Here is a 114,906-nt window from a genome sequence, read left to right as displayed (position 1 = left end):
CGACGTGGTGAACCGGGTGCGGGATCGCCATATCCGGCTGGCGGTGACCGGCCTCTCTCGCAGCGGCAAAACCGCCTTTATCACGGCGCTGGTCAACCAGCTGGAACACGCGGCCATCGACGGCCGTTTGCCGTTGTGGGATGCCCTGCGTCAAGGGCGCATCCTCGGCGCCCGCCGGGTGCCGCAGCTCAATGCCCACATCCCCACCTTTGCCTACGAGCGTGGCCTCGACTCCCTGTTTGGCGATCCACCTGCCTGGCCCGAGCCGACCCGCGGGGTGGCCGAAGTGCGCCTCGAAATCCGTTATCGCACCCGTCATCCCCTGCGCAAACATCTGGGGGAGATCTCCACCCTCTACGTGGATCTGGTGGACTACCCCGGAGAGTGGCTGCTCGACTTGCCGCTCCTTGAGATGAGCTACGAGCAGTGGAGCGAACAGGTGCGCGAGCAGCTTCGTCGCTCAGAGCTGCAGGCACTTGCCGCCAGCTGGCTGACACCCGGGTGGCAGGTCGATCAGCGCTTCGAAGAGCGGCCGGTGGCTGAGCTAGCCGAGCGTTACACCGCCTACTTGCATGCTTGCAAACAGGAGCTGGGATTGCACCTTATTCAGCCCGGCCGCTTCGTCTTGCCGGGCGAGTATGCCGGTGCCCCCATGCTGCAATTTGTCCCCTGGGTGTGGGAGATGCCTGTCGGCGAGCCCGCCGATGGCACTCTTTACGCCACTCTCAAGCAGCGCTTCGAGCAGTACAAGCAGCATCTGGTGCAGGGTTTTTATGAGCAGCACTTTGCCGGCTTTGATCGCCAGATCGTGCTGGTGGATTGCCTGCAGCCGCTTAACGCCGGGGCGGCCAGCTTTGGCGACATGCAGCAGGCCATCGCCCGCATCATGGAGAGCTTTGCCTACGGCAAAAGCAACTGGTGGCGGCGGCTCTTCTCGCCCCGTATCGACAAGCTGCTGTTTGTGGCGAGCAAGGCCGATCACGTCACCCCCGAACAGCATGCGCCCATGGTCTCCCTGCTGCAGCATCTGGTACGCAGCGGTCGCGGTCAGGCTCGTTTTGAGGGGATCACCACTGAGTGCTTGGCGCTCGCCGCCATCAAGGCGACCGAAGTGGGCAAGGGGGTGGCCAATGGCCGCGAGTTCCCGGCCATCCGTGGCACCAGCCTGAACGGTGAGCCGCTGCTGCTATTCCCCGGGGAGGTGCCGCCCCATATTCCGCCAGCGCAGTGGTGGAACAGTCAGGGCTTTGATTTTCAGGCGTTTCGCCCCATGCCCATGAGCGCCCATCAGGCGTTGCCCCATATCCGGCTCGATGCGGCGCTGGAGTTTCTGCTCGGGGATCACCTCGAATAACGGTGTGCGGCTCGGGTTTGTTTCCTGCGCCGCCCGCAGGAGACTGTTTTCAGGAGAATAAGGCGATGAACGATCAGATAAAAGAGCGGCCACCGCTGCAGGGCAAGGTGATCCTTGAGCCAGCCTTGACGGTGGCCAGTGACGAGCGACCGCCCGCTCCGGCCCAACGGCTGGAGGAGGCGAGCTTCGAGCGCCTCGACGAGCTGGACGAGTTCACCGAGGTGGAGAGCGCCCTCGTCATCAAACCGCGTCGCCGTCATCGGCTGCTGGCGTGGGGGCTGGGGGCAGTCGGTCTGCTCTCGTTGGGCCAGTATGGCGCCTTTCTTTACGATCAATTCCTCACCACCCCGCTCTGGGGCAGCGCCTGGCTGGCGGCCTCGGTGCTGGTGGCGGCGGGGACCGCCAGCGTGGTGGGGCGCGAGTGGCTGCGACTGCGGACCCTCAAGCGGCGTCAGGATGTACGCTCGCGAGCAGAAGATCTGCTTGCTCATCAGGGAGTCGGACAGGGGCAGGCCTTTTGCGAAGGGTTGGCGGTCAAAAGTGGCGACAAGGGGCGCGAAGGGTATCAAACCTGGCTGGCCCAGCTCGACGAGAGCCACAGTGATCGGGAGGTGCTGACCCTCTATAGCCAGCTGGTGCTCGCCGAGCGCGACAAGCTGGCACAGGCGCGGGTGGCCAAATGGTCGGGGGAGGCCGCGGTGCTGGTGGCGCTCAGTCCGCTCGCCACCGTCGACATGATGCTGATGTTGTGGCGCAACCTGCGGATGATCGAGGATATCGCCGATGTCTATGCCATCGAGCTCGGCTACTGGAGCCGCATACGCCTCATCCGTCAGGTGTTTCGCAACATGCTCTACGCCGGTGCCACCGAGCTGGTGACCGAGGTGGGGATGGACTTGCTGGGCGCCGAGCTTACCGCCAAGCTCTCTGCCCGTGCCGCGCAGGGGGTGGGGGCCGGGCTGCTCACCGCTCGCCTTGGTCTGCGCACCATAGAGGCGTGCCGCCCGCTGCCCTGGTGTGCGGACGAGAAGCCGAAACTGGGCGAGCTGCGCAAGCGGCTGATCGGCCAGTTGGCGGGGTATCTCAACAAATCCTGATAGCCATGTCTGCACCTTGCTGCGATGACCCATGCCCCTGTCGTGCTCGCCAAGCCGCAGGGGCATGGTTTTAATCGGCAGATCATTGAGTTGGCAGCAGTGCCCGGTTTTGGCGAGGCGCCCGTTTACGGTTAAGCTGGCAGTCAATCTTACCAATCACACTCATCGTACCAATCGGCAAGGATGCCCGATGAACTTTACCTTTCGCCAGATCCGTTATTTTGTGGCCGTGGCCGACAGCTTCTCAGTGAGTCGTGCCGCCGCCGAGCTGCACATCTCCCAGTCGGCGGTCACCAGCGCCATTCGCGAGCTGGAGACCGAGCTCGGTGCCCCGCTATTCGAGCGCAATCCGCGCGGCGTCACCCTCACCACTCAGGGCCACCAGTTTTTGCTCCACGCCCGCCGTATTCTCGGCGCCATGACCGAGGCGAGCCACTCACTCAAAGCGGTGGCCCAGCAGGATCAGGGGCGACTCACCGTCGGCGTGACCACCTTGGTGGCGGGTTACTACCTCTCAGAGGCGCTCGGCCGTTTTCGCCGCGCCTTTCCGGCGGTACAGATCGAGGTGAAGGAGGATGAACAGCCTTTTCTGGAGCACCAGATCGTCAACGGCGAGGTGGATGTGGGGATCCTGATGACCAACCGCACCATCCGGCAAGAGGCGTTTGATACCGAATTGCTGACCCGTTCGCCGCTGCGGCTCTGGCTGGCCGCCAACCACCCGCTCTGCGCCGAGTCGACCCTCTCGCTCACCGCGCTGGGGGAGGAGCCGATGATCTCGCTGACCGCCGATCAGCTCGATCAGATCATCGGTGGCGGCCTGCGCCGCTATGGCATCTCCCCCCGCATCGTGCTGCGCACCGCGTCGGTGGAGGCAGTGCGCAGTCTGGTCGCCAGCCAGCTCGGGGTCGCCCTGCTGCCCGATTTTGCCTATCGCCCCTGGTCGCTGGAGCAGGAGCGGGTCGAGGCGCGCCCCATCAAGGAGCCCATTCCCGCCATCGATATCGGGCTGGTGTGGCGCCGTGGTTCTCGGCTGGATTGGACGGCGCGGGAATTTATCGATATTGCGCGGGATCAGAGCCGGTTGCGGGCCCGTCAGGCGCTCCCTCGCTAGCCATCTTTTGCGGGGTAGCCACCAAAAATCAGATTCATCTGCACTCGATATCGATTTAGCTGATACCTGAGCCACCAAAAATTGAAATATTCATCGTATTGCCACTCCCCTAAGCTCATTTCTGGTTAACAGGATGTTAACGCCCATGGCGGCGTTCCCTCACCTGATGCAAGTCAACACAATGCAAGGAGTGCATGATGAAATTGACCCCTCTGATGCTGGCTCTTGTTCCGGCGCTGCTGGCAGGCCAGACCCAGGCTGCCCCGACCGAGCTCGGCAAGGGTGAAGGCCAGCTCAATATTGTGGCCTGGGCTGGCTACGTCGAACGTGGTGAGACCGACAAGAACTACGACTGGGTGACCGGATTTGAGAAAGAGACCGGCTGCAAGGTGAACGTCAAAACGGCGGCCACCTCGGACGAGATGGTAGCTTTGATGAACGAGGGGGGCTTCGATCTGGTGACCGCCTCCGGCGATGCCAGCTTGCGTCTGATTGCCGGTGGCAAGGTGCAGGCGCTCAATCTGGCGCTCATCCCGAGCTACAGCAAGATTGATCCCCGGCTGCAAAATGCCCCCTGGCACACTGTGGATGGCAAGCACTACGGCGTGCCCTACCAGTGGGGCGGCAATATCCTGATGTACAACACCAAGGTGTTCCCCAAGGCACCGGACTCCTGGAACGTGGTATTCGAGGAACAGACCATGGCGGATGGCAAGTCCAACAAGGGGCGGGTGCAGGCCTTTGACGGCCCGATCCACATCGCCGATGCCGCCCTCTATCTGATGACCCATCAGCCTGCCCTGGGCATCAAGGATCCTTACGAGCTGAACGAGGATCAGTACAAGGCCTCCCTCGATCTGCTGCGCAAGCAGCGCCAGCTGGTGGGACGCTACTGGCATGATGCTTTCGTCCAGATCGATGACTTCAAGAACGAAGGGGTGGTCGCGTCAGGTTCCTGGCCGTTCCAGGCCAATGCCCTGATTGCCGACAAGCAACCCATCGCCACCACTGTGCCGAAAGAGGGAGTGACCGGTTGGGCCGATACCAGCATGGTGCACAGCGATGCCAAGAACCTCACCTGCGCTTACAAGTGGCTGGAGCACTCCCTGAGCAACAAGCTGCAGGGGGATCTCGCCGCCTGGTTTGGCTCGGTGCCTGTGGTACCTGCCGCCTGTGAGGGCAATGCCCTGCTGGGCCCGACCGGGTGCAAAACCAACGGTATCGACAACTTCGATCGGGTTCGCTTCTGGCGCACTCCGGTCTCCCAGTGCAAGAGCCAGGGAACTTGCGTGCCCTATTACCGCTGGGTTTCCGACTATATCGCCATTCTGGGCGGCCGCTAAGGCGGGGTGAGCAAGGTGGTCGGAACCGTTGCCACCTTGCCAACGGCAGGGGCGCTGCGCCTCCTCTGCACGACTGCCGAGAGCGGATAATCAAGCGGGCCGGACAGGAGTCCGGCCCATCCCAGCACAGACAAGGACGCCCCATGAACGCCGTACAATTTGACCGGGTCAGTCGCCACTATGGCGAGGTGAAGGCGGTCGACGACATCTCTTTCCAGATCCCCTCCGGGGAATTCTTTACCCTGCTGGGGCCGAGCGGTTCCGGCAAGACCACTTGCCTGCGGATGATCGCGGGCTTCGAGTACCCGAGCGACGGGGAGATCCGCCTGTTCGGCGAGCCCTGCTCCACCGTGCCCCCCTACGATCGCAACCTCAATACCGTGTTTCAGGACTATGCCCTGTTTCCCAACATGGATGTGCGCGACAACATCGGCTATGGCCTGATGCTTAAGGGGGTCGCCAAGGCACAGCGTTACCGCAAGGTGGACGAGATGCTGGAGCTGGTGCGACTGCCCGGGGTCGGCAAGCGCCGCCCGAGCCAGCTCTCCGGCGGCCAGCGCCAGCGCATCGCCATCGCCAGAGCCCTCATCAACCAGCCACGCATCCTGCTGCTGGATGAGCCGCTGGGGGCCCTCGATCTTAAACTGCGCGAGCAGATGCAGCTTGAGCTCAAGGCGTTGCAACGCCAGCTGGGCATCACCTTTATCTTCGTCACCCACGATCAGCAGGAGGCGCTCTCCATGAGCGACCGGATCTGCATCTTCAGCCAGGGCAAGATCGAGCAGATCGCTGCGCCAGATACCATCTACGATGCTCCGGCGACGCCGTTTGTGGCCCGCTTCGTTGGCACCGTCAATCTGTTCGAAGGGGAGCAGGCCAGACGGCTGTGCGGCGACGGCAGCCAGATGATGGTGCGCCCGGAGCGGATCCGGCTCGCTGAGGCGGGCACGCCGGGCTGGTCGGGGGAGATCCGCGAGGTGGAGTATCTGGGTCCCTTCGTCCGTTATCGGGTTGATCTCGGGGAGCAGCTCGAGATCATCGTCAACCACCCCAATGAGGGGCAGGCCCGTCTGGCCCGTGGCAGCAGGGTCAGCCTCAGCTGGCCGGAGCAGGCCATCCATCGCCTGAGCGGCGCCCATCAGGGGGCGCAGCCATGAGTGCCCCTCACAGTGCGAGTCTTGCCATGAACCATCAGCCCGAACCTGCCCGTTTCAGGCCGCTGCGGCGCCTCTCGACCCTGCTCTATGGTCGGCCCGGCCTGCTGCTGGCGATCCTGCTGGGGCCGCCGCTGCTGTGGCTCGGCATCATCTATGTCGGCTCCTTGCTGATGCTGCTCTCCAACTCTCTGTTCGGGCTGGACGAGTTCAGCGGTCAGGTGCGCCACGAGCTGGGGCTGCAAAACTTCGTCGCCCTGCTGCGGCCGGAGAATCTGGATGTGATCGGCCGCACCGTCGGCATGTCGTTGCTGGTGACCCTGGCCTGCGCCCTGCTCGGTTTTCCGGTTGCCTACTACATGGCACGCTACACCAGTGGCAAGACCCGGGCGCTGTTTTATGTGGGGATCATGCTGCCGCTCTGGTCCAGCTATCTGGTGCGGGTCTATGCCTGGAAGCTGATTTTGGCCAAGGAGGGGGTAGTGAGCTGGCTGGCCGACAGCATGGGGCTGGAGTGGCTGCTCGATGCCATCCTCTTCCTGCCGGTGATAGGTGGCCCGTCGCTCTCTTTTTCGCGGCTCGGCACCTTTATCGTGTTCGTCTATGTCTGGCTGCCCTTCATGATCCTGCCCATTCAGGCAGCGGTGGAGCGTATACCGCGATCCCTGCTGGAGGCGAGCAGCGATCTGGGGGCGACACCCGCCCAGACCTTTCGCAACCTGATCCTGCCGCTGGCGTTGCCTGGTGTGGTGGCGGGCTCCATTTTCACCTTCTCGCTGACCCTCGGTGATTACATCATCCCCGGCATCATCGGCAACTCGACCATGTATATCGGTCAGGTGGTCTACATGCAGCAGGGAACGGCGGGCAATCTGCCCTTTGCCGCCGCCTTCTCGCTGGTGCCGATCCTTATCATCGCCATCTATCTGGCGATTGCGAAACGGTTAGGAGCCTTTGATGCGCTTTGACTCTATCGCTTTGAACCGGCAGCAAGGAGGCCGTCATGTCAGCTAGCTCTGTGAGCCGTCAGGGAGAGCGCCCTTCGGGCCTGCTCAAGTACGCCGCCATCGGTGGACTCTTGTTCCTGCACTTTCCCATTCTGTTTATCTTCCTCTACGCCTTCACCAGCGAGAGCAAGAGTTACCAGTTTCCGCCCCCCGGGCTCACCCTCAAGTGGTTCGAGGTGACCCTCAATCGCCCCGATGTGTGGCGTGCCATCCAGCTGTCGCTGGAGGTCGCGGGGCTGGCGACGCTGGCAGCCATGATCCTCGGCACCTTGGCGGCAGGGGCCATTGCCCGCAGCCGCTTCTTCGGTCAGGAGGTGGTGTCGCTCTTGCTGGTGCTGCCCATCGCGCTGCCCGGTATCGTCACCGGTATCGCGCTGCGCTCGGCCTACGGCTTGATGGAGATCCCGTTCAGCTTCTGGACCATCGTTATCGGCCACGCCACCTTCTGTGTGGTGGTGGTCTACAACAATGCGCTGGCCCGTTTTCGCCGCACCAACCAGAGCCTCATCGAGGCGTCGATTGATCTCGGGGCCGACGGCTTCCAGACCCTGCGCTACGTGATCCTGCCCAATCTGGCCACGGCGCTGCTGGCGGGGGGCATGCTGGCCTTTGCCCTGAGTTTTGACGAAGTGATCGTTACTACCTTCACTGCGGGCCAGCAGACCACGCTGCCCATCTGGATGTATCAGGAGCTGATCCGTCCCCGAGACAGGCCGGTCACCAACGTGGTGGCCCTCATCATAGTGGCCTTCACCACTATCCCCATTTTGCTTGCCTACTACCTTACTCGCGACACCCATGATGTCGCTGGCAGTGGCAAATGATGACTCAACGCGTGCGCAAGGATGCAACCATGAAACTCTCTACCCAACTCTTGATTGATGGCCAGTTTGTGACCGGCGAGAGGCAGGCCGAACCCATTCTCAACCCGGCCAACGGCGAACAGATCGCCGCCGTGCCCGAAGCCTCGTTCGAACAGGTGAACCGGGCGGTGAACGGTGCCCAGCGCGCCTTCGCCCAGTGGAGCCGCACCACCCCGGCAAGCCGCAGCAACCTGCTGCTGCGTCTGGCGGATCTCGTCGAGCGCCACGCCGAGGAGTTTGCGGCGCTGGAATCCCTCAACTGCGGCAAACCCTATCTGGCTGTGCTCAACGACGAGCTGCCCGCGGTGGTGGACTGCTTCCGCTTCTTTGCCGGGGCGGCCCGCTGCCTGCAAGGGCCGCTGGCGGGGGAGTATCTCGAGGGGCACACCAGCATGATCCGCCGCGACCCCATTGGTGTTGTGGGCAGTATCGCCCCCTGGAACTACCCGCTGATGATGGCGGCCTGGAAGATGGCGCCGGTGCTGGCGGCGGGCAATACGGTGGTGCTCAAACCCTCCGAGCAGACCCCGCTCACCGCTTTGCGGCTTGCCGAACTGGCCAGCGAGATCTTCCCCCGCGGCGTCATCAACGTCATCTGCGGGCGGGGCGAGAGTGTAGGGGCGCCGCTGGTGGAGCACCCGCTGGTGCGGATGGTGTCGCTCACCGGCGATATCGCCACCGGCCAGAAGATCCTGCAGAGCGCCGCCCGCACCATGAAGCGCACCCACCTTGAGCTGGGGGGCAAGGCACCGGTGATCATCTTCGACGATGCGGATCTGGAGGCCGTAGTGGCGGGCATTCGCACCTTCGGTTTTTACAATGCAGGGCAAGATTGCACCGCCGCCTGCCGTATCTATGCCCAGGGCAAGATCTACGACAAGTTCGTCGCCGCCATGACCGAGGCGGTGGCCTCCATCAAGGTGGGCAGCCAGTACGAGGAGGGGGTTGAGATGGGGCCGCTCATCTCGGACAGACAGCGCAACCGGGTCGCCAGCTTTGTCGAGCGGGCCCAGAGCAGCGGTCATGTGGAGGTGACGGCGGGGGGCAAGATCCGTCCCGGCAACGGCTTCTTCTTCGAGCCGACCCTGATTGTCGGGGCCCGGCAGGAGGATGAGATCGTGCGCCGCGAGGTGTTTGGCCCCGTGGTGTCGGTGACCCGTTTCAGCGATGCCGAGCAGGTGGTGCAGTGGGCCAACGACTCGGACTATGGCCTCGCCTCGTCGGTCTGGACCAAAGATCTGAGCCTCGCCAGCAAGGTGGCCAGCCACTTGCAATATGGCTGCACCTGGATCAACACCCACTTCATGCTCACCTCCGAGATGCCCCACGGCGGCATGAAGATGTCGGGCTACGGCAAGGATCTCTCCCTCTATGCGCTGGAGGATTACACGGTGCCGCGCCATATCATGGTCAAGCTGTAGTGGGGATTGGTTAGCGGATTTGTCACAATTTATTTACAACTGTTTCCGGCAGCCGACTCATGGGTCGGCTGCTTTTTTTGTTGCCATTTCGTTACAGTGAAACCGTGATGAAACGGCAAGGCGCCTGATGTGGCGCCAGAGGATGGAACCGCTATGGCAACCTTTTACACCGCCCACCAGCCGGATGCTGACGGGGTGATCCACTACAGCAACGAGGAGCATGGTACCTGGCAGAGCCTGATCGAACGCCAGTTCGCCGCCCTCGATGGCAAGGGGTGTAACGAATATCTGGCCGGTCTCGACAGGCTGGGGCTGCCCCGTGATCGCATCCCCCAGCTGGCCGAGATCAACGCCGTCTTGCAGCCTGCGACCGGCTGGTCGGTGGCGGCAGTACCTGCACTTATCTCGTTCGATCGCTTCTTCGCCCTGCTGGCCAATCGCCAGTTTCCGGTGGCGACCTTTATCCGGCGCCGCGACGAGCTCGACTACCTGCAAGAGCCCGATATCTTTCACGAGATCTTCGGCCATTGCGCCATGCTGACCAATCCGGCCTTTGCCCACTTCACCCACCTATACGGTCAGTTGGGGCAGCAGGCGAGCAAGGAGCAGCGGGTTTTTCTGGCGCGGCTCTACTGGTTCACCGTGGAGTTTGGCCTCTTGGCAACGCCGGCCGGGCTGCGTATCTACGGTGGCGGCATTCTCTCCTCCATCGGCGAGACCGCCTATGCCCTCTGTGGCAAACCGCTGCTGCAACCCTTCGATCTACTGACTGTGCTGCGCACCCCGTATCGCATCGACATCATGCAGCCCACCTATTTTGTGCTGCCGAGTCTCGAGCATCTCTACCAGCTGACCGGGGAGGAGATCATGGCTGCTCTGGCCGAGGCCAGTCGTCTTGGCCTCTATCCGCCACGTTTTGAGGTTCCCGCTGGCAAACAGGCGAGCTGACCAAAAGCAAACAACCCTATTTCATTAATTTTTCATTAATTCAAGCAGGAGTAACCCATGTCCGAACTGGCCAGCCAACAGTGTGAAGCGTGTCGCGCCGATGCCCCCAAGGTGAGCGATGAGGAGCTGCGTGAGCTGATGCAGCTTATTCCCGACTGGCAGCCGCTGGTGGAGGGGGGGGCGCTGCAACTGCGGCGGGAATTTACGTTTCGCAACTTCAAGGAGGCACTGGCGTTTACCAACCGCCTGGGCGAGCTGGCGGAGGCAGAGTTCCATCATCCGGCCATCCTGACCGAGTGGGGCAAGGTGACCGTCAGCTGGTGGACCCACAAGATCGGCGGCTTGCACCGCAACGACTTCATCATGGCTGCACGCACGGATGAGCTGCTGAAGTGAACGCCACCACTCATCCAGTGAGCGATATGGTGATCGTCAGCTGGTGGATGCATAAGATCGGCGGTTTGCATCGCAACGACTTCATCATGGCGGCGCGCACCGATCAGTTGCTTCGGTAATCGCACCCCACACCAGCGTCATCGGTTGACCCGGGCCTGCCTGCGAAAGCGGGGCAGGCCCGCATTTTTATGGGCTGGCGCTCGCACTGGGGGGATCGAGACTGTATTATCCGCTCATTCATAGAGTTAGCTAGGAAGTGTGTCCCGAATGCGTCTTGAAGTCAGCTGTGAAGACCGCCTGGGCCTGACCCGGGAACTGCTCGACCGCCTGGTGGAGCACAATATCGATCTGCGCGGCATCGAAATCGATACCTCAGGCATCATCTATCTCAACTTTCCCGAGCTGGAGTTCAGTGATTTTCAGCATTTGATGCCGGAGATCCGCCGCATTCCCGGCGTCTACGACGTCAAGACCATCCCTTACATGCCTTCCGAGCGAGAGCACCACGAAATCGAGGCGCTGCTCAAGGCGCTGCCGGATCTGGTCTTCTCTCTCGACAGCAAGGGCAAGGTGACCCAGGCCAATCAGTCTGCCCTCACCACCCTCGGCTTGCCGGTGGAGGAGGTGCGCGGGGTGGCGCTCGGTTCGCTGGTCAAGGGGTTCTCCTTCACCCGCTGGCTGGAGGCGAGCGAGATCAAGCCGCAGACCTGCAAGCTCAGTTTCAATGGCGAAGAGTATCTGGCAGATCTGATGCCGCTGTTCGTGGCAGAAGCCCGCGGCAAGCAGGCGCTGGCCGGGGCCGTGGTGGTGCTCAAATCTGCCCGTCGGGTCGGTCTGCACTTCAGCGCGCTTCATGCGGTGGAAGTGGGGGGCTTCGAGCATCTGCAGGCCGAGAGTCCCAAGATGAAAGAGGTGCTGTCGCAAGCGCGCAAACTGGCGATGCAGGACGCGCCGCTGCTGATCGTCGGCGAGACCGGCACCGGCAAGGAGCTGCTGGCCCGTGCCTGTCACGGGGCCAGCCTGCGCTCCAGCCACCCCTTTATGGCCCTCAACTGCGCCGCCATGCCCGATAACGTGGCCGAGAGCGAGCTGTTTGGTTATGCCCCCGGCGCATTTGGCAACAACACCGAGGGCAAGCGCGGCGTGCTGGAGCTGGCGAGCGGCGGCACCCTGATGCTGGACGAGATCGGCGACATGTCTCCCCATCTGCAGACCAAGTTTTTACGGGTGCTGCAGGATGGGGTGTTCCGCCGGGTCGGTGACGAGCAGGAGGTGAAGGTCAACGTGCGTTTCATCTGCACTACCCAGAAGCAGTTGCTGGATCTGGTGCACGAAGGAACCTTCCGCGAGGATCTCTACTATCGCCTCAACGTGCTCAGTCTGGCGCTGCCCCCCCTGCGCGAGCGCAAGGCAGACATCATGGTGCTGGCCCAGCAGTTTGTCTCCCGCTTTGCCAGCGAGTTGCAGCGACCCCGTCCGCGCTTTACCCGCAACATGGCCGACTACCTGACCGCCTACCGCTGGCCGGGCAACGTGCGTCAGCTGCGCAACTGTCTCTACCGCGCCATGACCCTGCTGGAAGGGGATGAGCTGGGGCCTGAGCAGATCGACCTGCCGGTGGCGGCCGATACCATGCCGCTTATCGACGAGTGGTTTGAGGGGAATCTCGACGATGCGGTGAAGCGCTTCGAGAGCCAGCTGCTGGCCCGGCTCTATCCCGCCTTCCCGTCGACCCGTCAGCTGGCCAAACGCCTGGGTGTGTCGCATACCGCCATCGCCAACAAGCTGCGGGAATATGGCATCAGCAAGAAGTAAGTTGTTCCGGATGCCAGCCAACAGAGAGCCCGTCACCAGACGGGCTCTCTGTTTTCTTTACACGGCTTCCGGGCGGGAGGGCTTCGGGAGACTTGTCAGGCCAGTGTCCACCAACTTACTATCTGGATACATGTACCCGAACCGCTATGCCACTGCAGCGGTGTTGTCAAGGCGGCCACTTCCCGATCATGCTGTTACTCTTTTCTCCCCGTTTCGCCGCTCGCCTGGCGCCCTTGCTGTTAGGGTTTGGTCTGCTGTTGCCTCACGCGCTGGCGGAAACGGCCGCAGAGAGCCGGGCGACGGCGGTCAGGGAGCTGGTGCTCGATATCCTGAGTTACACTCGCTGGCCCACCGAGCCTGCGGTGCTGCGCCTATGTGTGGCGGCGCCGACGGAGTATGCCGGAGCCCTCTTTACCATCGATCGTCAGGCCAATGGCCGTGCCGTGCAGGTCAATCGCTACGACGCGAGTGATCCGGCCATCAGTGATAATTGCGATGTGCTCTATCTCGGAGTCGTCGACGAGCCGACCCGGATTGCGTTGTTTGCGCGCTTGCAGGGTCATTCAGTGCTCAGCATCAGCGAATACAACCACGACTGTTCCACCAGCTCGGTGTTCTGCCTGCAGACCTCGCCGGACAGCGTGCGAGTGCGGTTTAAAGTGAACCTCGATGCCCTGGCCCTGAGCGGCGTACGAGTACATCCCGCTGTGCTCAAGCTGGCCCGTGCCGACAAGGGGGTCCCATGAGACGACAGGTCAGCGCGGATCCCCGTCGTCCGACCCTACGTCAGAGCCTGGGGCGAACCCATCTGGTGGCCGCCATCACGGCCGTCAGCGTGGCGGGACTCTTCTTTACCCTGGTTGCTTTGCTGGTAGTACGCTTCTACGCCGATCACAATCTGGAGCTGGTGGCCCGCGCCATCAGCTACAGCGCCGAGGCTGCGGTGGTGTTCCACGATGAAGAGGCAGCGAGCGAGGCGCTTGGCGGTATTGTCGCCCATGAGGAGGTGGCCGAAGCCAGTATCGTGCTGGCCAATGGTCAACAGCTCGCTAAATGGGTTCGTCCCGTCAGCAATCCGCTGGCCACAGTCGAAGATTATCTTGCCCGCCTGCTGTTACCGGGGCCGGTCACCTATCCCATGCTGCGGGGCGGTGAGCTGATTGCCACCATAGAGCTGCGCGGTCATGGCGAGTATCTGTTGCTGTTCTTGCTCTCGGTGCTGCTGGTGATGGTGATTTGCCTGGTGTTGAGTGTGATGGGCGCCTTCTATGTCGCCGGGCGGATGCAGGTCGCGATCACCTCGCCACTGCGACAACTGGCACAGGTCGCCCACTCGGTGCGTCGACAACGCACTCTGGGGATGCGGGCGCCACCGGCCGATATCGTCGAGCTCAATGAACTGGGAGAGGATTTCAACGCCCTGCTGGATGAGCTGCAAGCCTGGCAGGCTCATCAGGCGCGGGAGAACGCCAGTCTGCTCCACCAGGCGACCCATGATGCGTTGACCGGGTTGCCCAACCGGGCGTTATTCGAAGCTCGCCTCGAGCATGCCATTGGGGAGGTAAGCGAGGGGGGGGCCCCGTTCGCCCTGCTTTATCTCGATTGCGATCGTTTCAAACAGATTAACGACACCCTGGGGCACAACGCCGGTGACGATGTGCTGGTGACCCTCTCCCGGCGGGTACAGCATCAGCTGCGCCCCGGAGATCTGGTCTGCCGGCTGGGGGGGGATGAGTTCGCCATACTGCTGACACCTGTGCATCTGGGGCAGGATGTGGAAGAGGTGATCGACCGCATTCAGCAGGCGATGAGTGATCCTGTGGTATTGCGGGATGGACAGCAACTGGTGGCAGGGATCAGCATCGGTTTTGCCATCCATCAACCCGGGACCCGCGCCAGCGAGCTGTGCGAGCTGGCAGACAAAGCCATGTATTTGGCAAAACGTACACGCCGTGAGGAGGTTGAGGCCGCCAAATCGGCGTGAGTCAAGGTGTAAAGGAGTCATAACAATGAAACTATCCCTCTCCATCAAGGCTGTCGTGCTGGGCCTGTTGTTCTCTCTGCTGGTGGGTTGTCAGAGCACCCCCAGGGGGTTGACCCCGGAACAGCTGGCAGTATTGAAGGAGCAAGGTTTCTATCTGACCGATGAGGGCTGGACACTGGATCTGGCCAACCGGGTGCTGTTTGCCAACAATGTGGGTGAACTCAATCCGCAGACCCGGCTGATAGTGGAAAAACTGGGCAAGGCCCTGCTTGGGGTCGGGCTCGACAAGGCGAGGGTGGATGGCCATACCGACAATACCGGCGAGAGCAGCTACAACCAGCAGCTCTCTCTGAAACGAGCCCAATCGGTGGCAGATGTGCTGATCTCGGTGGGGATGATGCCCGCCAATCTTGAGATCCGTGGCCGCGGTGAGACGGCCCCGGTTGCGGACAACAAGAGCGCAGCCGGACGAGCAGAAAACCGCCGGGTTGCCATTGTGATTGCCAACCAGTGATCTCTATCCGGCAGCATGCCGTGTGCATAACAAAAGAGCGCCCCGAGAGGCGCTCTTTTTGATCCGGCGACACTACTTCCCTGTGTCGACCTCGCTGTGCTTGCGCAAGCGGATGTTGATCATCTCCACCACCAGCGAGAAGGCCATGGCGAAGTAGATGTAGCCTTTCGGTATGTGCAGATCCATCCCCTCGGCCATCAGGGCGAAACCGACCAGGGTGAGGAAGGAGAGGGCCAGCATCTTGATGGTGGGGTGGCTGTCGACGAAATCACCGATGGATTTGGCGGCAAACATCATGATGAAGACGGCGATCATGATGGCCAGCACCATCACCGGCACGTGATCGGCCATACCGACTGCGGTGATCACCGAGTCGAGGCTGAACACGATATCGAGGATGGCGATCTGGATCAGGGTGCTGATAAAGCCCGAGGCCGCTTTGCTGATGCTCTCCGGCTCGGCCGCCCCTTCCAGGGTGACGTGGATCTCGTGAGCACTCTTGCCGATGAGGAACAGGCCCCCCAGCAGCAGGATCAGATCGCGGCCGGAGATGGCTTCACCCAGCACGGTGAAGAGCGGATCGGTGAGGCGCATCACCCAGGCCAGCGAGAGCAGCAGCAGGATCCGGGTACCCATGGCGAGCCCCAGACCCAGAATACGCGCTTTTTGACGCTGCGCCTCCGGCAGGCGACCGACCAGGATGGAGATAAAGATGATGTTGTCGATGCCCAGCACGATCTCGAGCAGGGTAAGGGTGGCGAGTGCGACCCAGGCAGAGGGATCAAGAACCCATTCCAGCATGATTGAACCTTGGTTGAAAATTGGTTGGAAAATTGAAGCAGCGCATTCTAGCAGGGGCGCCAGCGCTTGTCCCTGAGGGGGGAAAAGATAAAAATGGTGGCCATCGCAAGGGAGGCAGGCATGTTTCGATTAGGGTTCATTATTAATCCGGTCGCCGGGATTGGCGGCGCAGTGGGGCTCAAGGGGAGTGACGGCGTGGTGGATGAGGCGATTGCTCGTGGCGCTGTGCCCAAAGCGCAGGAGCGGGCGCGGCAAGCGCTGTTGCCACTATGCGAGCTGAGCGTCCCGTTCGAACTGCTGACGGTGGCGGGAGAGATGGGGGAGACGGTAGCCCGATCTCTGGGACTACCCTGTCGGGTCATCTATCAACCGGTCGGGGAAAGCACCTCGGCTGACGATACCCGCCACGCTGCAGAGCTGATGTGCGAAGCCGGGGTCGATCTGCTGCTGTTTGCCGGTGGCGATGGCACGGCGCGGGATATCTGCGCCGCGGTGGGGGAGTCCTGCCATGTGCTTGGCATTCCGGCGGGGTGCAAGATCCACTCCGGCGTCTATGGGGTGACGCCTGCCGCCAGCGGGCGGGTGGTGGCGCGGATGATCGCAGGGGAACTGCTCAGCCTGATCGATGCCGAGGTGCGCGACATCGACGAGGAGGCGTTTCGCGCGGGCAAGGTGCGGGCCCGCCACTACGGCCAGCTGAAGGTGCCCGGCGATCTGCGTTACGTACAGGCGGTAAAACAGGGGGGCAAGGAGTCCGAAGAGCTGGTGTTGGCGGATCTCGCCGCCGGTGTGGTGGAGCAGATGGAGCCCGATACCCTCTATCTGATGGGCTCCGGCAGCACGGTGGCAGCCTGTATGGCTGAGCTCGGTCTGGAAAATACTTTGCTCGGTGTGGATCTGGTGGAAAATGGCCGACTTATCGGGCAGGATCTCAGCGCCGCCGAGATCCTGACCCGGATCCGCGGCCGTCGCTGCCGACTGATCATTACCCTGATCGGCGGACAGGGACATCTGTTCGGGCGCGGAAATCAGCAATTGAGTCCTGAGGTGATTCGGTGTGTCGGGCTGGAGAATATCCAGGTGCTGGCAACCAAAGCCAAGCTTGCCGCCCTTGAGGGCAGGCCGCTGCTGGTGGACACCGATGATCCCGAATTAAACCGGGCGTTGCGTGGTTATCTGCGAATAACCACGGGATACAAGGATCAGGTCATCTACCCGGTGGCCAACCCGGAATAGGACGCCAAGGACGCTGCTGGCCTGGCGCCAGAGAGCTGCAATCAACCGGATTGCGGTTCCATACCCCCGAATTTTTTGCCGCAAATGAGGCTGCGTTACATGACGATTCACGATTTTGAGCACAAGTTGTTGGGACTGATCGACAGCATGGTTGCTACCGCGACCGACGATGAGCTGTTTGCGGGGGGTTACCTGCGAGGTCATATCTCATTGGCCGTTGCCCGGGCCGAGCTGGAAGGCAAGACCCTGGTGCGGGACGTCAAGAGCTATGTGCTGCGCAGCCTCAACGAGGCGATCTTGCAAGGTGAGCTATCTGAAGAGGATGAAAAACTGGTGCAGGCGATGTGGAGTCGTTTGCAACAAGACGCAGAAGCTTGATCGGATACACAATTCAAACTGAAGTTTGAGTTTATCCTTCCCCTGAAGTTAGTGAAAGGTTAATAATAAGTTTCGCCTTTTGTTTCAGGGATTAAACTATGGCCTCCTCCTCACGTATTGCCAATAAACTGCCGCTCGAGATGCTCTATCACTGGGAGCGGCAGTGTCCTGATCGAACCTACCTGCGTCAAACCATCAACCGCGAATATGTCGATTTCACCTGGGGTGAAGTGGCCGATGAAGCGCGGCGGATGGTGACGGCCTTGCGTCACCTCGGTCTGGTGGCCGGTGACAAGGTTGCGCTGCTCTCCAAGAACTGCGCCCAGTGGTTTATCGCCGATCTGGCGATGCAGATGGGGCAGTATGTGAGCGTGCCCATCTACCCGACTGCCAACGTCGATACCATCGAATATGTGCTGCGCCATAGCGAGGCCAAAGCGATCTTCGTCGGCAAGCTGGATGACTGGAAGAGTCAGGAGGCGGGGGTGCCTGCCGATCTGCTGCGCATCGCCTTCCCCTATGACACCATGCCAGCCAGCCACCAGTGGGACGATCTGCTGGAAGCGCACGAGCCGATCCCTGACAGCCCGGTGCAGGCCCCTGACTCCCTGCTGAGTCTGGTCTACACCTCTGGCAGTACCGGCAAGCCGAAAGGGGCCATGCTGAGCGTCGAGCGTTACGCCTGGTCGTGCGAGAAGCTGGTTGAGACGGTGAGCCTGAGCCAGGCCGATCGGGGCTTCTCCTATCTGCCGCTGGCCCACATTACCGAGCGGGTCTACATCTACGGCGGCAGCCTCTATGGCGGCGCTACCATCGCGTTCCCTGAATCCCTCGACACCTTTATCGAAGATGTCAAACGCTGCCGCCCCACCGTCTTTATCTCGGTGCCACGGCTGTGGGCCATGTTCCGCATCAAGATCCACGAGAAGCTGCCCCAGAACAAACTGGCGTTGCTGCTCAAGATCCCGCTCATTTCCGGCCTTATCAAACGCAAGCTGCAAAAGGGGCTGGGGCTGGATCAGGCACGGGTACTCGGCTGCGGTTCCGCGCCTGTCTCCCCTGCGCTGCTTGAGTGGTATTTGAGCATCGGCCTCAAGGTGACTGAAGCCTGGGGCATGACCGAGAACCACGCCTACTCCACCATCAACTACCCGTTCCGCGCCGACAAGATCGGCACCGTCGGCAAGGCGGGGATCGGGGTGACCATCAAGATCTCCGACGAGGGGGAGATCCTTTGCCGCTGCGAAGGGATGATGCTGGGTTACTACAAGGATCCCGAGCACAGCGCCGAGGCCATCGATGCCGAGGGGTGGCTCCACACCGGCGACATGGGCAAGCTGGACAAGGAGGGTTATCTCACCATCACCGGCCGGATGAAGGATGTGTTCAAGACCGCCAAGGGCAAGTATGTGGCGCCGGTGCCCATCGAGGGGCTGCTGGGGCAGGAGCCCATCATCGAACAACTCTGCGTGATTGGTTACGGTATGCCCCAGCCCATTGCACTGGTGCAGCTGGCCGAGAGTGCCATGAAGGGCAATCGGGAGGAGGTCAACGCCAGACTGGAAGCGGCGCGGGTACGGGTCAACGATCAGCTGGAATCTCATGCCAAAATTCGCGGCATTCTGGTGGTGAAAACCCCCTGGAATATCGAGAACGGCGTGCTGACCCCCACCATGAAGATCAAGCGCCACCTGCTGGAGCAAAAGTACGCCCAGGTCGGGGATCGCTGGCCCTCATCCCAAGTGGTGGTGTGGGAGGAGTAAATCCCGTCTTTCCATAGCCCAACAAACAACAACGGCCCTTGATGGGCCGTTGTTGTGTTTGGGGCATATCACTCGCCGCTGTTTTGTCGGCGAGTAAAAGCGCGCCCGGTTAGATCTGCGCCAGCGCGGCGGCCAGATCGGCGATCAGATCGTCGGTATCTTCCACCCCGATGCTGAAGCGGATGAGGTCGTCATTGACTCCGGCGGCGAGGCGGCTCGCCTCGTCCATGGCGGCGTGGGTGGTGCTGGCCGGATGGCAAGCGAGACTCTCGAGATCCCCCAGACTCACCGCCTGCACGAACAGCTGCAGGTTATCGAGCAGGGTGGCGCAGCGCTCAAACCCGCCTTCAAGTTCAATACTCACCATGCCGCCAAAGCCGCTGGCGAAGGCGCCGAGGGCATCGTGGCCCGGATGATTGGCAAGCCCCGGGTAGATCACCTTCTTCACTGCTGGGTGATCAGCCAGGAACTCGGCCACTTTCTGGGCATTGTGCAGGTGGGCATCCATCCGCAGGGGCAGGGTCTTGACCCCACGCTGCAGCAGGTAAGCCTCCTGCGGGCCGATGGGGGAGCCGATATGCTTGAGGGCCACGGTGCGGATCGACTTCATCAGGGCGTGGGAGCCCGCCACCACCCCGGCGATGATGTCGCCGTGGCCGCCCAGATATTTGGTGCCGCTGTGCATCACTACATCGACCCCGAGTTCCAGCGGACGCAGCAGGTAGGGGGTGAGGAAGGTGTTGTCACATACCGTAATGGCGCCCACCTTGCGGGCCGCTTCCACCACCAGCCGCGGATCCACCACCTTGAGGGTGGGGTTGGTCAGGGTTTCGAACAGTACCACCTTGGTGGCGGGGCGGATATTGGCCAGCAGATCCCGGTCGCTCTCGTAGGCGGTGACCTTGATGCCGGCGCGGCTGAAGGTTTGCTTGAGGAAGGCATCGGTGCCGCCGTAGAGCGGGCCGATATAGGCCACCTCATCGCCGCTGTCGGCCAGCGCATACATGATGGCGCTCACCGCCGCCATGCCGCTCGCCACCACCAGCGCCTCGTCGGCCCCTTCGAGGGCTGCCAGCTTCTGCTCCAGCTCGGCGGTGGTGGGGTTGCCAAAGCGGCTGTAGATAAAGCCGGGGGCCTGACCTGCAAAGCGCTCCTTGCCCGCCTGGGCGTTGAAGTAGCTGAAGGTGCTGCTCTGGTAGAGCGGGGTGGTGAGGGCACCGGTCTGTGGGTCGATCCGCTGGCCGCTGTGTACGCTCATGGTCTTGAATTTCATCGTGTTGCTCCGTGATGGCCAGGCTCTGGCCATGACTTGTTTTGTTGTTCGTTGCTTGTTGTTCGTTGCTTGTTGTTTTTGTCAGCGCGGGTATGTGCATGCGGCTTGTGGCTTATGCATATACCCGCCTGCGGATCTTTACGCTGCTTAGGCCGGTATCGCTTCGCTTTCAGTGCGCGGGAGGCGAGTTGGTTCCACCGGCCCATAGTGCCGCGCCGTCACATCCGGGTGGGAGCGCAGCCGCCCCTTGAGCACGTTCTCCCCCACCTGATTAAAGAGCGGGTTGGTCGGGTCACTCTCCGGCCCTTGCGCCTGCGCTGCCAGCTCTGGGGAGAGGCTGAGCAGGGGCACGGTGGCATCGAGCCGCGCCGCCATAAAGAAGGCGCAGGAGAGGCGCGAGACGCCGGGCGGCGGGCTTACCACCCGATGCAGGGTCGCCTTGAGATAGCCGTTGGAGGCCAGCTCCAGCAGCTCGCCGATATTGACCACCAGCGCTCCCGGCAGGGGGGGCGCGGAGATCCAGCCGTCGGCCGTCTCGACCTCAAGCCCCGAGTGATTGTCCTGCATCACCAGCGTCAGGTAGCCGGGATCCTTGTGGGCGCCGACCCCTTGACTGCTGCTGCCCGCCTCTTGCCCAGGGTAGTGAATCAGCTTCATGTGGTGGTAGGGGGCGCCGCGAATACTGTCGTCAAACACTTGGGCCGGTTGCTCCAGCACCTCGGCAAAAGCGGCCAGCAGGGTGAGGGTGATATCGCTCAGCCGATCTTGCCACGCCAGCAGATGGGCTTTCATCTCTGGCAGGGCGGTTGGCCACTGGTTGGGGCCGACCAGCCGCTGCCAGGGTTCACGGATCAGGGCCGCAGGCAGGGCTTGCGCCTCGTTCATGATATCGAACTGCTCACGCAGATCCGGCCGCTGGCGTGTCAGCTCGGCACCGACCCGGTTGTAGCCGCGAAAGTGGGGGCTGTTGACCATCTGCACCGCCAGCTTCTCCTGCTCCGGCAGGGCAAAGAAGCGCTCTGCCAGCGCCAGGGTTTCCCGCTGCTCGGCATCACTCAGGCCATGCCCTGTCAGATAGAAAAAGCCGACGTCGCGGGCGGCTGCGGCCAGCCTGGCCAACATAGGGCGACGCAGGTCGGGTGCCCCGTTGAGGGCAGCCAGATCGATGATCGGCAGTGGTGAATGTTCCATGTGCACCTCCTCACTCTTTCGTTATACGGGATGGCGCGACAGTGTGGCTGTATGCGCAGCGGTGTGGCGCCATCTGGAATAAAGGGATGCTACTGTTCGGTGTTATAAGACGGAAACAACAAATTATTCTTAGTTATATACAAAATTCGAAATGGAATTCGGCGCCTGATGGGCTGACGGTTTTTTGCGCAGCCATTGAGAGCTAAAAGGGGAATGATTGGGAGGCAGGCAAGCTGCCAGCGGCAAAAATGGCTAAAACAGAAAATGACCAAAACAGAAGGGAGGCGGATGCCTCCCTTCTGATTGAGCGGTTTTTCACCTGACCGGGTGCACGGGCGAGTGGCCGCGTATTCTGGCCTTAACCGCCTGCTGGCTCTCAGTAACCCAGGGTAAAGCGCTGGCGCTGGTGAGCCGGTTTTTCCACCTCGTTCAGCACACCGTCAGCCAGATCACCGGCGGTGATCCCGGCAGGCTGTTCGCCGCTAAAGAGCACCTGATCGCCACCAATCCGATAGCCGCCGCGCTTCTCGCCCGGCTCCAGGAACACCGGGGGAGAGACAAAGCGCCAGTCGAGGGCGGTTTCACGACGCAGGGCGGTGAGACCGTCGCGGGCCGCCAGTGCCCCCTGTTTCCACTCGGCCGGGAACTCCGGGGTATCCACCAGTTGCACGCCGGGGGCAACCTCCAGACTGCCGGCACCACCCACGACCAGCAGCCAGCTGTTGGCCGCTTTGGCTGCTGCGACGATCGCGTTGGCGCCCTTGAGGTACTGGTCGTAGATATCCGCTGTGGTCCAGCCCGGGTTGTAGGCGCTGATCACCCGATCGTGCCCCTTGAGCACCTCGGCCAATGCCTGCGGGTTTTGGGCATCCACCGCCACGGCGGTGACCTGCGGATGGGCGGCCACCTTGCTGACATCGCGGACGATGGCGGTGACGTGATGGCCGCGGCTGATGGCCTCGTTCAGGATGGCTGAACCGACAAAACCGCTGGCACCGATCAGGGCAATCTTCATGGGGAACTCTCCTTCACTGTTGGAATGGGGCTATCCTACGCTGCCATTTATGATTTAATAATCACCTCAAAAATGCATTCACTTATAAGCTGGATTTAATAATGGAACAGCTCAGACGTTACGCCATCTTCGCCGCCGTGGTGGAAGCGGGCAGCATGACAGGGGCGGCCAAATCCCTTGGCATGACCCCCTCCGCCGTCAGTCAGCATATCAGTCAGCTGGAGAGCCTGCTCGGACTGCCCCTGCTCCATCGCTCCACCCGTCGTCTCAGTCTGACCGAGGCGGGAGAGGTGGTGTGGCAAGGGTGTCGGGCGTTGCAGCAGACTCTGAGCGAGACCGAGCTGCGCCTCTCGGAGGTGCGCGACGCCCTGCTCGGGGAAGTGCGGATCACCGCCCCGGTGGGGATGGCGGGCCAGCCGCTGGCTCTGGCCCTCTCGCCGCTGTTGCAGGCCCATCCCGGCCTCACCATCCAGATCATCGCCGACGACGAGAAGCGGGATCTGATTGCCGAGCGGATCGACGTGGCGCTGCGGGTCGGCACCTTGCCTGACTCGACCCTGGTGGCCCGCAAACTGGGGCAGACCCGGATGCTGCTCTGCGCCGCTCCCGCCTATCTGGCGCGCAAGGGGACGCCGCGCATGCCCGCCGATCTGGCCACCCACGACTGGCTCTGCGGCGACATGCTGGGCAACGGTTTGCTGCTGCTTGACGAGAAGGGGGGCGAGCACAGGGTGAGGTTCAAGGCCAAGGTGCTCTGCAATAACGTGTTGCCCCTGCGCCAGTTTGCGCTGGCGGGGCAGGGGATCTCGCTGCAACCGGAGGGAGAAATTGGCGAGGATCTGACGCAGGGGCGTCTGCTCGAACTGTTGCCCGGTTTTCGGGTGGCACCGATGGAGATCCACGCCATCACGCCGCAGCGGGAGATCCCGGAGAAGGTGCGGCGGGTGGTGGAGGCGCTGCGCAGCTATTTCGGCACGACGATGTCGTCATGAGCTGCGCCTTAATGGTTGAGAAAAGGCGCCCGATTATCCTGAAGGGGGATTATCCATAAGGCGGTTTGTCGAGAAGAGCGATAGCCCGGATGAGAAGATGGGCATGCTTGACTGTTAAGCATACTTAAAACGAACTGACGGCCCGCACCTGATCTTTGAGCCAATTAAGCCCGGTATCCTGACCGGAGCTCTTGTGCCAACTCATGTAGACGGGGCAATCCTCCGAGAGCCAGGGGAGGGGATAGCTGGCCAGATCCAGCGCTTGCCCCAGCTTCTCCATGTGCCACTGGCTGGCGACGCAGAGCCAGTCGGTACGACTCACCAGATGAAGGGCGGTGAGCAGGGAGTCGCTCTCGTAGGCAATCTGGCGCGGCGGCAGCGGCGCCTTGGTCAGGGTGTTAAGCAGCAAGCTGTCGAGCCGCCTGGTTTGCAATACCACGTGCTTTTCGTTGAAGAAGGTGGCCATGTCGGGGGCCTGGCGGATCCTGGGGTGATCCTTGCGGCAGGCGATGCGCAGGGCCTGGGACATGATCTGCTCGTTTTCGATCCCCTGCTCCGCCATCGGCTTGGTGGCCAGCACCAGATCCACGCTGTGCAGATAGAGGCTGTTCTGGCGCAGGGCTTCGTCCTGCACCTGGGTGTTCCACTCCAGCTGACAGTTGGGGGCTTGGGTCTGCAGCAGGTTGTTGAGCTCCGGCAGGAAGAAGATATCGATATCGGGCACCCCCGCTATGCGAAAGGTGCGCCGACTGGTCTGGGGATCAAAGAGATCGGTGCGCTGCAGGCTGCGCTCCATGTCGTGCAGCGGCACCATGATCTCGTGGTGCAGACTGAGCGCTCGCGCCGTGGGGGTGATGCCGCGTCCCTGGCGGACAAACAGCGGCTCGCCCACCAGGGTGGTCAGGCGGCTGATGGCCTGGCTGATGGCCGAGGGGGTCATCTCCATCATCTCGGCGGCCGTGGTGACACCACCATAGCGGATCACCGCATCGAGGACGCGAAAGAGATTGAGATCTACTTGAGACATGGTGGCTACCGTTAAGCAAGATTAAACAGTTAACATACTGAACAGCCTCTTGTCCGGCCAGTATTCCCTGCGATAACTGTGATGTTTCCCTCTCTATTCGTCACCTTTCATCTTGCCGCGAATGCGATCGAGCCTGTTTTGCCGCCATGCTTGAGCCCGGCAGGTGGCCCGCGGCATAGAGTAGCGCGACCAGCAGCAAGCCGCCCAGAAAGAGCCAGCGAGCGCTTCCCCAATGGCCGCTGTCCGTCATCAGGGCCGCCAGCAGCAAGGGCCCCAGCAGCTGACCGAGGTTGGCGAGCTGGACAAAAAAGCCCTGCACGATGGCCAGTTGCACCGGCCCCTGACTCACTCCCTGCGCTGACGAGAGGATCGCTGGCGGCGCCATGCCACCCGAAAGGGAGAGGACGAGGCACAATCCATAGGCCCACCACGGCGACAGGCCGGGCCAGAAGGCGAGCATGCCGCACAGCGCCATCAGACCCAGTGCCCAGCTGATGAGCCGGTCTCGCGCTACGCCCCGGCGCAGCAGCCATGCCCCCATCAGGTTGCCGGGAATATTGGCGACCACCGCCAGTGCCGAAAGCAGGGCGATCTGGCTTTGGCCAATCCCGGGGCTGCCTTGCAACATGGTTGGCAGCCAGACAAAGAGCGCCCAGAGCATCAGGCTGTAGAGCGTGAACGCCAACCCGTAGCGCCAGAGTGCCTTCTGCCGGAGCACCGTGAGCTGGCGCAGTGGGCGGCCTGCGTTAGCCGCGCTTTGGGGCCCCCCGACCCGCAGCCCATCTGCCGAGCGACTGGCGAGCAGAAGCAGCAGGGCAGAGAGTTGCGGGATCATCAGGAGCAGCCAGGCCAGTCGCCAGCCCCCTTGCGCCGTGAGCCAGGGGGTGATCAGCATACCCGCCGCCGCACCGAGGGGCAGGTTGACCGCCCACAGGCTCAAGGCCAGCCGTTTGTCCTCCTCCCGGGTTACCGCCACGATAAAGGCGGGCATGGCCACCGAGACCAGCAAAAAGCCAATCCCCTCGACAATGCGCGACAGCAGCATCATGGCCAGCCCGGTGGCGGGCAGTGCCAACGCCCCGCCTGTGACGATAACCAAAAGCCCGACAACCCCGGTTTGCCGCCCACTCCAGCGGGTCAGCAGCAGGCCGAGAAAGAGACTGCAGAGGATCGCCAGCGTATTGAAAGCTGAGGCGAGATAGCTGGCTTCGACCAGTGTCAGCCCCAGCTCGCTGCGCAGTATGCCGAGTACGGCGGGCACTTTGCCAAGGCAGAGGGCGCCGCTGGCACCGGCAAAAATGGCGAGGAAGACCAGAGGCCAGCGCGTGCTTTGTGGCTGGTGGCCAGCGAGCGTGCTCATGGCCGATATTGGCCGTTGCGCAGCCACTCATCGTTGAGCTGACCAAATTCGCCGCGCTGATAGGCATGCAGCCGATCTGCAATGGCGTCGTGGCTGTTCATGACGAAGGGGCCATGTTTGACCAGGGGTTCATTGAGCGCCTGGCCTGAGAGCAGCACGAAGTGGCAGGGCTCGGTGGCCTCAAGCTGCAGAGCCACAGCCTCGCCGCCATCGGCAGAGAGGCTGACACCCATCCCGTGACCTGCCGGGATGAGGTGCCGCTCTCCCTCCGCCTGCAGGGTCAGCGATCCGGTCAGGGAATAGACCATGGCATTCCAGCCTGCCGCCAGCAGATGGGTGAAGCGGCTGCCGGGCGCGCAATGGCCATCGAGCAGGGTAAAGGGTTGGGGGAGTTCTGCCGAGTGTGGTGCCGTTATCCCGTTGCTGTGGCCTGCGACCACTCGTACTCGCACCCCTTCGCCATGAAACTCGGGGATAGTGGCAGCGGCTGCGTGGATGGCAAAAGGCGACGCCATCTTCTGACGGGCAGGCAGGTTGACGAAGATTTGCAGGGCGTGGACATAGGGCGATGCCCCTTCCGGCTGCTCGGTATGTACGGCACCGCGCCCGGCCGCCAGCCAGTGGAGCGCGCCCGGTTCGATGGGGCCCTGATTGCCGAGGGAGTCGTAGTTGACGTGGGGGCTCGTCGAATCCTCGAACAGATAGGTGACGGCAGAGATCCCGGCATGGGGATGGGGCTCGAAGGTGGGAGCGGTCATCTGGAAGTGATCCACCATCACCACGGGGTCTATCAGACCGTTGAAAAAGTGTTCGCCAAAATGGCTGGCTTCAAAGCCGCTGCCAATGCGCAGCGGTTGGCCCTTGACGGGGGCGGAGAGAGTCAGGCGTCTGGTCATCGATATAACCTCTTGAAGATAAAAGATGCCTTCGGTCATCTGACCGAAGGCGGGCGAGTTACGACTTCTTGGCACCTTCTTGCATCTGCCACACCAGGGTAGCGAAAGGCATGTCGAGGGCGCTGTAGACATCGTGTGCCTTGGGATCGACGTTGCTGCGCAGCATCTCGACCGCGGCGGAGGCGTAGTCGGTGACCGGGATACCGGCCCCCAGCAAGCGTTGCAGCCCAGTGGTGCGCTTGGCTTCGTTGAAGGTGCCGGAAGCATCAAGCACCACTCGGGCATCATAGCCGGCAGCCTTGGCAGAGAGGGCCGGGAAGCTGGCGCAGATCTCGAGGGATACCCCGGCGATGATCAGCTGTTTGCGGCCGGTCTTCTCAATGGCTGCGCGCACGGCAGGATCGTCCCAGGCGTTGATGACGGTGCGGTTGATCACCTTCACATCCGGCAGGGCACTGGTCAGTTCAGGCATGGTGGGGCCCCACATGCCATCGGGCATGGTAGCGGTCACGATCACCGGCACGCCGAGGGCGCGGGCGGCGTTGGCCAGCGCCACCACGTTGTGCTTGAGCTCGCCCACCGTGGTGTCGCGCACGCCGCTCAGCAAGCCGACCTGATGGTCGACCAGCAGCAGTACCGCATTGTCTCGGGAGAGCATCTCCAGATAGCGGTTCGGTGATACGGTCGGATGTCTGGCAGCCTCGGCGGCCATGGCCGGTGTCGCTGTGGTGGCCAGGGTGGCGGTCAGGGTCGCCAGACCGAGCAGGGTGGCAGAGCAGATTTGTCGCAGTTTCATGGTGAACTCCTTGTGATATCGGAACAGTCAAACGGCCCTTGCTGGTGGGGCGGATTGCCCGCGCAGCAACCGTCTGATGGGGACAGGGCCATTATGATGGCTGCAAAAATGGCGACAATCTGGTGAAATAGGTTCTTATCGTTCCATTGGTGGAACGATGTGAATGATCCTCACCCTGACCAAGGCTGCCCGATGACACCACTGGAACTTGATTTGAATGATCTCTATCTCTTCACCCATGTGGTGCAACGGCAGGGATTCACTGCCGCCGCGCGGGCGCTTGGCGTGCCCAAGTCGCGGATCTCGCGCCGGATCCGGCTGCTGGAGGAGCGGCTGGATACCCGGCTGCTGCAACGTACCTCGCGCCAGCTCAGCCTGACCGATGCCGGTGAGGTGCTCTATCGCCACTGTCAGGCGATGCTGGCTGAGGCGCAGGCCGGAGAGGCGGCGGTGCGGCAACGGCAGCAGGAGCCGAGCGGTCTGGTGCGGATCAGCGTGCCCATTACCATCGCCGATGCGCTGCTCGCCCGCTTGCTGCCCGCTTTTATGGCGCAATACCCCAAGGTGAGACTCGCCGTGCAAGCCAGCAACCGGCAGGTGGATCTGCTGGAGGAGGGGCTGGATGTGGTGATCCGCGGGGTGGCCTTCGAGCAGCCCCCCTCCAGTCTGGTGCAGGTGCCGCTCTGCACGGTGCAGTGGGGCGTGCTGGCGACCCCGGCGTGGCTCTCGCGCCACAATGCGCTGGCGCATCCACGCCAGCTGGAAGGAGAGGATGCCCTGCTTTTCAGCTCGCTGGAGCGTCAGGCCGATCTGTTGCGGCTGCGGCACGATAGCGGGGAGAGTGAGGAGGTGGCGGTCAATGTGCTGCTGCGCAGCGACAATGTGCAAACCCTCAAACAGGCGGCGCTGGCGGGGCTCGGGATGGTGGGCTTGCCACTTTACGCCTGCGTGAGTGAGTTGGCGGATGGGCGGCTGCAACAACTGCTGCCCGAGTGGCGCCCCAAAGATGGCAAGCTGGTGATGCTCTATCCCGCGCGGCGCGGTCTGTCACCAGCGGTCAGGGCCCTCATCGACTTTATCAAGGTGCAGTTGCCTGCACTGCTGGCAGAGGTCGGTCGGCCACGCTGAGGAGGGCTATCCCTCCATCTTGCGGCGAATGCGCTCGAACAGGCTCTGCAGGCAGGCTTGATCCCGATCGGCGGCCCGCACCGCGCCGTACATATGGCGACGAATACCGCTGCCGAGGGGGCGGGCGCAGAGCATCCCCTGTCTGACAAACTCGTTGCTGGCCCAGCGCGGCAGGGCGGCGACCCCGAGGCCGGCGGCGGCCATCTGCAGCATCACCGAGGTGTTGTCCACCGGCTTGCAGCGGGCGGGCTCCACCCCGGCGGGTTGCAAAAAGCGGTTGAAGATATCCATGCGGCTGCGCTCCACCGGATAGACCAGCAGCACCTCCGCCCCCAGATCGCCCGGCTCGATGTGGCTCCGGTGGCAGAGGGGGTGATCCGGCGCCATCACCAGAGTCAGATCAAAGGCAAACAGCGGCTCGAAGTGGAGATCGCCCCGGGCCTGCACATCGGAGGTGAGCAGCAGGTCGAGTTGGCCGCCGAGCAGGGCATTGATGGCATCAAAGCCCGGCACTGACTCCACCTCCAGATCTACCCCGGGCCACTGGCGGCGAAAATCGGGCAACAGCGGCAGCAGCCACTGGATGCAACTGTGGCAATCGAGCGCCAAATGCAGCCTTCCCGCATCGCCGCTCTGCAAGGCCTGCAGCTGTTTCTCGGTTTGGGCCAGGGCGGGCAGTACCTGACGGGCAAAGGCGAGCAGCTGGCTGCCTGCCGCGGTCAGCACCAGCGGGCGGCTTTTGCGCAGGTAAAGCTCCAGATTGAGGCGGGTCTCCAGCTCTTTGAGCTGGTGGGAGAGGGCGGACTGGGTGAGGTTGAGGGTCAGCGCCGCACCGGCCAGCGAGCCCTGCTCGGCCAGCGCGGTCAATGTTTTCAAGTGTTTGATCTCTATCCCTGCATTGCTTGGCACTGCCATAAGATGGCTCCTTGTGAGATTGCGTATGGCGCTGAGGTTGCGGTCGGCGGTGACCTGCTGCGCTTCTTGACTCCGGCACCTCTTGCACCTGTAAAAAACGGCCTCTGTATCCTCGCGGTGAACCTGACTGGCGGTCAGTTGAGGATTATTTGAGAGCCACTTGAAGAGGATTCAATAGCCAGCGTCACCTTATCTTGTCATTTTGGATGTGTAAACATCTGGATGGCTAAATCATCCAGTTTCCCATCAGATGAATGAGCATAAGGAAATGAACCTATGACACGAGCACACACCCTGGGCTTCCCCCGTATCGGCGCAAAGCGCGAGCTGAAATTTGCCCTCGAATCCTACTGGCGTGGCGAGACCACTCAGGCCGAACTCGTTGCCGTGGGCAAGACGCTGCGTGAGCGCCACTGGCAGGCCCAGCTCGGCGCCGGGGTCAATCTGCTGCCGGTGGGCGACTTTGCCTGGTACGATCAGGTGCTCGGCACCAGCCTGCTGGTAGATGCGGTGCCTGCCCGCCACCGCCATGGCGAGACCGATCTCGACACCCTGTTCCGGGTCGCCCGCGGCCGTGCGCCGACCGGCCCGGCGGCGGCCGCCGCCGAGATGACGAAATGGTTCAACACCAACTATCACTATCTGGTGCCGGAGTTCAGCCGTGAACAGCGCTTCAAGCTGGGCTGGAGCCAGCTGTTTGACGAGGTGGAAGAGGCCAAAGCGCTGGGGCTGCCGGTCAAGGCGGTGCTGCTGGGACCGGTCTCCTACCTCTGGCTCGGCAAGGAGAAAGAGAGCGGCTTCTCTCGCCTTGAACTGCTCGATCGCCTGCTGATTGTCTATCAGGAGATCCTGGCCAAGTTGGCCGCCCAAGGGGTGGAGTGGGTACAGATCGACGAACCGGCGCTGACGCTGGACTTGCCGGACGAGTGGCGGCTGGCCTACCTCAACGCTTACGAGCGCCTTGCGGGCCCTTGCAAGCTGCTGCTCACCACCTATTTCGGTTCGGTGGCCCATCAGCGCGACATTATCACCAGCCTCAAGGTAGATGGCCTGCATCTGGATCTGGTGGCCGCCCCCGAGCAGCTGGAAACCCTGGTGCCGCATCTGCCCGCCCAGTGGGTCATCTCAGCCGGGGTGATCAACGGCCGCAACGTCTGGCGTGCCAATCTGGCCAAGCTGGCGCCGACTCTGAAGGCACTGAAAGCCAAACTCGGCGAGCGGCTCTGGGTGGCCTCATCCTGCTCATTGCTGCACAGCCCGGTGGATTTGACCCTGGAGCAGGAGCTGGATCCCCAGACCCGCAGCTGGTTCGCTTTCGCCTTGCAAAAATGTTTCGAGCTGGGGCTGCTCAGAGAGTATCTGGATGGGGGCGAGCTCGACAAAATCACCGCCTACAGCCAGCCCATCGTCGATCGGGAGTCCGACAGCCGGGTGCACAAAAAAGCGGTGCAGTCACGGCTCGCCAGCCTCACCAACAGCGATTTTGATCGCCACAGCCCCTATCCGGTCAGGGCCGAGCTGCAGCGCTCGGATCTCAAACTGCCGCTGCTGCCCACCACCACCATAGGCTCCTTCCCGCAGACCTCCCAGATCCGGGTATTGCGGCAGGATTGGCGCGCCGGTCGCATCGATGACAGTACCTACGAGGCTGGCATTAAGGCCGAGATCCGCGATGCCATCGCGCGTCAGGAGGCCATCGGGTTGGACGTGCTGGTTCATGGTGAGGCCGAGCGCAATGACATGGTGGAGTATTTCGGTGAACTGCTGGATGGCTTTGCCATCACCCGCTTCGGTTGGGTACAGAGCTATGGCTCACGCTGCGTCAAGCCGCCGGTGATCACCCGCGATATTGACCGCCCGACCCCCATGACGCTCGAATGGACCCGATTTGCCCAGAGCCTGACCGACAAGCCGGTCAAGGGGATGCTGACCGGTCCTGTGACCATCCTCTGCTGGTCCTTCCCGCGGGAAGATGTGAGCCGCGAGCAATCGGCCCTGCAAATCGGGCTGGCTATTCGCGACGAGGTGGCAGATCTGGAAGCCGCCGGCATCAAGATCATCCAGATCGACGAACCGGCGATCCGCGAAGGCTTGCCCCTGCGCAAGCAAGATCATCAGGCCTATCTCGACTGGGCGGTGCGCGCCTTCCGTCTGAGCGCAAGCCCGGTGGCGGACAGCACCCAGATCCACACCCACATGTGTTACAGCGACTTCAACCTCATCATCGAGGCGGTGGCAGCGCTGGATGCGGATGTGATCACCATCGAGACCAGCCGCAGCCAGATGCAGTTGCTCGAAGCGTTCGAACGCTTCAACTACCCCAACGAGATTGGCCCGGGCGTCTACGACATTCACTCGCCGAACGTGCCGAGCCAGAGCTGGATTGAGGGGTTGCTGCGCAAGGCGGCCAAGCAGATCCCGGCCGAACGGCTCTGGGTCAACCCGGATTGCGGCCTCAAGACCCGCGGCTGGGAAGAGACTGAGGCCGCCCTCAAGGTGATGGTCGATGCCACCAAGGCGCTGCGGGCCGAGCTGGCGTAACCGGCAAGCCGTGACAGCCATCGGTAAGGTGGCGTGCTGACAAACGAACAAGAGAGGGGAAGCCACTGCTTCCTCTCTCTTTTTCGTTGGCCACTTTTTCCACTGGATCCTGAGCCTTGCCACAGCCCGCTTTGCACTAGGCTCAGAGGTGGCAGGAGTGGATGGAGTCGCGGCCATGGGTGTAGGTATGAGGATCGCAATCCTGTGGGGATTGCTGATGTGGCAGAGTGCATGGCCGGCGCCAGCGGCCGAGTTGAAGCTGGTCTATTTTGACGACTTTGCCCCATATTCGTGGCGTGACGAACAGGGCAAGATGCGCGGGCTGATGATCGACGTGATGGATCGGGTGGCTGCGCAGATGGGGCTGCGGGTGCACCACGAAGGTTATCCATGGCAACGGGCGCAAAAACTGGTGCGGATGGCGCAGGCCGATGGCTTTGTCACCATCGCCACCCGCGAGCGGCGCAGCTATACCCTGGTTGTGGAAGAGCCGGTCACTACAACTGTGCTAACCATTTTTACCCAGCGTGCCCATCCCCGAATGGTGGAATTTCAGCGTGCCAGCCGCTTGAGCGACTTCAAATCGCTTACCTTTCTCGACTATTTCGGTAACGGTTGGGGCAAGGAGAACCTGGCGGGCTTCACCGTTCATCACACCATCAATGTCGATAATGTTTTCAAAATGCTGGCGGCGGGTCGGGGGGACCTGATGGTGACCGACCCACTGGTGGCACGTTTCAAACTCAACCAGCTGGGATTGTCCGGGCAGGTGGTCGAGGTGCCGCTGCAGCTTGCCTCTACCCCGTTCAATCTCTGCATCGGCAAGCACTCTCGCTTTAATACCCGGATAACCGAGTTCAACCGTGCCCTGCAACAGCTGCGACAAAGCGGCGAGTTGGCGCGTATCGTCGAACGCTATCGTTGATGCGCGGCCGCCATCTGCGGTTTGCCAACGGCGTGTCTATCTTGGCGTCATATCGGCGATGGTTGCCCAGAAGGCATCGATCAAGGGCCCCTTGTTGTGGGGCGGACGGATAAGGCCAATGGTCCAGCAGGCTTCCCCATCTCTAAGGGGCAGGGTGAGCACATCCGGGTGCTCTATGGTGGTGGAGGAGGGGACCAGGGTCCAGGTGATCTCGGCTGCCGCGGTGGCGACGCCAGCGGCGAAGTCGTTGACGTACTGGATATCGCGAAAACGCAGCCCGCTCTGGGCCAGATAGTTCATCAGGTGATCGTAAAACGACGGCGCCTTGTCACGACGCAGGATCGCCAGCGGTTTGTCCACCAGATCCGCCAACTCCCTCACATCGCGGTAGCTGGCGGGCAGTACGGCGACAAAGTGGGCTTCGACCACCGGCAGGGCGTGCCACCCCTTGGGGGCGGGCAGGCGGCAAAAACCGAGATCCAGCTTGCCTTCACTGAGGGCCAGCAGCTGGTGGTGGGTAGAGAGATCGTTGAGCTCGATGGTCACCTGCGGCCGCTCGGCGCGAAAGCGGGCGATGGCGGCGGGCACCAGGATCTTGGTGGCCACGCCAAAGCCGATGCGCAGGGTGCCGACATTGCCCGCCAGCACGTCGCGGGCGGTGCGCGAGAGCTGTTCGCTCTGGATGACCACAGCGCGGGCATCCTCATACAGCGCCCTGCCCAGTCCGGTGAGGCGAGTGGTACTGGCGTTGCGCTCGAACAGCTCGCCGCCCAGCTCCTCCTCCAGCCGCCTTATCTGTTTGCTCAGGGCCGACTGGGTAACGTGCTGACGTACCGCCGCCTGGCCGAAGTGCAGCACCTCCCCCAGAGTGACGAAGGCTTTCAGATCCCGTAGCTCCATCAGTGCTCCTTTCATTCCTTTTGGGAATGTTGAGTGGTCATATTTGTCATTGGACGGAATTTTAGAAGTGATGGATGCTTATGCCAATTCATTTCGGGCGCCCCGACAGGGGGCGCCGAGTTATCAGAGATGGCCGACACCATCAGCGCAGAAGGAGCAACACCAGATGCATCACCACAAGTTCAACGACTTCCCGAGCGATTTTCTGTGGGGCGCCGCCTCCGCCGCCTATCAGGTTGAGGGGGGCTGGAATGCTGATGGCAAGGGGCCCTCGGTGTGGGATCTCTTCACCAAACTGCCGGGCAAGACCTTTGAGGGGAGCAACGGCGATGTGGCGGTGGATCACTACCACCGCATGGAAGAGGACGTGGCGCTGATGGCCGAGATGGGGCTCAAGGCCTACCGCTTCTCGGTGAGCTGGCCGCGCATCTACCCCACCGGTCGGGGGGAGGTGAACGAGGCGGGACTGGCCTTCTACGAGAAGCTGATCGACACCCTCCTGGCCCACCAGATCGAGCCGGTACTGACCCTTTATCACTGGGATCTGCCGCAGGCGCTGCAGGATGAGTACGGCGGCTGGGAAGACCGACGCATTATCGAGGATTTCGAGCGCTACTGCGTGACTCTCTATCAGCGTTTTGCCGGCAAGGTGAAGTACTGGGTCTCTCTCAACGAGCAGAATTACAACCTGACCAATGCCTATCAGCTCGGCACCCATCCGCCCGCAGTGCAGGATCGCAAGCGCTTCTTTGCCGCCAACCATATCGCGTTTCTGGCCAACGCCCGGGTGATCAAGGCGTTTCGACAGCATGTGCCAAATGGCCTCATCGGCCCGAGCTTTGCCTACTCCCCTGCCTATCCGGCGTCGTGCGACCCGAAAGATATGCTGGCCTATGAGAACGCCGAGGAGTTCAACAACCTCTGGTGGCTGGATGCCTACTGCTTTGGCCGCTATCCGCAGGCGGCGCTCGCTTACTTGCGAGAAAACGGCGAGGCGCCGGAGATCCTGCCGGGCGATATGGAGTTGCTGCGCGAGGGGACGCCCGACTACATCGGCGTCAACTACTACTACACCCTGACCTACACCGATAACCCCTTGGGTGGTCAGACCCTGCAGCGGATCAACACCACCGGCAAGAAGGGCACTACACCGTCCAGCGGCATTCCGGGCCTCTACAAGACGGCGCCCAATCCGCACCTTGAGACCAGCAACTGGGACTGGGCCATCGACCCGACCGGTATGCGCATCGCCCTGCGTCGCCTCTCTTCCCGTTATGGCCTGCCGCTGATGATCACCGAGAACGGCCTTGGCGAGTTCGACAAGCTGGAGGCGGGCGACAAGGTGAACGATGAGTACCGCATCGATTACCTGCGCAGCCACGTCAAGGCGTGCCAGGAGGCGATGCAGGATGGGGTGGAATTGCTCGGCTACTGCGCCTGGTCGTTCACCGACATCCTGAGCTGGCTCAACGGCTATCAGAAGCGCTACGGCTTCGTCTATGTGGAGCGTGACGAGCAGGGGGGCTCCCTTCGCCGGATCAAGAAAGCGAGCTTCCACTGGTACAGCCAGGTGATTGCGAGCCAGGGCAAGCAGCTCTGACGGTTTATCGCGTCGCGTAACCAGCGGGCCCGGGCAATCCCCGGGCCCGCGCTGTTTGTGGCGGGGGAGAGGGGGCAAGCCGGTTTCTCACCGTGCGACTCACCCCTGTTTGCTGATTTTTGTCCTGCCAAAGCTGCCGACCCCTGCTATTATCTGCGGCCGAACATGAGCCAATAAAAATCAGGATATCGTGATGACTGACCACACTTTTATTCCCGGCAAGGACGCGGCGCTGGAAGACTCCATCGAACGCTTCCAGACCAAGCTGCAAGCCTTAGGGTTTGATATCGAAGAGGCCTCCTGGCTCAACCCCGTGCCGAACGTCTGGTCGGTGCATATTCGCGACAAAGAGTGCGCCCTCTGCTTTACCAACGGCAAGGGTGCCAGCAAGAAGGCGGCCCTCGCGTCTGCCCTTGGCGAATATTTCGAGCGTCTCTCCACCAACTACTTCTTCGCCGACTTCTATCTGGGCGAGCAGGTCGCCAACGGCGATTTCGTTCACTACCCGAACGAGAAGTGGTTCCCCATCGAGGGTGACCAGTTCCCGGCCGGTCTGCTCGACAGCTTCACTCGCAAGTTCTACAACCCGGACGGTGAAGTGACCGCCGACATGCTGGTGGATCTGCAGTCAAACAACGAAGAGCGCGGTATCGTCGCCCTGCCGTTCGAGCGTCAGTCCGATCACGAGACCGTCTACATCCCGATGAACATCATTGGCAACCTCTATGTCTCCAACGGCATGAGCGCTGGCAACACCAAGACCGAAGCGCGCACCCAGGCGCTCTCCGAGGTGTTCGAGCGCCACGTGAAGAACAAGATCATCGCCGAGGCCATCAGCTTGCCGCTGATCCCGGACGAGGTGATTGCCCGTTATCCGGGGATTGCCGCCTCCATCGCGGCGCTCGAAGCGGAAGGCTTCCCCATTTACAGCTTCGATGCCTCTCTGGGTGGCCGTTATCCGGTCATCTGCGTGGTGCTGCTCAACCCGAGCAACGGCACCTGCTTTGCCTCCTTCGGCGCCCACCCACGCTTCGAAGTGGCTTTCGAGCGGACCGTCACCGAGCTGCTGCAGGGCCGCGGTCTCAAGGATCTCGACGTATTCGTGCCGCCGTCATTCGATAACGAGCAGGTGGCGGATCACCACAACCTCGAGACTCACTTCATCGACTCCTCGGGCCTTATCAGCTGGGACCTGTTCAAGCAGGATGCGGACTTCGAGTTTGCCGATTGGGACTTCCGTGGCACCTCGCAGGAGGAGTTCGACCACCTGATCGGCATCTTCCATGAGCTGGAGCAGCCGGTCTATATCGCCGACTACGAGCATCTGGGTGTCTACGCCTGCCGCATTCTGGTGCCCGGCATGTCCGACATCTATCCGGCCGAAGATCTGCTGCTGGCCAACAACAACATGGGCGCCAACCTGCGCGAAGTGATCCTGGCGCTGCCATCACTGGATTGGGATGCCGAGCAGTACATGGCGTTGTTTGATCAACTGGATGAAGAGGGGCACGACGAGCGCACCCGTGTACGCGAGCTGCTGGGCATCGCCGCTGCCAAGGGTACCGCGCTGCACACCCTGCGCGTTGGCGAGCTGAAAGCCATGCTGGCGCTGGCCGCCGGTGAGCTGGAGACCGCACTGGATCTCATCGACTGGACCATGGAGTTCAACCAGTCGGTGTTTACTGCCGAGCGTGCCAGCTACTACCGCGCCCTGCGTGCCTGCGTCGAGTTGTTCCTCGACGAGGAGCGCGACCCCGAGCAGTATCGCGCCGTCTTCACTCGCATGTATGGTGAAGAGACGCTGGCACAGGCATGGGCCAACGCCAGTGGCGAAGCACGCTTCCACGGTCTGGAAGCGGCCGACCTGTCGCTCTCCCAGTTCCCGCTGCACCAGAAGCTGCTGGCGGCTTACGATAAGCTGCAGAAGGCCAAGCGAGCCCATCACTGGGCGTGATCGTTGTTGTAAAGGAAGGGGCCGTGTGGCCCCTTCTGTTTATGGTGCGGCAAGGCAAGGGATTGTTATTCAAAGATGAAATAAAAAACAAAAAATACCCCTAAGGGGGTTGATGGCAGGGCAGGGGATGTGCTGTTGAACTGCAAAGATATCTTGCCAATACCACATTTCCATGCTCTAGAATAAATTCTTTAAAATCATTGCATTAAAAATGTGATATTTCTGTTTCAGCTGATACCTGGTGTAAAGTGGCGTAGCCATCGCACTAAAATATTTGTAGTAAAATTACATTCGCACTCTGATAAACTTGATCAATGTCAATTTTGGCTATTTGGCCCTTTGTTATGATTTCAACAGGCAAAACATTCAGGTAGAAAATAATTGAAAGCTGAATCTCCATTCGATTGTCTCAAGCCCGAAGCCATCGCTGCACTGGCTGAAGACATCACCTATGCCAAGGCTACCAAGCCGGCATACAAGGTCATTCCACTGGCCATTACCGCAGGCGCTTTCATCGCCATCGCATTTATCTTCTACATCACAGTGACGACCGGAACCGGCTCCATGCCTTGGGGTATGGCCAAGCTGGTGGGCGGTCTCTGCTTCTCTCTCGGACTTATTCTCTGTGTGCTGCTCGGTGCCGAGCTGTTCACCTCCACCACCCTGACGCTGGTGGCCAAGGCTGCCAATCGCATCAGCTGGGCTCAGCTGCTCAAGAACTGGGGGCTGGTCTACTTCGGCAACCTGATTGGTGGTCTGTTGATGGTGGCGCTGATCATCGTTTCTGCAGAGTACACGGCAGCAGACGGGCAGTGGGGCCTTAACGCCCTCAAAGTGGCCCAACACAAAATTCACCACACCTTCTTCGAAGCGGTGGCGCTGGGTATCCTCTGTAACCTGATGGTATGTCTTGCTGCCTGGATGGCCTTTGGTGCCCGCAGCGCGACTGACAAGGTAGTAGTTATGCTGCTGCCGGTTGCCATGTTCGTTGCATCAGGTTTCGAGCACAGCATCGCAAACATGTTTATGATTCCGGTTGGTATCGCTATCCACAGCGTGGCTAGTCCGGAATTTTGGCAGGCCATCGGCCAGGATCCGGCAACCTTTGCTGACCTGACCGTATCCAACTTCGTCCTACACAACCTCATCCCCGTGACCATCGGCAATATCATCGGTGGTGGCGTGATGGTTGGTCTGACTTACTGGTTTATCTTCCGTCGTCATCATTAAGGATGATTGCGGGATACTACATCAATACCGTGTGAGGTAATGAAAAATGGCAGAACTTAACGAACAGTTCCAAAAAGCATGGGAAGGCTTCGCGGCCGGTGAATGGCAGACCTCTGTCAACACCCGTGACTTCATCCAGAAGAACTACACCCCGTATGAAGGTGACGAGTCCTTCCTGGCTGGCGCGACCGAAGCGACCACCAAGCTGTGGGACAAGGTCATGGAAGGGATCAAAATCGAGAACCGCACTCATGCGCCGGTTGATTTTGATACTGACCTGCCCTCCACCATTACCGCACACGATGCAGGTTATATCGATCAGAGCCTGGAGCAGATCGTTGGTCTGCAGACTGACAAGCCGCTGAAGCGCGCCATCATCGCCAACGGCGGTATCAAGATGGTTAAAACTTCTTGCGAAGTGTACGGTCGTCAACTGGACCCGATGGTCGAGAAGATCTTCACCGAGTACCGCAAGACTCACAACCAGGGTGTGTTTGACGTTTACACCAAAGACATCCTGAACTGCCGTAAGTCTGGTGTTATCACCGGTCTGCCGGATGCCTACGGCCGTGGCCGTATCATCGGTGACTACCGTCGTGTTGCTCTGTACGGTGTTGACTTCCTGATGGCCGACAAACTGGCCCAGTTCAAGTCCCTACAAGCTGACCTGGAAAACGGTGTCAACCTGGAAGCTACCATCCGTCTGCGCGAAGAGATCTCCGAGCAGCACCGTGCCCTGGCACAGATGAAGGTGATGGCTGCCAAGTACGGTTGCGATATCTCCGTACCGGCCAAGAACGCCAAAGAAGCCGTACAGTGGACCTACTTCGCCTACCTGGCGGCAGTCAAGTCCCAGAACGGTGCAGCCATGTCCTTCGGTCGTACCTCCAGCTTCCTGGACATCTACATCGAGCGTGACCTGCAAAAAGGCCTGATCACCGAGCAAGAAGCCCAAGAGCTGATGGACCACATGGTCATGAAGCTGCGTATGGTTCGCTTCCTGCGTACCCCGGAATACGATTCACTGTTCTCCGGCGACCCGATGTGGGCTACCGAGACCCTGGCTGGTATGGGCGTTGATGGCCGTACCCTGGTCACCAAGAACAGCTTCCGTATGCTGAACACCCTGTACACCATGGGCCCGTCCCCTGAGCCGAACCTGACCATCCTGTGGTCCGAGAAGCTGCCGGTCGGTTTCAAGAAGTACTGTGCCAAGGTATCCATCGAGACCTCTTCCGTTCAGTACGAGAACGACGATCTGATGCGTCCGGATTTCAACAACGATGACTACGCCATCGCTTGCTGTGTATCCCCGATGATCGTTGGCAAGCAGATGCAGTTCTTCGGTGCTCGTGCCAACCTGGCCAAGACCATGCTGTATGCAATCAACGGTGGTATGGACGAGAAGCTCAAGATCCAGGTCGGTCCGAAAACCGAGATGGTCAAGTCCGAGTACCTCGACTACAACGACGTAATGGATCGTCTGGACCACTTCATGGATTGGCTGGCCAAGCAATACGTTGCTGCGCTGAACATCATCCACTACATGCACGACAAGTACAGCTACGAAGCCTCTCTGATGGCGCTGCACGACCGTGACGTATATCGCACCATGGCGTGTGGTATCGCTGGTCTGTCTGTAGCCGCTGACTCCCTGTCTGCCATCAAGTACGCCAAGGTCAAGCCGATTCGTGACGAAGATGGCGTTGCCATCGACTTCGAAATCGAAGGCGAATACCCGCAGTTCGGTAACAACGACGCTCGCGTCGATGATATCGCCTGTGACCTGGTTGAGCGCTTCATGAAGAAGATTCAGAAGCTGAACACCTACCGTGGTGCTGTTGCTACCCAGTCTGTTCTGACCATCACCTCCAACGTGGTATATGGCAAGAAGACCGGTAACACCCCGGATGGCCGTCGTGCTGGTGCTCCGTTCGGCCCGGGTGCCAACCCGATGCACGGTCGTGACCAGAAGGGTGCTGTTGCTTCCCTGACTTCCGTAGCCAAGCTGCCGTTCGCTTACGCTAAAGATGGTATCTCCTATACCTTCTCCATCGTTCCGAACGCACTGGGTAAAGATATGGAAGCCCAGAAAGCCAACCTGGCTGGCCTGATGGACGGTTACTTCCACCACGAATCCAACGTAGAGGGTGGTCAGCACCTGAACGTTAACGTGATGAACCGTGAAATGCTGCTGGACGCCATGGAAAACCCGGAGAAATATCCGCAGTTGACCATCCGCGTATCCGGTTATGCCGTTCGCTTCAACTCTTTGACCAAAGAGCAACAGCAAGACGTCATCACCCGTACCTTCACTGCTTCTCTGTAATCGAGACATAGTGAGCAAAAACCGGCGCCAAGGCGCCGGTTTTTTTATGCGTGCGATTCAGGGGGAGTAATCATCCCCTGTGAATCGCCCCCCAGTTCCATCGCAACCACAACAGTTGTTACTGGGGATTTGAAAAGGATCAAGGGGAGGGGCTCACCAGGATTGACCTGGGCCCCGTCTGTAATGCGATTATGCTTTATTCGCGCTCTAAGGGGATAGGCGGTTGCTCTGCCTGCCATTGCATCAGTGTTGCTATGGCTCGTGGAACAGCTGATCAGGTTTAAGGGGTGAACAGAGGCGCCATCGCGGGTATCAAGCAATACCCATAAGCCTGTGACTATGGAATCATTCTCTGCCTCTGCCTCTGCCTCTGCCTCTGCCTCTGCCTCTGCCTCTGCCTCTGCCTCTGCCTCTATCTCTCTCAATGCGCAGCTTGGAGGTGGTCTGGTTTAGCCAGCCAGATATGTGTGAAGCTACAAACCCTGCTTGCAGAAACAACAAGGGCTGCACATTGTGCAGCCCTTGTCTTTGGAGAATAGCGGGTTGAGCGTGTCAGCTGGCCCAGGTGATGATGTGATCGATCCATTCACCCGCCTGATCCTCGTGAATGACTTTGCCACGGACGGATTGACCAGCCTGATGCATCGCGGAACGACTGCCGGTCAGCAGAGGATGCCATTCTGGAAGAGCGTCACCTTCAGACAGCAGGCGATATGCGCAGGTTGAGGGGAGCCAGTCATATTCGGTGATCTTGTCATGGGTGATCTGCAGACAGTCAGGCTCTTTTTTGAAACGATTGGCGTAATCAGAGCACTGACAGGTCTTGGTGTTAAGCAAATTGCAGGCGACATTGGTGAAAACCAGTTCGTCGGTATCTTCATCGATCAGCTTGTTGAGGCAGCATTTTCCGCAACCATCGCAGAGGGATTCCCATTCGGATTCAGTCATCTGCTGCAGACTCTTGGTCTGCCAAAAGGGGGCTTGCATCATACCGCTCACTTATTACACCTGATAAAACGCGTGGTTATACCCCTTGTTACCCGGTATTTCAAGGAGAGGGTCACTCCGGTGGGCAAATTGTCGTGATCAGCTCAAATGAATGCAATGACTTTCAGCCTCATCATATTGCTCAAACGGCTTCGCTGGTGGGCAGGAAGTCCCGCAGGTTTGAATACTTGGGCTGCATGATTGTCCAGTTCAGGTTTTATTTTCTGCTTCTTTATCCGTTACATCTTTTGATGTTTGTCTGCTTGCAGCAAGCAGGGTCAAATGATCTCCGATGCCTACCGTCAGGCTGTTGCAAGCTTGTCTTTCAAATAAAGCCGCTGGTCACATATTGTTTGCGCCCTTCTGTCACTGCGACCCGCGGGAGAGCCTGCGTAGGCGTTCGTTTTTTGTCTTAATGATTGAGATAGATATCTTGCTCTGAATAAGCCAGCAGAGGTGTGCCGAGGTTAGTCCGTTTTGCGCCAAAGAAGCGGGTGAGTACGCCAGATTGCTGTCCCAGTCGCTGCAGCTTGACGTGATCCAGCTCGATCTGCTCGGGTAGCCAGGTAAATACGGCGGCGCAGTGACCATTGCCCAGACTGCGCTCCAGGGTTTGCTGCCAGTTCTTGATTTTGGGGCTATGTACCACCAGCACTCTCTTGGGATCGATACCTCGCTCTTCCAGACGGCTGACTGTGGGGCGTCCCGGCGGGGCGATCAACAAGATCCAGCCGGTATGAGAGTCACCTAACTTGCTCAGTTCGCTCAGAAACTGATCATCAGACTGGATAGTCACACCATCATGAGCCAACTCCGCTTTGCAGGCGGTTCTGGTTGGCCAGGGCTTGCTCATGACACGATTCATCGCAAAGGGCAGTGAGTGCAGGGGCTGGTTCATATATGGGATTCCTGTATGAATATCCAAGCTGTATGTGCATACAGTAGTTATATCCTGTGGCAGTGACAAGGTGTTTTTGCTGAAAAATGTGATGGTGTTAGCATGTGACGTTAGTAAGACTATGTTTTTAAAAGTTATTTAATATAAAACTGGCTGGGTGTTTTTCGTACTATGGACAAACCTTGCGTAACCGCCCATGGTTATACAGGTCATTTACAGGAGGTGCCGCCATGGATATCAGTACCTTGCAACGTCTTGATGCCAACATCTTGCTGGGCATCATCAATGAGAAGCTAAGGCTTGAGTGTGACGGGTTGGAGGAGTTGCTGGCCTATTACGATATGAGTGAAGAGCAGTTGGCAGGGCGTCTGGATCAGATTGGGTACCATTACGATCCATTGAGCAATCAGTTCAAAGCACATCTTTAAGGATGCAATGATTGCTTCATATTTATACGGTAATTTTTCAGGCACATTGAAACCGGTTTCAATGTGCCGTCTTGCTGCCTATTTTCAGGGATTTTCAAGGCTTGGCAATCTCTGAAAACCTATTCATGCCAGAATATTTTTATTTTTTCATTAAGCTTATGATAATAAAGGGAATGTTTGTTTTTGTGCGATCAATTTAAGGAAAGGGTTTTCAAGCTTTTCAGGCTGTTTTTATCGGTTAAAGTGTGACTTGCGTTAACTTTTAATTCTGCCGCTTTAGTTAGTATTCTCACGCCGGTACATATTTTGAGATAACAACAGCGCCGGTCCCGCAAGCGGGATAACAATTTTATTTGTAACGAAGGAATATGGTTTATGGCTACCAAGAAGAAGACAGACCAGGATCTCCAACTGGATAAAGATCAGCTCAAGGCGAGTATCGTGCGTCACCTGCGTTCTACCTTGGGAACAAGCGAACAGAAAGCCTCTCCCGAAGCGTGGTGGAAAGCCACTGCGGCGGCCGTCAATGAACAGGTGTACGAGCGCCTGACCCGCACTCAGCAGACTCATTTCAAGAAAGATACTCGTGCGATTCACTACCTCTCTGCTGAATTCCTGATGGGAAGATTGACCTCCAACAACCTGCACAACCTCTCCCTCTACAAGACTTGCGAAGAGGCGCTGGGCGAACTCGGCCTGGAACTGACCGACCTGTGCGAACAAGAGCCGGATATGGCACTTGGCAACGGCGGCCTGGGTCGTCTGGCTGCCTGCTTTATCGACTCGCTGGCCACCCTGAACTATCCGGCGGTTGGTTACGGTATCCACTACGAACACGGTCTGTTCCGTCAGGAAATTCAGGATGGTCGCCAGATTGAGCGCCCAGACTCCTGGCGTGAATATGGCAACCCCTGGGAGATCTGCCGTCCCGAGTCGGTGCAAGAAGTGCCGCTCTATGGCTACGTCGAGACCGTGTTTGGTGACAATGGCGGCCTGAAGAAGGTGTGGCACGCCGGTCGCAAGATTAAAGGGGTGCCTTGGGATATTCCGGTGGTCGGTTTTGGCGGTCACACCGTCAACATCCTGCGTTTGTGGGAATCCCGCGCCTCCGAGTTTTTCGACTGGGACGTATTCAACGCCGGTGGTTACATCGACTCCCAGGCTGAGAAAGCCCAGGCCGAGACCATATCCAAGGTACTCTATCCGAACGATGAGACCGATGCCGGTAAAGAGCTGCGTCTGATCCAGCAGTACTTCTTCTGTGCTTGCTCCATCAAGGACATCATGCGCCGCTACAAGCGGGTGCATGGCGCCGACTTCAGCAACTTTGCCGCGCAAATTGCCATTCAGCTCAACGATACTCACCCGACTGTCGCCATCCCGGAACTGATGCGGGTACTGGTTGACGAGGAAGATCTGAACTGGGATGCCGCTTGGGCCATCTGCTATCAGGTCTTCTCTTATACCAACCACACTCTGCTGCCGGAAGCGCTGGAGAAGTGGTCGGTCAGCCTGTTCGAGAAAGTACTGCCTCGCCATCTGGAGGTGATTTACGAGATCAACGCCCGCTTCCTGAACGAGTTGGTGGAGCCCAAGTGGCCGGGCAACGACGCCATCAAGGCCAAGCTCTCCATCATCGAAGAGGGGGCCGTGCGCAAGGTTCGCATGGGCAACCTGTGCGTGATCGGTTCGTCCAAGGTGAACGGTGTGGCCGAGATCCACTCCAAGCTGGTGAAGGAAGATCTCTTCCCCGAGTATGCCGAGCTGTGGCCGGAAAAAATGTGCAACGTGACCAACGGGGTAACCCCGCGTCGCTGGCTGCTGGCCTGCAACCCGGAGCTGGCGGGTCTCTACAACGAAGTGGTGGGCAAGGAGTGGCCGCTGCAACTGGACAAACTGCGTGGCGTGGTGAAATTTGCCGACGACAAGGCGTTCCAGCAGCAGTTCATGACCATCAAACGTCATAACAAAGAGAAGCTGGTCAAGGTCATCAAAGACGAAACCGGTATCGATGTCAGTGCCGAGGCGATCTTTGACGTTCAGATCAAGCGTCTGCACGAGTACAAGCGCCAGCAACTGAACCTTATTCACATCATGGCACTCTATCGTCGTCTGCTGGCCAACCCGGACTATGACATGCATCCGCGTGTGTTTATCTTCGGCTCCAAAGCGGCGCCCGGTTACAAGCTGGCCAAAGACATCATCTATGCCATCAACAAGCTGGCGGATCGGGTCAACAACGATGCTCGTATCCAGGGCAAGCTGAAAGTGGTGTTCATGCCGAACTACCGCGTGAGTCTGGCCGAGAAGTTGATCCCGGCGGCAGATGTCTCCGAGCAGATCTCTACTGCTGGTTACGAAGCATCCGGTACCGGCAACATGAAGATGGCACTCAACGGTGCAATCACCATCGGGACGCTGGATGGAGCCAACATCGAGATCGCCGAAGAGGCGGGGGCCGAAAACTGTGCCATCTTCGGTCTGAACGTGGACGAAGTGAAGTCGCTGAAGGCGCGCGGTTATAATCCGTACGACTTCTACTATGCCAACTCCGAGCTCAAGGCCGTGCTGGACTGGTTTGATACCGACTACTTCACGCCGGGTCGTCCGGGTGAGCTGGCCTCCATCAAGCGCTCTTTGCTGGAAGGGGGAGACCCTTACCTGACCTTGGCGGACTTCCAGTCCTACTCGGATGCACACAAGCTGATCGATACCTGGTATCGGGATCCGGCACTGTGGGCGAAGAAGGCTATCATCAACTCGGCCACCATGGGTAAGTTCAACTCAGACCGTTCCATCCAGGACTATGTGGATCGTATCTGGAAGCTGAAACCCTGCAACATCGGTTGATCACCTCTTAATATGAGAACCCCGCTATGCGGGGTTTTTTTATAGCTGCTTGGATTCGTAAATATTTGTACACCATTTGCAAAAAGCTTGATCATCTGTGATAGATGTACAGGGCATCACATATTATTTTAATGTCGTTATTACCAGCCTTTCCCGGGAACACCTCATCTCATGGCACCCGTATCGCTCATAAGTCTGAAGTCATCATCATGTGTACTCTCGCTGCTGTCGCATGGCACAAGCTGACGATGGTCAGGGATGTGACAGATGGCCGTTGGGGTGCAGGAAAAGAGAAAGCCCCGATGATACGGGGCTTTGTTGGAACCTGGTGTTGATTGAGGAGCCCGGCGAGCGAGCCACCAGCCATCAATGCAGTATGTCGCCCATAAAATAGGCAAGCAGGGTCAAAATGACGGTGAAGACCAGGTTCAGCACCAGGCCGGCCCGCATCATTTCACGCTGCTGGATATGGCCGCTGGCGAAGACAATGGCGTTGGGCGGGGTAGCCACTGGCAGCATGAAAGCGCAGGAGGCACCGACAGCGATCAGCACGGATACGACAATGGGAGAGACTCCCAGTGCCTCTGCGACTCCGGCAAACAGTGGAACCAGCAGAGCGGCGGTAGCGGTGTTGGATACCAGCTCGGTCAGGAACACCACGAAGGTGGCAAGACAGAGCAGGATGACGAAGATCGGCATGGTGGCCAGACCGTTGGATAGGTGCTCCGCCAGGAAGGCGTTGGCCCCGGTCTGCTTAAGGATGGCGCTCAGGGTCAAGCCGCCACCAAACAGCATCAGTACTCCCCAGTCGGTGTTCTGGTTGATGTCATCCCAGCTGGCCACCCGGCTGACGGCGATGGCGATGATGGCTCCCATGGCGATCAGTGTATCAAATTGAGGTATTCCTCCCAGCGCCTGGGCAATAGGCTGGGAGCCAATCCACAACAGCACTGTGGTCAGAAATATCAGCATGGTCACCTTGCGTTGGCCGGTCCACTCTATGGTCACTCGCTCGGTGCTGACCTGATGTGAGAGGTTGGGGCGGGTTACCAGATAGAGCAGCCCGATGCCTACTGGCATGAAGATGAGGACAACAGGAATGCCAAATTTCAGCCAGTCAGTGAAGCCCAGCCCCATCTGGGCGGCCGCAATGGCATTGGGCGGGCTGCCTACCAGGGTGCCGATGCCGCCAATACTGGCGCTGTAGGCAACACCAAGCAATACGAAGACCAGTGTGCGGCGCTCCTTGTGAATGTCGAGACCTTTGAGCATGCCAAGGGCCAGCGGCATCATCATGGCGGCGGTAGCGGTATTGCTGATCCACATGGAGAGTGCCGCAGTAATACTGAAGAGTACGATGGCAGCCCAGCCGAGGTGTCCCTTGGCGAGCTGCATCACCTTACCGGCAATCTGGGTGTCTAGCCCCTGTTTGGATAGCGCTGCCGCCAGGGCAAAACCGCCAAAGAAGAGGAACAACACCGGGTTTGCGAAGTCGGTCAACGACTTGCTCATATCAAACACCCCGAGCAGGGTGGCAAGTACCGGGATGGAGATCGCGGTGATAGTGATGTTGACCGCTTCGGTCAGCCAGAGAATAGCTATAAAGACCAGAATGCCCAGCCCCTTGTTGACCATAGGATCAAAAGGGAGCCAAGCGAGCATGATGCATAGCAGGAGCAGATCCAGGATCACGATCCCGGTCTTGATATCCAGCCAACGAGATGGAGTAGCGGGTACAGCCGATGTGTGCATATCGTTCTCTCGGTTAATTTATGGTTGTTTTTGTGTTGCCGAGATTACATCCATTCACTTGTTTGAAACAGGCTCACATATTGAAAATCAGTCTCTACTCACACACTCATTGATAAAAATGAGGAAATAAATACATAAATCAAACATTTCTGAAACATAAATTAAACATCCATGAACTGTTCCAGCCACTGCTTGAACATGTTCTTGGGCAGGGATCCATTTATCTGGTTCACCACTTTACCCTGTTTGAAGACCATTAGGGTGGGGATGCTGCGAATGGCGTAACGGGCGGCAATGGTGCTCTGCTGCTCGGTATCGACTTTGACAAAGCGCATCCGTGGTTCGAGTTCATGGGCAACATCATGAAATACTGGAGCAAACTGCTGGCAAGGGCCGCACCAGCTGGCCCAAAAATCGACAACGACCGGAATATCGGAGTTGATCAGGGTATCGAAGTTATCCGCCTTCCCGAGGCAAGGGGTTTGGCTGAACAGGGACGCCTTGCAGTGCCCACATTTGGCGGAGTGGGTTACATGGGTGGAGGGCAGGCGGTTTCTTGTAAAGCAGTGGCTACAATAAGTAGTGATAAATGACATAATAGTCTCCTTGAAGATCGGTTCTGGTGGCTGTGATGAAAATAGTGCCAGAGTTAAAATAGTGAAATAACGTTAACACAGCGCTCGGCTGGGGTGGACACTTCCACTCCGAGCTCTGCTCAAGCCGGACAATTCAGCGGCCATTATAAGTAGAGAGTCAAAACGGGATGAATAAAGGATCACGGAAGAGCCCTGTGGTACTGCTGCTTGTTGCTGCCTTGTTGCTCGGCTTCTTGGTTCTTTGCTGGCAACTGCTTAGTCAACAGCAGCGTGCATACAGCCTGAATCAGGCAGCGGAGGCAGTGCTGAACCGGATCAACACCGACAGTGTTTACCTGCTTGGTCGTGAGAGTGCCAATGATAGCAATGTTCAGCAACGGCTCGTCCAGTTATCCGGTATCCTCGATAGCTTTGTTCACAGGGTTCGTAGTGATGCTGAGGTTGAGCAAACGCCTCTTTCACAGAGGTTGCTGCAGGATTTGGATCTCTACCAGATGGAGCTGGCCAGACTGTACAGCATGGAAAAGGCGGTGGAATATATCGTGCAACCCTTTCAGCATCAGCTTGAGAAGGTACGCGCTATCACGCCGGCAGAGAGCCTCTTGCATCGTGATCTCAATGAGTTGGCCCAACTCAGCCATTTTTTGCAACACAGCGCCGATAACCAGTATCAGCAACAGCTGAGCTTGTTGCAGCGTGCTCTTGCTTCCCATTACGGCTCGCAACCCGAGGTGATCACCTTGGTTAACCTGAGCAAGGATTTGAGTCGTCAGGTGATGGCTTATCATACCCTGCGCCATCGTCTCATCGATATGCAGGTGAGCGATAACCTGGTGCGCTGGAAGATGGATAAGCTGGAGCGGGCTTCATCATTGCTGAACCGCTTCTATTTAATGGTGCTTGGCGGTGCCTTGATCAGTTTTGTGCTGGTGGCCTATACCCTATGGCGTCGTAATCAGAAGTTGAGCGAGTTGTCCCGTCAGACGGCCTTGCTGGCACAGGCCAAAAGCGATTTTCTGGCCAATATGAGCCACGAGATCCGCACCCCCATGAATGCCATCATCGGTTTCAGCTCACTGGCACTGCAGACCGAGCTGGATCAGCAACAACGGGACTATCTGGGCAAGATAAAGTCTTCATCAGATACCTTGCTGCTGCTTATCAACGACATTCTCGATCTGACCAAGGTGGAGTCCGGCAAGCTGACGTTGGAGGAGATCGACTTCGATCTCAGCGAGCAGCTCGACTCGCTGGCGGGCATGTTTGCCGATCTGGCGGAGCGCAAACATGTGGAGGTGATCATTCGCAAATCGCCGGAGGTGCCTGTCTTCTTGCGTGGGGATCCTCTGCGGCTGGGGCAGGTTCTGGTCAATCTGGTGAACAATGCCATCAAATTCACCGAACGTGGTGAGGTCGAAGTCTCCATCGATCTGGCCAACTCCCATCCAATGCGGATCCGCTTCAGTGTGCGCGATACCGGCATCGGCATTGCCGAAGAGAAGCAGACCCAACTGTTTCAGGCGTTTACCCAGCTGGAGGCGGGCAATACCCGCAAATATGGCGGCTCGGGTCTTGGGCTCAATATTTCCCAGCGGCTGGTGGAGCTGATGGGGGGGCGGATCACCGTAGAGAGCAAGCCTGGCGTCGGCTCTCTGTTCAAGTTCGATATCCCGATGGCGCAGGCGGTCTACGGTGTGGCTGGACGGAAAGTTTTCTTCGAAAACCAGCCGCTGGTGATGGTGATGGATGACAACGAACTGGTGCTGGATCTGGCTCGGGACATCCTGACTCGGGCGGGTGTGCGAGTGCTGCCGGTCAACTCCCTTTCCCGTGCCCGTCAATTATTGCGTGAAGAGGGGCCCAATCTGCGGTTGGCAATCCTCGACTGGCGCATGGGGCAGGAGGATGGACTCGATCTGGCGCTGGAGATGTATCAGCACAGCCAGTGGCGGCGGATACCCATCCTGATGATCAGCGCCTGGGCCAGAGAGGGGCTGCACGCCCGGATGGACAGCATGGGGCTGACCCATTTTCTGCCCAAGCCGATGACCGAGAATGCCCTGCTGGCCAAGGTGGACGAGTTGCTCAATGGCAGCTCTTATGAACTCAATCTGCGCAAGGCAGAGGCTCAGGGGGATCAGCAGCACTTCAAATCCCTGTTGCAGGGTACCCGAGTGCTGTTGGCCGAAGACAACCGGGTCAATCAGCAGCTCATCATCGAATATCTACGTCGGGTCGATGCGGTAGTGTGCGTGGTTAACAATGGTCGCGAGGCGGTGGAGCGGGTTGCCGAGCAGCCTTTTGACGTGATCCTGATGGACCTGCAGATGCCGGTGCTGGACGGACTCGATGCCACCCGCCAGATCCGCAAAATGGTCGACAAGCACGATGTGCCCATCATAGCCCTCACTGCCAGCGCCATGCATGGAGACAAGGAGCGCTGCCTGGGGGTGGGGATGAATGGTTACGTCACCAAGCCGGTGAGCAAGCTGGATCTTTACAACAACCTGCTGCAGTGGGTGAAGCCGCAAGGGGTGGAGCAGGCGGGGATCATGGAGGTGAAACCGCCGGATATGATGGGGATCCTCGATCTGCAGGATGCCCTCAAGCGGCTGGAGCAGGACAAGGAGGCATTGCAGATCCTGTTCAAGCTGTTTATGTCGGAGCACAAGGACGATCTGTGGGAGATCCGTTCCGCCTTGCGCCGTCAGCAGCCCGAGGTGGCCAGCAAGCTACTGCACACCCTCAAGGGGGTGTCTGCCAATATCTCGGCGGCCCGTCTGCAATTGGTGGCTGGCGAGCTGGAGTGGCGCCTGCGGCAAAACGAGGTGCTGAGCGAGGCGGATCTGGAGCAGTTGCAACAGGTCTTCAGCCAGACCCGGGAAGAGGTGTCACACTTCCTGTTGACCGGTGAGCAGCATGAAAATTCGTATAATCCCTATTCATCAGGGGATGATCGCATGTCACAGTGAATTAAATAGTAATTATTCTCAACCATCCCGGTTCGGGATATGATGAGCTTTCGTTCAAATCGCCTCCAGCCGGAGGCGATTGTTTTCATTGTTCTATTTCTGCGTGGCTTCTCTGATGGCCGCTCCTTGGAGCGGTCACGGGCAGAGAGCGCTAAAGGTTGGTGGTGTGAGCGTATTTCTACGATTGAGCTGGTTTTTCAAGGAGCAGTGGCCCCGTTATCTGGCTGCCATCTCCCTGCTGCTGATGGTGGCCCTGTTGACCGTTCTTCCGCCCAAAGTGGTGGGCTGGGTGGTTGATGGCATCACCAAGGGCGGTCTCGACAATGGTACCCTGATGCGCTATCTGGCGGGGCTGTTTGGTCTGGGTGTGCTGATTTATCTGCTGCGCTACGTCTGGCGGGTGATGCTGTTCGGTGCCTCTTACCGTCTGGCCTATGTGTTGCGCAATCGCCTTTTCAGCCATTTCACCCGGATGAGCCCCGATTTTTATCAGCGCCACCGTACCGGCGATTTGATGGCCCATGCCACCAATGACATTCAGGCTGTGGAGATGACCGCTGGCGAAGGGGTACTGACTCTGGTGGACTCCATCATGGTCGGGGTATTGGTGCTCTCCATCATGTGCAGCCAGTACTCTTGGCAGTTGACGCTGGTCTCCTTGCTGCCGCTGCCGGTGATGGCCTATTTCATGAACCGCTTCGGCACCCAGATCTACACCCAGTTCAAGGCGGCGCAAGGGGCCTTCTCCAGGCTCAACAACAAGACCCAGGAGGCTCTTTCCGGCGTGCGGGTGTTGAAATCCTATGCGGTTGAATCGCTGGAAGATGAAGGCTTTGCCGAGCTGACCAAACAGGCGGGGGAGCGCAATATGGCGGTGGCCCGCATCGATGCCAAGTTCGATCCGGTCATCTACCTCTGTATCGGTTGCTCCTACTTCCTCGCGGTGGCGGGGGGCAGTGTGCTGGTGCTGCGCGATGAGCTGACTCTGGGTGAGCTCACCAGCTTCACCATGTACCTCGGCCAGCTCATCTGGCCGATGTTTGCCATCGCCTGGCTGTTCAACATCATCGAGCGGGGCAGCGCCGCCTACTCCCGTATCGAAAGCCTGCTGGGGGAGCGCAGCGATATCGAAGAGCTCGCCCAGCCGGCCGCGTTTACCTCTGCCTTTCCTTTGCAGATCAAAGGGGTGAGCTATCAACTTGAGCAGCGCACCCTGCTTGCGGATATCGACGTTACCCTCAAGCAAGGGGGGATGCTCGGGGCGGTGGGGCGCACCGGGGCAGGCAAGAGCTCCCTGCTCAAGCTGTTGATGCGCCTTGCCAATCCGACTCACGGTTCGATTGTCATGGGTGGCGTTCCGATTGACCAGTTGCCGCTCGCCACACTGCGCAGCCAGTTTGCCTATGTACCGCAGGAGCCATTCCTGTTTTCCACCACCATCGCTGCCAACATTGCCCTCGGCAAACCCGATGCGAGCCGCGAGGAGGTCGAACGGGTGGCACGCATTGCCTGTGTCCACGATGATATCGTGCGTTTCCCCAAGGGTTATGAGACCGAGGTCGGGGAGAAAGGGGTGACCCTCTCCGGCGGCCAGAAACAGCGGCTGGCCATTGCCCGCGCCCTGCTGCTGGATGCACCCATTCTGGTGCTCGATGATGCGCTCTCGGCGGTGGATGCCCACACCGAGCAGCAAATTCTGCATTCCCTCAAGGCCCATCGTCGCACCCTGATCCTGGTCAGCCATCGCATGACGGCGGTGGAGCAGGCCGACGAGATCCTGGTGCTGGAGCAGGGGGCCGTCAGCGAGCGGGGTCATCACGGTGCCCTGATGGCGCACAATGGTTGGTATGCAGATATGGTGCGTTATCAGCGACTCGAAGAAGCGGTGGAGGAGAGCCTGTGAATCCGACCATTAAAAGACTGCTCGCCTACTGCGCCCGCTATCCTCGCTGGCTGATCCAGGCGGGGATTTGCCTGCTGCTTGCCACCGGCGCCGAAGTGGCCGGGCCGCTGCTGATCAAGCTTTTTATCGATGACTATCTGGCGCCACGCAATATCGTGCTGCCCACCATTGCTTTGATTGCAGCGGGCTATCTGGGTTTGCAGGTGCTTTCGGCGGCGGGTTTCTATTTGCAATCCCTGCGCTTCAATCGCATCGCTCAGGCGGTGGTGCAAACTTTGCGCGAGCAGGTATTTGCTACCGCCATCCGCTTGCCGGCCCGCTACTTTGACAAGCATCGATCCGGCTCGCTGATTTCCCGCATCACCAACGACACCGAAGCGATCATGAACCTCTATGTGCAGGTGATCGGCTTGCTGGTGCAAAAAGTGGTGCTGTTGTGCGGCATCCTCATCTCCATGGCGCTGCTGGATCTGCGGCTGATGCTGGTCTGCTCCCTGTTGCTGCCCGCAGTGGGCGGGGTGATGTGGCTCTACCAGAAACTGAGCGTGCCAGTGGTGCGAGCGACCCGCAGTCTGCTCTCCGACATCAACAGCCGCCTCAACGAGTCGCTGCAGGGGATGCCGGTTATTCAGGCGATGGTGCAGGAGCGCCACTTTGCCAACGCCTTTGCCGAGGTGAACCAGCAACACTGGTCGGCACGGATCAAGAGCCTCAAGATCAACGGCATTTTGCTGCGTCCGCTAATCGATCTCTTCTACATGATGGTGCTGATCGGCCTGTTGGCGCTGTTTGCCCATGAGGGGGGGAGCCACGCGGGTGCTATCCAGGTAGGGGTGCTCTACGCCTTTATCAGCTATCTGGGCCGGATGATCGAGCCGCTCATCGAGATGACCAACCAGCTTAACCAGTTGCAGCAGGCGATGGTGGCGGGGGAGCGGGTCTTTGCCCTGCTCGATGAAACCCGCGAAAGCACCGAGGGCGAGATGATCCCGCTGGAAGGGCGGGTCAGTTTCGAGCGGGTGAGCTTCTCCTACGATGGTGAGCAGCAGGTGCTGCGGGAGGTCAGTTTTGCCGCAAAACCGGGCCAGATGCTGGCGCTGGTGGGCCATACCGGCAGCGGCAAGTCCACCATTATCAGCTTGCTGATGGGCTTCTATCCGCTGGGTCAGGGGCAGATCCGCTTCGATGATCACGCACTGGATACCCTGTCGCTGGCAGCGGTACGCCGTAGCATCGGGCTGGTGCAGCAAGATCCCTTTATCTTCGTCGGCACTCTGGCGGAAAACCTGCGTCTCGGTCGCGCCGGAATAGACGAAGCGCGGCTCTGGCAGGCGCTGAGCGAGGTGCAGCTGGCCGAGTTTGTGCGCAGCCTGCCACAGGGGATCAACACCCTGATGGAGGAGGGAGGCAAGAACCTCTCCGCCGGTCAGCGGCAACTGCTCTCCTTTGCCCGTGCACTGGTGGGAGATCCGCGTATCCTCATTCTGGATGAGGCGACGGCCAGCGTGGACTCCCAGACCGAGTTGGCGCTGTCGCAGGCGATCTCTGCTGCCCGTCGTGGCCGCACCACCATCGCCATCGCCCACCGCCTCTCGACCATCGTCGATGCGGACGAGATCCTGCTGCTCTCCCGCGGTCAGGTGAGCGAGCGGGGTACCCATGGTGAGTTGATGGCCCTCGGCGGTCACTATGCCCAGCTGTTCGAGATGCAGAGTCAGGGGGCCTGGCTCGAAGAGAAGCGCGCCTGAGCGGCACATTTGCTGTAACAGCGACATGAACGAAAAGAGGGAACCGGTGCGGTTCCCTCTGTTTTTTTGGGTTGGGCAAAAGGTCGTAACCGTGATCCCTGTGCTTGTCGAATGGCGCAGATGCAGGCAACATGTTGTTTACATTAACTCATCGGATCAGTTCGCATATGGATTTGCAACGCTTCAAAGCCAATCTGGCGCTTCGGCTGTTTGCCTGGCGCTACATTCCCGTCATCGGGTTTTGTGCCCCGATCATCGAAGAGATGAACGCCAAGGCGCTGCGCATTCGCATTCCCCTTGGCTGGCGTACCCGCAACCACCTGGGCAGCATGTATTTTGGCGCGCTGGCGACCGGCGCCGATCTGGTAGGCGGTCTGCTGGTGATGGAGAAGGGGCGGCAGCGGCGCAAGAAGGTGCACTTCGCCTTCAAGGATGTGCAGGGGGAGTTTTTGAAACGACCGGAGGGGGATGTGCAGTTCGACTGCGCAGCGGGGGAGGAGATTGACGCCATGATCGACGAGTCGCTGGCAAGCGGTCAGCGCATCAATCGCCCCATCCGGGTGGTGGCCACCTGCCCGTCATTGAACGGGGATGAGGCGATGGCGCGTTTTGTGCTGACCCTGTCGATCAAGGCCAGCTAGCGGGTTGCCGGAGAGTGGCTCCCCGAAACGGGGTTAGCCAATCTCCGGGCTGACGCCCTCTTTCACCACGACCTTCATGCCGTTGAAGTTGACCACCTGTTCGGCCACGATCTTGCAGCGCTTGCGGGTCTCGACCTGACCGTCCACCTCGACTAGCCCTTCGGCAACGAGGGCTTTGGCGGCGCCGCCACAATCGGCCCACCCCTGATGTTTGATAAGGTCACACAAGGCAACGAAGGGGTGACCTTCGAGCAGAAACGTCTCCATGGGAAATCCTCTAGATGGATGAATGCCGGATACAGCAGGGCGACTATTTTAGGCAGTTCGCTCAGGCAAAGAAAGGAAGAGGGACTACTCGCTGTGAAAAAGTGGCCGATTGTTCTTGAGGTGGCGCTTTCGCAAGTCCTGATGGAGAGGTGAGAGGGCCACCCGTGACGTATCGTGACGCACCTCGTCCATGCTGGTGTGCCCACACTCTCCCCTGACTGTTAGGATCGGGCCACTCTCAATGGCCCAAGGAACTTCCCATGACACTCTCCCGACTGCTGCTGGCGTGCAGCGCCCTGACTCTGTGTGGTATCGCGCAGGCCAGTACTCCGGTGCAGGTTTCGCTGCCCGGCGTCAACCTGCCCGCATCCCATCAGGTGGAAGGGGCTCGTGCCTCGCTGCTCTATGGCCGAACTGGTCAGGTGAAGGGCATTGATCTGCCGATCTTCGCCCTCTCTGATGTGGATCAGTTCAGCGGCCTGCAACTCGGGATCTTCCTTGGTGCCGGTCGGGTGCGTCACCAGTTTGGCGGGGTCGCCATCAACGCCATCAACTGGCACGAAGGGCAGGATACCGGCGTCAATCTCGGGCTGGTCAACCTGACCAACAATGTACAAGGGCTCAACTGGGGGGCGGTCAATATCGCCAAGGGCAATGCGCTGGCCAACGTTGGCTTTGTCAATTATGCCGAGCGTACCACCTTCCAGATTGGCTTTATCAATGCGACCAAGCACCTTGATGGCTTGCAGATCGGGCTGGCCAACTATGCCGCCAACGGCGTTTTCCCCATTCTGCCGCTGGTGAACTTCCAGAAATCGTTCTGAGTGGGCGGTTCGCTTTGCGTTAAGGGCCTCTGCTGATTACCCTGTGCCTCTTGCAACTTGTGACAGGCGAACAGAGGTAATTGATGACGGCAGGGCAGATGAGTGCAATCGGGATCGGCTGGGATGTGCGTGGCTGGCAGGGCAGTGCCCAGGCGGTGGCCGTGGTGGGCTGGCAGTCCGAATCCAACCGCCTGCACTGGCTCGGGGTGTCGCCGCTGTTTCGTCTGAGCTCGCGGGTGGCGCCGGATCTGGCCGCCCTGCTGCGTCCCGCCCTGCAAAACGAGCTGACCCTGATGCAGGTAGAAGCCTGCCCGCAACTGGCGCTCGGTATCGATGCGCCACTCGCTTTTCCCCGCGCCTTGCGGGATCTGCTTAATGGCCAGCCACACAGCTGCGCCGCTCCCGAGCGGGAGATAGACAACCCCTACGCCTATCGCGACTGCGAGCGTTGGCTGTATCAGCAGTACGGCAAGAAGCCGCTGTCGGCCACCTTCGACCGGCTTGGCAACAATGCCACCCTGGCGCTCTCCATGCTGCCGCGGCTCTCGGATCTGCAACTGGTGCCGACCGTTGCCCCGAAGACCAGTCGCGCCGTGCTGGAGGTCTATCCGGCATTGGCCAAAGTGGGCGGCAAGGCCTCCCCGGCACGGCCCGAGCTGGCGGCCTTACTGCCTGCGGACGTGCTGGTCGGCACCGATCGCTACGATGCGGCGCTCTGCGCCCTGATGGCGCTGCAATATGCCGCTGGTGGCAAGGTGACGGTATTGCCTGAGCTGATTTCGCCACCCAGTGACATGCCTTGTGATGAGGGATGGGTCTATCACTTTGCCCGTCATGCTGTAGAGCACAGCGGCATGTGACAACGGGGACGCGGCACATCATGGCGCCGCTCACCCTGTGGACGCGGGCCAAATGGCGCAAAAAACCTGTCTTTAGTCAGGAAATTGCCTGTTCATCCCGCGCCAAGGTGGCGCATCGTTATCTTCATCCGATATATTGCCCACCTTGCTGATCCTTTGCTGTGGTATTCCCGATGAAATCCGTTCTCTCTATTCAGTCCCACGTGGTCTTTGGTTGTGCCGGCAACAGCGCGGCCGTCTTCCCCATGCGCCGCCTCGGTATGGATGTATGGCCCATCAACACGGTGCAGTTTTCCAACCACACCCAATATGCCCAGGGGTGGCAGGGGATGGCGATGCCTGCGGGTCATATCAGTGCGCTGGTGAAAGGATTGGGCAATATCGAGGTGTTGAGCCAGTGTGACGCCGTGCTGAGCGGTTACCTTGGCTCCGCCGAACAGGGGGACGAGATCCTGACCGTGGTCAACGCCGTCAAGGCGGCCAACCCCGATGCCATCTACTTCTGCGACCCCGTGATGGGGCACCCGGAGAAGGGGTGTATCGTTGCTCCCGGCGTCACCCGTTTCCTGACCGAGCAGGCGCTGCCGGTGGCCGACATGATGGCCCCCAACCTGCTGGAGCTGGAGACCCTCTGTGATACCCATCTGGCTGATCTGGATCAGACCCGCGCGGCTGCCCATCAGCTGCTGGCCCGCGGCGTCAAGCTGGTGCTGGTCAAGCATCTCGGTCGTGCGGCGCAGGACTCCAGCCGCTTCGAGATGCTGCTGGCCACCCCGCAAGGGGATTACCTGATTGCCCGTCCGCTTTATGACTTTGCCCGCCAGCCGGTGGGGGTTGGCGATCTTATCAGCGCCCTGATGCTGGCGAATTTGCTGGCCGGCCACGATGCGGTCAGCGCGTTCGAGCGCACCAACGCCTCGGTGGATGCGGTGCTGCAAGAGACTTGGCGCCAGCAGGCTTACGAGTTGCAGCTGATCGCCGCGCAAGATGCGTTTGATTCGCCGAAGGTGGAGGTGCGAGCGGTGATACTGCCCTGATTGCTGCCATGTCTGAAGCAAAAGAGGTGAGCCATTGGCTCACCTCTTTTGTTTGTATCGCTCCCGGTTATGGGGTCAGCGGATCAACCCCTGTTCAGCCAGCCAGGCAAACAGCAGACGGGAGACGGGGGAGAGCTCATCGAGGTGAGTGCTGTCTAGCCAGCGCAGCTCGGCAATTTCGGCCGAAGCGATGGGGGTGCCGCTCGCTTCGCCGGTGTAGCAGCGCAGGCGCACCTCGACTCCTGCCGGCTTGCCATCGGCCTGGGCGCTGAACTCGCAGGCAAAGCGTAGGGTGTCGTGCAGCAGGGTGACGGCCAGCTCCTCCTCAATCTCGCGGATCAGGGCCGCCTCGTCGCTCTCACCCGGTTCCCGTTTGCCGCCGGGGATGTAATAGATGTCCTTGCCGTGGGAGCGGGCGCAGAGCAGTTGCTGATCTTTAAAGGTGAGCCAGGCGAGTTTGTCGATCATCCGTTTTCTCTCCGATGGGGTTGCCGTGATGAGCCGGGCGCACTCAAGCGCACCGCTGTTTTGCATGCAGGCAGCCTAACAAAGATGAAGTTGAGTCCCAAGAAGAAAGAGGGGAGAGGCCGGAAACGCACTGTTTCCAGCGCGGTGACCGCGTAGCTGGAAGAGTGCGCACTAGCTGGTTCGCCACAGCCTTCTCGTCCCTAAAAAAGTAGACTGGCGCACACCACGACAGGGCCGGACTGGGCGAAGGCGGGGCCCTTGTGGTTTAATCTTGCCACTTTAGCGGTAGTGGGCGACGGGCCTGCTACCTTGCGTGGGCAAGATGCAGGTGAGCAAGATGCAGATAGCAGCAGAGAGCAAGTTTATCGGACTCGGGGTAGCGGGCAATTTCGCCGGTCATCTGGAGCAGGCGGGTGAAGCGTCGGATTTCGTGGCGGTTGTGGTGCGCGACACCACGGCGCCCAAGGCGTTGTTCCCCTTCTTCGTGCCCGGTCATCCGGGTCAGCTCGGGGTATTCCCGTTGAGCGACAAGGCTATCTTCCTGCCGGAGGCGGCGGTCAGTGGTGACGAGAAGGTGCAGATCGAGCCGGAAGTGGCCCTCTGGTGCGAGCTGGAGTATGCCGACAAGCAGGTGGTGGCGATCCATCCCCGTGCCTTTGGTGCCTATAACGACTGCTCCATCCGTCGCCCCAACGCCAAGAAGATCAGCGAGAAGAAGAACTGGGGCGAAGAGAGCAAGGGGTTGGCGGCCAACCTGCTGCCGCTTTCCGGTTTTGCCGCCGGTTGCGAGCTCGATGACTATCGCATCGCTTGCTATCTGGAGCGCGATGGCGAGCTGCACGCCTACGGGGTAGACAGCGCCACCATCGACTACAGCTACTTCCACGGCAAGCTGCTCGACTGGGCCATCGACAAGTTCAACCATCAACAGGATGAAGGTCCGGCGGAGCACATTCAGGGGCTGCTGGCGCAGGCGGGACATCCTCCCCATGCGCTCATCAGTATCGGTGCCACCCGCTATACCCCGTTTGGCGAGACCCACTTCCTCAAACCGGGCGACACCTCCTGCGTGGTGGTCTACCCGGGCAGCCGTTATAGCGAAGCGGATATTCGCGAAGCGATCCGCAGCCGCCACTTTGATGCTGATATGTCGGTGCTGCTGCAAGCGGTACAGGCGCGCTAATCAGGTTGGCTCGCGGGGAGGCCACAGTCATCCTGCGGGCTGCAACAAAGAGTCATTGATGAAGATTGATACTGCAACGCGGGCCGATTATCCGGCCCTGATCGCGCTGTGGGAGGCCTCGGTGCGGGCGTCCCACCACTTCCTGCCCGAGGCCGAGATCCTCGCGCTCAAGCCGCTTATTCTGGAGCACTACTTCGATGCGGTGACACTGCACTGTGCCCGCACAGAAGAGGGGCGTATTGCCGGTTTTTGCGGGCTATGCGATGGCAAGATAGAGATGCTGTTTGTGGCACCGGCGGTGCGCGGCAGTGGCGTGGGGCGTTTGCTGGTGGCACATGCCATCAGCCAGTGCGGCGCGACGCTGGTTGACGTCAACGAGCAGAACGAACAGGCGGTGGGCTTCTATCTGAAGATGGGATTCACCGTGACGGGTCGCTCGCCGCTGGATGGTCAGGGCAAGCCCTATCCGCTGCTACATATGGCGCTGGCGCCGACCTGATCGTGCCTGATGAGGCGCAGTACCCATAAACCAACGGGGGATGGCATCAGCCATCCCCCGTTTTTTGATAGTGTTTGTTACTTGCTGGCGACCTTGTTCACCACCTTGATCAGCTGATAGCGCAGGGAGGGGGCATCGGCTGGTACATCGGTGAGCTGCTCCTTGCTGACTGTGAGCTGATACCGGTAGCCCGGCTCGAACTGGAAGCCCTCTATCTGCTGGTAGAACAGCGTCCAGGGCTGCTGCTCGTCGCTGCGAACCTGCATGCACTGCATCGGGCCAACCCCGACGCAATCGACCAGCTGGCTGTTGATATAGAGGGTCTCACCCTGTTGGACCGTGGTGCCCTGACAGGCGGTGAGCAGCAGGACGGCGCTGGCAAGCAGAGGTTTCATAAGGGCTCCTTGAGCTTAAAAGGGCATTAAAGCGGCAAACAAAAAGGCGGTCAATGACCGCCTTTGTAACAAACCATGTTGATTCAGTTCATTAGCGTTGATCAAGCGGCGTGAAGTCCCGTTGCGGGTGGCCCACGTAGAGCTGGCGCGGGCGGCCGATCTTGCTATCCGGATCGGAGTGGAACTCGTTCCAGTGGGCAATCCAGCCGATGGTACGGGAGATGGCGAAGATCACGGTGAACATGTTCATCGGGATACCGATCGCCTTCATGATGATACCGGAGTAGAAGTCCACGTTCGGGTAGAGTTTCTTCTCGATGAAGTAGGGGTCGGAGAGCGCGATGCGCTCCAGCTCCATGGCCACGTCCAGCAGCGGATCCTTGATCTGCAGCTCGGTCAGTACTTCGTGGCAGGTTTCGCGCATCACAGTGGCACGAGGGTCATGGTTCTTGTAGACACGGTGACCGAAGCCCATCAGACGGAACGGATCGTTCTTGTCCTTGGCCTTGGCGATGTACTCGGGGATGCGATCCACCGAGCCTACTTCCTCCAGCATGCGCAGGCAGGCTTCGTTGGCACCACCATGGGCCGGACCCCACAGGGAGGCGATACCTGCGGCGATACAGGCAAACGGGTTGGCACCGGAGGAGCCAGCCAGACGGACGGTGGAGGTGGAGGCGTTCTGCTCGTGATCAGCGTGCAGGGTGAAGATGCGGTCCATGGCGCGCTCGACCACCGGATTGACCTTGTACTCCTCGGTCGGTACCGCAAACATCATATGCAGGAAGTTGCCTGCATAGGAGAGGGCGTTGCGCGGATGCATGAACGGCTGGCCGATAGAGTACTTGTAACACATGGCCGCCAGGGTCGGCATCTTGGAGATGAGGCGGAAGGCGCAGATCTCGCGGTGCTGTTCGTTGTTGATGTCGAGGGCGTCGTGATAGAAGGCAGAGAGTGCGCCCACCACACCACACATGATGGCCATGGGGTGGGAGTCACGACGGAAACCACGGAAGAAGAAGGCAATCTGCTCGTGCACCATGGTATGGCGGGTCACGGTACGCTGGAAATCGGCAAACTGTGCCTTGGTCGGCGCCTCGCCGTAGAGCAGGATATAGCAGACTTCGAGATAGTTGGACTCTTTGGCCAACTGGGCGATGGGGTAACCACGGTGCAGCAAGACACCCTGATCCCCGTCAATGTAGGTGATGGCAGATTTGCAAGAACCGGTCGCCATAAAGCCCGGGTCAAAGGTGAAATACCCTTGCCCACCCAGCTTTCTAACATCGACAACATCAGGTCCAACGGTTCCAGAGAGGATCGGCAGTTCAACCGGATCTTTCCCGGGCAGGTGTAGGGTGGCTATCTTATCAGCCATAGCACGTCTCCTTTGCTCTTTATAATTTGGTTCCAGTCCTACTCTATTACGACTTTTATGACGCTGGCAAAGGTTGTTACCCATACCGAGGTGGCTGGAGCGCCCTATTTGAAACAGAGTTCCCTATCAATGTCAATTTTGCTGGGGCGGCATTAACGGCATTAATGGAATGTTAAATTAAATATGCGATCAAGTTTGCGGTTTTGTGTTTTCTTTGTAGCTGTTTGATTGTCTTCGTTTAAGGGCGTGGATATACTGCGCCACGTGGGTCATGGCTGCTGGTGTTTGAAACGCTTTGGCAAAGCCTGATGTGAAACCAAAAATTCGCGTTTTGGCTTTTTCAGAGTGTTTTGGTAACAAATAGCCAACAATCACCATCCCGTGCCCTCAAGTGTGAGTTAAAACAATAACTAACGTGCTCAATAGAGCTGAGTGGGCAAGCGTGAAAAACAAACAGAGACCGGTCAACCTCGACCTACAAACGATCAGCTTTCCTGTCACTGCCATCGCCTCCATCCTGCACCGTGTTTCAGGGGTCATTACCTTTGTGGCACTGGGCATCTTGCTGTGGATGCTTGGCACTTCACTCGCCTCTCCCGAAGGATTTGAGACAGTGGTGTCCATCATGGACAACTTCCTGGTCAAATTCGTGCTGTGGGGGATCCTGACTGCGCTGGCTTACCACATTGTGGGCGGTTTGCGTCATCTGGTCATGGACATGGGCTATTGGGAAGAGCTGGAATCCGGTAATCAGAGTGCCCGTGTGGCCTTCGTGATCACCGCGATCCTGGCCGTATTGGCGGGAGTGCTTGTATGGTAACCAATTCTGCAACATTCGGGCGTAGCGGCGTTCATGATTACATCCTGATCCGCGCCACCGCCCTCATCATGACCTGCTATGTCCTCTATCTGGTGAGTTTTGTCGCGTTCAACGACATCACCTTTGAGGTGTGGACAGGTTTCTTCGCCAATACCTTCACCAAGGTATTCACCCTGTTGGCCCTGCTGTGCGTACTGATCCATGCCTGGATCGGTCTGTGGCAGGTGTTGACCGACTATATCAAGCCGGTATGGCTACGCGGGGCGCTGCAATTTGCCCTGGTCGTGGTGCTGTTTGTCTATCTGATGACGGGTTTCGTCGTGCTGTGGGGTGTGTAAGGTGACTATTCCAACTCGTGAGTTTGATGCTGTGGTGATTGGTGCCGGTGGTGCCGGTATGCGCGCCGCGTTGCAGATTGCCCAGTCCGGCAAGAGCTGCGCTCTGTTGTCCAAGGTTTTTCCAACCCGTTCTCACACTGTTTCCGCTCAGGGCGGTATCACGGTTGCGCTGGGCAATGCCCACGATGACAACTGGCAGTGGCACATGTATGACACCGTAAAAGGCTCCGATTACATTGGTGATCAGGAGGCCATCGAGTACATGTGCAAAACCGGCCCCGAGGCTATCTATGAGCTGGAGAACATGGGCTTGCCCTTCTCCCGTTTCGATAACGGGTCTGTCTACCAGCGTCCGTTTGGTGGTCAGTCCAAGAATTTCGGTGGCGAGCAGGCTGCTCGTACCGCAGCGGCCGCCGACCGTACCGGTCACGCCCTGCTGCACACCCTTTACCAACAGAACGTCAAGAACAAGACCACCGTCTTCTCCGAGTGGTATGCGCTGGATCTGGTGAAAAACCAGGATGGCCACGTGGTGGGTTGTACCGCCATCGACATGGAGAGCGGTGAAGTGGTCTACTTCAAGGCCAAGGCCACCGTGCTGGCGACTGGCGGTGCCGGTCGTATCTACCAGTCCACCACCAACGCCCACATCAACACAGGTGACGGCGTCGGTATGGCGCTGCGTGCCGGCGTCGGCGTGCAGGACATGGAGATGTGGCAGTTCCACCCGACTGGCATCGCCGGGGCAGGGGTGCTGGTAACCGAAGGCTGCCGTGGTGAAGGCGGCTATCTGCTCAATAAAGATGGCGAGCGCTTCATGGAGCGTTACGCCCCGAACGCCAAGGACTTGGCGGGTCGCGACGTGGTGGCCCGCTCCATCATGATCGAGATCCGTGAAGGCCGTGGCTGCGACGGCCCCTGGGGCCCGCACATCAAGCTGAAGCTGGATCACCTCGGCAAAGAGGTGCTGGAATCCCGTCTGCCGGGCATCTGCGAGCTCTCTCGCACCTTCGCCCACGTGGATCCGGTCAAAGAGCCGATCCCGATCATCCCGACCTGCCACTACATGATGGGCGGCGTGCCGACCAACGTGAATGGCCAGTGCCTGACCCAGGACAAGAACGGCAACGATGTGCCGGTAGTCGGTCTGTTTGCGGTGGGCGAGATTGCCTGCGTCTCGGTGCACGGCGCCAACCGTCTGGGTGGCAACTCCCTGCTGGATCTGGTGGTGTTCGGCCGCGCGGCCGGCATGCATCTGGTCAACACTCTGGGCGAGATGGAACATGGTCGCGATGCCTCTGAGTCGGATCTGGATGCCGCACTGGCCCGCTTCAACCGCTGGGAAAATTGCCGTGACGGGGAAGACCCGGTGCAGATCCGCAAAGACCTGCAGCGCTGCATGCAGAACAACTTCTCCGTGTTCCGCGAAGGGGCTGCGATGGCAGAGGGGCTGGCCGAGCTCAAGGTTATCCGCGAGCGCCTCAAGTCAGCCCGTCTGGATGACACCTCCAAAGAGTTCAACACCCAGCGCATCGAGTGCCTGGAGCTGGACAACCTGATGGAGACGGCGTTTGCCACGGCGGTTGCCGCCAACTTCCGTACCGAGAGTCGCGGTGCTCACTGCCGCTTCGACTTCCCGGATCGCGACGATGAGAACTGGCTGTGCCACAGCCTCTATCATCCGGACACCGAGTCCATGACCCGTCGTGCTGTCAACATGTCACCCAAGACCCGTGAGGCGTTCCCGCCCAAGGTTCGGACTTACTGATTGCGGAGCCAGCCCTATGAACGTCACATTCTCTGTCTACAGATACAATCCGGATGTTGATAACGTCCCCCATATGAAGGATTATCATCTTGATATTCCTGAAGGTTCCGACATGATGGTGCTCGATGCACTGATCCAGTTGAAAGAGCTGGATCCCACGCTTGCCTTCCGCCGCTCCTGCCGCGAAGGGGTTTGTGGATCTGACGGTCTCAACATGAATGGCAAGAACGGTCTTGCCTGCATCACCCCGCTCTCCGATTTGCTGAAGAAGGGCAACAAGGTCGTTATCCGCCCCTTGCCCGGCCTGCCGGTGATCCGTGATCTGGTGATCGACATGACCCAGTTCTACGCCCAGTGGGAGAAGGTCAAACCCTTCCTCATCAATGAAGACAAGTTGCCGCCGGTGCGTGAGCACCTGCAATCCCCCGAAGAGCGTGCCAAGCTGGATGGCCTGTACGAGTGTATTCTTTGTGCCTGCTGCTCCACCTCTTGCCCCTCCTTCTGGTGGAACCCCGACAAGTTCATCGGTCCGGCCGGGCTGCTTGCCGCCTACCGCTGGCTGGCTGACAGCCGCGACACCGCGACCACCGAACGGCTGGGTAATCTGGACGACGCCTTCAGCGTGTTCCGCTGCCACGGCATCATGAACTGCGTGAACGTCTGTCCGAAAGGCTTGAACCCGACCAAGGCGATTGGCCAGATCAAGTCGATGTTGCTCAATCGGGCTGTTTAGTATTTGGGCCGGCCCTGTGCTGGCCCGACTTCCGGATAGCCATCCCACCCGTGGCAGGATGGCTGTTTGAACCCTACAAGCTGCGTAGCAGTAACAAGAAGTACAAGGGATAGAAATGCATAACGGCGTGATGAAGGCCTGGTTGGAGTCATCTCACCTGGCTGGTGCGAATGCAAGCTATATCGAGGATTTGTACGAATCCTTCCTGGAAAATCCTGACTCCGTGTCCGACGAGTGGCGCAGCCTGTTTAGCGAGCTGCCCCAGGTCAATGGCCATGCGGTTGAACAACCCCACTCCCAGGTCCGCGATTATTTCCGTCGTCTGGCCAAGGATCCCTCTCGCTACAGTGCCCCCGTCTCCGATCCGCAAGTGGATGCCAAGCAGGTGCGGGTATTGCAGCTGATCAACGCCTTCCGTTTCCGTGGTCACCAGAATGCCAATCTGGACCCGCTGGGCCTGTGGCAGCGTGAAACCGTTGCCGAACTGGATCCTGCGTTTCACAACCTGCAGGGCGCAGATATGGAGGCCACCTTCAATGTGGGCTCCTACGCCATCGGTCGCGAGACCATGGTGCTCTCCGACCTCTACGCCTCGCTGAAGAAGACCTATTGCGGCAGCATAGGCGCCGACTACATGCACCTCACCTCCACGGAAGAGAAGCGCTGGCTGCAACAGCGTCTCGAATCCATTGAAGGGAAGGGGAGCTACACCCTCGAAGAGAAGACCCGTTTCCTCGAGAGCCTGACCGCCGCCGAAGGGCTGGAGAAATATCTTGGCGCCAAGTTCCCGGGAGCCAAGCGCTTCTCGCTGGAAGGTGGCGACGCCATGATCCCCATGCTCAAGGAGCTGATCCGTCGCGCCGGTGAGCAGGGCTGCAAAGAGGCCGTTATCGGTATGGCACACCGCGGTCGTCTCAACGTGCTGATCAACGTGCTCGGTAAACGTGCGCAGGATCTGTTCGACGAGTTTGCCGGCAAGCACGGCGAATCCTGGGGTACCGGTGATGTGAAGTACCACATGGGCTTCTCTTCCGACTTCGCCACCCCGGGCGGCAACGTCCACCTGGCGCTCGCCTTCAACCCCTCTCACCTCGAAATCGTCAACCCTGTGGTCATCGGCTCGGTCCGTGCCCGTATGGATCGTCGCGGTGACAAGGATGGCTCCAGCGTGTTGCCCATCACCATTCACGGTGACTCGGCCATGGCCGGTCAGGGCGTGGTGGCCGAGACCTTCAACATGTCCCAGACCCGCGCCTATGGTGTCGGCGGGACGGTGCGCATCGTCATCAACAACCAGGTTGGTTTCACCACCTCCTATATCCGTGACCTGCGCTCCACCGAATATTGCACCGACATCGCCAAGGCGGTGCAGGCGCCGGTGCTGCATGTCAACGGGGATGATCCGGAAGCCGTGGTGCTGGTGACCCAGATTGCGCTGGATTACCGCAATACCTTCAAACGCGACGTGGTGATCGAGCTGGTCTGCTACCGTCGTCACGGCCACAACGAAGCGGATGAGCCGAGCGCGACCCAGCCTTTGATGTACCAGAAGATCAAGCAGCACCCGACCCCGCGCAAGATCTACGCCGATCAGCTGGTGGCCGAGGGGAGCCTCGCTCAGGAGCGGGCGACCGAACTGGTCAACGAGTATCGTGAAGCGCTGGATCGCGGCGAGCGGGTGAGCAAGGAGTGGCGGCCGATGGAGCTGCACTCCGTCGACTGGACCCCTTATCTGGGCCACGACTGGAACATGGCCTATGAGAGTGCCGTGCCGATGGATCACCTCAAGAGCCTCGGCGAGCGGGTGAGCCAGTATCCGGCGACCCACGTGCTGCAGCGTCAGGTCGAGAAAATTTATGAAGACCGCCGTCTGATGGCCGCGGGTGAGAAGCTGGTGGATTGGGGCTTTGCCGAAACCCTGGCCTACGCCACTCTGGTGGACAAGGGGTCCCGCATCCGCTTTACCGGTGAAGATTCCGGCCGTGGCACCTTCTTCCACCGCCACGCCGTGCTGCACAGCCAGACCGATGCCAGCACCTACACCCCGCTGTGCAACCTGCACGACGAGCAGGGTCCGTTCGAGGTGTATGACTCTGTGCTGACCGAGAACGCGGTACTGGCCTTTGAATATGGTTACGCCAGCGCCGAGCCGGCTGGCCTCACCATCTGGGAAGCCCAGTTCGGTGACTTCGCCAACTGCGCCCAGGTCGTGGTCGACCAGTTCCTCTCCTCCGGCGAGCAGAAGTGGGGCCGGATGTGCGGCCTGACCATGCTGCTGCCGCACGGTTACGAGGGGCAGGGGCCGGAGCACTCTTCCGCCCGTCTGGAGCGTTATCTGCAGATGTGCGCCCAGCACAACATGCAGGTGTGCGTGCCCTCAACCCCGGCGCAGGTGTTCCATATGCTGCGTCGTCAGGTAGTGCGCCCGATGCGCCGTCCGCTGATCGTCATGACGCCCAAATCCCTGCTGCGCCACCCGCTGGCGGTGAGCAAGCTCGAAGAGCTGGCGGAAGGCACCTTCCAGAACGCCATTGGCGAGATCGACGCGCTGGATCCGAAAGCGGTCAAGCGGGTGGTCTTCTGCTCCGGCAAGGTTTACTACGACCTGCTCGAAGCCCGTCGCAAGGCGGAGCAGAAGGATGTGGCGATCGTGCGTATCGAACAGCTCTACCCCTTCCCGGAAGAGGAAGTGCGCGCCATTCTGGCCGATTACAGCCACGTCACCGATTTTGTCTGGTGTCAGGAAGAGCCGCAAAACCAGGGCGCCTGGTACTGCACCCGTCACAACTACGATGACGTGCTGCCGACCGGAGCCACCCTGCGTTATGCCGGTCGTCCGGCGTCCGCCTCGCCGGCGGTTGGTTACATGTCCGTCCACGCCAAGCAGCAGAAAGCCTTGGTGGAAGATGCCCTTACTCTGGCCTAAGCCCTGAACAAGAAGTAACAAGGAACTGATTAGATGACTATCGAGATCAAGGTACCGGACCTGCCGGAATCAGTGGCGGATGCCACCATTGCCACCTGGCACAAGAAGCCGGGTGATCTGGTTGCCCGTGATGAAGTGCTGGTCGACATCGAAACCGACAAGGTGGTGCTGGAAGTGCCGGCACCGCAAGCTGGCGTGCTGGGCGACATCCTGCAGGCAGAGGGGGCAACCGTCCTCTCCCGCCAGCTGATCGCCACCATCAAGGCGGCTGCCGTAGCCGGTGAAGAGACCAAAGAGAAGCCGGCCGAAGCGGTTGCCGATGATGGCGCCGATGGCCTGAGCCCCTCTGTGCGTCGTCTGATTGGCGAGCACGACATCGACGTGGCCAAGCTGACTGGCACCGGCAAGGGCGGTCGCATCACCAAGGATGATGTGGAAGCCTACATCAAGGCGCTGAGCAAGCCTGCCGCAGCCGCGCCGGTGGCTGCTGCGCCGGTCGCACCGGTTGCCGCACTGGCCGGTCGCAGCGAGAAGCGGGTGCCGATGACCCGTCTGCGCAAGCGCATTGCCGAGCGTCTGCTGGAAGCGAAAAACACCACCGCCATGCTGACCACCTTCAACGAGGTCAACATGAAGCCCATCATGGATCTGCGCAAGCAGTACGGCGAGATCTTCGAGAAGAAGCACGGCATCAAGCTCGGCTTTATGTCCTTCTACGTGAAGGCGGTGGTGGAGTCCCTCAAGCGCTATCCGGAAGTGAACGCGGCGCTCGATGGTGATGACGTGGTTTACCACAACTACTTTGACGTCAGTATCGCCGTCTCTACCCCCCGTGGTCTGGTGACGCCGGTGCTGCGCGACTGCGACAACATGAGCCTGGCGGACATCGAGAAGGCCATCAAGGATCTGGCGGGCAAGGGCCGTGACGGCAAGCTGACCGTGGATGAACTGACTGGCGGCAACTTCACCATCACCAATGGTGGCGTGTTCGGCTCCCTGATGTCTACCCCGATCATCAACCCGCCCCAGAGCGCCATTCTGGGGATGCACAAGATCCAGGATCGCCCGATGGCCGTTGACGGCAAGGTCGAGATCCTGCCGATGATGTATCTGGCGCTCTCCTACGATCACCGTCTCATCGACGGACGCGAATCGGTAGGCTTCCTGGTCTCCGTCAAGGAGCTGCTGGAAGACCCGACCCGTCTGTTGCTGGACGTCTAAGCCTGTGGCACCCGGGCAAGGGGTTTGCGCCCCGAGCCGGATGTGCTGCTGGACGTTTGAGTAATACCCGAGCGATTGAAAGATAACGAGGGGCCGCCTAGGCCCCCATTCACAGGGGATTGAGAAACACCAGCCCCGGACGGAAATACCTACAACACGGATAGAGCATCTATGAATCTGCATGAATATCAGGCAAAACAGCTGTTTGCCGAGTATGGCCTGCCGGTCTCCGAAGGTTATGCCTGTGCTACCCCACAAGAAGCGGCCGAAGCGGCCGACAAGATTGGCGGCAATACCTGGGTCGTCAAATGCCAGGTACACGCCGGTGGCCGCGGTAAAGCGGGCGGCGTGAAAGTGGCCAAGAGCAAGGATGAGATCCGTGCTTTTGCCCAAAACTGGCTTGGCAAAAATCTGGTGACCTACCAGACCGACGCCAACGGCCAGCCGGTCACCAAGATCCTGGTGGAATCTTGCACCGACATCGCCAAAGAGCTCTACCTGGGCGCCGTGGTTGACCGTGGTTCGCGCCGCGTGGTCTTCATGGCCTCGACCGAAGGTGGCGTGGACATCGAGAAGATCGCCCACGAAACCCCCCATCTGATCCACAAGGCCACCCTGGACCCGCTGGTTGGCCCGCAGCCCTATCAGGCCCGCGAGCTGGCCTTCAAACTGGGTCTGGTCGGCGATCAGATCAAACAGTTCACCAAGATCTTCATGGGTCTGGGCCAGATGTTCCTGGATTGCGACTTCGCGCTGCTGGAGATCAACCCGCTGGTGATCACCGCGCAGGGCAACCTGCACTGCCTGGACGGCAAGATCAACATCGACGCCAACGCCCTGTACCGTCAGCCCAAGCTGCGCGAAATGCACGACCCGTCACAGGATGACCCCCGCGAAGCGCACGCCGCCCAGTGGGAGCTGAACTATGTGGCCCTCGATGGCAACATCGGCTGCATGGTGAACGGCGCGGGTCTGGCCATGGGCACCATGGACATCGTCAACCTGCACGGCGGCAAGCCGGCCAACTTCCTTGACGTCGGCGGCGGCGCCACCAAGGAGCGCGTAACCGAGGCGTTCAAGATCATCCTCTCCGACAGCAACGTCAAAGCGGTGCTGGTCAACATCTTTGGCGGCATCGTGCGCTGCGACATGATCGCGGAAGGCATCATAGGTGCGGTCAAGGAAGTGGGGGTCAAGGTGCCCGTCGTGGTCCGTCTGGAAGGCAACAACGCCGAGCTGGGCGGTATCAAGCTGGCCGAGAGCGGCCTCAACATCATTGCGGCCAAGAGTCTGACCGATGCCGCGCAGCAAGTCGTCAAAGCAGCGGAGGCCAACTGATGAGCGTACTGATCAACAAGGACACCCGAGTCATCTGCCAGGGCTTTACCGGCGGTCAGGGTACTTTCCACTCCGAGCAGGCGCTCTCTTACGGCACCCAGCTGGTGGGCGGCGTCTCCCCGGGCAAGGGTGGCACCACCCATCTGGGCCTGCCGGTGTTCAACACCGTCCGTGACGCGGTCGAAGCGACCGGCGCCACCGCCTCCGTCATCTATGTGCCGGCGCCGTTCTGCAAGGATGCCATCCTGGAAGCGATCGACGCGGGCATCAAGCTGATTGTGACCATCACCGAAGGCATCCCGACGCTGGATATGCTGGACGTCAAAGTGAAGCTGCAAGAGACCGGCGTGCGGATGATCGGCCCCAACTGCCCGGGCGTGATCACTCCGGGTGAGTGCAAGATCGGCATCATGCCGGGCCACATTCACAAGCCGGGCAAGGTTGGCATCGTCTCCCGCTCCGGCACTCTGACCTACGAAGCGGTCAAGCAGACCACTGACGAGGGCTTTGGCCAGTCCACCTGCGTCGGTATCGGTGGCGACCCCATCCCGGGCTCCAACTTTATCGACATTCTGGAGATGTTCCAGAACGACCCGCAGACCGAAGCGATCGTGATGATCGGCGAGATCGGCGGCAACGCCGAGGAAGACGCTGCCGCCTATATCAAGGCCCACGTCACCAAGCCGGTGGTCTCCTATATCGCCGGTGTTACTGCCCCTCCCGGCAAGCGGATGGGCCACGCTGGCGCCATCATCTCCGGTGGCAAGGGTACCGCCGCCGAGAAGTTTGCCGCGCTGGAAGATGCTGGCGTGAAAACCGTCCGCTCCTTGGCCGATATCGGCAAGGCCCTGCGCGAAGTAACCGGCTGGTAATTCCTGTTAGCCCGTTATCTCTAATAAAAAAAGCCGCCCAATGGGCGGCTTTTTTTATAGTCGCATATTGGAGGTGACAGCTAAATAATGACTTTTATATACAACTTGACCTCAATCAGGTCTCAGTGCAGGATGGAACATCAATATAAAAAAGATGAATTTATAGGAGACGTCATTTGGATGATAAACAGTTTTTGGTTGAAATAGTTAAGCATATGGCTTGGCCTTTGGTAACAATATTAGCAGTCTTTTTTGTTAAGGATAAACTAGATTCATTATTTAGTGGTGGAGTCAAGTCTGCGAAACTAGGAGATGCTGAAGTACAGTTTTTCGAAAGCCGGCAAAATAATCAAGTTAACACAGAGTTGAAGCAAGATCTTAAACACCTAATTCCTGTTGACCCTACCGGAATAAGAGATGGGCTGGAAGATAAAATCAAATCACAATTAGAGTCCATAAAAGACGAAAAGGAAAAGATAAATATACTAATCAAAAATTTAGCGCAGCAGCAGATATATGGTTATTTTGATAAAATATATTACAGTATATTTGGTTCACAGATACAGCTTTTAGAGTTTCTCATAATTAAGCCTAAAGGGGAAGCGAGTCTTCAGGAAATTGTTCCATTTTTTGAAAATGCAAAAAAGTCTTATCCTGAAGCTTTCTTAGGAAAGTTTTTCTCTGATTATATTGAATTTTTAATTAGCTGGGAATTGGTAACTAATGTAGGTGGTGAATATTCAATAACGGCTAATGGAAAGGCATTTATAGCATATATCACCGCCATGAAATTTAACAAAAACAAATCTCTATAGTGGCATTGTAAAGATTGGAGTTGATAATATGTTGATGCTGGAGGTATCGAACTATTGGTGTGCATTGTAATGTTCAAAATTGATATTACAAATTTTTAATTTCATGTAGAGTTAAGGTGGTGGAAAGATGAAGATGACGTCATTACAAGAGCTACATAGAAGCATGATTTCTATTGGTTCTGATATGCAGCAGTTTCAAGTTTCATCAGGTGCAATTGGTTTTGATTGTTTGTTTTCAACACGAGACAGACCAAATTACACATTATCTTTAACTTCACGGGGTCTAAATCCAAAATTCTTTTTATTCCAAGTGAAACGAGGATATTGGATCGACCCATTCTTTGATGGTTTTTATGCAGAACTAGCTAATTTGCTAAATACAGGTGCTAGTACTGGAAATAAATTAATGCCAAAAGATTTTTTAGAGAATTTAAATAATCAAATACCTAAGGATGCATCTGTGACTAACCATCCTTTGCCGAATGAAATTATTAGACTTCGACCAGATATTACGGAAGACCGTGAGCGTCCCTATTTTGACACATGGATATATTGGACTCGCGAAAGTGGGAAGGGGCCTAGCATAGAGAATAAACATAAGACAAAGCTGGTGCTTGGCTCTGATGCTTTTGATTACAGTGTGCGTATGAATGCATCTTCAAAATGGAGTGCAAAAGAGTTAAATCGCTCTTGGAAAGAGCAAATGCAATAACTAAGTGAATAAGTTTGTTCTAGTAATAATACCGCGCCATAAAAATGCCGACCAAAAGGTCGGCATGTTGCTTTTAAAAGGCGCTGTGCTTGTGGCATATGCTCAGATCGCCGCTGACCAGATGCTCACACTCGCCATTGTGCTTGAGCCTATTGGCTAAAGACCGTCTGCCCGCGAAAGACGGTGCGGGTGACTTTGGTGTCGGCGATCTGCTCCGGTTTGCCGGCGGCGACCAGCTGGTAGAGATCCCGATCCAGCACGATAAAGTCGGCCGATTTGCCCGCTTCGATGGATCCGCTGACGGCCTGCTGGCGCACCGCGCGCGCGCCATTGATGGTGTAGGCCGCCAGCATTTCGTCCAGGGTAATGCGCTGGCTGGCGCGATAGTCATCGCCGCTCTGGGGAGCATGGTTGACCCCGGCGGCCATATTGGCGAAGGGGCGCGGATCGCGGCTATCGACCGGCGCATCGCTGCCGGCCACCAGAATGGCCCCCGCCTTGCGCGAGCTGGCCACCGGATAGAGCGCCTGCTTGAGATACCCCTTGGGATCGTACATCGCCTCGTGCAGGGATTGCCCCTTGCGGGTCGGCTGGATAAAGGGGGTGACCAGCATGTCGTATTCGGGCTGGGGGTTGGTCCAGGCGTAGGTGAAGGTGAGGTAGAGGCCAAGCTGGCCGAGCCGCTGCTGATCGTCCGGATGCACCACCTGCAGATGGGCCAGGGTGTGGGGAGTGCCGTGATCGCCGTTGCTGGCGCGGGCCGCCTCCAGCGCATCGAGGGCCATGCGGGTGGTGCGATCACCGATACTGTGCATATGGATGCTGAAGCCTGCCTTGTCCAGCGCTCCTATATAGCGGGTGAGATCGGCCTCCCGGTAGTTGACGATCCCGTTGCTGCCGGACTCCTCGCTGTCGGCTGTGATGGTCACTTCATCGGTAGCCGGGTCTCTGGCCAGATGGGGGGTGTGGTAGTTTGCCAGCATGCCGGCATTGGGCAGGAAGGGGGGGGTTGTGAAGGGATCCCCTTCCAGCACACCGTCGAGGAAGATCTTGACCGCATCGGCCTTAATCAGCGGGTTGTTGGCAAAGGATTCTCTCACCTGGCTGGCCTTGGCAAGATGCCCCTCTATATCGAGTTTGCCCTGATAATCATCATCGCTAAAGCAGGTGGCGGCCGTGACACGCATATGCAGCAGGTCCCGTGACTGCATGGTGAGTAGTCGCTGGCGGATAAAGTCGGTGGCGCAGGCATCCTGAATGCTGGTGATACCGCGAGAGGCCATCAGCTCGGCAATGGCGGGCAGGATCTGGTCGTATTGGCTGGCTGCCTGCTCATCACTGGCGCTCAGAACGCCGCTATCGGGCACTGGAATGGCGCTGCGGGCCGTGTCACGCACCACTCCGCTGGTCAGGTCGACATAGGGGATAAAGGGCTCGAAGACCCCGCCGGGGGCCAGCGTAGTTCCATTGAAGCCGATTGTGTTGCCGTCGTTATCCTGCGCCATGGCAAGGGCGCGGGAGTTGTAGGCACTGGCATGGCCATCGACCCCGGCCAGCACCACCGGATTGTCGGGGGCGGCGGCATCGAGGGCTGCCAGCAGGGTGGCATGGCTGGCGGTTGCCGTATTGCCCTCGTAGGGAGACCACTGGTTGACTACCAGCCACTCCCCCGGTTTGGCCGCATAGCGGGGCAGGCATGTGCTGATCTTGGCGGCCAGCTGATCCAGAGTGACGGGTTTGCCATCGAGATCGCACATGTCCAGCGCCACCGTACCGAGCAGATGGATATGGTTGTCATGCAGGCCGGGCAGTACCATTCGGCCTTGCAGATCCACCACCCGGGTGGTGGGGTGCTTGAGCGCTTCGGCCCCCTCCTGGTTGCCCACATAGATAAACTGGCCGTCACTGACCATCATGGCCTCGGCTACCTGACGCTGCCCATCCTGGGTGTGGATCTTGCCGTTGAGATAGAGGGTCGTTGCCCCATTCGTATCATTGGTGTCACTTCGGCAGCCACCGAGCAGGCCTGCGGCCAACAGGAGGGTGATGCCAAATCGGGTTGAGGTATGTTTGCTATCCATTGCACTGCTCTCCTTGGGTTAAATGCAGTAATTACTGCAGATCTGAGCAGATATGTTTATTGCAGCTATTCTGAAAAAATCCAGTAATTACTGCATTTGTTTAACTTTTTGTTTACCTTGTCTCATGGATGTCAATGAGCCACTACCGGTCGTGACCCGGGCAAAGAGGGGACCTCAGTGGTTCGAAGGAGAGAAGATGTCAGAACAACGAGTGCCTGCCGCCCTGCATATGCGGCGTCAGCCCCGGCAGCAGCGCAGTCAGGAGGTGGCGAGTCGCATTGAACAGGCCACCCTGCTGTTGCTGCAGGAGCGAGGTTTTGCCGCCCTCAACACCAATGCCATTGCTGATCGGGCCGGTGTCGGGATCAAATCGCTCTACCACCTCTATCCCAACAAGGAGGCGATCATTTGCCGTCTCGCTATGGGGTGGCTGGCAGCTATCTGTGAGGCGCAAGAGCAGATCCGAACCCAGGCGACCAGTTGGCCGCACGTGCTGGTGCTGCTGGATCTGGCGCTTGAAGAGCTTGATCGTCGCTTTGTCGGCTATGGTGCCTTGTGGCACGCCATGGATCTCATCCCCGAACTGCACGTGGTCGAGCAGGAGCACGAGCGGCGCCAGATTGACTTCTGGTCATCCCTGCTGCGCGACTTTGGCTGCCGCTGGCCGGAGGCCGAGCTCACGAGTCTGGTGCGCTACTTCTATCGCACCGCCGATGTGACCAAGCAGTGCACCCGTGGTGATGGGGAGGCGGGCCAGAGGATGTGGTTGCTGCATCGTCGCTGGAGCGAGCAGCTGATCGCTGCCGCTATTGCCGAGTCCGACCCGGCACGGGTGTGGCAGGCAAGGCCAGCCCTGCTTATGGGCACGGAAGTGCAGGCAAAGGCGGCGCCATAACAGGCGCCGCAAGGTGTGCGGGTCGGCGCTTTGCTTGTTGTAGCCAGACGTGGCTGAACCGTGCAAGAGCGATGTCAGCGCGATTATTTATCCGCCTTGCCCGCCGCATCGGCAAGTTTGGCCAGCTGTTTGTCATACCAGGCCACCGGACGGTTCTCATCTTCCGCCCGCTCCTTGCGCCTGATGGCGTTGCGCACCGCCATGGCGCCCAGCCAGCGAAAGGGTTCGGGCGGAAAATAGCCGCGCGGGCCGCTGACCAGCGCGCAGTCGCGCCACGGCTTGTCCGCTTCCCGCACCTCATCGCGCACCAGGGCCGCCAGTACTTGACCGCCCATCCAGCTCTGCGCCACTCCGTTGCCGGAATAACCGAGGCCATAGACGATATTGGGCTGCCCTCGCCAGTGGCCGAAGAAGGGGAGGCCATCCACCGAGCGGTCGGAGGCGCCGCACCAGCTGGCGGCGATGGGCACCTCTTTGAGCGCCGGAAAGAAGCGGCGCAGGGTGCGGGTGAGGGGAGCAAGATAACGGCTGGGGGCATCAAACTCGGCCAGATGGCGGTTGGCAAAGGCGAAGGTGTTGCCCCCCTTGCCCAGCATCAGCCGCCCTTGCGGGGTGGAGCGGTAGTAATGGACAAAGGTGCGGCCATCCACCACGGAGCGGCCGTGCGCAAGCTGCTGGGCGGCCAGTGCATCCGGCGCGGGGTCGGTTATCACCATATCGGAGGAGACCAGCACGATACTGCGGCGAAACTCGCGAAAGTGCTGCACCATGGCGCTGTTGAGGGCCAGCACCACCTTGCGGGCACGCACCTCACCCTGCGGCGTTTGCACCCGCGCTGGCTGGCCCGCCTCAAGGCGCTGCATGGGGGAGTGTTCATAGACCTCGACCCCCAGCTCCCGCGCCACCCGCAGCAGGCCGCGCACCAGCAGTGCCGGCTGCACCGAACCGGCGTGGGGGCTGTAAAGCCCCTCCAGATGGACATGGGAGCCGCTCTGGCTCGCCAGTTCACCCTCCGCAATCGCCTGCCACTGGTTAAGGTCGGCTCGCTGTAGCTCCCGTAATACCGGCTCCATCAGGCCGCGCTGTGCCTCGCTGGTGGCGGTGTAGCAGGTGCCCTCGACCCTCAGCTCCGCCTCAATGTTGTGCGTTTCGCAGACGCGGGCGATCTCGTGCACTGCCTGTTCGGACCTTTGCACCAGCCAAGCGGCCTGCTGCTCGCCAAAGAGGCGCTTTAACGTCAGGTATTTGGCCGACCAGGTGAGCAAACAGCCGCCGTTGCGCCCGGAGGCGCCGCTGCCGCAGCGATCTTTTTCCAGCACCATGATGCGCAAGTGTGGCTCGGCCTGTTTAAGGGCGATGGCGCTCCACAGCCCGGTAAAGCCGCCACCGACGATGCAGACATCGGCCTCGTGGTGGCCGTGAAGTGGCGTGGGGGGCGCGGGCTGTTCGGCGGCGAGTGCTTCGGCCAGCCAGAAGGGGAGAGTGGACATGATGACTCCTCGATAAGGTTATGGGTGGCGCCAGCGCTGGGTGCGATCCAGCAAGGCGCGGCTCAAAAAGAGCTGGAGCAGCTTGACGGTGGCGGCGGCCAGCAGGATCAGGGTGGCCATGGCGGCGGCGGCAGCGGTATCGCCGGAATCCTCCATGTTCAGCACGGCGATGGAGGCGAGCACGCTGTCGCTCGAATAGAGGAAGATCACCGCCGAGGTGGTGGTCATGGCGTTGACGAACAGATAGATAAAGATCTCCAAGAGCGCTGGCAGGGAGGCGGGCAGGGTGACCCGCCAGAACGCCTTCCAGAGCGGAATGCGCAATGAGATGGCCACCAGCTCCAGCTCTTTGGGCAGTTGCTTGAGGCTGGTTAGCGCCGTCATATGGCCCACGGTGTAGTAGTGGATGACGCAAGAGAGCACCATCAGTGGCAGGGTGCCGTAGAGGCCGCCAAAGAGCGGATTGCCGTTGAAAAAGAAGATGTAACCCAGCCCCAGCACCATGCCGGGTACCGCCAGCGACAGCATGGCGAGCAGATGCAGCAGTTGGCGCAGCGGCGCGAAGTGGCGTCCCTTCTCCTGCGCCCAGGCCAGCACCATCACCAGCACGGTGCCGATAAGTGCGGTATAGAGGCCCAGCTGCAAGGTGTTGGTAAAGGGCTGCCAGCCATAGACACTGTTGCTGTCAAAGGCGTAGTGATCCAGCGTCAGAGCGAGGTTGTAAGGCCAGAACTGTACCAGCGAGCCGTAAACCGCCATGCCCACCAGCGCCAGAAACAGCAGGGCCCAGAGCGTGCACCAGCCGAGCGCCAGCAGATCCCGCAGCCGATGGGGTTTGGGCCGATAGGGCACCGCCTTGGTGCTGCTCTGCTCCTGCATCTTGCTGCGCACTCTGTGCTCCAGGGCAAAGCTCAACAGTGCCGGCAGCAGCAGGGTGACGCTGGCAACGGCGCCCAGCGAGAAGTTCTGCATCCCGATCACCTGCCGGTAGATATCGGTGGCCAGCATGCTGTACTGGCCGCCAATCACCTTGGCCACCCCGAAGTCGCAGATGGTGAGGGTGAAGACGGCGATGGCGGCGCTGAGCAGGCCATAACGGGCGGTAGGCAGGGTGACGGTGACAAAGGTGCGCCAGCCGCTGCTGCCCAGCACCCGGGAGGCTTCATAGAGGCGGGCGTCGCTCTGACCGAGCGCCGTGATAAGGATCATCAGGGCGTGAGGGAAGCACCAGAAGCCAAGACCAATGACGATACCGATGGGGCCGTAGATGCTCTCCCCGCCGAGCAGCCCCTTGGCGATCCCCTGATTGCCAAACCAGTAGACCAGACTGATGGCGGGCAACAGGGAGGGCATCAACAGCGGAATAAGGCCGATAAGGCGAAACAGACTCTTGCCCGGCATGCAGGTGCGGGTGAGGGCATAGGCGTAGCCAAAGGCGATGGTCACCACCAGCGCGGTGATCAGCACTCCGAGCCAGAGGGTATTGCCGATGGTGCGCCCCAGATGAGGGGAGTCGAAGTAGGCGCTGAAGTTGGCAAGGCCCACCCAGAGGCCGTTCTCATCCTGCAGGCTCTTTTGCAGCATGGTGAGCAGTGGCAGCAGCAGACCGCCGGTGAGCAGGGCGATGCCGAGCGCAAGCAGGAACAGTTGCAGCAGCTGATCCCGGCTCCAGCCGCGACAAAGTCGCTGCCAGCGGCCGTCTGGCCGGGCTGTCGCTGGCGGCAACAGGGAGGAGGTCGCAAGGGGGGCTGTCATGGGCGATCTCCTTCAAACAGCTGAATCGCCCCGGCGGGCCAGTGCAGCAAGCAGCGCATGCCGCTGCGCCAGCCACCCTGTTCGTGGCGGGGCAGCTCGTGGGTCGGGCGCTCCACCAGGATCTGCTGCGGGCCCAGATAGGTGTCGGCGGTGCAGATCAGGCGCTGAGCGGCGCCGAGAAACTCCACCTGATCGATGGTTGCTTCAATGCCATGTTGCCCAAGATACGGCTCGCTCGGCGCACTCAGGGTGATCGCCTCGGGGCGGATCGCCACCTGCAATTTGCTGCCGGCCGCGGCCCGGTTGGCAAGTGTCAGCGGTTGTTCGTTGAGGCGCACCTGAGTGGGGCCGAGCACCAGGGTGTCGAGGAAGTTCATGGTGCCGACGAAGCTTGCCACGAAACGGCTGGCAGGCTGGTGGTAGATCTCCTGCGGGGAGCCTACCTGCACGATGCGGCCACCCTCCATCACCACAATGCGATCGGCCATGGTCAGCGCCTCTTCCTGATCGTGGGTCACCATGATGGTGGTAATGCCAAGGCGCTGCTGCAGGGCGCGGATCTCGCTGCGAAGATGGGTGCGTACCAGTGCATCCAGCGCGCTGAGCGGTTCGTCCAGCAACAACAGGCCGGGGGAGAGGGCGAGCGCCCGGGCCAGCGCCACCCGCTGCTGCTGGCCGCCGGAGATCTGGCTCGGGTATTTGTGGGACTGGGCTGTGAGATCCACCAGTCCCAGCCAGTGATCGACCCGCTCCTTGATGAGATCCCGTGCCAGCCCCTGATTTTCAAGGCCGAAGGCGATGTTCTGGGCCACCGTCAGGTTGGGGAAGAGGGCATAGGATTGAAACACGATGCCAAAGTCGCGCTGCTGGGGCGGCAGTTGGGAGATGTTGCGCCCCCCTTGCCAGATCTCGCCGCTGTCCGGCAGATCCAGCCCGGCGATGGCTCTGAGCAGGGTGGTTTTGCCGCAGCCGGAGGGGCCGAGAAAGCAGATAAACTCCCCCGGCTCAATGGTCAGAGAGATCCCCTTGAGGGCCTGAAAAGCACCGAACTGCTTGTTGAGATGTTGAATGTCCAGATAGGGCTGGGTCATGGTTCGACTCGCTACTGATTTGGTATATACCAGTTTGCGGGTGAAGTGTGACGGTCAGGTGATCGGGGGATGACAGCTTGATGACAGTCAAATGACATCGGGTCGCCAGCAAGTGGTTGGGCCCTGTGTGGATGGGCGAAGCGTCGCTAATTGAAGGCAATACAAACTCGGGAAGTTAAAACCAAAAAGCGAAGGCCAACACCTGTTGGCCTTCGACTGGCAGTTTATTGGTGGCTGTGTGTGGGGCGTGAACAAACCGCAGCCCTTCACGCTTACTGCTTGGCTTCGGTCTTGCCGTCGAAACTGGCGCTCCACTGGGCCAGGATGGTGTTGCGCTCGCGGGCAGCCCAGCCAAAGTCGTTGTCGATCATCTGGCCTTTGATATTGGCGGGATAGCCGGCTCTGGGCTTGGCCACATCCGGGATGGCGACCACTGCGAACGACTTGTTGTAGAGGGCGTTGGCCTGTTCGGTGGCGGCAAAGTCGAGCAACTGCTTGGCGGCATCCAGCTTGGGGGTGCCCTTGATGATGGCGGCAGCTTCCATATCCCAGCCCGAACCCTCTTTCGGGAACACCACCTCGATGGGGGCACCCTTGGCCTTGAGGCTGGTGGCCGGGAAGTCAAAGGAGATACCGATCACCGTCTCGCCGCTGGCGGCCAGCTTGCAGGGGGCGGAGCCCGAGTGGGTGTAACGGTCGATGTTCTGGTGCAGGCCGTTCATAAATTGCCATCCCTGCTTCTCACCCATGGTCTGCAGCCAGCCAGCGACGCTCAGGTAACCGGTGCCGGAGGAGCTGGGGTTGGGCATGATCACCTTGCCCTTGTAGATGGGCTTGGTGAGGTCGGCCCAGCTGGTGGGGGCCGGGATCCCCTGTTTCTCGGCCTCTACCTTGTTGAAGCAGATGGCACTGAAGAAGGCGTCCAGACCGATCCAGTGCGGCTCGGCCTTGCTGTCGCGAAAGCGGCTGTCGAGCTTATCCAGCCCTTTCGGTGCATAGGCATTGAGCATCTGCTGCTGATCGAGCTGCATCAGGCTGGTCGCCGCCAGCCCCCATACCACATCCGCTTTGGGCTGGGCTTTTTCTGCCAGCAAGCGGGCGGTGACCACGCCGGTGGAGTCACGCACCCACTTGATGTTGATATCCGGATGCTGGCGCTCGAACGCGGTTTTCAGCTCGCTGAGCTGCTCCGGTTCGAAGGCGGTATAGACGGTGAGATCGGTTGCGGCCAGTACCGGGGTGGTCATGGCAGCCAGCACGGCGGCGGCCAGCAGATGGGTTCCCTGTTTCATCCTCTTCTCCATATAAGTTGGCTTGGTATAAACCAGATTGGTCGAGAGAGAGGCTAGGGGATCTTTATGACGTGACCGTGACAGCCCCGTGACGTTTTGCTGTTCCTGATTTGTTCGTGACTAATCCTGGGTATCCACCTCGATCTCCAGACTGTCGTGGCGCCAGTACTCCAGATCGAAGTCGAGCACCCGGCCGTGCTGATCGAAGTTGAGTCGCTCGAGGCGCAGGGCGGGCAGACCGGCGGTGGCCCCCAGCGCCTTGGCCACCTCGTCCGGCAGGGCGGTGGGGAAGAAACGTACCTGCATGCGGGCGTAGTGGAGATCGTAATGGGCCTGGTAGATCTCGGTCAGACTGCCGTTGAGATCCAGTTCCAGCAGGCCGGGCACCCGCTCTGGCAGGCAGTGGTTCTCGCAGTAGCAGATGGCGCGCCCGTTGGCGTAGCGCAGCCGTTTGAGCAGAAACAGGCTGTCGAACGGCTTGAGCTGCAGTTGCGCCATCAACGCAGGCGGCACCGCCTGGCGGCTTTTCTCCAGCAGCTCGGTGCGCGGCTCGCCCCCTTGCTCCCGCACTATCTGGTGAAAGTTGGAGGTGCGTCTGGGGTTCAAGCGAAAGCGCGGCGGGGTGACAAACCAGCCGCGGCGATCCTCCCGATAGATAAGGCCGTTCGCCTCCAGCTGCACCAGTGCCTCGCGAATGGTGACCCTTGTGGTGCCATAGAGTTCCCCCAGCAGCCGCTCGGAGGGGAGCTTGTCGTTGGGGGCCAGACCCCCCGCCAGGATCTGGTTGGCGAGGGCATCCTTGATCTGCAGGTATTGCGGTTTGCTCATGAAAATCCCTGGTTTTGCAATAAGTTGGGCAATGGGCTGGGCGCAGGGCTGGTCATCAGCCCGACCGTTAAACGACGAAATAAAAACAAGTTGGTAGATACCAGCATCGCCCCTGCTGTTCAGGCTTCCTAGATTATCGCGATCCTGGCGCTGAAAATGAATTTTTTGTTGCACGTAGCGCCACCCCTTTGACCTTGGCGGGGCAGTTACCCACAATGCGCTCATTCTGGTATATACCAAAAAGGAGCGAAGTCATGACCCATATTCCTGCGGCCCCCGCCGCCGTCGATTACCTGCTGCTGACCCCGGGCCCCCTCTCGACCACCGCGACGGTGCGCGCCGCCATGCTGCAAGACAGCTGTACCTGGGATGCGGACTACAACCAGGGTGTGGTGGAGCCCATCCGCCGCGAGCTGGTGCGGCTTGCAACTGGCCCTGAATATGAAAGTGACTACAGCGTCGTGCTGCTGCAAGGGAGTGGTAGCTATGTGGTGGAGAGCGTGCTGGGCTCGGCGATAGGCGTCGATGAGTGCCTGCTGATCATCAACAACGGCGCCTACGGTGCCCGCATGGGGGAGATGGCCCGCTGCCTTGGCCTGCGCCACCATGAGCTGGACTGCGGCGAGACCACCCGCCCGGAACCCGCCGCCATTGAGGCGATGCTGGCGCGCCACCCCGAGATCACCCACTTGGCCATGGTGCACTGTGAGACCACCACCGGCATGCTCAATCCGCTCGATGAGGTGGCTGCGCTCTGCCTGCGCCGCGGCATCCGCCTGATCGTTGATGCCATGAGCAGCTTTGGCGGCATCCCCATCGACATGGGCCGCCTTGGCATCGAGTTTCTGATCAGTTCCGCCAATAAGTGCATTCAAGGGGTGCCTGGCTTTGGCTTCGTCATCGCCCGCCGCGCTGCGCTGGCGGCCTGCGCCGGTCGTGCCCGCTCGGTCTCCCTCGACCTGCACGCCCAGTGGCAGACCATGGAGCAGCAAGGGGGCAAGTGGCGCTTTACCTCGCCCACCCATACCGTGCTTGCCTTTGCCCAGGCGCTGCGCGAGCTGGACGAGGAGGGGGGCATCGCCGCCCGCCATCAGCGTTACAATGAAAATCAGCGCACGCTGGTGGCGGGGATGGCTGCCCTCGGCTTTGCGCCACTGCTGCCAGAACAGTGGCAATCTCCCATCATCACCGCCTTCTACTCTCCGACCCACCCTGACTACCGCTTCGCCGACTTCTACCAGCGGCTCAAGGCACAGGGTTTTGTTATCTACCCGGGCAAGGTCTCCCAGGCCGATTGCTTCCGTATCGGCAATATCGGTGATGTGACCCCAGAGCGGGTGCGCGCTCTGCTCGCCGCCATGGCCAGCGCCTGCTACTGGCAAGGGGGCGCGCGATGACCAGCATGCTGGCTCAGGGTCGTGATCTGCGTGGCCGCGATTTGCATGACCATAAGCTGCACGGCAGCGGCCGCGCCGATAGCGAAGGGGATATCAACCTTGGCGAGGGGCGGGCGCGCTGGTGGGCTGACCAGAGCGAGGCGGTGCAGGCGGGATTGGCGGAGGATAGCCGCTACTTTCTCCATCAGGCACTCTCCACCCCCTGTCTGGATTTGATCGAGGGGGCGCAGGGGAGCTGGTTGACCAGCGTATCGGGCAAGCGTTACCTCGATTTTCACGGCAACAGCGTCCATCAGCTGGGCCACGGCCACCCCAGGGTGGTGGCCGCGGTGCAGCAGCAACTCGCCAATCTGCCGTTTGCACCCCGCCGCTACACCCATCAGGTTGCCATCGACTGCGCCCGCACCCTGGCTGAACTGGCCCCCGGCGATCTCAACCGGGTGCTGTTCGCCCCCGGCGGCAGCGAGGTGGTGGGGATTGCCCTGAAGCTTGCCCGTTTCATCACCGGCAACAGCAAGGTGGTGTCCCTCTGGGATGCCTTTCACGGCGCCTCTCTCGATGCCATCTCGGTCGGCGGTGAAGCCTGTTTTCGCGCCGGCATGGGCCCCTTGATGGCCGGAGTGGAGCGCATCCCGCCGCCCACCCGCTATCGCGGTGTCTGGTATCGCGGGGAGGGGGATGACCAGCACTACGCCGATTATCTGGAGTACGTCATCCAGAAGGAGGGAGGGATCGGCGCCTTTATCGCCGAACCTATCCGCAACACCGATGTGCAGGTGCCCTCGAAGGCCTACTGGCAGCGGGTGCGCGAGATCTGCGATCGCCACAAGGTGCTGCTGATCGTCGACGAGATCCCCAACGCCCTGGGGCGCACTGGCCACTGGTTCAGCTTTGAAGAGTTTGGCATCGAGCCTGACATCATCTGTCTGGGCAAGGGGTTGGGGGGCGGGGTGGTACCGTTTGCCGCGCTCATTACCCGCGACCGTTTCAATCAGGCCGCAGTTATTTCGCTCGGTCACTACACCCACGAGAAGAGCCCTATCGGCTGCGCGGCGGCCCTCGCCACTATAGAGACAATCCGCGAAGCTGGATTGCTGGCAAAAGCGCAGGAGGATGGCCGTTTTATGGCGGCCGAGCTCGCGGCGCTTGCCGAGCGTCACCCGCTGATCGGGCAAGTGCGGGGTATCGGTTTGCTCTGGGCACTCGATCTGGTGGTCGATCATCAGAGTCGCACCCGCAACAGCCAGGCCGCCGAGCGGCTGCTCTACCGCTGTCTGGAGCTGGGGCTCAGCTTCAAGGTCTCCCAAGGGAACGTCATCCAGCTCTCGCCGCCGCTCAATATCGCCCGCGCCGATCTGGTGCGCGCCATCACCATTCTCGATCGCGCCCTTGGCGAGATCGCACTTTCACCGAAACAGGAACACCACCATGACTGACTTGCAGATTGCTGTAGACCCGACCATCGACGTGGAGGCGCTGATCCTCGACTGGGCCGGCACCGTCGTTGATTTCGGCTCCTTCGCCCCCACCTCCATCTTCGTCGAGGCCTTCGCCCGCGCCTATGACTTTGCTGTGACCCTGGACGAAGCACGCCAGCCCATGGGCCTTGGCAAGTGGGATCATATCGCCGCGCTGGGCCGTTTGCCCTCGGTGGATGCGCGCTGGCAGGCCCGCTTCGGCCATCCTATGAGCCACGCCGAGGTGGACCACATTTATCACACCTTTATGCCGCTGCAGATTGCCGCGGTGACCCGCTTTGCCACCCCCATCCCCGGTGTGCTGCCGGTGCTGGATGCTCTGCGGGTGCAGGGGATGAAAATCGGCTCTTGCTCCGGTTATCCCCGTCCGGTGATGGAGGCGCTGGTACCTGCTGCGGCCGATCACGGCTACCGCCCGGATCACTGGGTCGCCACCGACGATCTCAAGGCTGGTGGTCGCCCCGGTCCCTGGATGGCGCTGGCCAACGTAATTGAGCTGGGAGTAAGCGCGGTGCATCGCTGCATCAAGGTGGATGACGCCGTGCCGGGTATCAGCGAAGGGTTGAACGCGGGCATGTGGACTGTGGGGCTGTCGGTTTCCGGCAACGAGTTTGGCGCCACCTGGGAAGAGTTTGTCGCCATGAGCGAGGCGGAGAGCGCCGCCCGGCGCGCACCGGCCGAGGCCAAACTGCGGGCGGCGGGGGCACACTATGTGATTGATACCCTGGCCGACATCGCCCCGGTTATCGCCGATATCAACCGCCGTCTGGCCGCTGGCGAGCGGCCAGAGGCCATCTGCTTGGTCTAACAAAAGCGCTTGACGGGCTTTAGATACAACACGCCCCCATCCGGGGGCGTGTTGCATTTACAGGGTGAAGCCGTGTGCGGTCAGCGGATATCGACCCGCATCAGGGGAGAGGGGGCGTTGTCGACAAAGTGGTGCCAGATATGGTCGTAGAGCGCCTTCTGGCCGGGGAAACTCACCAGCGCCTTGGCTTCGGCCAGGGAACACCAGCGATAGTCTGTGTGCTCATCGTTGAGGGTCACCGCCTGATTGGCCGGGCAATAGACCACAAAAACCGGCACCACCTCCACCGTATTCAAGGCGGCATCGTAAAACTGCTCCAGATACTGGCCGTTGTAGAGCTCGGTGACCCGGATCCCCGTCTCTTCGCCAAACTCCCGAATAATGGTCTGCCAGCCGGTTTCACCCGCCTCCACCGTGCCCGCCACATGGCACCAGAAGCCCCCCTTGACCCGTTTCATCACCAGCAATCTGGTTTCGCCATCGACAGTGGTAAGGGCAACACCAGAGACGGCCTTGCAGCGAATGGGGATCATGATGTGACTCCAGAGGTTGGCCAAAGAGAGCCGTATTGTTTGGCGGACGAGTCAGAGTGGCAAGTGATTTTACGGTCGGCACTGGTCTGTGCCGACGAGGGGGGGGCCAAAGTGACAGGAGGCGGTCAGCCCCCCATTATGCTTGCCGTCTGGATCGCCTCGATCAGCGCGGCCCGGTTGATGCGGGGGCGCTCTTCATCGAGCAGTTGCTGCCACAGCGCAATGGCCTGGCTGTAGCGACCATGCAGGAAGTGATCGGAGGCGAGCAGCATCAGGGCGCTCACTTCCCCCGCGTCCTGCTTGAGGGCGCTATCGAGCAGGTGCAGTGCCTCCGGGGTGAGCTGCTGGCCCGCCTGATAGTAGAGCACGGTGGCCTGCGCGGCTTGAGTCGCTGCGCTGGCGCCCCCCTCCAGCAGAGCGAGACGCTGGTAGGCGAGCAGGGCGTTGTCATATTCGCCCCGATAGAGATAGAGCTGGCCGAGCGCCGCCCAGCTGTCGAGATCGGCGGGGTTGCGCTGAAGCTTCTGATGCAGACTCCCCAGCTCCTTGTCCTGCAGATCCCGCGGGCTCAACCCCGCCAGCGGATCGGGACGGGATGCATAATCCTGCCATGCCTGATAACGGCCGCTGCTGAAATACACAGTGGCAACGGCCGCGATGGCCATGATGCCAAGCAGCAACAAGGCCCGCCCGTGCCGGTTATTGCGGCCGCGATTGTCACGCAGGCTGGCCAGTTGCGCACGCAGGGTCAGCTCAGCTGCCGGGATGGCGTTGGCTAGGCGGGCGGCGCTCAGCTCCCTGTAGAGTGATTGGTCTGGGGAGAGGTCTGCTTGTTCCCCGTGCATGATCAGCAAATTCAATTCGCTGCGCGGATCGGCGGCGGGTTGATGGATTGCCTCAACAGTTGCTTTAACGACAGGGATGGGTTGCGCCTTTGTGCGCGTCAGGCGGCGAAACAGGGTCAACAGCGCCAGCCCCAACAGCAGCAGGGGACCGCCCCACAGCAGCGCCGTGCTGGCCTTTAAGGGGGGAGCGTAGCGGACGAAATCGCCGAAGCGCTCCGTCATCCGGGCGATCACCTGCTCATCGCTCTGTCCCTCGTCCACCCAGCGGTAGAGCTCTAGCCGCAGATCTCGGGCGATGGGGGAGTTGGACTCTACCAGATTCTGGTTTTGGCACTGGGGGCAGCGCAGGGCGCGGGCCAGCTCTTGCGCCCGATTTTGCAGCTCGGGGTGGCGAAACTGATAGGTATCGACCCCGCTGGAATATGCAGTTGCACTCAGCAGCATGCCGAGGGCCAGCAGGGCGCAAGCAAGAGAACGGCACATCATGGCTGTGTCTCCCGAGCTGATGTTGCAATAGACGGCGCAATAGATGGCGCAATCGCGGGTGCCATTGTGGCGGCCTTTATCTGCGCATCCGCTCGCGCCTTGTCGAGCAGGGGGGCAAACTGGCGTTGCCAGATCCCTTTGGTGAGTTCGCCGGTGTGGCGGGCGAGCAGGGCACCATCGGCATCAAACAGATAGGTCTCTGGCGTGCCGTAGACGCCGAGCTCAAGAGCCAATTTGCCGTTAGGGTCGGCCAGTACGGCGCGATAGGGGTTGCCCGCCTGGATAAGCCAGGCGCGGGCCGCATCCCCCTTGTCCCGGTAGTTGAGACCGTAGAGGGGCACGGTGCCCGCGAGCTCGCTGAGCAGCGGATGCTCGGCGCGGCAGTTGGCGCACCAGCTGGCCCAGACGTTAAGGACAAAGGGCTCGCCCTTGAGGCTGGCAGTCTGGATCGGACTCCCATCCAGCAGATTGTTGCTTTGCCACGCAGGCAGGGTACGGCCGAGCGTCGCCTCATCCTGGCTGTAGGGATTGTTGCCAAGGCCGAGCCAGAGCAGGATGCCGAGGCTCAGGGTAAGGAGCAGTGGAAGAAAGAGGCGCAGGCGGGATCTCATAACGCCTCCTGTTCGAGCCGGGGATGGGAGGCGCCAACCACAACGGGGCGGGAGGCGAGCAAGGGGTGACGGGCGAGCAGGCGCAGGGTGCCGCCCGCCATCATCAACAGGCCGCCGAACCAGATCCAGCGCACCAGCGGCTTGTAGTGCAGCCGCATGGCATAGGCATCTGGTCCCATCTTCTCACCCAGTACCACGTAGAGATCGCCGAACATTCCCCACGCGATGCCGGGTTCGTTCATGTTCATGGTGCGAACGCTGTAGTGGCGCCGCTCCGGCGTCAGCCGCGCCACCTCTTTACCGTTCTTGTGCACGCTAAGCGTGATGCGCTCGGCGGTGTAGTTGGGGCCGATCACCGGCTCGCGCCCCTCATAGCGAAACTCGAACGCGCCGAGCTGGTAGGGTTGGTTGGCACTTAACACAGTGCCCCCCTCCTGACTGTGGTGACTCACCTGCGCGATGCCAAGGGCGCACACCGCCACCCCGAGATGGGCCAGCAGGCTGCCGAACCGATTGAGGGTGAGCTCACGCCGCGACGTCAGTTGCAAGAGCGGGAGCAACAGACTGGCCATCAGCCAGAGGCTCACCATATTGGCGAGGATGCCAATCCAGCTACCGGAAAACGATCCCTGTTCCAGATAGGCAAGGCTAAGCAGCCCGCCGCCAAGCAGGCCAAACAGCGGCGGTAACAGCGCGTTGAGTCGGGAATGTGCCGCAAGCTGCTGCCAGCGCAGGCGCGGCAGCTGGGTCATCAGCGTCATCAGGCAGAGGGCCAGCGGCACGAAGATGGTATTGAAATAGGGGGCGCCCACCGAGAGCGAACCCAGATGAAGCGACTGGAACACCATGGGGTAGAAGGTGCCGAGCAGCACGCTGGCGCAGGCCACGCAGAGCAGCAGGATGGCGGCGCCGAGCAGCCCCTCTTTTGACAGCAAGCCAAAGCGGGCATAGGGAGCGCGAATGTCTGCGCGCAGGGCAAACAGGGTGAGGGCGCAGGTCAATAGCAAACCGAGCAGCAACAAGAGGGTGAGGCCGCGGCTGGGGTCCACCGCAAAGGCGTGCACCGAGGTGAGTACCCCGGAGCGCACCACGAAGGTGCCGAGCAGGCTCAAGGCGAAGGTGAAGATGGAGAGTAACAGCACGGCGTGGCCGTAGGCGCCGCGCTTCTCGCAGACAATCAGGGCGTGCAGCAGGGCAGTGCCGAGCAGCCAGGGCAAGAGGGAGGCGTTTTCTACCGGATCCCAGAACCACCAGCCGCCCCAGCCGAGCTCGTAATAGGCCCACCAGGAGCCCAGCACTATGCCGGCGGTGAGAAATACCCAAGAGCCGATCGCCCAGGGGCGGCTCCAGTGAGCCACGGCGCCATCGAGCCGACCCGAGTGCAGCGCCGCCATGGCGAAAGCGAAGTTGACCGCAAAGCCGACGTAACCGAGATAGAGCAGGGGCGGGTGGATGATAAGGCCGATATCCTGCAGCATGGGGTTGAGGTCGCGCCCCTCCAGTGGTCCCGGGAATTGGCGGTCAAACGGGCTGGAGAAGATCAGGGTATAGAGGCCGAACAGGCCGACGATCAGCCCCATGATGGCCAATACCCGGGTTGTAATAAGCGGATCGACCCGCCTGGAGCAAAGGGCCACCAGGGCGCCCCACAGCCCCAGCGCAAACACGAAGAACAGCATGGAGCCCTCGTGGCCCCCCCATACCGCAGCCAGCTTGAAGCCCAGGGGCAGGGCGCTGTTGGCGTGCTGGGCCACATAGCTGACGGTGAAATCATCCTGGCCAAAGCAGCTGGCGAGCAGCAGGAGGGCGGCCCCCAGCAGGATGGCATTGATCAGCGCCAGCGGCGTGGCGCAGCGCAGCAGGGTCGGGGAGGCGAGCCGCAATCCCAGCCAGGGCAGGGTGCCCTGCAGCAAGGAGAGTGCCGCCGCCAGCAACAGTGAGAGATAGCCGAGCTCCGCCAGCACACAACCTCCAGTCAATCTTTGATGTCATTCATGTCATGGCACACACGCAGCGTCGTCTCGCTTTGGCGGGGAATATTGCCAAGCAACGGGTGTGGCATCACCAGAAATTCATTGGGCCAGCAACAAACTAGCGCCAGTCACCCGAGGGTGGCTGGCGCTGGTGATCATACCGTTATACGACTGTCATTTGACCGGCATAGAGCACGAAGTAGCGGAGCAGCAGGATCCCCACCAGGGTCAGGCTGCAGACCAGCACCAGATGGCCGTTTCGCACCCGCAGGGGCGCCGGGGTCAGCAGAGCCAGCAGCTGGGGCAGCAGCATGCCGATGCCCACCACCCCGAGCCAGAACACCTGAGCCCAGAAACCGCTGCCGATGGCCGCCCACATGGCAGCCTCTTTCTGGCCGCCACCGAAGTAGAGGCCGGTAAAGAAGCAGACCAGCAGCAGCACCTCCACCGCCAGCACCGGCCGCTCGAAACGATGCACAAAGCTCACCCCCTGGCTGTGATGGTTCTCCTTGAAGATTGTCACCGCCAGCAAGATGGTGGAGGCGATGCCGGAGCTGATGCCCGAGACCAGAAACAACACCGGCAACACAGGGTTGTTCAAAAGCGGATAAGTCTTGAGCGCCGAGAGCAGAAAGCCGGTGTAGGCCCCCAGCAGCACGGCGAGCAGCAACAACAGCGGGGCCAGCAGCCGCTCGATGCGGGCAAGCCAGCCAATCAGCCCATCCACAAAAGCGAACTTCTCTTGCAGCAGGTGACGACGCAAGGTCTCAATCTCGGCGCGAAACACCACCGCCAGCCAGACGAACAGCACCGCCATATAGAGCTGAAACAGCATGACCCCCATCGACATCACGGAGTCGAACTGGTAGTGGAACATCAGCTTCCAGAAGGTCCAGGGGCGGGCCAGATGGAAGATAAGGATCAGCAGCCCCAATATCACGCTCGCTGGCGCCAGAATGGCGGTCGCCTTGATGATGCCGCTCTCGCTGCCGGCCCCCTTGCGGCGCAGCAGCACCGAAAGGGTGGTGGCCCCGGCGGAGATGCCGAGCAGAAAGAGATAGATGGCGATGGGCCAGTCCCACACCAGTGAAGGGAAGTGAAATGCGTCATGCAACATGATCCATTCCTCCTTCTGTTACTGCGGTAGATGGCGATCGGACAAATTCCCACACGAGGGAAGGGAAGTGAAACGCCTCTTGCATCGTCATGACTTTATCTCCCCTTTGGGCACGCGGTACATCTTGGGCGAGGTGCCGAGCGCCTGCTTGTAGCGATAGGTGGTCTCCTTCACCAGCCGTTGGGCGATGGGGCTGTCCGGATCATCCAGATTGCCGAACACCAGCGCCTTGGTGGGGCAGGATTCCACGCACGCCGGCTCCTTGCCCGCCGCCAGGTTGGTCTTGCGGCAAAAGTCGCATTTGTCCGCCACTCGGGTGACCGGGTTGATAAAGCGCACCTGATAGGGGCAGGCGGCGAGGCAATACATGCAGCCGACGCAGAGATCCGCGTCGACATCGACGATGCCATCCTCCTTGCGAATATGGGAGGCGCCGGTCGGGCAGACGTGCACGCAGGGGGCGTTGTCACAGTGCTGGCAGGACTTGCGAAAGAAGTGGTACTCGGCATCGGGGAAGGTGCCGATGGGGCCGGAGCGGATGATCTCGAGGCGCGAGACCCCTTCCGGCACCTTGTTGACCTCCCGGCAGGCGTCCATGCAGGCGGTGCAGCCGATGCAGGCCGTCTCGTCGTGGATCATGCCATAGCGGATCCCGTCGATGGTCTGGCTGTGGGCGAGGGGGGTAGCAAGGGAACGAGTCGGCCCCGTCATCATGATAAGGGCCCCCGCGCCCATGCCCGCCATAAAGTCACGGCGAGAGCAGCTCATGATGCCTCCTTGCCGGTAGCCGGTTTGGACTGCTCCTGCCGGGCCTTGCTGGCCTCATGTTGCTTGCTGTGGCAGTCGACGCAGAGCTTGATGCGGGATTTTTCCGGGATCGCCACCATGGGCTCCTTGACCGGATGCAGCTGGTGGCAGCTGGTGCAGGTGAGCTTGGTGGCGTGCACGTCGTGGGCCCAGAGCGCCTCGCGCAGCTCTTTAGGCTCGTGGCAGCTCATGCAGACTCCATTCTGCTCGCTGATGGGATAAAGCTTGATGCTCTCTTTATCCTTCAGGCTGTGGCTGAAGCGCATCACATCCTTGACCCCTTCCCGGTGCTGGGGGGAGGGCTGGCCGTGGCAGTTGGTGCAGGTGACAGGTGCCAGGTTGTTGGGATTGGTCGCCTGACCATGCTTGCCGTGCATCCCTTCGCTCTGCTCCTTGTGACAGTCGGTGCAAGCCTTGTCGGGATTGCGTAAAAATTCCACCTCATGTGTAGCTGGAACAGGGGCTGCTGCCGGCTCGGCCGCCTGACCCTGCAGGCTGGTGAGCAGCATGGCTGCCATCAGCATCAGTCGTAAAAAATCCATCGTTAAATCACCCATAGGAAGCCTCCATCCGCTGCGGGCCTGGTCTGGCCGGGCCCGCAGGCGCCGTTACTGTGCCAGCCGTCCGGCCGCTTTGGCCTCGGCATCCCAGGCGGGGACCGTGGTCTTGAGGAACTGGGCCTTGTCGCTGTTGAACTGCTTCATATCCATGCCAAGGGCGGCTTGCGCTTTCTCCTTGGTGGAGATGTCGGGGATGGCGATCTCGTGGCTGATCCCCTTGCTGGCCAACAGGCGCGCCAGCTTGGTGCGGGCGTCAGCGGCTTTATCCAGCGCGCTGCCAAGTACCTTGAGGGCCACTTCGGGGGCGTGCATCTGCACCCCGTGGGAGGCGATGGCGTAGTCCCAGCGCCACTGGGCGTGACGGATGTCCTGCAGAATATCCTTCATCTCTGCCTCGGTGGCGCCGGCATCCCAGGCCGCCTTGGCTTCAAAGTGGGCGTGTACCAGCTGCTTCTCGACCTTCAGCTTGGTTTCGATCACCGCCTCTTTGCGCTGTTTGACAATCCCTTGCAGCATCTCCTTGCTCTGGGTGTGGCAGTTGCGGCAGGTCTGCTCGAAGCGATCGAAGGGGTTACCCACCTTGTGATCGGTGTAGACCTTGCCCTGCTCGTTCTGCACCTTGGGCATGTGGCAATCGACACAGGCGACGTTGTTCTGGCCGTGAATGCCGGCGCGCCAGGTTTCGTACTCGGGGTGCTGGGCTTTCAGCATGGGGGTTTTGGAGAGGGCATGGGTCCAGTCGGCAAAGCCGATTTCATCGTAATAGGCCTCCATCTGCTCCACAGTGGTGCCCTTGTCCCAGGGGAATTTGACCGCCTTGGTGGGGCCGCTGAAGTAATACTCCACGTGGCACTGGCCGCACACCTGGGACTGCTGATCAAAGCGCCCCTGCTCCTTGAACGGCTTGCCGATGGCGGTCATGGCCCGATCGGCATAGGGACGGGAGAGGTGCAGGGCCGGTTTACCCTCCTTGAACTCCTTCGAGGCGGTGTCGTGGCAGTCGGCGCAGCCGATGGTGTTGACTACTTCCGGCCCACCCTTGGCCCACATCCCTTTGAAGTAGCCATCCTCACCCTGCTCGTCGATGACGCGGGCCACATCCGGGCCTTTGCAGCTCCAGCAGGCCATCGGCAGCGGACCATCTTCGGCGGTCTTGGGGGCGCCGGTGCGCAGGGTTTCCCGCACGTCGGTCAGGGCATAGAAGTGACCGCGTGGCTTGTTGTAATCCTTGGCGAAGGGGTAACCGCCCCACAGCACCACCATGTTGGGATCTTCCGCCAGCGCATCGGTGCGTTCCTTGCTTTCGCTGGTGGCTTGCCAGCTGGTGAACTGATCGGCGTGATCCTTGGCGAACAGCTCGCTGCGCGCCTCGATCTTGCCTTTGGGTTGCGTGTCATCGGCTGCCTGTGCCCAGCCGCTGGTGCCAAGGCTGGTAGTCAGCAGCAGGGCGGCGAGGCCCAGCTTGATCTGTCTGTTGCGTGAACTCACGATCATCACTCCCTAATCGATCTCATTGCCAGACCTGACAGTTCCATCCTGGATGTGGGCATTGGTTCGCCCCCGCCAAGCAGGAGCAGGCAGGCCGCTTCATTGTTATTAGTGAATAAAACCCATGTTTTTATGCGATTGCTCGAGTTGGATATTACCAAATGGGTAAAAAGAATGATGATTTATCAGAGGGGGGCTTGCGCTAGATCAATTACCGAGAGCACCAACAGACAGAAATGAGATCCCGGTTAAATTATTAAGAAAGTCAGAATATTGGAAGTGTAATGAGTCTCTGTGGCGGGACGGAGCGACACCTGAGGTATGCCTGTGTTATTTGGCAAGGCATGTAGGGTTATCTGTCATATCAATTATCTATTTATGGGTATAAAAATAATAAATGAATAAATATTCTTTTTTGAGAGGGCTGTCGGTTACAGTCTGTACGGGCCGGGCGTTCCGCCGATGGGCGAGATGGTCGGCAACATCAATGAGAGAAGCCGGCAATGCCGGCTCCTCTCAGGTCTTATCGTGATCAGATACTGTTTGGGTTGCAGCCCCAAAGGCATGGTGGTGAACCAACGAATACCCCGGCTTCGGGGTTTACACCAGCGGATATGGTCACGCTCATCTTATGCCAGAGCCTGGGCCAGCAGATGAATGGGATGCTCGCAGCGGAAGCTGGTGCTCATCTCGATCTGCCATTTGCAGGTCTCGCAATCGGTGATCACCAGATCGGGGGAGAGGCGGTTGATCTGATCAAACAGCCCCTCGCCGATGGTCTGGCTGGTCTGGTAGTTCTCCGACTTGAAGCCGTAGGTGCCGGCGATACCGCAGCACTGGGACTCCAGTACCGTCACCTTGACCCCGGGAATGGCGCGCAGCAATTCGAGGGTGTAGATGACGCCCCCCATTTTTTCCATGTGGCAGGGGGTGTGGTAGGCGATGTGCAGATTGAGCGGCTTCATCGCCGGTTTGTTGCCCTTGTAGAACTCGTTCCACAGGAAGCGGGTCACCAGCGAGATGCGATCCCGCACCTTATGGTTGTCCTGCTCCAGCAGGTGGGGATATTCATCGCGCAGGGTAAAGCCGCAGGTGGAGGAGGTAGCCAGCAGTGGCATCTCGTTACCCAGCAGGGAGTTCTCCATCTGCTTGATGTTGAAGGCCGCCTGTTGCTTGGCCTTGTCCATGAAGCCGTTGGCAATCAGCGGCACGCCGCAGCACTTCTCTCGCTCCAGCAGCTGCACACCGATGTTCATGGCGTTGAGCACCTGCACCAGCTCCTTGCCAAGCTGCGGGTGGTTGTAGTTGACGTAGCAGCCGTGGAAGTAGGCGATCTGCCGCGCAAAGCGGGACTGAGATTCTTTTTGCTTCTTGTACCAGCCGCGGAAGGTGCCCTGGGAGTATTTGGGCAGGTCGCGGTGGGAGGAGACCCCCAGCGCCTTGTCCAGCACCAGCTTCATCGGCTTGAGGCCGGTGGTGAAGTTGACCACCGGGGCCATCAGGGTAGACATGCTGCCCATCATATCGGTGTGAGAGAGCACGAACTCGCGGATCCCCGGTTTGAAACCGCTGTACTGGTGTTTGGCCTTGGCGATGATGTCGCCGATGCGCACCCCGCTCGGGCAGGCTACTTCGCAGCGTTTGCAGTTGGTGCAGTGCTTGAGGGCGCTGTCAAACAGCTCGGGGCTCTTGATGCGCAGCCGCTCGCCATCCGGGCCCGCCTGTTTCGGGCCGGGGTAGGCGGGGTTGGCCTTGGCCACCGGGCAGTAGGCGGTACAGACGGTGCATTTGATGCACTGATCGAAAGTTTGGTTGGCGTGATCCAGTAGCATGTCAGTTCTCCTCCCGGCGATGATGAAGACACGGGATATGGGACGTAGTAATCATTGGGCCGCGCCCAGAATATGGCCGGCAGCCTGCCAGCCGGTGGCAACGGCAACGCCGGAGCCGGAACCTTCACGAATTGGGTCGTAATGGGCCAAGACACTGCCCGCGCCATAGAGGTTGGTGAGCGGCTTGCCGCCACGCAGCACTCTGAGTTTGTCGTCGGTCTTGACCCCGAAGCCCATGAAAGGGTGGTGGTCGAACAGCCGACGACCGGCCCAGGCATCACGTTCCTCCAGACTCAACACATCGGCATCGAAGATGGGTTCGCGAATGCCACGCAGACGGGATTCCAGCCCACGGCTGAAGAAGCTGCCGGAGGCAAGCACGAAGTTGTCCGCTTCAAACAGCTGATCATCGCCATTCTGGGTATGTACGCCGACCACCCGGTCACCGTCGTAACGGGCGCCCAGCACCCGCTCGCTGGTGAGGAAGGTGCCACCAAGGGCCATAAAGCGGCGCTTGAGCGCCTCCTGCATCCGCATCCCGATCAGTGATGGCGGCATGGTGGCCACCTCCTTGATGGTGCAGCCGGTACGCTGCTCCAGCTCCGTCAGACGCGGGCCTACCAGCCCCAGCGAAAGACAGGCGGGCAGCACGATATGGCGGCAACCGGGTACACCGCTCTCCTGCACCATGCGGCTGATCTCGCGGGCCAGATCGGCCACCAGATGGTGCTTGTCACACAGGCGCGCGATATCGGCTGAGCGAAACTCGTGGGGATTGCGGCTGAATTCCGCCAGCTGGGGCGGGCGGATTTCGCCGGTCAGAATGCGGCAGTGGGCAAAACGCGGATGGGTCGCCAGATTGGCGGCAGCCAGTGCCGGATGAAAGTCGCGAAAGCCCTCGAGGGTGGCCAGCAGTAGCACGTCCGGGATCGGTGCATCGGTGACACAGGCGCAGGTATCGGGGGAGAGCCAGGTGCGCTTGAGGGTACCGATGGGGGTCAGACGCTGGTGATTGGTCTCGTGGCGAACCAGCGGCAATCCCTGTTCGGCGCAGTGGCGCTGAAGATCGGCCAGACTTGCCTCGATATTTTGCATTCCGACTTTGCTGTAGGGGTGATCCGGATGGGCAGCCATAAAGGCGGGCAGGGCGGCGCGGGGATCTCCCTCGCTTTCGAGCAGATCGACCGAGCCGGAGGAGAAGTGCAGGGCACTCTGGCCGGAGGCCATCAGCAGGGTCTTCTGGCCCGCCTCTACCAGCCGCAGGGCGGCCGAGAGTCCCGCCATGCCACCGCCGATAACGATATTGTCAAACTTCATGACGGCTCTCCTTGTGAGTGGTCTCGCTGGTTGGGTCGCGTGGGGTATCGGCGACCAGCTGTGGCGCCGTCCATTCCCCCAGGCCAAACAGCCCTTCGTAGATCCAGTAGGTGAACTCGGCCTCGCGCAGGGCATCGCCCCACAGAACGGGGCGGGTTCCCTTGTAACGCTCCTCAAGGAACTGGCGCAGCATGACGCAGGCCTGACGGCCATCGGCCTTGCCGTACTCCTGCATCAGGCCGGCGGCGCGGTAGGCGCAGAGCTCGCCCTGACAGGGGCCCATGCCTAGGCGGGTTCGACGACGCAGATCGATGAGGTTGTCCACATCGAGCTCGCGCAGGGCGTATTCGATCTCTCCCGCGGTGACCATTTCGCACTCGCAGATGAGGGCGTTCGCTTTCGGATTGTCACGGAAGAAGGCGATGACCCGCTCGCCGTGGCGGTATTGGGCCGACCCTTCGGCAGGCACCGAGAGCCCCGGGGCGGAGACCTTCTCCGGATCCCGCGAGCCGGGCAGATTGAGCTCGGCGGTGCGGCAGGGCTTGCTGTTGCCAAGCTTTTTGGCCAGCAGATCGGTGGCCCATTCGGCCATCAGGCGGTAGGTCATCAGCTTGCCGCCGGTGATGGTGTTAAAGCCCTTGAGACCGTCGCGCTCGGCGTGATCCAGCAGCACTATGCCGCGGCTGATGTTGCGGCCGGTGTCGTCACCGTCCACCGCCACCAGCGGGCGAACGCCCGCGTAGGCGCGCAGCAGGCGGGTGCGGGCCATGATGGGGGCAAGCTTGATCCCCTCGCGCAGCAGCACCTCCACCTCTTCGGGTTCGACGGTGAGCTGGTCAATCTTGTTGTAATCGATGCGACTGGAGGTGGTGCCGATGAGGGAGATGGTATCGCCCGGCACCAGAATGTCCGCATCCGCCGGTTTGCGGGCGCGGTTGAGCACCAGCTGGTTGATGCGGTAATCCATAATGAGCAGGGATCCCTTGGCAGGGAACATGCGGATGCCGAGATCGGCGTATTCGCAAATTTGCTGGCCCCAGATGCCGGCGGCGTTGATCACCTCCTGACACTCCACCTCGAACGCTTCGCCGGTGCGGGTGTTGATCGCCTTGACCCCGTGTACCCTATCTTGTGTGCGCAAGAGTCCCAGCACCTTGCAGTGGGTGAAGATGCGCGCGCCTTGCTCTTTAGCGTCCAACACGTTGGCGGCGGCGAGGCGGAACGGGTCGACCGTGCCGTCCGGCACATGGATGGCGCCGATCATCGCCGGGTTGGCGTTGGGCTCCATGCGCAGGGCTTCACCGGGATCGAGCTGGCGGGTTTCGATACCGGCCAGGGCGCAGGCATCCATAAAGGTGGTTTGGAAATTGATGTCATCTTCCGGCAGGGTGAGGAAGAGGCCGCCCGTGTCTTCGACACAGTGGCTGGCAATCCGCTTGAGGATGCGGTTTTCCTGGATGCATTCGCGGGCGGACTCCTGATCCGTCACCGCGTAGCGGGCACCGGAATGGAGCAGGCCGTGGTTGCGGCCGGTGGTGCCGGCGGCGATATCATCGCGCTCGAGCAGGATGCAGTCGATGCCGCGCAGTGCGCAATCGCGCATGATGCCGGCCCCTGTGGCACCGCCGCCTATGATGACGACTTGTGTAGTTATTCTTTTCATTGTTGCCCGTCTCATCTCTTCCAGATGAGGCCAGTGTGGCCTACTTCTGAGTGGAAATGTTTGATATGGGCCAAATTTGCGCTCGCAAACGCTCATTTGCTCGCGCGTTAATGAGCATTATGTGACATTTGTCACGCTTGTTATCGCATCGGTTTGTGGGCTGGTGGCGAATAACAGGCACAAAAAAGGGGCATCGGATGCCCCTTGTCACTGTTTGACGAGTCTGGTGGGTGTGTTAGGGGTCAGCCGCAGCACTTTTTGTGTTTTTTGCCGCTGCCACAGGGGCAGGGATCGTTGCGCCCCGCCTTGAGGGGCGCCGGATCCTGCTCTCCCTCGGTGTAGACCCAGCGGCCCTGATAACGCACGAAGCGAGAGCGCTCATGGAGGCAGTGACGCTCATTCCCTTCCAGAAACCAGGCTTTGAACTCCACCATCCCGGTTTCATCCTCCGGGCCGCCCTGGCTGGCGATGATCTCGAGACCGTCCCAGCGGGTGTCGATGCGAGAGAGCTCTTTGGCGGTGAGGCCGCCAAGGTGGGCCGGGTGCCAGCTATGGACCAGATACTCCCCCAGACCAAGCACAAAAGCACTGTAGCGCGAGCGCATCAGCTGCTCCGGGGTGTCAGCCACCGCGCCACTGTGACGTAAGCCACAGCACAATTCGAGAGAAAGGGTTGAGCCGCAAGGACAAAGATTCATGATTTTCACGTTCTGGCCGATTTGTTTAAGGGAATTGTAACGAAAGCTGGGCTCGCCCTGCCAGCACCTATACTGATGGGTAAGCAAGGAATTCCAATAAAAACAGCTGCAAGGATGTGAAAGATGACGCTAAAACAGAAAATCCTGTTATTGGGTGCAGTACCCGTGCTGCTGATGGCCCTGGTGGTCAATCTCAGTAACTACATGGTCTCCAAGAGCGACCTAGAGTCTGAGCTGGTGGTGGCGAGGGAGAATGCCATCAAGGAGCGTAAAGCGCTGCTCAGCAGTTACATCATGATGGCCAAAACCGCCGTCGATGCCGTTTATGCACAGCCGGATTCTCCGGAAAATCGTCAGAAGGTCAAAGAGCTGCTCAGGCCGTTGCGTTACGGCAGCGATGGCTATTTCTTTGTCTATGACTTTGAGGGCAACACTATATTGCTGCCTACCCGTGCCGAGCTGGAGGGAAAAAATCGCTGGAACGACAAGGATGCCAAGGGCAAGTTGCTGATCCAGGACATTATCAAGGTGGCCCGTCAGGGGGATGGCTTTGCCGAGTACTGGACGGCCAAACCTTCCATTGGTCGTGATGCTCCCAAGCTCGCCTACAACATTGCGCTCGACAAATACCAGTGGGTTATCGGTACCGGTTTCTATATCGATGACATCGACAACGAGCTGGCGGCCCTGCGCGCCGAGCGCGAAAGCAATATGCACGAGTCGCTGCAGAGCAGTGTGCTGGTGATCTTGCTGATCCTGGGTGTCACCCTGGCGGCGACCGTGATCGTGGGGAATCGGGTTACCAAGCCGCTGGCTGATGCCGTGCTGGCATTGAACGATATTGCCAATGGTGACGGGGATCTCACCCAGCGCCTCAAGGTGCAGAGCGACGATGAAATTGGCCAGCTGGCCAGCGCCTTCAACCGCTTTGTCGAGCGGATCCAGTCGGTGGTGAGTCAGGTTGGCGAGACCAGTAACCATCTCTTCACCGCTGTTGACAAGCTGCACCATCTGAGCGAGCACTATGACCAGCAGATGCATGGCCATAGCCGGGAAACCGATCAGGTGGTGACTGCGGTGACCGAGATGAGCTCCACTGCCCAGGAGGTGGCGGCCAGTGCCTCCAACGCGGCGACGGCAACCAGTGATGCAGCCCGTGAATCGGACGCCGCTCGTGGTGTGGTCAGCACGGCTATCAACAGCATCAACCGACTGGTGGGGGAGGTGCATACCGCGGCTGGCGTCATCGCACAGTTGGCCCAAGAGACCGCCAAGATTGGTTCTGTGGTCGAGGTTATTCGCGGCATTGCCGAACAGACCAACCTGTTGGCGCTGAATGCGGCGATCGAGGCTGCCCGGGCGGGCGAGCAGGGCCGCGGTTTTGCGGTGGTGGCGGACGAGGTGCGTTCGCTGGCCGGTCGTACCCAGCAGAGCACCAAGGAGATCAATGAGATGCTCCAGCGCTTGCAAGGGGGGGTGAAGCAGGCGGTGGATGTGATGCAGGCGAGCGAGGATCGCAGTCAGGAGACAGTGCAGGAGGCGAGCCATATTGCCAGCTCCCTCGACAGCATGGTGATGGCGGTCAGTACCATCAACGACATGAATATTCAGATCGCTACCGCTGCCGAAGAGCAGCACGCGGTCTCCGAGGAGATCAACAAGAACCTGGTAGCCATTCAGCAGATAGTCAGCGAGCTGACCGACGCAGCCATGGAGTCCAATAGCACCACCCGCGATCTGGCCAATACCGGTGACAAATTGCGCAAACTGGTCTCCCAGTTCCGTTATTGAGCCCGACCATCTCGGTGATATTCACTCAACAATGCGGTCTGAACCCCGGTTCAGACCGCGCTTTATTTGGGGATCGAGCAATAATGTGTGAAAATCGGTGGCCCCAGTTTCAGCCCTTAATCCATACCCTATGAATGAGATCGTGAAAGGCAGTATCGATTTGATCCGTCAGCTCAACTACGGCCTGGTCTATGCCAGTCTGGAGGAGCACAAGGAGCTGTCGCGCACCGATCTCTCCCGCCTGACCGGCCTCTCGCCTGCCAGCATCACCAAGATCACTCGTGAACTGCTCGATGGTGGTCTGGTGGTGACCTGTGGCGAAAGTTCGGTGGGGCGCGGTCGTCGTCAGACCCTGCTGCGCATCAACGAGCGCCGCTTCCAGTTTCTCTCCATGCGTCTTGGTCGTGGTTACGTGGATATGGCGCTGTTCGACTTTTCAGGCCGCTCCCTGGCCCGCCATCGCCACCTCTTTACCGAGCTTGAGCGTAACGACCTGCTGGGCAGCTTAGTACATGCGATCCAGGGGTTCTTGCCGAGAAAGTCCCTCAGTCTGGCCTGCATCGCCCTCTGCCTGCCGGGTCAGGTGGAGCGCCACTCCGGCATGGTCAAACATTTCCCCTTCTATGATCTGCGCAACTGGCCGCTTGGGCCGACCTTGCAGGAGGTGTTCTCGGTACCTGTGCTGGTGAGTGGTGATGTGCGCACCTGGATCCAGGCAGAGCGGGAGTGGGGGGCCGCCAAAAATTGCGCCGATGCGGTGCTGGTGTTTGTCCACAACGACATCGGGGTTGGCATGGTGGTCAATGGCCAGCTCATCGAGAGCGAGAATGCGCTGCTCGGGGATCTCAGCCACCTGCAGCTCGAGCCCTATGGCCAGCGCTGCTACTGCGGCGGCTTTGGTTGTGCCTGCACCCTAGTGACCAATCAGGCGCTGGAGGCGCAATACCGGGATCTGCGCGAACGGATGCAGGAGCACGACTTGCCCGAGAGCGTCACCATCCGCGAGCTGTGCGAGCTGGCGCTGGCGGGCAACGGCCTCTGTCAGGATATTCTCCATCAGGCGGCGGGCCGCCTCTCCAAGGTACTCTCCAATCTCATCTGCCTGCTTAATCCGGGCAAGCTGCTGCTGGGGGGCGAGATCACCCGTGCCGATCGGCTGCTGTTCCCCATGCTGCACCAGTCGCTGGCCAGCCAGTTGCCCGCCGAATATCTGGTTCGGCTGCAGATTGAATCCACCCACTTCTACGAAGATCCCACCAAGCCCACCTCGGTGCAGGTGCACAAGGCGCTGCGCGATGGCAGCCTGTTGCTGGAGCTGCTGCGCAGCTGTCAGGAGTCGTAAGACAAGAGGAGTTGGCGCAGTGTCTGGCGAAAAGGGCAGGGATTGCTGTTCCGCCAGCGCGTAACTCGGTACAATCTTGCGCTTTTCCGGCAGTCCCCCTGTTATCGCGCCCTGTGGCGCCGTGACATGTTGGCACCGCTGCCGTTCCTGTTTTGACTCCAGTTGTGAACCTAGATGAAGCCTGTTCCTGATCACGCCGTCAACCGCCTGCGGGCCTGGCGCAAGAGTATCTCTACCCGACCGTTTCTTGCCCGTGGCGGCACTCTGGCCCGCTGTCCGGCCTGTCAGCTGCGCGAGGATTGGTGTGCCTGCGAGTGGCGCCCCGAACTCAAAGCAGAGGCAGGTTTCTGCCTGCTGATGTATGACAGTGAGCCGATGAAACCCTCCAACACCGGTCGCCTCATTGCCGATGTGTTGCCGGACACTACCTGGGCGTTTCTCTGGTCACGTACCCAGCCCCATCCCGAGCTGCTGGCCCTGCTGGCCGATCCAGCCTGGCAGCCCTATGTGGTCTTTCCCGCTTGCGAGAAGGAGCCTGCCCGCCTGACCGGCGAGGTGACGCTGGCACCGGGTAAAAAACCGCTCTTTATCCTGCTCGATGGCACCTGGCCGGAGGCGCGCAAGATGTTCAACAAGAGCCCCTATCTCGACGGATTTCCGGTGCTGGCCATCAAGCCCGATGCGCTCTCGACCTATGGGATGCGGGTGGCCAACTGCGACGAGCACCTCTGCACCGCCGAAGTGGCGGCCTGCGTGCTGGAAGTGGCGGGGGAGCTCAAGGCGGGGCAGGCATTGCAGCACTGGTTCAATCTGTTCAGCAGACGCTACATGGCCGGTCGGGTCAGCCGTTTCCCCGGTGCCGATGAGGATCATCTATGTGAGGCGCTGGCGGCCATCAAGGAAGCGGAAGTCCCGTCACCCGCGCTGTAACGGGCCCTCTGAGGGTTGGGGCAGGGGCGTGGCCGCTCAAATTAATGAAAATCAGGAATCAATTGGCTGCCACTGTTTCGTTAGATTCATGGTCAGTGGCCCGCTAGGATAGCGGACAGCCTGTGCTCCCCGCACAACGTCGTTTTGGTGTTCTCCGGTTGCCCAACCCCTTAGGGCAACCCACTCTCGTGAGGTCTATGGATGGAATTGGAACTGGTTACCCTGTTTGCCCTGTTCGGTGTAGCGCTTGTCGCCGGCTTTATCGATGCCATCGCCGGTGGCGGCGGTCTGCTGACGGTGCCAGCGTTGCTCGCCACCGGCATGCCGCCCGCGCTGGTGCTCGGCACCAACAAGCTGCAGAGCAGTTTTGGCTCCTTCTCCGCCACCTGGTTCTATGCCCGCAAGGGGCTGCTGGAGTGGGCCATGATCTGGCCTGCGGTGATCTGCACTTTTATCGGTGCGGCTATCGGCACGCTGGCGGTGCAGACCATAGACGCCGCCATTCTCGAGCGCCTGCTCCCTTTCCTGCTGATGGCCTTTGCCTGCTACTTCTACTTCTCGCCGCGGGTAAGCGATGCCGAGAGCTCCCGCCGTCTGACTCCCATGCTGTTTGCGCTGCTGGTGGGGGGCGGTGTCGGCTTTTATGACGGCTTCTTCGGGCCGGGCACAGGTTCGTTTTTTGCCATCGGTTTCGTGGCGCTGGCGGGCTTTGGCATGGCGCGCGCCACCGCCCATACCAAGCTGCTCAACTTCACCTCGAATATCGCCTCCCTGCTGTTCTTTGCGCTCGGTGGCAAGGTGGTGTGGAGTGTCGGCTTCTGCATGGCGCTGGGGCAGTTTATCGGCGCCCGCTTCGGCTCCAAGATGGTGCTGAAAAAAGGGGTGAAGCTGATCAAGCCGCTGCTGGTGACCGTCTCCCTGCTGATGTCTGCCAAGCTGGTCTGGAGCCAGTATCCGGAGCTGTTTGCCTGGATCTGATGTGCGCCTTGCTTGCCGCATCGCAATTGTTAACGGGGCCCAAGGGCCCCGTTGTCACATCTGGTGTTTTACAGCGCTAGCTCGGCGTGTCGCTGCGGTGGCTAAAGTGTTGGTGCAGGGTGCTCACCAGCTGGGCAATGCGCTCGCGCTTTAGGCTGTTTGGTCGGTAGACCAGATGGAGGGGGCGGCCCAGCCCGGGCAGTGGGCGCGCCATCTCCCCCTGTTCTCCCACCAGCCCCAGCAGGCCAGCGGGGAGCAGCACAGGGCCAATGCCTGCCTTGGCGAGTTCGATGAGCGCTAGATAGGAGTCGAGCTCCATGGTGGGCTCCAATCCCATATCTGCCAGCGGTTCGCGCAGGTAGCGGTTGGAGGGGTTCTCCAGATCCATGGTGAGGATCTTGCGCCTGCTTTCTGCGCTGGCTGGCGGCAGGCTCTGCTGCGCCTCGCCAACCAGATAAAAGGGCTCTTCCAGTAGCAGATCGGCGCCGAGGCCATGGCCGGGTGGGAGCCGACCGGCGCAGATGCCGAGCAGGGCATCACCGCTGCGCACCCGCGCCAGAATGACCGGCGTGTGGTGGGTAGAGAGGGCAAGGTGGGGATCGTGCTCCAGATAGTCGCGCATGAAGTGGGCGAGATAACCCGCCAGCAGGGTTTCGGAGCAGGCGATGGGGAGAGGACTCTGATCCGCCAGATCCTGACTATCGGCAAGCACCCCTTTCATTTCGGCCAGACTCGGGGCCACTCGCTCAAGCAGCTCCTTGGCCTGCGGGGTGAGGCGGATCTGGCGCCCCTCCGGCTCGATCAGCTTCTTGCCGAGGCGCTGCTCCAGCTGGGCAATCCGCTTGCTCACCGCCGACTGGCTGATATAGAGGCGACTGGCCACCTTGGCCATGGTTCCTTCACTTGCCAGTAGGCTCAGCGTCTCCAGCCCTTCCAGTAACATCTCGCCCCCTTGTTTATCGCCATCAGGATCGTCACAGATTGATCAGCGCTACCTTAGGGGCTGACTGGCTCAGGAGCAAGGGTCGTTTGCTGCCTTGGCCGGTCGAATGCGCCATTCGCTCAAGGGCGGCGCGAAGATCACCAGATTGCCGATCAGGCTGATCACCACTCCGGCCACCGAGACCGGCTGCCAGACAAAGCCTTCATAGAAGGTGGAGAGGGTAAGCGCCACCAATGGAAAGAGCACGGTGGCGTAGGAGGCCTTGCTGGCACCGATGCGCCCCACCAGCGTCAGATAGGCGGTAAAGGCGATCACCGAGCCAAACAGGGCGAGGTAGACCATGGCCACCAGATAGTGGCCATCGGTCGGCACCACCAGCTGTTGGCCTAGCAATATGACCCAGCCCAGCAACAGCACCACGCCGTAAACCATGCCCCAGGGCACCAGTTGCAGTACGTGGTAGCCATGGCGTTGGCCCCGTGCCGAGACCAGATTGCCCAGCGAAAAGCAGAGGGTGCCGCCGCAGGCGAGCAGCAGCCCCTTCCAGCCGTTTGCACCCAGTTGCGCATCCGCCAGCACCGGCCAGAACAGCAGCAGGGTGCCAAAGAGCCCCAGCAAGGAGCCTTGCAGCCAGCGCAGGGTGGGGCGCTTGTTCTCGAACAGCCAGAGGTTGAGGCCGTTGAAGATGCTGGCACTGGCAAAGATCACCGCCGACATGCCGCTCGGGATATAGCGGGTGGCGTGGTAGAAACAGAGAAAATTGGTGGAAAAGAGCAGGGCACCGAGCAGCGCCGCATAGCGCTGGCCATGCCACGGCAGGCGCGGAAAGCGGCCGCTGGCGGTGAGCAGGGCAAACAGTGCCACCGCAGCCAGCAGGAAGCGGTAGAGCACCGACACCTCGATGGGGATGGGGCCAAGTTGCCAGGCGATGGCAATCCAGGTGCTGCCCCAGATAAGCACGGTGGCAAGATAGAGCATCAGGTTCATCACTGTTCCGGTGAGTCAGGGAGAGATGACCCACTATGGGGCAAGCCCTGATGGCTGGATTGCACCATCTTGCGGTTTTTCATCGCCCTACGCTGTCATCTGCGGGCGCGGTCGGTAAGATGGGTGGCAGCGACATAACACTTACACCGGAACAGGCGGCAGGGGCGAATGAAAACAGCAGGGGTATTTGATGCTCTGGTCAGCACCGGCGCCCGGCTGGACGACGCTTGCTGGCTCGAACCCGGGCTTGGCGTCGCCAGTTGGCGCAACTGCTATGACCAGACCCGCTATCACAAGCCGGGCCACCACACCCTGAGCGTCTATCTGCAAGGAGGCGAGCAGACCGAGCGACTCGATGGGCCGGGTGGCCACGGCGGCACCGGCAAGGTGTGCATCATGCCGGATCACCACAGATCCGAGTGGCTGGTGCGCGAAGAGTTTCGCTTCTTTCATCTCTACTTCACCCCGGCTCACCTCACCCGTATCGCCGAGGAGGTGTGTGACAAGGAGGGGCGCCACCTGCAACTGGTGGACAAGACCTTTATCGACGATCCGCAGGCGGCTTCGCTGGTGCAGCGCCAGTTGATGCAGCTTCAGTGGCAGCAAGGGGTCGATCGGTTGGCACTCTCCCACGGCGCCTGGATGTTGATCCTCCACGCCTATCGCCACCACACCGAGGAGGCTCCCGGTCTGCCGCCTCTGCGCGGCGGGCTGGCGCCCGTGGTGATCAAGCGGGTGCAGGAGTATCTGCAGGCCCATCTGGCCGATTCGGTCACGCTGGCAGAGCTGGCCCAGCAGGCGGGGCTGAGCGAGTATCACTTTGCCCGCATGTTCGGCCAGAGTCTCGGCTGCCCGCCCCACCGTTACCTGCTGGGGCTGCGGCTCAAACGGGCCAAGCAGCTGTTGACTGGCCCCGAGCCGCTGGCCAGCATCGCCAGTCAGTGTGGCTTCTCTTCGCAGGCCCATTTCGGCAATCGTTTTCGCGAGGCGTTTGGTTTGACGCCGGGGCAGTGGCGGGCGCAATTGTCATCTTCCCGTCACAGATAAGCCTGAGACTTTGGGCAAAAGAGGTGTACTCTCTACCACTTATCCATTGAAAGGAATTCCCATTGAATTATCGCAAACGTCAAATCCGTACCCGTCACCTTTGGTTCAGCCACTGGAATGCCCCGCAAGATCGCACCGCTGTCGTCACCCCTCCCGAACCTGCAGTGCCTCACAGTTCACGTTGAAAAAGCCCGGCTGCCGATAGGATTTTCCAGTTAACTTTGCCACTATTGCTCAATCTGAGTGACGTGGACATTGCAGGATGTTTCTGGAACGTATTGAAGTAAAAGGTTTTCGCGGTATAAATCGTCTTTCGCTCGGGTTGGATCACACCACAGTGCTGATTGGCGAGAATACCTGGGGCAAGTCGAGCCTGTTGCGCGCGCTCTGGTGTCTGCTGGGGCAAAATGCCGAGCCCTATCAGTTCACCGCCGATGATTTTCACCAACCGGAAGATCCCGAGCTGGCCCCTTCGCGTCATCTGCAACTGGTGCTCACCTTCAGTGAGCACAGACCCCAGATGTGTCAGCACTCCCGTCGGCTGGCCCGTCTTTGCCCCTCCTGGGTGCTGCACAAGGACAAATTCCACCGCATTCACTATCGCGCCAGCGCCGAGCTGCAGGCGGATGGCTCTGTGCTCACCATTCACGACTTTCTCGACGGGGTAGGCAAGAGCTTGCCCATCGCCAATACCCACGAGCTGGTCTGCATGCTCATCACCATGAACCCGGTGTTCCGGCTGCGGGACGCTCGCAGTGCCCGCAACGGGGTGGAAACCCTGCAGTGGGGAGATCTCTCGGAGCACAGACTCAGTGAACTGGCCGACAAGCTGATCGATGAGCCCCAGCGCATCGGGGAGCCGGAGTTGAAGGAGGCGCTGCAAGCAGTGCGCCAGCTGATGGATCACTATTTCAACGCTCTGGCCCCCATCAAGAACAAACCGCGCAGCCAGCGTGACATCATCAATCGTCCCATGACGTTGCGCAATCCTGGCAACCTGCACACCCTGCTGCGCCATGCCGATAACCGCACCCTGCAACTGGCGATGGCCGGGATGGCGGCGACCCTGCTGCAGGCGCGAGGCAATCGCGAGCTGGAGGAGGGGGCCCGTCCCATCATGATCCTAGAGGATCCTGAGAGCCGGCTGCACCCGACCATGCTGGCGCTGGCGTGGGGGCTGCTGGAACAACTGCCGGGCCAGAAGCTGCTCACCACCAACTCGGGAGATCTGCTCTCTTCCCTGCCGCTCAATCAGGTGCGACGACTGGTGCGCCGTCAGCAGGATATCCTCTGTCACCAGCTGGGGGGCGAGCGTTACAGCAGCGACGATCTGCGCAAGATCGCCTTCCACGTGCGGATCAACCGCCCCATGTCGCTGTTTGCCCGTTGCTGGCTGCTGGTGGAGGGGGAGACCGAGATCTGGCTGCTCTCCGAGCTGGCCCAGATCTGTGGTTACAGTTTGCGGGCCGAAGGGGTGCGGATTATCGAGTTTGCCCAGTGCGGCCAGTCACCGCTGATCAAGGTGGCGCGGGATTTTGGTATCGAGTGGCACCTGTTGACCGATGGCGACGAGGCGGGGCTCAAGTATGCTGCTTCGGCCCGGGGCCAACTCAAAGGGGAGCGGGAACGGGATCGGTTGACTCAGTTGCCAGCCTCTGACATTGAACATTACCTCTATCACAATGGTTTTGAAGCCGTGTTCCGGCGGGAAGCAGGGGTGGGCGGACGAGCCATGTGGAGTGCCAGTCATATCATCAATAAGGCGATTCATCACCGCAGCAAGCCGGGGATGGCACTGGCGGTGGTGGAAGAAGCCGAGCGGCTTGGTGCCGAGCATATTCCTCCCGTGCTGCGTCAGATGTTTGCGCGGGTAGTGGCACTGGCTCGCGGTCAGGTGTGAAGTCGGTGTGATAATGGGCCTGTCGGCTGCATCATGACCTTCGGGGCATCTGCTCATTTTTTGCCGGTCTGTTTGTCGTGATTGGGGATAGCCGCAGGTTTGGGTATACTCGCCCACTCTTCTCTGGCGCCCCGGTGGCGCTCCCGAATTCTTGCTGCTGGAGGCGTCATGTTCGTCCAACTCCCACTTTGGCTCTTTCCCCTTACCGGCTTGATGGCACTTGGTGCCCTCATTGCCCTCGGTATCGTGTTATGGCGCGGTGATATCTGCCCCGGCCAGCGCTCACGCATCACTCAGCAGCTCTTCTCCATCTGGGTCATTACCGCGCTCTCCTTGATGCTGGCGGTAGAGGCCAAGGCGGCCAGTTGGCTGATCTGGAGTGGTGGTGCCGCACTGGTGCTCGGGGTCGGCTTGTCGCTGGCCCAGTCACGGCTGGAGGGCAAGCGTGCAGTCCCCTCAACGCTGCTCTGGCTACCGGCGTTGCCACTCGCTGTTTATGGCTTCGGGCTGCTGCAGCTGCAGGGCTGGGTGAGCGGTTTATTGCAGATGGTGATGCTGGGAGCGGCCTTTGCTCACCTGATGCTGTTGCGAGCCCGTCACCGCCTCAAGGCGTTTAATACTCTTCTGCCGCTGGCTGCGCTGGCGGGCGCCATGGCCAGCCTTATCTGGCTGGCCGTGCTGGTGGGCTGGCAAGGGGCTGAAGCCAATCTCGATGATCTGATCCCGGCGGTGGTGACACAGGCTGCCTTGTTGGTGGCTTCCCTGCTGCTCTGGTTCAGCCCGCTCTACTTGCAGCGTGATACCGCGCCTGTGGTGGTTTCCACTTCCCTGTGTGGCCTGCTTATCGCCCAGATCGCCGCTACCAGCGTGCTGTACCAGCTGATCTGACACTGGTACTGAAAAGAGCAAGCCCCGAGCCAAGGCCCGGGGCTTTTTCATATCTGACTCTCGAGAATCAATAGAAGTCATCGGCCCCGCAGATAAACAGGCAACTGCTGCGTGGCTGGGCCAGATACTCTCTGGTCAACCCTTCCAGTGGCATGCCGAAAGTGCAGATATCTTGCGGTGAGGGGAGGGCGGTATCGAGGATCCGCCGCCAGTAGCCGCCAACTCCCTTGGGCGGGCTGGGCAGGTTGAAGGTGAGGGGCTCCCAGTAGGCGTTAAACAGTACGTAAAGGGCCAGTCGGGTTTCGCTTGACAGGGCCGACATGGCGATGGCATGGGAGTGGGGACTGAAGTCTGGCTGCATGGCATTGACTCCGTGCCAGCAGATCTCGCTGTGCCGCAGGATTTCGGTGAGCGACAGTGGCATGCTCTCCTGCTCCGGGCGCTGGAACAGATGTTTGCGATATTGGATCAGCTCCTTCATGAAGCGGAACATCTCCTGGCTGCGGGGAGTTGGTTGCCAATCCATCCAGCAGGTCGCGTTGTCCTGACAGTAACCGTTGTTGTTGCCGTGCTGGGTGCGCAGCAGTTCATCCCCCATCAACAGCATCGGGGATCCCACCGATAACAGGGTTGCCACCATCATGTTCTTGGCTTGGCGCGTGCGCAGGGCATTGATCTGGGGATCGTCCGTTACCCCTTCATGGCCGTGGTTCCAGCTGAAGTTGTGATCACAGCCATCACGGTTCTGCTCGCCATTGGCCTCGTTATGCTTGTTGTTGTAGCTGGCCCAGTCCCACAGGGTAAAGCCGTCGTGGCAGGTGACGAAATTGATGCTCTTCTCGGGATCTGCATGGTGATAGTGATAGATATCGGGGCTACCGCACAACCGTTCGACAAAGGCGGTGACGCTGTTGTCATCCCCGCGCAGAAACCGGCGTACGTCGTCCCTGAACTGGCCGTTCCACTCACGCCAGCGGGCGCCGGCCAGTGATCCCACCTGATAGAGCCCCCCTGCATCCCAGGCCTCGGCGATCAGCTTGATATCGGCGATCTTGGGATCGGTATCTATGGTGCGCAGGGTCGGGGCATTGGCCTGTGGCTGGCCCGATTCATCCCGCGACAAAATGGCAGCCAGATCAAACCGGAAGCCATCGACGTGCATCTCCTGGCGCCAGAAGTGCAGGCTGTCCATGATCATCCGCAGTACCACCGGGTGTGCGCCGTTGAAGGTGTTGCCACAGCCCGAGTAGTTAGTGTCCTTCTGGTTGTTGTCGAGGATGTAGTAGGCCTCGTTGTCGATGCCGCGAAACGAGAAGGTGGGGCCATCATCTCCCCCCTCGGCGGTGTGGTTGTAGACCACATCCAGGATCACCTCGATATTGGCCCTGTGCAACGCCTTGACCATATCGCGAAATTCGGTCAGCGGATCATCGCCACAGGCGTACTGGGCATGGGGGGCGAAAAAGGACATGGGGCTGTATCCCCAGTAGTTGGATAGCCCCCTGGGAGCATCCTGAGGGTCGAACTGAAACACCGGCAGCAGTTCAACGGCGGTGACCCCGAGAGATTGCAGATAGGGGATCTTCTCAATCAATCCAAGATAGGTGCCCCGCAATGCAGGATCAACCCCGGAGCTCGGGGAGTTGGTAAACCCCCCCAGATGGAGTTCGTAAATCACCGAGCGGGAGAGAGAGTGAGCAGGCAGTTTGTCTCCTTCCCAGTTGTAGTGGCGGGTATCGACTACCCGATTTTTGGCGCAGCAAGCCATATTGCTGCCGGGGCGTGCAGCCGCCCATCGGTCATAGTTGGGGCCCAGTTCAATACTGCGCCCATAGGGATCGAGCAGAACCTTGTCACCATCAAAGCGGGTGCCACAATAGGGACGCCATGGTCCCTGGATACGGTAGGCGTAGCGTTGCCCGATGGGGAGTCCTTCAATATGGATATGCCAGTAGTAGGCAGTTCGGTTGAAACGGGGGGAGAGGGGAATTACCTCGGGACTATCATCTTCGGCACTGGAGAAAAGCAGCAGCTCTACCCGGCTGGCCAAGCGGGCCCAGATGGCGAAGTTGACGCCGCGGTTGTCGGGTGTCGCCCCCAACTGACGGCAGTGACCGGCGGAGATGCGCATATCATACCTACCCAAAATGAGGAGTGTTCATCTCACTGAGTGTAGTGCCTGGTATGTGGCTTTGACTCTATTGCCTGAAAAAACAGCATGATGCTGCTAATGTCCTCACTCTCTGTCTGATTAATCTACGAATAAACTTTTTTTGAGATATTTACTTGCAATCTGTGCGCTGGCGCCTATTATTGGCGACCTCAGACGCGGGGTGGAGCAGCTCGGTAGCTCGTCGGGCTCATAACCCGAAGGTCGTCGGTTCAAATCCGGCCCCCGCAACCAACTTTTCGTCAGCCTGCGATTGTGTAAACAGTCGAAAGCAGACAAACGCCATCAAGCTACTGCTCGGCTTGAGGGTGACAATTCGGACGCGGGGTGGAGCAGCTCGGTAGCTCGTCGGGCTCATAACCCGAAGGTCGTCGGTTCAAATCCGGCCCCCGCAAC

Annotated in this window: 98 protein-coding genes and 2 tRNA genes (1 of these 100 only partly in view); 60 read left to right on the top strand and 40 right to left on the bottom strand. The window is 60.1% G+C overall.

Features of this window, described 5'->3' with window-relative positions; all coding sequences use genetic code 11:
- The 15 genes from G5306_RS07780 to G5306_RS07710 form a co-directional block, all read left to right on the top strand.
- Window positions 1-1,354, top strand: partial view of a YcjX family protein gene (locus G5306_RS07780; RefSeq protein WP_421312686.1) — the 3' portion only. Its footprint begins 53 nt before the window's first position; only the last 1,354 of its 1,407 coding nucleotides appear in the window; the start codon falls outside the window, past its left edge; its stop codon occupies window positions 1,352-1,354.
- A 65-nt stretch (window positions 1,355-1,419) separates the two neighbouring features.
- Complete coding sequence (locus tag G5306_RS07775; protein ID WP_421312685.1) at window positions 1,420-2,451, top strand: YcjF family protein; 1,032 nt, start codon at window positions 1,420-1,422, stop codon at window positions 2,449-2,451.
- Window positions 2,452-2,641: 190 nt separating this feature from the next.
- Window positions 2,642-3,565 (top strand): LysR family transcriptional regulator, encoded by a 924-nt coding sequence (locus G5306_RS07770; RefSeq protein WP_421236291.1) that lies wholly within the window; start codon window positions 2,642-2,644, stop codon window positions 3,563-3,565.
- A 197-nt stretch (window positions 3,566-3,762) separates the two neighbouring features.
- The gene (locus G5306_RS07765) at window positions 3,763-4,908 is read left to right on the top strand and encodes an ABC transporter substrate-binding protein (RefSeq protein ID WP_421312684.1); all 1,146 of its coding nucleotides are present in this window, start codon (window positions 3,763-3,765) and stop codon (window positions 4,906-4,908) included.
- Window positions 4,909-5,051: 143 nt separating this feature from the next.
- The gene (locus G5306_RS07760; RefSeq protein ID WP_139407866.1) at window positions 5,052-6,065 is read left to right on the top strand and encodes an ABC transporter ATP-binding protein; all 1,014 of its coding nucleotides are present in this window, start codon (window positions 5,052-5,054) and stop codon (window positions 6,063-6,065) included.
- Window positions 6,062-7,030: an ABC transporter permease gene (locus tag G5306_RS07755; protein ID WP_421312683.1), complete on the top strand. Its 969-nt coding sequence runs from the start codon at window positions 6,062-6,064 to the stop codon at window positions 7,028-7,030. Before G5306_RS07760 ends, G5306_RS07755 begins: the two co-directional genes overlap by 4 nt.
- 35 nt (window positions 7,031-7,065) lie before the next feature.
- Window positions 7,066-7,893 carry an ABC transporter permease gene (locus tag G5306_RS07750; protein WP_421312682.1) on the top strand — a complete coding sequence of 276 codons (828 nt, stop codon included), beginning with the start codon at window positions 7,066-7,068 and terminating at the stop codon, window positions 7,891-7,893.
- A 29-nt stretch (window positions 7,894-7,922) separates the two neighbouring features.
- Entirely contained in the window at window positions 7,923-9,353 is a 1,431-nt protein-coding gene (locus G5306_RS07745) for a gamma-aminobutyraldehyde dehydrogenase (protein ID WP_421312681.1), read from the top strand.
- A 153-nt stretch (window positions 9,354-9,506) separates the two neighbouring features.
- The gene (phhA, locus tag G5306_RS07740; RefSeq protein ID WP_421312680.1) at window positions 9,507-10,301 is read left to right on the top strand and encodes a phenylalanine 4-monooxygenase; all 795 of its coding nucleotides are present in this window, start codon (window positions 9,507-9,509) and stop codon (window positions 10,299-10,301) included.
- A 57-nt stretch (window positions 10,302-10,358) separates the two neighbouring features.
- Window positions 10,359-10,697 carry a 4a-hydroxytetrahydrobiopterin dehydratase gene (locus G5306_RS07735; RefSeq protein WP_421223905.1) on the top strand — a complete coding sequence of 113 codons (339 nt, stop codon included), beginning with the start codon at window positions 10,359-10,361 and terminating at the stop codon, window positions 10,695-10,697.
- Complete coding sequence (locus G5306_RS07730; protein ID WP_370688904.1) at window positions 10,694-10,816, top strand: 4a-hydroxytetrahydrobiopterin dehydratase; 123 nt, start codon at window positions 10,694-10,696, stop codon at window positions 10,814-10,816. Before G5306_RS07735 ends, G5306_RS07730 begins: the two co-directional genes overlap by 4 nt.
- Before the next feature lie 148 nt (window positions 10,817-10,964).
- Complete coding sequence (gene tyrR, locus G5306_RS07725; protein WP_005333656.1) at window positions 10,965-12,512, top strand: transcriptional regulator TyrR; 1,548 nt, start codon at window positions 10,965-10,967, stop codon at window positions 12,510-12,512.
- Between the two features lie 188 nt (window positions 12,513-12,700).
- Entirely contained in the window at window positions 12,701-13,258 is a 558-nt protein-coding gene (locus G5306_RS07720) for a YfiR family protein (protein ID WP_216978930.1), read from the top strand.
- Window positions 13,255-14,496, top strand: a complete 1,242-nt coding sequence (locus G5306_RS07715) for a diguanylate cyclase domain-containing protein (protein WP_421209251.1) — start codon at window positions 13,255-13,257, stop codon at window positions 14,494-14,496. Before G5306_RS07720 ends, G5306_RS07715 begins: the two co-directional genes overlap by 4 nt.
- 25 nt (window positions 14,497-14,521) lie before the next feature.
- Window positions 14,522-15,010 (top strand): OmpA family protein, encoded by a 489-nt coding sequence (locus G5306_RS07710; protein WP_421209252.1) that lies wholly within the window; start codon window positions 14,522-14,524, stop codon window positions 15,008-15,010.
- 72 nt (window positions 15,011-15,082) lie between these two features.
- Here G5306_RS07710 and G5306_RS07705 read toward each other — a convergent pair whose 3' ends face one another.
- The gene (locus G5306_RS07705; RefSeq protein ID WP_421236295.1) at window positions 15,083-15,811 is read right to left on the bottom strand and encodes a TerC family protein; all 729 of its coding nucleotides are present in this window, start codon (window positions 15,809-15,811) and stop codon (window positions 15,083-15,085) included.
- Window positions 15,812-15,931: 120 nt separating this feature from the next.
- On the opposite strand from G5306_RS07705, the gene G5306_RS07700 reads away from it, so the two are divergent.
- From G5306_RS07700 to G5306_RS07690, 3 genes are all read left to right on the top strand, one after another.
- Window positions 15,932-17,047: an ATP-NAD kinase family protein gene (locus G5306_RS07700; RefSeq protein WP_421312679.1), complete on the top strand. Its 1,116-nt coding sequence runs from the start codon at window positions 15,932-15,934 to the stop codon at window positions 17,045-17,047.
- Window positions 17,048-17,146: 99 nt separating this feature from the next.
- Entirely contained in the window at window positions 17,147-17,425 is a 279-nt protein-coding gene (locus G5306_RS07695) for a YfcL family protein (protein WP_005333639.1), read from the top strand.
- Window positions 17,426-17,523: 98 nt separating this feature from the next.
- A complete protein-coding gene (locus tag G5306_RS07690; RefSeq protein ID WP_005333638.1) occupies window positions 17,524-19,188 on the top strand; it encodes an AMP-binding protein in 1,665 nt (554 codons plus the stop codon).
- 109 nt (window positions 19,189-19,297) lie between these two features.
- On the opposite strand, the gene G5306_RS07685 is transcribed toward G5306_RS07690, so the two are convergent.
- From G5306_RS07685 to G5306_RS07675, 3 genes are all read right to left on the bottom strand, one after another.
- The gene (locus G5306_RS07685; protein ID WP_421312678.1) at window positions 19,298-20,461 is read right to left on the bottom strand and encodes a trans-sulfuration enzyme family protein; all 1,164 of its coding nucleotides are present in this window, start codon (window positions 20,459-20,461) and stop codon (window positions 19,298-19,300) included.
- Between the two features lie 147 nt (window positions 20,462-20,608).
- Window positions 20,609-21,652 carry an isopenicillin N synthase family dioxygenase gene (locus G5306_RS07680; RefSeq protein WP_421312677.1) on the bottom strand — a complete coding sequence of 348 codons (1,044 nt, stop codon included), beginning with the start codon at window positions 21,650-21,652 and terminating at the stop codon, window positions 20,609-20,611.
- Window positions 21,653-22,028: 376 nt separating this feature from the next.
- Window positions 22,029-22,667, bottom strand: coding sequence for an NAD(P)-dependent oxidoreductase (locus tag G5306_RS07675; RefSeq protein WP_421312676.1), 639 nt, complete (start codon window positions 22,665-22,667; stop codon window positions 22,029-22,031).
- 101 nt (window positions 22,668-22,768) lie between these two features.
- On the opposite strand from G5306_RS07675, the gene G5306_RS07670 reads away from it, so the two are divergent.
- Window positions 22,769-23,659 carry a LysR family transcriptional regulator gene (locus tag G5306_RS07670; protein WP_421312675.1) on the top strand — a complete coding sequence of 297 codons (891 nt, stop codon included), beginning with the start codon at window positions 22,769-22,771 and terminating at the stop codon, window positions 23,657-23,659.
- Window positions 23,660-23,783: 124 nt separating this feature from the next.
- Here G5306_RS07670 and G5306_RS07665 read toward each other — a convergent pair whose 3' ends face one another.
- The 4 genes from G5306_RS07665 to G5306_RS07650 all read right to left on the bottom strand — a co-directional run bounded on the left by G5306_RS07665 (window position 23,784) and on the right by G5306_RS07650 (window position 27,738).
- Window positions 23,784-24,686, bottom strand: a complete 903-nt coding sequence (locus tag G5306_RS07665; RefSeq protein WP_005352600.1) for a LysR family transcriptional regulator — start codon at window positions 24,684-24,686, stop codon at window positions 23,784-23,786.
- Window positions 24,687-24,786: 100 nt separating this feature from the next.
- A complete protein-coding gene (locus tag G5306_RS07660) occupies window positions 24,787-26,046 on the bottom strand; it encodes a CynX/NimT family MFS transporter (protein WP_421312674.1) in 1,260 nt (419 codons plus the stop codon).
- Window positions 26,043-26,942 carry a pirin family protein gene (locus tag G5306_RS07655; protein ID WP_421312673.1) on the bottom strand — a complete coding sequence of 300 codons (900 nt, stop codon included), beginning with the start codon at window positions 26,940-26,942 and terminating at the stop codon, window positions 26,043-26,045. The genes G5306_RS07660 and G5306_RS07655 overlap by 4 nt, the downstream gene beginning before the upstream one ends.
- Before the next feature lie 58 nt (window positions 26,943-27,000).
- Window positions 27,001-27,738, bottom strand: coding sequence for an isochorismatase family protein (locus tag G5306_RS07650; protein ID WP_421312672.1), 738 nt, complete (start codon window positions 27,736-27,738; stop codon window positions 27,001-27,003).
- A gap of 192 nt (window positions 27,739-27,930) precedes the next feature.
- Between G5306_RS07650 and G5306_RS07645 the strand changes: the two genes are divergently transcribed.
- Window positions 27,931-28,866: a LysR substrate-binding domain-containing protein gene (locus G5306_RS07645; RefSeq protein ID WP_421312671.1), complete on the top strand. Its 936-nt coding sequence runs from the start codon at window positions 27,931-27,933 to the stop codon at window positions 28,864-28,866.
- Window positions 28,867-28,872: 6 nt separating this feature from the next.
- On the opposite strand, the gene G5306_RS07640 is transcribed toward G5306_RS07645, so the two are convergent.
- Window positions 28,873-29,781: a LysR substrate-binding domain-containing protein gene (locus G5306_RS07640; protein WP_368227032.1), complete on the bottom strand. Its 909-nt coding sequence runs from the start codon at window positions 29,779-29,781 to the stop codon at window positions 28,873-28,875.
- Window positions 29,782-30,057: 276 nt separating this feature from the next.
- Here G5306_RS07640 and metE point away from each other — a divergent pair, with 276 nt between their 5' ends.
- Together metE and G5306_RS07630 are read left to right on the top strand one after the other, a co-directional pair.
- Window positions 30,058-32,322: a 5-methyltetrahydropteroyltriglutamate--homocysteine S-methyltransferase gene (metE, locus tag G5306_RS07635; RefSeq protein ID WP_421312670.1), complete on the top strand. Its 2,265-nt coding sequence runs from the start codon at window positions 30,058-30,060 to the stop codon at window positions 32,320-32,322.
- A gap of 217 nt (window positions 32,323-32,539) precedes the next feature.
- Window positions 32,540-33,247 carry a substrate-binding periplasmic protein gene (locus tag G5306_RS07630; protein ID WP_421312743.1) on the top strand — a complete coding sequence of 236 codons (708 nt, stop codon included), beginning with the start codon at window positions 32,540-32,542 and terminating at the stop codon, window positions 33,245-33,247.
- A gap of 36 nt (window positions 33,248-33,283) precedes the next feature.
- Here the strand turns inward: G5306_RS07630 and G5306_RS07625 are convergent, their stop codons facing one another.
- Window positions 33,284-34,147: a LysR substrate-binding domain-containing protein gene (locus G5306_RS07625; RefSeq protein ID WP_421312669.1), complete on the bottom strand. Its 864-nt coding sequence runs from the start codon at window positions 34,145-34,147 to the stop codon at window positions 33,284-33,286.
- A gap of 166 nt (window positions 34,148-34,313) precedes the next feature.
- On the opposite strand from G5306_RS07625, the gene G5306_RS07620 reads away from it, so the two are divergent.
- The 4 genes from G5306_RS07620 to pflB all read left to right on the top strand — a co-directional run bounded on the left by G5306_RS07620 (window position 34,314) and on the right by pflB (window position 41,260).
- A complete protein-coding gene (locus G5306_RS07620; protein WP_021231363.1) occupies window positions 34,314-35,747 on the top strand; it encodes a glycoside hydrolase family 1 protein in 1,434 nt (477 codons plus the stop codon).
- 193 nt (window positions 35,748-35,940) lie between these two features.
- A complete protein-coding gene (ycaO, locus tag G5306_RS07615; protein WP_206901738.1) occupies window positions 35,941-37,701 on the top strand; it encodes a 30S ribosomal protein S12 methylthiotransferase accessory factor YcaO in 1,761 nt (586 codons plus the stop codon).
- Between the two features lie 381 nt (window positions 37,702-38,082).
- Window positions 38,083-38,931, top strand: a complete 849-nt coding sequence (gene focA / locus G5306_RS07610) for a formate transporter FocA (protein WP_005333620.1) — start codon at window positions 38,083-38,085, stop codon at window positions 38,929-38,931.
- Between the two features lie 46 nt (window positions 38,932-38,977).
- Window positions 38,978-41,260, top strand: a complete 2,283-nt coding sequence (gene pflB, locus G5306_RS07605) for a formate C-acetyltransferase (protein ID WP_005352571.1) — start codon at window positions 38,978-38,980, stop codon at window positions 41,258-41,260.
- A gap of 552 nt (window positions 41,261-41,812) precedes the next feature.
- Here the strand turns inward: pflB and G5306_RS07600 are convergent.
- Window positions 41,813-42,247 carry a YcgN family cysteine cluster protein gene (locus tag G5306_RS07600; RefSeq protein ID WP_005361134.1) on the bottom strand — a complete coding sequence of 145 codons (435 nt, stop codon included), beginning with the start codon at window positions 42,245-42,247 and terminating at the stop codon, window positions 41,813-41,815.
- A gap of 412 nt (window positions 42,248-42,659) precedes the next feature.
- The gene (locus G5306_RS07595) at window positions 42,660-43,145 is read right to left on the bottom strand and encodes a cell division inhibitor (protein ID WP_216978916.1); all 486 of its coding nucleotides are present in this window, start codon (window positions 43,143-43,145) and stop codon (window positions 42,660-42,662) included.
- A gap of 230 nt (window positions 43,146-43,375) precedes the next feature.
- On the opposite strand from G5306_RS07595, the gene G5306_RS07590 reads away from it, so the two are divergent.
- Together G5306_RS07590 and G5306_RS07585 are read left to right on the top strand one after the other, a co-directional pair.
- Window positions 43,376-43,573: a DUF4250 domain-containing protein gene (locus G5306_RS07590; protein WP_005333612.1), complete on the top strand. Its 198-nt coding sequence runs from the start codon at window positions 43,376-43,378 to the stop codon at window positions 43,571-43,573.
- 375 nt (window positions 43,574-43,948) lie between these two features.
- The gene (locus G5306_RS07585) at window positions 43,949-46,423 is read left to right on the top strand and encodes a glycogen/starch/alpha-glucan phosphorylase (RefSeq protein ID WP_216978915.1); all 2,475 of its coding nucleotides are present in this window, start codon (window positions 43,949-43,951) and stop codon (window positions 46,421-46,423) included.
- A gap of 366 nt (window positions 46,424-46,789) precedes the next feature.
- On the opposite strand, the gene G5306_RS07580 is transcribed toward G5306_RS07585, so the two are convergent.
- Together G5306_RS07580 and trxC are read right to left on the bottom strand one after the other, a co-directional pair.
- Entirely contained in the window at window positions 46,790-48,175 is a 1,386-nt protein-coding gene (locus tag G5306_RS07580; RefSeq protein ID WP_216978914.1) for an SLC13 family permease, read from the bottom strand.
- 161 nt (window positions 48,176-48,336) lie between these two features.
- Complete coding sequence (trxC, locus tag G5306_RS07575; RefSeq protein WP_216978913.1) at window positions 48,337-48,771, bottom strand: thioredoxin TrxC; 435 nt, start codon at window positions 48,769-48,771, stop codon at window positions 48,337-48,339.
- 167 nt (window positions 48,772-48,938) lie between these two features.
- Here trxC and G5306_RS07570 point away from each other — a divergent pair, with 167 nt between their 5' ends.
- The 4 genes from G5306_RS07570 to G5306_RS07555 all read left to right on the top strand — a co-directional run bounded on the left by G5306_RS07570 (window position 48,939) and on the right by G5306_RS07555 (window position 56,035).
- Window positions 48,939-51,743: a response regulator gene (locus tag G5306_RS07570; RefSeq protein WP_216978912.1), complete on the top strand. Its 2,805-nt coding sequence runs from the start codon at window positions 48,939-48,941 to the stop codon at window positions 51,741-51,743.
- A gap of 166 nt (window positions 51,744-51,909) precedes the next feature.
- A complete protein-coding gene (locus tag G5306_RS07565) occupies window positions 51,910-53,646 on the top strand; it encodes an ABC transporter transmembrane domain-containing protein (RefSeq protein WP_421312668.1) in 1,737 nt (578 codons plus the stop codon).
- Complete coding sequence (locus G5306_RS07560) at window positions 53,643-55,394, top strand: ABC transporter transmembrane domain-containing protein (protein WP_421312667.1); 1,752 nt, start codon at window positions 53,643-53,645, stop codon at window positions 55,392-55,394. Before G5306_RS07565 ends, G5306_RS07560 begins: the two co-directional genes overlap by 4 nt.
- A gap of 167 nt (window positions 55,395-55,561) precedes the next feature.
- A complete protein-coding gene (locus G5306_RS07555; protein WP_005352552.1) occupies window positions 55,562-56,035 on the top strand; it encodes a DUF4442 domain-containing protein in 474 nt (157 codons plus the stop codon).
- 33 nt (window positions 56,036-56,068) lie between these two features.
- Here the strand turns inward: G5306_RS07555 and ybcJ are convergent, their stop codons facing one another.
- The gene (ybcJ, locus tag G5306_RS07550; protein ID WP_005361116.1) at window positions 56,069-56,302 is read right to left on the bottom strand and encodes a ribosome-associated protein YbcJ; all 234 of its coding nucleotides are present in this window, start codon (window positions 56,300-56,302) and stop codon (window positions 56,069-56,071) included.
- 260 nt (window positions 56,303-56,562) lie between these two features.
- On the opposite strand from ybcJ, the gene G5306_RS07545 reads away from it, so the two are divergent.
- The 3 genes from G5306_RS07545 to pdxY all read left to right on the top strand — a co-directional run bounded on the left by G5306_RS07545 (window position 56,563) and on the right by pdxY (window position 59,023).
- Window positions 56,563-57,126, top strand: a complete 564-nt coding sequence (locus G5306_RS07545) for a VC2662 family protein (RefSeq protein WP_421312666.1) — start codon at window positions 56,563-56,565, stop codon at window positions 57,124-57,126.
- A gap of 83 nt (window positions 57,127-57,209) precedes the next feature.
- Entirely contained in the window at window positions 57,210-57,986 is a 777-nt protein-coding gene (locus tag G5306_RS07540) for a DUF429 domain-containing protein (protein WP_421251270.1), read from the top strand.
- A gap of 173 nt (window positions 57,987-58,159) precedes the next feature.
- On the top strand, window positions 58,160-59,023 hold the full coding sequence (pdxY, locus tag G5306_RS07535) for a pyridoxal kinase PdxY (RefSeq protein ID WP_216953460.1): 864 nt from the start codon (window positions 58,160-58,162) through the stop codon (window positions 59,021-59,023).
- Window positions 59,024-59,098: 75 nt separating this feature from the next.
- Here the strand turns inward: pdxY and G5306_RS07530 are convergent, their stop codons facing one another.
- Complete coding sequence (locus tag G5306_RS07530) at window positions 59,099-59,491, bottom strand: NUDIX hydrolase (RefSeq protein WP_216978908.1); 393 nt, start codon at window positions 59,489-59,491, stop codon at window positions 59,099-59,101.
- A 337-nt stretch (window positions 59,492-59,828) separates the two neighbouring features.
- Here G5306_RS07530 and G5306_RS07525 point away from each other — a divergent pair, with 337 nt between their 5' ends.
- Together G5306_RS07525 and G5306_RS07520 are read left to right on the top strand one after the other, a co-directional pair.
- Window positions 59,829-60,674: a DUF5718 family protein gene (locus G5306_RS07525; protein ID WP_421312665.1), complete on the top strand. Its 846-nt coding sequence runs from the start codon at window positions 59,829-59,831 to the stop codon at window positions 60,672-60,674.
- A gap of 58 nt (window positions 60,675-60,732) precedes the next feature.
- Window positions 60,733-61,173, top strand: a complete 441-nt coding sequence (locus G5306_RS07520) for an acetyltransferase (RefSeq protein WP_227342699.1) — start codon at window positions 60,733-60,735, stop codon at window positions 61,171-61,173.
- A gap of 77 nt (window positions 61,174-61,250) precedes the next feature.
- Here the strand turns inward: G5306_RS07520 and G5306_RS07515 are convergent, their stop codons facing one another.
- The 3 genes from G5306_RS07515 to G5306_RS07505 form a co-directional block, all read right to left on the bottom strand.
- Window positions 61,251-61,568: a DUF4377 domain-containing protein gene (locus G5306_RS07515; RefSeq protein WP_227342700.1), complete on the bottom strand. Its 318-nt coding sequence runs from the start codon at window positions 61,566-61,568 to the stop codon at window positions 61,251-61,253.
- 91 nt (window positions 61,569-61,659) lie between these two features.
- Window positions 61,660-62,946, bottom strand: a complete 1,287-nt coding sequence (locus G5306_RS07510) for a citrate synthase (RefSeq protein WP_005346116.1) — start codon at window positions 62,944-62,946, stop codon at window positions 61,660-61,662.
- 189 nt (window positions 62,947-63,135) lie between these two features.
- Window positions 63,136-63,324 carry a hypothetical protein gene (locus G5306_RS07505; protein WP_005346115.1) on the bottom strand — a complete coding sequence of 63 codons (189 nt, stop codon included), beginning with the start codon at window positions 63,322-63,324 and terminating at the stop codon, window positions 63,136-63,138.
- A gap of 64 nt (window positions 63,325-63,388) precedes the next feature.
- On the opposite strand from G5306_RS07505, the gene sdhC reads away from it, so the two are divergent.
- The 10 genes from sdhC to G5306_RS07455 all read left to right on the top strand — a co-directional run bounded on the left by sdhC (window position 63,389) and on the right by G5306_RS07455 (window position 74,489).
- Window positions 63,389-63,766, top strand: a complete 378-nt coding sequence (gene sdhC / locus G5306_RS07500; RefSeq protein WP_005346101.1) for a succinate dehydrogenase cytochrome b556 subunit — start codon at window positions 63,389-63,391, stop codon at window positions 63,764-63,766.
- The gene (sdhD, locus tag G5306_RS07495; protein ID WP_421312664.1) at window positions 63,760-64,104 is read left to right on the top strand and encodes a succinate dehydrogenase, hydrophobic membrane anchor protein; all 345 of its coding nucleotides are present in this window, start codon (window positions 63,760-63,762) and stop codon (window positions 64,102-64,104) included. Before sdhC ends, sdhD begins: the two co-directional genes overlap by 7 nt.
- Window position 64,105: 1 nt before the next feature.
- A complete protein-coding gene (gene sdhA / locus G5306_RS07490) occupies window positions 64,106-65,872 on the top strand; it encodes a succinate dehydrogenase flavoprotein subunit (protein WP_013723668.1) in 1,767 nt (588 codons plus the stop codon).
- A gap of 16 nt (window positions 65,873-65,888) precedes the next feature.
- Window positions 65,889-66,605 (top strand): succinate dehydrogenase iron-sulfur subunit, encoded by a 717-nt coding sequence (locus G5306_RS07485; RefSeq protein WP_216978904.1) that lies wholly within the window; start codon window positions 65,889-65,891, stop codon window positions 66,603-66,605.
- Window positions 66,606-66,720: 115 nt separating this feature from the next.
- On the top strand, window positions 66,721-69,531 hold the full coding sequence (gene sucA / locus G5306_RS07480; protein WP_219263778.1) for a 2-oxoglutarate dehydrogenase E1 component: 2,811 nt from the start codon (window positions 66,721-66,723) through the stop codon (window positions 69,529-69,531).
- A gap of 33 nt (window positions 69,532-69,564) precedes the next feature.
- Window positions 69,565-70,752, top strand: coding sequence for a 2-oxoglutarate dehydrogenase complex dihydrolipoyllysine-residue succinyltransferase (gene odhB / locus G5306_RS07475; protein WP_041210302.1), 1,188 nt, complete (start codon window positions 69,565-69,567; stop codon window positions 70,750-70,752).
- Window positions 70,753-70,923: 171 nt separating this feature from the next.
- Window positions 70,924-72,090, top strand: a complete 1,167-nt coding sequence (sucC, locus tag G5306_RS07470) for an ADP-forming succinate--CoA ligase subunit beta (RefSeq protein WP_005346090.1) — start codon at window positions 70,924-70,926, stop codon at window positions 72,088-72,090.
- Window positions 72,090-72,962, top strand: coding sequence for a succinate--CoA ligase subunit alpha (gene sucD, locus G5306_RS07465; RefSeq protein WP_005333542.1), 873 nt, complete (start codon window positions 72,090-72,092; stop codon window positions 72,960-72,962). Before sucC ends, sucD begins: the two co-directional genes overlap by 1 nt.
- A 176-nt stretch (window positions 72,963-73,138) precedes the next feature.
- Window positions 73,139-73,777: a hypothetical protein gene (locus tag G5306_RS07460; protein ID WP_421312663.1), complete on the top strand. Its 639-nt coding sequence runs from the start codon at window positions 73,139-73,141 to the stop codon at window positions 73,775-73,777.
- A 127-nt stretch (window positions 73,778-73,904) separates the two neighbouring features.
- Entirely contained in the window at window positions 73,905-74,489 is a 585-nt protein-coding gene (locus tag G5306_RS07455) for a DUF6037 family protein (protein WP_421312662.1), read from the top strand.
- Between the two features lie 149 nt (window positions 74,490-74,638).
- Here the strand turns inward: G5306_RS07455 and G5306_RS07450 are convergent, their stop codons facing one another.
- Window positions 74,639-76,570 (bottom strand): amidohydrolase, encoded by a 1,932-nt coding sequence (locus G5306_RS07450; RefSeq protein WP_421312661.1) that lies wholly within the window; start codon window positions 76,568-76,570, stop codon window positions 74,639-74,641.
- Between the two features lie 196 nt (window positions 76,571-76,766).
- Here G5306_RS07450 and G5306_RS07445 point away from each other — a divergent pair, with 196 nt between their 5' ends.
- Window positions 76,767-77,465, top strand: a complete 699-nt coding sequence (locus tag G5306_RS07445) for a TetR/AcrR family transcriptional regulator (RefSeq protein ID WP_266134848.1) — start codon at window positions 76,767-76,769, stop codon at window positions 77,463-77,465.
- A gap of 83 nt (window positions 77,466-77,548) precedes the next feature.
- On the opposite strand, the gene G5306_RS07440 is transcribed toward G5306_RS07445, so the two are convergent.
- The 5 genes from G5306_RS07440 to phnR form a co-directional block, all read right to left on the bottom strand.
- Window positions 77,549-78,955 carry an FAD-dependent oxidoreductase gene (locus G5306_RS07440; RefSeq protein ID WP_421312660.1) on the bottom strand — a complete coding sequence of 469 codons (1,407 nt, stop codon included), beginning with the start codon at window positions 78,953-78,955 and terminating at the stop codon, window positions 77,549-77,551.
- Window positions 78,956-78,973: 18 nt separating this feature from the next.
- The gene (locus G5306_RS07435; RefSeq protein WP_421312659.1) at window positions 78,974-80,710 is read right to left on the bottom strand and encodes a putative 2-aminoethylphosphonate ABC transporter permease subunit; all 1,737 of its coding nucleotides are present in this window, start codon (window positions 80,708-80,710) and stop codon (window positions 78,974-78,976) included.
- Window positions 80,707-81,801: a putative 2-aminoethylphosphonate ABC transporter ATP-binding protein gene (locus G5306_RS07430; RefSeq protein ID WP_421312658.1), complete on the bottom strand. Its 1,095-nt coding sequence runs from the start codon at window positions 81,799-81,801 to the stop codon at window positions 80,707-80,709. The genes G5306_RS07435 and G5306_RS07430 overlap by 4 nt, the downstream gene beginning before the upstream one ends.
- Window positions 81,802-82,073: 272 nt before the next feature.
- A complete protein-coding gene (locus G5306_RS07425) occupies window positions 82,074-83,093 on the bottom strand; it encodes a putative 2-aminoethylphosphonate ABC transporter substrate-binding protein (protein WP_421312657.1) in 1,020 nt (339 codons plus the stop codon).
- Window positions 83,094-83,213: 120 nt separating this feature from the next.
- On the bottom strand, window positions 83,214-83,921 hold the full coding sequence (gene phnR, locus G5306_RS07420; RefSeq protein ID WP_005300236.1) for a phosphonate utilization transcriptional regulator PhnR: 708 nt from the start codon (window positions 83,919-83,921) through the stop codon (window positions 83,214-83,216).
- 254 nt (window positions 83,922-84,175) lie between these two features.
- Here phnR and phnW point away from each other — a divergent pair, with 254 nt between their 5' ends.
- The 3 genes from phnW to phnX are packed head-to-tail and all read left to right on the top strand — an operon-like array spanning window position 84,176 to window position 87,604.
- A complete protein-coding gene (gene phnW / locus G5306_RS07415; protein WP_421312656.1) occupies window positions 84,176-85,318 on the top strand; it encodes a 2-aminoethylphosphonate--pyruvate transaminase in 1,143 nt (380 codons plus the stop codon).
- The gene (locus G5306_RS07410; RefSeq protein ID WP_421312655.1) at window positions 85,315-86,754 is read left to right on the top strand and encodes an aspartate aminotransferase family protein; all 1,440 of its coding nucleotides are present in this window, start codon (window positions 85,315-85,317) and stop codon (window positions 86,752-86,754) included. Before phnW ends, G5306_RS07410 begins: the two co-directional genes overlap by 4 nt.
- Window positions 86,747-87,604, top strand: coding sequence for a phosphonoacetaldehyde hydrolase (gene phnX, locus G5306_RS07405; protein WP_421312654.1), 858 nt, complete (start codon window positions 86,747-86,749; stop codon window positions 87,602-87,604). Before G5306_RS07410 ends, phnX begins: the two co-directional genes overlap by 8 nt.
- Before the next feature lie 80 nt (window positions 87,605-87,684).
- On the opposite strand, the gene G5306_RS07400 is transcribed toward phnX, so the two are convergent.
- From G5306_RS07400 to G5306_RS07345, 12 genes are all read right to left on the bottom strand, one after another.
- Entirely contained in the window at window positions 87,685-88,137 is a 453-nt protein-coding gene (locus G5306_RS07400; protein ID WP_158109201.1) for an NUDIX hydrolase, read from the bottom strand.
- A gap of 125 nt (window positions 88,138-88,262) precedes the next feature.
- Complete coding sequence (gene nrfF / locus G5306_RS07395) at window positions 88,263-89,468, bottom strand: heme lyase NrfEFG subunit NrfF (protein WP_421312653.1); 1,206 nt, start codon at window positions 89,466-89,468, stop codon at window positions 88,263-88,265.
- Window positions 89,465-90,079 carry a DsbE family thiol:disulfide interchange protein gene (locus tag G5306_RS07390; protein ID WP_270906055.1) on the bottom strand — a complete coding sequence of 205 codons (615 nt, stop codon included), beginning with the start codon at window positions 90,077-90,079 and terminating at the stop codon, window positions 89,465-89,467. The genes nrfF and G5306_RS07390 overlap by 4 nt, the downstream gene beginning before the upstream one ends.
- Entirely contained in the window at window positions 90,076-92,043 is a 1,968-nt protein-coding gene (gene nrfE / locus G5306_RS07385) for a heme lyase NrfEFG subunit NrfE (protein WP_421312652.1), read from the bottom strand. Before nrfE ends, G5306_RS07390 begins: the two co-directional genes overlap by 4 nt.
- Window positions 92,044-92,215: 172 nt before the next feature.
- Window positions 92,216-93,169 (bottom strand): cytochrome c nitrite reductase subunit NrfD, encoded by a 954-nt coding sequence (nrfD, locus tag G5306_RS07380; protein WP_421249913.1) that lies wholly within the window; start codon window positions 93,167-93,169, stop codon window positions 92,216-92,218.
- An 87-nt stretch (window positions 93,170-93,256) separates the two neighbouring features.
- Window positions 93,257-93,937 (bottom strand): cytochrome c nitrite reductase Fe-S protein, encoded by a 681-nt coding sequence (nrfC, locus tag G5306_RS07375; protein WP_421249912.1) that lies wholly within the window; start codon window positions 93,935-93,937, stop codon window positions 93,257-93,259.
- Window positions 93,934-94,533 carry a cytochrome c nitrite reductase pentaheme subunit gene (gene nrfB / locus G5306_RS07370; RefSeq protein ID WP_421312651.1) on the bottom strand — a complete coding sequence of 200 codons (600 nt, stop codon included), beginning with the start codon at window positions 94,531-94,533 and terminating at the stop codon, window positions 93,934-93,936. The genes nrfC and nrfB overlap by 4 nt, the downstream gene beginning before the upstream one ends.
- Window positions 94,534-94,584: 51 nt before the next feature.
- Complete coding sequence (nrfA, locus tag G5306_RS07365; protein WP_227342727.1) at window positions 94,585-96,030, bottom strand: ammonia-forming nitrite reductase cytochrome c552 subunit; 1,446 nt, start codon at window positions 96,028-96,030, stop codon at window positions 94,585-94,587.
- 623 nt (window positions 96,031-96,653) lie between these two features.
- Window positions 96,654-97,856 carry an anaerobic glycerol-3-phosphate dehydrogenase subunit GlpC gene (gene glpC, locus G5306_RS07360; protein WP_421312650.1) on the bottom strand — a complete coding sequence of 401 codons (1,203 nt, stop codon included), beginning with the start codon at window positions 97,854-97,856 and terminating at the stop codon, window positions 96,654-96,656.
- A gap of 51 nt (window positions 97,857-97,907) precedes the next feature.
- The gene (gene glpB / locus G5306_RS07355) at window positions 97,908-99,173 is read right to left on the bottom strand and encodes a glycerol-3-phosphate dehydrogenase subunit GlpB (RefSeq protein WP_421258405.1); all 1,266 of its coding nucleotides are present in this window, start codon (window positions 99,171-99,173) and stop codon (window positions 97,908-97,910) included.
- Window positions 99,163-100,836, bottom strand: a complete 1,674-nt coding sequence (glpA, locus tag G5306_RS07350; RefSeq protein ID WP_421312649.1) for an anaerobic glycerol-3-phosphate dehydrogenase subunit A — start codon at window positions 100,834-100,836, stop codon at window positions 99,163-99,165. The genes glpB and glpA overlap by 11 nt, the downstream gene beginning before the upstream one ends.
- Window positions 100,837-101,078: 242 nt before the next feature.
- Window positions 101,079-101,534, bottom strand: a complete 456-nt coding sequence (locus tag G5306_RS07345; protein ID WP_421312648.1) for a YchJ family protein — start codon at window positions 101,532-101,534, stop codon at window positions 101,079-101,081.
- Between the two features lie 123 nt (window positions 101,535-101,657).
- Here G5306_RS07345 and G5306_RS07340 point away from each other — a divergent pair, with 123 nt between their 5' ends.
- The 4 genes from G5306_RS07340 to G5306_RS07325 all read left to right on the top strand — a co-directional run bounded on the left by G5306_RS07340 (window position 101,658) and on the right by G5306_RS07325 (window position 106,575).
- A complete protein-coding gene (locus G5306_RS07340) occupies window positions 101,658-103,325 on the top strand; it encodes a methyl-accepting chemotaxis protein (RefSeq protein ID WP_103251177.1) in 1,668 nt (555 codons plus the stop codon).
- Window positions 103,326-103,455: 130 nt separating this feature from the next.
- Window positions 103,456-104,667, top strand: a complete 1,212-nt coding sequence (locus G5306_RS07335; RefSeq protein WP_421312647.1) for an ROK family protein — start codon at window positions 103,456-103,458, stop codon at window positions 104,665-104,667.
- Window positions 104,668-104,841: 174 nt separating this feature from the next.
- Window positions 104,842-105,597, top strand: coding sequence for a tRNA-uridine aminocarboxypropyltransferase (locus G5306_RS07330; RefSeq protein WP_216953485.1), 756 nt, complete (start codon window positions 104,842-104,844; stop codon window positions 105,595-105,597).
- A 201-nt stretch (window positions 105,598-105,798) separates the two neighbouring features.
- A complete protein-coding gene (locus tag G5306_RS07325) occupies window positions 105,799-106,575 on the top strand; it encodes a TSUP family transporter (protein ID WP_005333472.1) in 777 nt (258 codons plus the stop codon).
- Between the two features lie 76 nt (window positions 106,576-106,651).
- On the opposite strand, the gene G5306_RS07320 is transcribed toward G5306_RS07325, so the two are convergent.
- Together G5306_RS07320 and G5306_RS07315 are read right to left on the bottom strand one after the other, a co-directional pair.
- Window positions 106,652-107,518: a LysR family transcriptional regulator gene (locus G5306_RS07320; protein WP_103251180.1), complete on the bottom strand. Its 867-nt coding sequence runs from the start codon at window positions 107,516-107,518 to the stop codon at window positions 106,652-106,654.
- Between the two features lie 69 nt (window positions 107,519-107,587).
- The gene (locus tag G5306_RS07315; protein WP_167574347.1) at window positions 107,588-108,505 is read right to left on the bottom strand and encodes a DMT family transporter; all 918 of its coding nucleotides are present in this window, start codon (window positions 108,503-108,505) and stop codon (window positions 107,588-107,590) included.
- A gap of 168 nt (window positions 108,506-108,673) precedes the next feature.
- Between G5306_RS07315 and G5306_RS07310 the strand changes: the two genes are divergently transcribed.
- From G5306_RS07310 to G5306_RS07300, 3 genes are all read left to right on the top strand, one after another.
- Window positions 108,674-109,552, top strand: coding sequence for a helix-turn-helix domain-containing protein (locus tag G5306_RS07310; protein ID WP_216978884.1), 879 nt, complete (start codon window positions 108,674-108,676; stop codon window positions 109,550-109,552).
- 262 nt (window positions 109,553-109,814) lie between these two features.
- Window positions 109,815-111,452, top strand: a complete 1,638-nt coding sequence (locus tag G5306_RS07305; RefSeq protein WP_421209288.1) for an ATP-dependent endonuclease — start codon at window positions 109,815-109,817, stop codon at window positions 111,450-111,452.
- A gap of 168 nt (window positions 111,453-111,620) precedes the next feature.
- A complete protein-coding gene (locus G5306_RS07300) occupies window positions 111,621-112,340 on the top strand; it encodes a hypothetical protein (protein WP_151285685.1) in 720 nt (239 codons plus the stop codon).
- A 67-nt stretch (window positions 112,341-112,407) separates the two neighbouring features.
- Here the strand turns inward: G5306_RS07300 and glgX are convergent, their stop codons facing one another.
- A complete protein-coding gene (gene glgX, locus G5306_RS07295; protein ID WP_151285686.1) occupies window positions 112,408-114,471 on the bottom strand; it encodes a glycogen debranching protein GlgX in 2,064 nt (687 codons plus the stop codon).
- Window positions 114,472-114,667: 196 nt separating this feature from the next.
- Here glgX and G5306_RS07290 point away from each other — a divergent pair.
- Window positions 114,668-114,744: transfer RNA gene (locus tag G5306_RS07290), tRNA-Met, on the top strand.
- 87 nt (window positions 114,745-114,831) lie between these two features.
- A tRNA-Met gene (locus G5306_RS07285) sits at window positions 114,832-114,905 on the top strand.
- The last annotated feature ends 1 nt before the right edge of the window (window position 114,906 follow it).

This window comes from Aeromonas sp. 603404 (assembly GCF_049171775.1).
In the GTDB taxonomy this organism is placed as follows: Bacteria; Pseudomonadota; Gammaproteobacteria; order Enterobacterales; family Aeromonadaceae; genus Aeromonas; species Aeromonas veronii_A.
The sequence above is the reverse complement of the archived record's forward strand: the minus strand, read 5'-3'. Positions and strand labels throughout refer to the sequence as shown.

Excerpts from the sequence above, each read along its gene's own strand:
- G5306_RS07775 (WP_421312685.1), top strand. The coding sequence starts at position 1,420 with ATGAACGATCAGATAAAAGAGCGGCCACCGCTGCAGGGCAAGGTGATC.
- G5306_RS07770 (WP_421236291.1), top strand. The coding sequence starts at position 2,642 with ATGAACTTTACCTTTCGCCAGATCCGTTATTTTGTGGCCGTGGCCGAC.
- G5306_RS07765 (WP_421312684.1), top strand. The coding sequence starts at position 3,763 with ATGAAATTGACCCCTCTGATGCTGGCTCTTGTTCCGGCGCTGCTGGCA.
- G5306_RS07760 (WP_139407866.1), top strand. The coding sequence starts at position 5,052 with ATGAACGCCGTACAATTTGACCGGGTCAGTCGCCACTATGGCGAGGTG.
- G5306_RS07755 (WP_421312683.1), top strand. The coding sequence starts at position 6,062 with ATGAGTGCCCCTCACAGTGCGAGTCTTGCCATGAACCATCAGCCCGAA.
- G5306_RS07750 (WP_421312682.1), top strand. The coding sequence starts at position 7,066 with ATGTCAGCTAGCTCTGTGAGCCGTCAGGGAGAGCGCCCTTCGGGCCTG.
- G5306_RS07745 (WP_421312681.1), top strand. The coding sequence starts at position 7,923 with ATGAAACTCTCTACCCAACTCTTGATTGATGGCCAGTTTGTGACCGGC.
- phhA (WP_421312680.1), top strand. The coding sequence starts at position 9,507 with ATGGCAACCTTTTACACCGCCCACCAGCCGGATGCTGACGGGGTGATC.
- G5306_RS07735 (WP_421223905.1), top strand. The coding sequence starts at position 10,359 with ATGTCCGAACTGGCCAGCCAACAGTGTGAAGCGTGTCGCGCCGATGCC.
- tyrR (WP_005333656.1), top strand. The coding sequence starts at position 10,965 with ATGCGTCTTGAAGTCAGCTGTGAAGACCGCCTGGGCCTGACCCGGGAA.
- G5306_RS07720 (WP_216978930.1), top strand. The coding sequence starts at position 12,701 with ATGCTGTTACTCTTTTCTCCCCGTTTCGCCGCTCGCCTGGCGCCCTTG.
- G5306_RS07715 (WP_421209251.1), top strand. The coding sequence starts at position 13,255 with ATGAGACGACAGGTCAGCGCGGATCCCCGTCGTCCGACCCTACGTCAG.
- G5306_RS07710 (WP_421209252.1), top strand. The coding sequence starts at position 14,522 with ATGAAACTATCCCTCTCCATCAAGGCTGTCGTGCTGGGCCTGTTGTTC.
- G5306_RS07705 (WP_421236295.1), bottom strand. The coding sequence starts at position 15,811 with ATGCTGGAATGGGTTCTTGATCCCTCTGCCTGGGTCGCACTCGCCACC.
- G5306_RS07700 (WP_421312679.1), top strand. The coding sequence starts at position 15,932 with ATGTTTCGATTAGGGTTCATTATTAATCCGGTCGCCGGGATTGGCGGC.
- G5306_RS07695 (WP_005333639.1), top strand. The coding sequence starts at position 17,147 with ATGACGATTCACGATTTTGAGCACAAGTTGTTGGGACTGATCGACAGC.
- G5306_RS07690 (WP_005333638.1), top strand. The coding sequence starts at position 17,524 with ATGGCCTCCTCCTCACGTATTGCCAATAAACTGCCGCTCGAGATGCTC.
- G5306_RS07685 (WP_421312678.1), bottom strand. The coding sequence starts at position 20,461 with ATGAAATTCAAGACCATGAGCGTACACAGCGGCCAGCGGATCGACCCA.
- G5306_RS07680 (WP_421312677.1), bottom strand. The coding sequence starts at position 21,652 with ATGGAACATTCACCACTGCCGATCATCGATCTGGCTGCCCTCAACGGG.
- G5306_RS07675 (WP_421312676.1), bottom strand. The coding sequence starts at position 22,667 with ATGAAGATTGCCCTGATCGGTGCCAGCGGTTTTGTCGGTTCAGCCATC.
- G5306_RS07670 (WP_421312675.1), top strand. The coding sequence starts at position 22,769 with ATGGAACAGCTCAGACGTTACGCCATCTTCGCCGCCGTGGTGGAAGCG.
- G5306_RS07665 (WP_005352600.1), bottom strand. The coding sequence starts at position 24,686 with ATGTCTCAAGTAGATCTCAATCTCTTTCGCGTCCTCGATGCGGTGATC.
- G5306_RS07660 (WP_421312674.1), bottom strand. The coding sequence starts at position 26,046 with ATGAGCACGCTCGCTGGCCACCAGCCACAAAGCACGCGCTGGCCTCTG.
- G5306_RS07655 (WP_421312673.1), bottom strand. The coding sequence starts at position 26,942 with ATGACCAGACGCCTGACTCTCTCCGCCCCCGTCAAGGGCCAACCGCTG.
- G5306_RS07650 (WP_421312672.1), bottom strand. The coding sequence starts at position 27,738 with ATGAAACTGCGACAAATCTGCTCTGCCACCCTGCTCGGTCTGGCGACC.
- G5306_RS07645 (WP_421312671.1), top strand. The coding sequence starts at position 27,931 with ATGACACCACTGGAACTTGATTTGAATGATCTCTATCTCTTCACCCAT.
- G5306_RS07640 (WP_368227032.1), bottom strand. The coding sequence starts at position 29,781 with ATGGCAGTGCCAAGCAATGCAGGGATAGAGATCAAACACTTGAAAACA.
- metE (WP_421312670.1), top strand. The coding sequence starts at position 30,058 with ATGACACGAGCACACACCCTGGGCTTCCCCCGTATCGGCGCAAAGCGC.
- G5306_RS07630 (WP_421312743.1), top strand. The coding sequence starts at position 32,540 with ATGTGGCAGAGTGCATGGCCGGCGCCAGCGGCCGAGTTGAAGCTGGTC.
- G5306_RS07625 (WP_421312669.1), bottom strand. The coding sequence starts at position 34,147 with ATGGAGCTACGGGATCTGAAAGCCTTCGTCACTCTGGGGGAGGTGCTG.
- G5306_RS07620 (WP_021231363.1), top strand. The coding sequence starts at position 34,314 with ATGCATCACCACAAGTTCAACGACTTCCCGAGCGATTTTCTGTGGGGC.
- ycaO (WP_206901738.1), top strand. The coding sequence starts at position 35,941 with ATGACTGACCACACTTTTATTCCCGGCAAGGACGCGGCGCTGGAAGAC.
- pflB (WP_005352571.1), top strand. The coding sequence starts at position 38,978 with ATGGCAGAACTTAACGAACAGTTCCAAAAAGCATGGGAAGGCTTCGCG.
- G5306_RS07600 (WP_005361134.1), bottom strand. The coding sequence starts at position 42,247 with ATGCAAGCCCCCTTTTGGCAGACCAAGAGTCTGCAGCAGATGACTGAA.
- G5306_RS07595 (WP_216978916.1), bottom strand. The coding sequence starts at position 43,145 with ATGAACCAGCCCCTGCACTCACTGCCCTTTGCGATGAATCGTGTCATG.
- G5306_RS07590 (WP_005333612.1), top strand. The coding sequence starts at position 43,376 with ATGGATATCAGTACCTTGCAACGTCTTGATGCCAACATCTTGCTGGGC.
- G5306_RS07585 (WP_216978915.1), top strand. The coding sequence starts at position 43,949 with ATGGCTACCAAGAAGAAGACAGACCAGGATCTCCAACTGGATAAAGAT.
- G5306_RS07580 (WP_216978914.1), bottom strand. The coding sequence starts at position 48,175 with ATGCACACATCGGCTGTACCCGCTACTCCATCTCGTTGGCTGGATATC.
- trxC (WP_216978913.1), bottom strand. The coding sequence starts at position 48,771 with ATGTCATTTATCACTACTTATTGTAGCCACTGCTTTACAAGAAACCGC.
- G5306_RS07570 (WP_216978912.1), top strand. The coding sequence starts at position 48,939 with ATGAATAAAGGATCACGGAAGAGCCCTGTGGTACTGCTGCTTGTTGCT.
- G5306_RS07555 (WP_005352552.1), top strand. The coding sequence starts at position 55,562 with ATGGATTTGCAACGCTTCAAAGCCAATCTGGCGCTTCGGCTGTTTGCC.
- ybcJ (WP_005361116.1), bottom strand. The coding sequence starts at position 56,302 with ATGGAGACGTTTCTGCTCGAAGGTCACCCCTTCGTTGCCTTGTGTGAC.
- G5306_RS07545 (WP_421312666.1), top strand. The coding sequence starts at position 56,563 with ATGACACTCTCCCGACTGCTGCTGGCGTGCAGCGCCCTGACTCTGTGT.
- G5306_RS07540 (WP_421251270.1), top strand. The coding sequence starts at position 57,210 with ATGACGGCAGGGCAGATGAGTGCAATCGGGATCGGCTGGGATGTGCGT.
- pdxY (WP_216953460.1), top strand. The coding sequence starts at position 58,160 with ATGAAATCCGTTCTCTCTATTCAGTCCCACGTGGTCTTTGGTTGTGCC.
- G5306_RS07530 (WP_216978908.1), bottom strand. The coding sequence starts at position 59,491 with ATGATCGACAAACTCGCCTGGCTCACCTTTAAAGATCAGCAACTGCTC.
- G5306_RS07525 (WP_421312665.1), top strand. The coding sequence starts at position 59,829 with ATGCAGATAGCAGCAGAGAGCAAGTTTATCGGACTCGGGGTAGCGGGC.
- G5306_RS07520 (WP_227342699.1), top strand. The coding sequence starts at position 60,733 with ATGAAGATTGATACTGCAACGCGGGCCGATTATCCGGCCCTGATCGCG.
- G5306_RS07515 (WP_227342700.1), bottom strand. The coding sequence starts at position 61,568 with ATGAAACCTCTGCTTGCCAGCGCCGTCCTGCTGCTCACCGCCTGTCAG.
- G5306_RS07510 (WP_005346116.1), bottom strand. The coding sequence starts at position 62,946 with ATGGCTGATAAGATAGCCACCCTACACCTGCCCGGGAAAGATCCGGTT.
- G5306_RS07505 (WP_005346115.1), bottom strand. The coding sequence starts at position 63,324 with ATGGTGATTGTTGGCTATTTGTTACCAAAACACTCTGAAAAAGCCAAA.
- sdhD (WP_421312664.1), top strand. The coding sequence starts at position 63,760 with ATGGTAACCAATTCTGCAACATTCGGGCGTAGCGGCGTTCATGATTAC.
- G5306_RS07485 (WP_216978904.1), top strand. The coding sequence starts at position 65,889 with ATGAACGTCACATTCTCTGTCTACAGATACAATCCGGATGTTGATAAC.
- sucA (WP_219263778.1), top strand. The coding sequence starts at position 66,721 with ATGCATAACGGCGTGATGAAGGCCTGGTTGGAGTCATCTCACCTGGCT.
- odhB (WP_041210302.1), top strand. The coding sequence starts at position 69,565 with ATGACTATCGAGATCAAGGTACCGGACCTGCCGGAATCAGTGGCGGAT.
- sucC (WP_005346090.1), top strand. The coding sequence starts at position 70,924 with ATGAATCTGCATGAATATCAGGCAAAACAGCTGTTTGCCGAGTATGGC.
- sucD (WP_005333542.1), top strand. The coding sequence starts at position 72,090 with ATGAGCGTACTGATCAACAAGGACACCCGAGTCATCTGCCAGGGCTTT.
- G5306_RS07455 (WP_421312662.1), top strand. The coding sequence starts at position 73,905 with ATGAAGATGACGTCATTACAAGAGCTACATAGAAGCATGATTTCTATT.
- G5306_RS07450 (WP_421312661.1), bottom strand. The coding sequence starts at position 76,570 with ATGGATAGCAAACATACCTCAACCCGATTTGGCATCACCCTCCTGTTG.
- G5306_RS07445 (WP_266134848.1), top strand. The coding sequence starts at position 76,767 with ATGTCAGAACAACGAGTGCCTGCCGCCCTGCATATGCGGCGTCAGCCC.
- G5306_RS07440 (WP_421312660.1), bottom strand. The coding sequence starts at position 78,955 with ATGTCCACTCTCCCCTTCTGGCTGGCCGAAGCACTCGCCGCCGAACAG.
- G5306_RS07435 (WP_421312659.1), bottom strand. The coding sequence starts at position 80,710 with ATGACAGCCCCCCTTGCGACCTCCTCCCTGTTGCCGCCAGCGACAGCC.
- G5306_RS07430 (WP_421312658.1), bottom strand. The coding sequence starts at position 81,801 with ATGACCCAGCCCTATCTGGACATTCAACATCTCAACAAGCAGTTCGGT.
- G5306_RS07425 (WP_421312657.1), bottom strand. The coding sequence starts at position 83,093 with ATGAAACAGGGAACCCATCTGCTGGCCGCCGCCGTGCTGGCTGCCATG.
- phnR (WP_005300236.1), bottom strand. The coding sequence starts at position 83,921 with ATGAGCAAACCGCAATACCTGCAGATCAAGGATGCCCTCGCCAACCAG.
- phnW (WP_421312656.1), top strand. The coding sequence starts at position 84,176 with ATGACCCATATTCCTGCGGCCCCCGCCGCCGTCGATTACCTGCTGCTG.
- G5306_RS07410 (WP_421312655.1), top strand. The coding sequence starts at position 85,315 with ATGACCAGCATGCTGGCTCAGGGTCGTGATCTGCGTGGCCGCGATTTG.
- phnX (WP_421312654.1), top strand. The coding sequence starts at position 86,747 with ATGACTGACTTGCAGATTGCTGTAGACCCGACCATCGACGTGGAGGCG.
- G5306_RS07400 (WP_158109201.1), bottom strand. The coding sequence starts at position 88,137 with ATGATCCCCATTCGCTGCAAGGCCGTCTCTGGTGTTGCCCTTACCACT.
- nrfF (WP_421312653.1), bottom strand. The coding sequence starts at position 89,468 with ATGATGTGCCGTTCTCTTGCTTGCGCCCTGCTGGCCCTCGGCATGCTG.
- G5306_RS07390 (WP_270906055.1), bottom strand. The coding sequence starts at position 90,079 with ATGAGATCCCGCCTGCGCCTCTTTCTTCCACTGCTCCTTACCCTGAGC.
- nrfD (WP_421249913.1), bottom strand. The coding sequence starts at position 93,169 with ATGTTGCATGACGCATTTCACTTCCCTTCACTGGTGTGGGACTGGCCC.
- nrfC (WP_421249912.1), bottom strand. The coding sequence starts at position 93,937 with ATGAGCTGCTCTCGCCGTGACTTTATGGCGGGCATGGGCGCGGGGGCC.
- nrfB (WP_421312651.1), bottom strand. The coding sequence starts at position 94,533 with ATGGGTGATTTAACGATGGATTTTTTACGACTGATGCTGATGGCAGCC.
- nrfA (WP_227342727.1), bottom strand. The coding sequence starts at position 96,030 with ATGATCGTGAGTTCACGCAACAGACAGATCAAGCTGGGCCTCGCCGCC.
- glpC (WP_421312650.1), bottom strand. The coding sequence starts at position 97,856 with ATGCTACTGGATCACGCCAACCAAACTTTCGATCAGTGCATCAAATGC.
- glpB (WP_421258405.1), bottom strand. The coding sequence starts at position 99,173 with ATGAAGTTTGACAATATCGTTATCGGCGGTGGCATGGCGGGACTCTCG.
- glpA (WP_421312649.1), bottom strand. The coding sequence starts at position 100,836 with ATGAAAAGAATAACTACACAAGTCGTCATCATAGGCGGCGGTGCCACA.
- G5306_RS07345 (WP_421312648.1), bottom strand. The coding sequence starts at position 101,534 with ATGAATCTTTGTCCTTGCGGCTCAACCCTTTCTCTCGAATTGTGCTGT.
- G5306_RS07340 (WP_103251177.1), top strand. The coding sequence starts at position 101,658 with ATGACGCTAAAACAGAAAATCCTGTTATTGGGTGCAGTACCCGTGCTG.
- G5306_RS07335 (WP_421312647.1), top strand. The coding sequence starts at position 103,456 with ATGAATGAGATCGTGAAAGGCAGTATCGATTTGATCCGTCAGCTCAAC.
- G5306_RS07330 (WP_216953485.1), top strand. The coding sequence starts at position 104,842 with ATGAAGCCTGTTCCTGATCACGCCGTCAACCGCCTGCGGGCCTGGCGC.
- G5306_RS07325 (WP_005333472.1), top strand. The coding sequence starts at position 105,799 with ATGGAATTGGAACTGGTTACCCTGTTTGCCCTGTTCGGTGTAGCGCTT.
- G5306_RS07320 (WP_103251180.1), bottom strand. The coding sequence starts at position 107,518 with ATGTTACTGGAAGGGCTGGAGACGCTGAGCCTACTGGCAAGTGAAGGA.
- G5306_RS07315 (WP_167574347.1), bottom strand. The coding sequence starts at position 108,505 with ATGAACCTGATGCTCTATCTTGCCACCGTGCTTATCTGGGGCAGCACC.
- G5306_RS07310 (WP_216978884.1), top strand. The coding sequence starts at position 108,674 with ATGAAAACAGCAGGGGTATTTGATGCTCTGGTCAGCACCGGCGCCCGG.
- G5306_RS07305 (WP_421209288.1), top strand. The coding sequence starts at position 109,815 with ATGTTTCTGGAACGTATTGAAGTAAAAGGTTTTCGCGGTATAAATCGT.
- G5306_RS07300 (WP_151285685.1), top strand. The coding sequence starts at position 111,621 with ATGTTCGTCCAACTCCCACTTTGGCTCTTTCCCCTTACCGGCTTGATG.
- glgX (WP_151285686.1), bottom strand. The coding sequence starts at position 114,471 with ATGCGCATCTCCGCCGGTCACTGCCGTCAGTTGGGGGCGACACCCGAC.